The organism is Phenylobacterium sp., assembly GCF_041691455.1.
Taxonomy (GTDB): domain Bacteria; phylum Pseudomonadota; class Alphaproteobacteria; order Caulobacterales; family Caulobacteraceae; genus Phenylobacterium.
The window spans coordinates 110966-225382 of record NZ_JBEPUO010000005.1 but is presented as its reverse complement, the minus strand read 5'-3'; the positions used below and the strand labels follow the sequence as shown (position 1 = coordinate 225382).

Sequence of the window (114417 nt, the reverse complement as noted above, 5' to 3'; positions counted from 1 at the left end):
AAGAGCCCGTCCACGGTGGAGGCCGCTCGCGCATAGACCGTGCGGACAGTGGCCATCACCTCGGGCAGTTGCTTGGCGTCGCCGGCCACATGTGCCGCGTAGGCGATCATGTCAGCGGGGTCCCACCCGATGGCGTCCGCATTGGCCTTGGCCGCCGTCATCACCGCTTCATCGCTGAGGGCCTCGCCCCGCTCGGGCAGTTGGTCGGCCAGAGCGCGAAGGAAGGGGCCAACGTCGTAGGGCGCGCCCAACGTGGAGAGCTTCCAACTGCCGGCCGGATGGGACGCCGTAGTGTCAGTGAGGTTCTCCGCGTCGAAGCGGTTGGCGTCCACATCGTCCTTGAAGCCCTGTAGGGACTCCTTGTCGATGACGCCCACGACACGGGAGCCGCCCTGAGGGTCCTCCTCCTTGAAGATCATCGGGGCAGCCGGCGGGGTGTCCTCCCGCCTCGCGAAGGCGCGGCCCAGACCGGCGTCATCCGCCGCCGCCTTGGTGGCGGCCTCCACCGGGATCTTCCCCGCGGGCGTGAGGGGATGGGTGCTGGGATCTACGCGTTCGGCCGCACCGGACGCCTCCAGGGCCGCGTTGGCATCCTTGTAGGTGTCTCCCCCCACCTCCAGCCCATCGCCATGTCGGGTCCCTTGTGGAAGGGCTGATTGCAGCGGCGCGGGTCTCTCCTCGCCGGTGGCCATTGTCGGCGCGTCTTGAGCGGTCGCCGCGGCGTCCGTCGGGGCCGCCCCCTTGGTTGCCTGAGTGGGGTTTTCTTGGGCTTGGAAGCGAGCCTCTGTGGTGCGGGCTGAGGCGAAGGCCCGATCAAGGTTGTCGGACGCGGCTTCCGCTGGGGTGGCCTCGGATACCCGCGTGGGGGGCTTGGCCTTGATGTAGCTGGAGAGCAAGCCGATGAGCGGCTCAGCGACGACGTTGACGGCCGCCCCTTCGAGCCCCTGCTTGACGCGCTCGCCCGGATCCTGGGTGTCTGCCGTGATGGCCGTGGCGAGGCCCATCTTGGCGGAGGACGCGAGGAGCTGGGCCACGCGGGGAACGATCGAGGTGGCTGCCTTGGCTTCGCCTCCGCCCGTCAGGAAACTCCCGGCGATGGCGACCGCTTGGGTGGTCCCCTGGTTGATGCCTGGATCGCCCACCTGGCCGAGGCTGGAGCGTGCCGAAAGGGTATCCGCTAGGGACGCCCCACCGTTCATCCGCTTGGCTGCGGTGGCGGCCTGGAGGGCTGGCCCTACTGGGGTGCTGCGGAGGAAGGAGGGGGAGATGTTGTCGGTGGCCCACTTATCCACATCCGCCAGCGTGTCGAGGGTTCCGCCTACGATCTGGCCGGGGGCGCGGAGGATGGCCGCGGGGACTGTCTGGGCAACCTTGGCCCCTAGAGCGGCTGCCCCAGAGGCTTGGCCGGCTACGTAGTTCGAGGCGCTCTCAACGGCCGAGCCCATGCGGTCCAGGAGGGATGGGGCCTTGGGCGGCGGGACGACTGGAGCCGAGGGGGTTAGGTCAATGCGAGGCCTGCCGGCGGAACCTTGTGGGGGAACCGAAGGGGGCCGATTGGCCTGCTCCTCCTGCATTGCGGCAAGTTCGGCTAGAGAGTCGGAGAGGCTCATCGGGTGGTCCTAGAAATACGCATCTAGGCTGTCGGCAGCCAGGGACGCGCGGCCACGGCTGCTGTGTAGGCGGAGCGATCCGACGAGCCGGTAGCGTCGTCAAGGTGGGTGTTGCCGGAAGCCGTACAGCCGATGTTGTCGCCGGTTGTGATGATGTCGATGACGTTGGCCACGTTGTTGTTGACGACGCCGCTGATGCAACCGTCCCGCAGATTGATAACAGCGGAGAAGTCGAAGCCCTGGACCCAATTGTCCTGGATGACCGGAACGTCGCCGTCCGCGATGCTGATCGCGTTGGTGTAGGTGCCGAAGCAGGCGTTGCCGATCACGGAGACGTTGTCCGTATGCTCGATAAAGATGAACTGTGTTCCGCTGCCGGTGTCGCGATCCAGATTGTTGTAGCTGATGACCCAGTCGGACGAACGACGCCCGCCGCCACCGACCGAAGCCCCCCACTGGTAACTGTCGGGGTGGCCGTCTGGGTCATCGGTGGCCGGACGGGTGTTGTAGTTAAACATGAACCTGTTCAGCACGCCGCCGCTTCCCTGGACGCCGAGGAAAATCGCCCCGTTGTCTGAGATGTCTGAGAGGTGAGTGTTGGTGACCACCACGTTCTCAGAGTTGGCCGAGCTGATGCCCGCGCCCTTACCTGGGATCGTGTTGTTCGTGACCTTCACGTTCGTTGAGGCGTTGACGAGGATGCCCAGGCCGGACGTACCGGTCAGTTGACCTCCGTCAATCCAGATGCGGTCACAACTGTCCATTCCAAAGGAGCCTTGGCTCCCGCCGACTTTCCCAGACGTGGTCGTCCAGTCTTTCCAGATGAGGCCTTGGCTTCCGTCCATGAACACGTAGTCGGCCGTTGCTTCACTCACGGCGCGAACCGTGACGAAGTCGCTGACGAAGATGCCGTTCAGGAACATATCGAGGCCGCCGCCACCGGCTGACCAGTCGCTGCCATCACAGACGATATAGGCCGGAGCGGTCGCCGCATGGATTGCGTCCCAGAGGCCAGCGCCGCCGGTGAGGACGGTGGGGGTCAGCACGCGAATGGGGAAGGCGGGGAAGTCCGTCGCCCCGTTGGAGTCCGTCCAGGTCATCACGATGCCCGTCTTGTTCTCGGCCGTGGTGCAGGTTCCTTGGATGCCATTGGTGGCGTGACAGGTCAGCCCCGCAGGCAGCGTGCCGGCCGTGATCGACCAGGAGCCAGAGCCGCCGCCCGGACTGACCACATTGGGCTTAAACAGGTAGTCATAGCCCACTGCGGCCTGCGGCAGCGGATCCCCGAACAGAAGGGCAGTCCCGCCACCTCCGCCGGCCGCGGCCGTGATCGTGATGGAGAAGGTGCCAAGGCTCGCCGCCCTTCCATCGGCATCCGTGACACTGATGTTCAAGCCCGAGACGGTAGCCTCCGTGGCGGCCGTCCCTGCGATACCCCCCGTTGAGGTGCTGAAAGTCCAGCCGGCCGGCAGCGAGCCGGTCAAAGCGAAAACCTTAGTGCTGCGCCCACCGCTGGCCGTGGGGGTGAAGGTGTAGGCGTCACCAACCGCGAGCGTCGAGGTGGGCGTCCCCAAGATCGTCAAGGGATCGGCCACGTGGAAGGTCACGGGGATGTCGATGTGGACTGGGATTCCGGCGCTGTCCGTCACTCGCAGCGTCACCGCCACATCCCCAACAGCCTGGGTGGGGTTGGACGCCGAGATCAGCCCCGTGGACGTATCCTGGCTCAGCCCCGTGGGGAGCGTCCCTGTCTGCACGGACCAGGTGAACGGGGCCTTGCCGCCGCTCCTGAAGGGCTGCCAGCTATAGGCCTGCCCGCGGGTGACCGGATCGGGGACCCCGGAGGCTGCCAAGATGGAGATGGTCGCTCCAAACCATCCTCCTGCCATACGGCCGAGTGCGTCAGGCTGATTTATCCAGGGCATTTCAGGATTTCCTTGCGTCGCGGGCAGCCACGCGGCGCTTTTCGAATATGTGGTTGGGGCTCCGGCCTTGGGCGATGAGCGCCCTGCGCTCCCTCAGATCCCAGATGGCAAAGAAACCTCCGTTTTCATCCGCCCCGACGCTTACGGCTCGAAGGTTGATGCCGCGGAGGTTGAGATGGTCGCCGTCGTTGTATTCGACTCGCCAACGCGCACGTGTCGCACGCACCCCCGTCCGGGCTTCCTCGTCCAGGAGGCCCAGCGCGATCACCAAACGGGCCGCCTGGTGGGTTGGCGATCGCCCTCCGATAGGCCTGGGCAGAAGGGCGCGGACCTTCACGTAAGCCTGCGGCTGAACGTGGCCCTTGCCGTTGGTCCGGGCGCAGAAGCGCGGACTAATTCCGAGCCTCATCAACTCCAGCCAGACGCCTAGATCGAAGGTCGCAGTGCGGCCGTCTGGAAGCGGAACGAGCATGACAGGGCAGCCATCGAGGTCAGCCCTGACGGGCCAACGAGGTTGCGCTGTGTGATCGTCGCCGCCACCGCTCAGCCGGGTGGGGGTTTTCATTTGAAGGATCAGCGGACAGACGCGGCGGCGCTCTATGGAACCCCTGCGGGGGTGGGGAGCGGGGCTGTCAGTCCTCTCGGGCCGGCCGGTGGTGGGAGCCTTCGGGGCTCGCCTAACGTCTCAGCACGAGACCTCCTTAAGATGGTCCCATGGGGCGGATAGTCAAGGCTTGCACGAAGCTGAGCCCCGCCGCCGGAGCCCCGCTAGGCGAGCGCGGCCCCTATCTCAGGCGGATCGCTGCCTAGAACGGCCACGCCCTGACCAAATTCTGAAGCGTGGCCGCCGAAATCGACCAGGCTACTTGATGTGGCAGACCTTATCCTGAGCGATGCAGGAGTGGCCGCAGGGCTTGCCCTTCTTACAGTTTGGCGCGCCGCCTGTGGTTGTCGTAGCAGCGGCTGCCGGGGCGGCGCACATCGAGGCGGCTACGAACTTCCCACCGTCGCGGCATTTGCCCTTAGCGTCGAGAGCCGGGGCCGATAGAGCCGAGCTGGCCGTGAAGGCGAGCAAAGCGGCAAAGGCGAGTGTGCGAAGCATGATGGTCTCTCCCATTTGAGAGAACCACGCTCGCACCGGCATGTGACGTCTGCAAGCTGAGCCGCTACCCCCGCCGCCCGCTCCAAGTGCGGAGCCCGAGGGAGAGATAGCGGGCCTTCGCCTCGCGGTTGCATCTGCGGTCGTAGGCTGTCGCGTTGGCCTCCTCCTCCAACTGCCGCCGCCACCTGGCGAGGGCTTCTGGGGAGACCATGGAGGGAGCGCGAAACTGCGTCCCATCGGGGCTCTCAGCGTACATGTAACCGGGCTCCTGAGGGCCTTCCCACGGCTGGTATCCGGCAGCGATCAGGCGAGCGCGCATGGCTTCAACGGGCGACTTGGAATGTTTGGACATCGGTCTTCTCATTGGTTATAAGCGATATCGGATACTAGTCCCGTACGTTGTCCCCCGTCAATAAGCGATATCGGATATCCCAAATGGGTCGCCCTCCTCTCGGGATCAAACCAATGGTGGTGCGGCTGCCGCAAATCGTGATGGACCGGATCGACGCGCTGGTCGGGCCAGGCCGCCGCGCTGGGTTCATCCGAGATGCAATCGAGGCCGAACTTGAGCGCCGAGAGCGTAAGCGGTCCTAGGATTGGACTAGGCAGACCCCGCCCCTGATTGCCGGCAGGGAGCGACAGAAATCCCCATGCTCACGCCCGTCGCGGGAGTGGCTTGAGGATGACCGCCAAGATTCTTGGCAGACCCGCACCGAGGGCCGCAGGCAGCGCTAGAACCATGAACCCGCCCCAAAGCCAGGGGCCGTACTCTTTGAGCGATGGCACAGCCTCACCAAGCAATGCGGTCAGAAGGAAGGCGGGAATTGAGGTGGCTGTCCCTATCCCGAGGCCTGCGGCTGCGACCGTCATGATAAGCAGCGCTCCGCGCCACCAATGATCAGCGAAGCCCTCTCTGTGGGCAGGATTTGGGCTGTCGCTCACGCGGAGGCTGCGTCGCCATCGGCGGCCCTCAAGGGGACCACCTTGCCCGCTGGCGCGGCGGCTCTAAGCTCAGCCATTCGCTCGCCAACCCGCTTCACTGCGGCGGCTTGGGCGTGTTGGAAGACGCTGACGTAACTATCTGTGGTGGCCGCCTGGGTGTGGCCTAGGACACGCCCAATCGTCTGCCGGTCGTCCCCCGCGCTGGCCATGAGGGAAGCGGTCGTCCGCCTCAGGTCATGCCGCCTCGCGTTCTTGATCCCCGCCGCCTTGCATATCTGCGCCCAAGGCCGCTTGAGGTCCGCGCGGGGCCGCTCAACGGGTTCCTTGCCGGGCTCCGCTGAGGACGCTCCGGGGAAGACGAATCGCCCGACCGAGTTCGCCTCGCGCATGTCCGACAGGAGCTGGTGAACGGGGCCGCTCAGGGGGACCCGATGGACAATTTTCGTCTTGGTATGCGCCGAGGGCTTCTCCCAAACGGAGCCCTCTAGGTCGAACTGCGACCACTCCGCCTTAAGGGCCTCATTCAGGCGCGCCCCTGTGTAGAGAAGGAGGCGGATCGCGTTCGCAGCGTTCTGGTTGGGGTACGCGTCACACGCCGCTAGCAGCTGCCCAATCTCGTCCTCTGCGAAGTACCGCTCCCGGCGGCTGATCTTGTATTTGCTCACGCCACGGCAGGGGTTGTCCGTCCGCCACCCTTGTTCGATGGCCAGTGAGAACATCTTGGAGAGGACCACCAGGAGCCGATTGGCTTGATGGATTGTGGGCGCAGGGGGCGGCGAGAGCGGGATTACTTCGCCCTTTGCCTTGGCCCTCGCGGCAGCCCTCGCGGCCTTAGCTGACACCGGGCGCACCTTGCGGGTCTTGGCCTCTGAGTGCGCCCGCCTGATATCCGCTGGGGTGATCTCGCTGACGCGCTTCCCGCCCATGGTGGCCAGCATTGGCTTTAGGACGATCTCAGCGGCCTTCACGGTGATGGGCTTGAGGCCTCGGGCCGGGGCGTAGTCCTTGAGATAAAAGTCTGCGAGGTCCGTCAGGGTCTCCGCCTCGCGGGCTCCCATGGGGTCCTTGCCGTTCGCCACCATACCCGCCCACACCTTGGCTTGGTCGCGGGCGTCTTTGACGGACTTCTCTCCGGGGTTCTCCCCGTAGCGCCCGATCTTGGCGAACTTCTGCACCCCGTTTACGCGATAGCGGAACATGAAGGTCTTCACCCCGCCGGGCGTCACCCTCAGGCCGAACCCGGAGACGTTCCCATCCCAAAGCCAGGCTCCCGGCTTGGCCGCTTGCGCCTCCCTGTCCGTCATTGCCGTGCGCTTGCCCATGGCCTGTCCCGTTTGTCAGGACGTCAGGTTACCACTCAGGGAGTCCCTCAGGAAGCCCCGTGCGAGCGCGGTGTGAGCAATTGAAAAGGCCCGTAGCGCCTGGGTGTGCGTGTGTGCAAGCCGTAGCGTTCCGGGCCATGTTCAGTCTATCTTATTGAAGCAACGGGAAGATTTTTCTTATGGCGAGGCTGTATCCCGCAGCGATCCGAACCTATCCGTATCCCGGCCAATGCTTTCCTAAAGCTAAGGTCGGGGGTTCGAGTCCCTCCCGGGCCGCCACTGTCCGATGCGCCTGTCCGAACCAGCACCCCTCAGGTCTCATTGTCCGCGGCGCCGAGGGACGTGAGGGGGTTTCGCCCCATCCCTTCGCCGCGATATCCGGCGGCTTCCGAGCATGTCGTCGTCCAGGTAGAGCGCGCTGTGCATCGGGGCATTGGCCGGCGAAGCCGCGAACGCGGTTTCCGGCGACGGCAAGGCCTCGCGCCGATCGCCGTCCGGCGCGACGGAAGCCCTGTTCGATGGGATGGGAGTCCTCATGGGAAGCTCGCCCGCCAACGGTCCCCCCATCCCAGGAGGCGCGAGGGACCGATCATCCGCCATCGGACGGCGACGGTCCGCGCCGCGGGGTCAGGGGGAGAGGATGAAACCGCCGCCGATCGCGCGCACCAGCGCCGCGTCGGTGATGAAGCCTTTCGCCCGCAGGCGCCCCAGCGTGCGCCGCCGGGCGGCGATGGCCTCTTCCGCCGCCTGCAGGTCGCGCGCCGAGGCCGCGCCTTGCTGGGCGCGCTGGCGCGTGGCCTGGTAGGCGGCCTCCTCCCGCGCGAGGCCGGCCCGGGCCTCGGTGAGTTCGCGCTCAAGACCCTGCTCTTCGGCGACCGCGACGGCGGCGTCGCCGAGGGCGTCGGACAAGGCGCGCCCATAGGCGACCTCGGCCGCGTCCCGTTCCCGGCGCGCCAGGTCCAGTTGGCCGCCGCTCCCCTCGAAGATCGGCCCCCAGAAGCCGAGCCCCGCCTGTCCGGTGTCCGACCCCGATCGGATGAGGTTGTTCAGCCCGAAGGCGCGGAACCGCAGCGAGCTCGACAGACCGAATGACCGGCCCGTCTGGGCGATCCCGATCCGACGTTCCGCGGCCGCGATCCGCCAGCGCGCGGTCAGCAGGTCCGGCCGCCGGCCGATGAGCTGTCCGATGACGTTCTCCGGCAGTCCGAAACGCGCCCGCTCGCCGGCCGGGGCCTGCAGCGTGAGGACCCGGTCGGGCGAGGCCGCGGCCAATACCGCCAGCCGGTTGGCCGCCGCCTGGTGATCGGCGCCGGCCAGCCAGAGCTCGCCATAGGCGCTGACCAGGCTGGTGGTCAGCAGGATGCAGGCCTCGGCGCCTTCCAGGCGAGCCGCCTCGGCCCGCGACGTCGCCGAGGCCAGCCGCGGCCGATTGCGGTCCCAGAGGTCGAGTTCGGCGGCGAAGGCCGAGGCGCTGTCGTCGGCGCCCTCGGCGCCGCGGCCCGCCCGCAGCCGCGCGGCGACGGCAGCCAGGGTCGGCGGGCTCGCCAGGGCCTCTTCGATCAGTCCGTCGAGTTGAGGATCGCCATAGGCCCGCCACCACTGTTCCTGCGGCGGCTCGCCGCGTGCGGCGGCGAAGCCCGCGCAGGCCGCCGAGCGCGATACGGGCCCGGCCGCGGCGGCGGGACCCGCGCCCGGAGGCGTCGCGCAGGCCGCGATCGAGAGCGCGGCGGCTAGGGCGAGGAGTGGTCTGCGGGTCATTCCACGCCTTGGAACAGGATCAAGCGGGGGTGTGGTGTCTCCGGACCTTGATGTTCCACGCGGCGAAAGCCGCCATCGGCCATGCCGGCGAAGGTCGGACCCCAGGCGGGCGACGAGCCCTATCTGCGGATTGATGCGCCGGCCGATGGCGGAAACCGCGCGCCGGGACCTCTCACCTCCCGAGCCGGCCGGATCGTTCCACTGAGGGACGCCCGGCGGACCATTGAAATGGAGACCCTGTCGCCACACCTGAGGCCGAAACCTTCAAGCCCTCGCTTCCGCGCTGATCCCCCGGAAACGCAAGCTTGACCTGTCGGACCCCCACCGGTCCTGCAGCGCCGCGGGACTCACACCCGATCCCCCCCGTGAGTCCCGCGGCGAGGCCTTCCATCGCTCCAAGCCCAGTAAGTCAGACATCTATATCCCTAGACGGGGGCGATATTGACAATATACATGGGCTATAGTGTATACTCACATCCTATCTATAACATGATATCTGAATAATGTTCCCCATTTTGATAACACTGTATTGCATCGTTAAATAAGAGATGCCAAATCGAGCCAATGTTCCCTTCGCGCGACAGAGCATCCTGGCTCGCCTGTCACATCCTGCCCCACGAACCCGCCCTGCGGGCGTGGCTTCATCGACGTCGGGTCGATGGGTTGGAGACCGACGACATCGTCCAGGAGACCTATGCGGTGCTGGCCGGCCTGGCGGCGGTCGAGCATATCGACTCGCCGCGCGCCTATGCGTTCCAGACCGCCCAGTCGATCATCCTGCGCCATCTGCGGCGCGCGCGGATCGTCAGGATCGACGCGATCGGGGACATCGACCTGCTGGGCGCGGCGATCGACGAGCCGTCGCCGGAACGCCAGGCGTCATCGCGCCAGGAACTGCGCCGCGTGACCGAGCTGATCGCCGGCCTTCCCGCCAAGTGCCGCGAGGCCTTCACCCTGCGGAAAATCGAGGGCTTGTCGCAGCGCGACGTGGCCCGGCGGATGGGAATTTCGGAAAATACGGTCGAAAAACACATCGGCCGCGCCCTGCGGACCTTGATGTCCACGATGAAGAATGGCGGAACCTCCAGTCCCGAGGCATCTCAGGGGACAGAGGTTCGAGACCTGCGACAGCATGACAACGCGCGAAACCAGCGAAGACATTGACGACGCCGCGGCCGTATGGGCGGCGCGGCTGGATGGCGAGCCCCTCTCCTTCGAGGAGCGGCGCGCCCTGGAAGCCTGGACGACGGCCGATCCGCGGCGGCAGGGCGCGCTGGCCCGGGCCATGGCGATCCTGGCCCATTTCGACCGCGCCAAGGCGCTTGGCCCTCAGTTCGATCCGCGCGCCCACGCCCGCCCGAGCGGCGGGTTGAGGATCGGCCGGCGGGAGTTCGTGGCCGGCGGATCGCTCGCCGCCGGACTGGGCGCCGTGGCCGTGCTTGCGCCCAGCCTGCTGCAGCCGGCGCAGCAGTTCGCCACGGCGAAAGGCGAAGTCCGGTCGGTTCCGCTCGAGGACGGTTCGGTGGTCTGGCTGAACACCGGCAGCACGATCAAGGTGAACTACAATTCCTCGCGCCGCGGCATCGTGCTGGTCTCGGGCGAGGCGTTGTTCGATGTCGCCAAGAACCCGTCGCGGCCCTTCGTCGTGCGCGCCGAATCGATGGACGTCCGCGCCGTCGGCACCAGCTTCACGGTAAGCCGCCTGGCCAACCGGCCGGTCGAGGTGGTGGTCCGCGAAGGGCTCGTCGACCTGTCGCGCGACGACAGCACGGCGGTGCGCCTGACGCCGGGAGCCCGCGCGCTCGCGCCATCCTCGGGACCGGTGCAGGTGAGCCAGCTGGGATCGGATAGCGTGTCGCGCGCCCTCTCCTGGCGCAAAGGCCTGCTGGATTTCGACGGGACGACGCTCGGCGACGCGGCCGCCACCTTCGCCCGCTACAGTGACCAGCAGATCGTCATCGACGATCCCGAGCTGTCGGGACGCACGGTCACGGGGTTGTTTTCATCGACCAACCCAGTCGGATTCGCGCAAGCCGTGGCTTTGAGCATGAACATAAAGGCCCGCACCGTGGGCGATACTGTCCATCTCAGCCACTAATCTGTCGCTGCAAGCTTATTTTCTGCCTGCCGGTGGTGGCGAACTGAGTTTGGCGACTCTATCTCCACTGCACTGCGCTTCTCGTCCGCTGCGACGGCAAAGGCGGCGCTACCGTGGATGCCGGGGGAACGGATGAATTCGGCGCTGGCCGGAGGGGCGGCAGTGTTGACCTTGGCGCTGGCCCTGCCGGGCAGCGCCTGGGCCCTGTCGGCCGCCTTCGACGTGCCGGAACAGTCCGCCCTGACCGGCATCCCTGAGTTCGCGCGCCAGGCCGGCCTGCAGATCATCGCCCCGGCCGACCCCTTGAAGCGGGTGCGGACGCCCCGGATCAAGGGCGCCATGGACGTGCATGTCGCCCTGGCGCGGCTGATCGCCAACACCGGCCTGGAGGTCGCAGGCGCGCAAGGCGGGGTGATCACCCTGCGCGCCGTGGCGCCCCGCGCCCCGCCGCCACGGCCGCCGATGGACTCGGCGCTGCCGGTCAGTTCGGCCGTGCGTCAGGTTTCGGCGACCGAGGTCGATCCGCTGGTGGTGTTGGGCGGCGGCCAGGCGCGGCAGGTGCAATATGTCCGCGGCGCCGACATGTCGATCATGACCCCCGGCTCCAGCCCGCTGCGCCTGATCGCCAAGCTGCCGAGCGTCAATTTCGAGACCTCCGACGCCTTCGGCGCCAACGAATGGTCGGTGCGGGTCTCCGTGCGGAATTTCGTGCAGGGCCGCCTGGGCTTCACGCTCGACGACGTGCCGTTGGGCGACATGACCTATGGCAACCACAACGGCCTGCACATCTCGCGCGCCATCTCCGGCGAGAACCTCGCCTCGGTGGAGCTGTCGCAGGGCGTGGGCTCCCTGGAGGCCGCGTCGAGCAGCAACCTGGGCGGCACGCTGAAGTTCCTGTCGCGCGACCCGAGCCTGGAGCCCGGCGTCTCGCTGGTGGCCGCAGCCGGCAGCGACAGCACCTACCGCGGCGTGCTGCGCCTGGAGAGCGGCGAACTCGCGACCGGAACGCGGGGCTATGCGACCTATGCCTACAACACCACCAACAAGTGGCAGGGGGTCGGCCGGCAATATTCCCAGCAGGTCAATCTCAAGGCGGTGCAGCCTGTGGCCTCGGGCTCGCTGACGGGCTTCATCAACCTCTCGCGGCGGCGCGAGAGCGATCCGCAGGACCTCAGTCTCAACATGGTCCACCGGCTCGGCCTCGGCTGGGACAACCTCTCCGGCAATTGGGCGCTCGCCGTGCGCATCGCCGAGATCGCCGCCAACCGCGGGGAAGCCAACGGCGGGACCGACGTCACCCCGCACAATCCGGAGGTGGGCACGGTCTACCCCGGCGCCATCACCAGCGCTGACGACGCCTATTACGACTCCACCACCGCGCGCGACGACGTCCTGACCGGGCTCACCCTCAGGATGCCGCTCGGCAACCGGGTGGACCTCAAGTCCACGGTCTACGAACACTGGGACAAGGGGCAGGGCCTGTGGTGGACGCCCTATGTGGCCTCCCCGAACTACGGCGTGGCCGGCGCCACGACGGACAACGCCCCGATTTCGATCCGCTCGACCGAATACGATATCCGCCGCCGCGGCGTGCTGGCCTCGGCCACCGGCCATTTCGGCGACCACGTGACCTCGGCGGGCCTGTGGCTGGAGGACAATGACTTCGTTCAGACGCGCCGCTTCTACGGGCTGAATCTCGCCGGGCCCCAGCGCAGCTACACCGACTTCCAGACCGGCGCCTTCCGGACCGACTGGGCCTACCATTTCATCACCCGGACCCAGCAGTTCTACATCCAGGACCTGTGGACGGTGAACGACGACCTGACGCTGACGGCGGGGTTCAAGTCGCTGTCGGTGAGCAACCAGGCCATCACCCGGACAGGTCCCAACCTGGACGGGCGGATCGTGGCGGCGGACCACTTCCTGCCCCGGGTCGGCGTGCGCTACCAGCCGGGCTCCAGCGATGAATTCTTCGCCAACTACGGCCGCGGCATGCGGGCCTTCTCGGCCTCCAACACCTCCGGGCCGTTCGCGACGACCCAGGCGGCCTTCGACGCGATCAAGCCCAACCTCAGGCCGGAGATCTCCGACAGCTTCGAACTGGGCTGGCGCCACAGCAGCGCGGACGTGACCCTGCTGACCGCGGTCTATGACACGCGGTTCCGCAACCGGCTGTTCTCCACCCCGGTCGGCCAGGGCATCCTCGGCAACCCCTCGATCCTGGCCAATGTCGGCAGCGTCACCGCCTATGGCCTGGAGACCGCGGTCTCCTGGCGGTTCGCGCCCGACTGGACGGCCTTCGCCTCCTACGCCTTCAACCACGCGGTCTACGATGACGACGTCTTCGATGGCGACGGCGTGCGGATCGGCAAGACCAAGGGCAAGCTCGCGGTCGACGCCCCGGTGCATCTGGCCAAGGTCCACCTCGACTATGCGCACGAAGGTTTCTTCGCCCACCTGGGGGTCTCCTACCTGAGCAAGCGCTACTTCAGCTACGAGAACGACCAGAGCGTGCCCTCCCAGCTGCTGACCGAACTGGCGGCGGGATATCGCTTCTCGGGGTCGGGGCTCCGCGACGGCCTGGAAGCCCAGGTCAATGTCTCGAACCTGTTCGACGTCCGCTACATCTCGACCATCGGCAGCAACGACTACCCGATCCGCGGCGACGCCCAGACCCTGCTCGCCGGCCCTCCGCGGCAGATGTTCGTCACCCTGCGCAAGGCGTTCTAGAGGCGCGTGGACGGGCGCGCCCGACACCGCTGCGCCATGCCCGCGTAACATCGTTCCCCATGGATGGCGGCAAACCGCCGGCCGCGCATCTCTTGGCCTGGACGGATCGCCGGCCCATCGCGCGGCGGCTCCTCCGCGAGCCGGACGCACTTCCGGAATAAACGGGGAAATTCACCATCATGACCTCTCGCATCGCGCTGCTCGCCGCAGCGTCCGTTCTCTCGTTGTGCGCCGGCGCCGCCTCGGCGCAGGCATCCAAGCCCGCCGCTCAGGTCGACGAAGTCGTCGTCACCGGCAGCCGCGCCGAGGGCCGCACCCGGCTGGAAAGCCTGGCGCCCGTCGACGTGATCTCCAGCGGGGCGCTTGCCCAGCGCGGCAGCACCGAGCTGGCGGTGGCGCTGGCGGCGCTCGCGCCTTCGCTCGACTTCCCGCGCCCGGCCATCTCCGACGGCTCGGACTCGATCCGCCCGGCGACCCTGCGCGGCCTCGCCCCCGACCAGACCCTGGTGCTGGTCGACGGCATGCGCCGCCACGCCTCGGCCCTGGTCAATGTGAACACCTCGATCGGCCGCGGCTCGGCCGCCGCGGACCTCAACGCCATCCCCTCGGCGGCCCTCGACCGCATCGAGATCCTGCGCGACGGCGCCTCGGCGCAATATGGCTCCGACGCCATCGCCGGCGTCATCAACCTGCGCCTGCGCCAGGCGCGCGAAGGCGGCGCGGCCAACGTTACCTACGGCGACTACGACACCGACGTCAAAACCGCCCGCAACCCCTCCGGTCAGCACAAGACCGACGGCGTCACCTGGACCGCTTCCGGATGGCAGGGCCTGCCGCTCGGCGACACCGGCTTCCTGACGCTCTCGGCCGAATACCGGATGAGTAACCCGACCAACCGCGGCGATCTCGACCCGCGCGTCACGCCGCTGAAGATCACCTCGCGCTACGGCGATCCCCAGTCGCAGAACACCACCGTCTACGCCAACGCCGGCCTGCCGCTGAGCGACGCCTGGGACGCCTATGGCTTCGCCGGCTACCAGAAGCGACGAACCGACAGCGCGGCCAACCCGCGCCTGGCCAACAACCCCAACAACGTCTTGGCCATCTTCCCCAACGGCTTCCTGCCGCGCATCACCACCGACATCGACGACTACACCGTGGCCGGCGGGGCCAAGGGCGACCTGGCCGGATTCAAGGTCAACGCCGGCGTCGTCTACGGCTACGACAAGGTCCACTACGGGGTGATCGACTCGGTCAACGCCTCGCTGGGCGCGGCCTCTCCCACCCACTTCGACGCCGGGACCATGCAGTACGACCAGCTGGTCGCCACCCTCGACGTCACCCGCCCGCTCGAGCTGGGCCTGGCCAAGCCCGCCAACCTCGCCCTCGGGACGGAATACCGCCGCGAGCACTATCAGATCGGCCGCGGCGACGTGGCCTCGTTCGTGTTCGGCGGGGTCGCCGGCAAGGCGGCCGGCGCCCAGGGCTTCCCCGGCTTCCAGCCCGGCAACGAGGTCGACAAGAGCCGCCATTCCGAGGCGCTCTACGTCGACCTGGACGCGCCGGTCACCGACCGGTTCGACGTCGACCTCGCCGCCCGCTACGAAAACTATTCGGACTTCGGTTCGACCACCAACGGCAAGATTGCCGCCCGCTATGACCTGACCGACTCCTTCGCGCTTCGCGGGGCGGTCTCCTCCGGCTTCCGGGCGCCGGCCCTGCAACAGCAGTACTTCACCGCAACCTCGACCGTCTTCATCCTGATCAACGGGGTGAACACGCCGGTGGAAGTCGGCACCTTCCCCTCGACCAGCGCGGTGGCCGCGGCGCTGGGCGGCAAGCCGCTCGAGCCGGAGAAATCCACCAACCTGTCCGGCGGCGCGGTCTTCCACCGCGGGGGCTTCGAACTGACCGTCGACGCCTACCAGATCGAGATCAAGAACCGCATCGTGCTCTCCGAGAACATCCAGGGCTCGCCGACCGGGACGCCGACCGCCGTGGCGATCTTCAACCTGATCAATCCGCCTGGCTCCGGCGCCGGGCTGGGCGCGGCGCGGTTCTTCATCAATGGCGTCGACACCCGCACCAAGGGCCTGGACGTGGTGGGCCGCTACGTCTGGAACACCGACAACCTCGGCCGCTTCGATCTCACCGCGGCGGCGAACCTCAACGACACCAAGGTGCTGAAGATCCCGACCACCGCGGTGCTTTCGGGCCTGCCGGTGCCGCCGATCCTCTTCGACCGCGCCAACCGCCTGACCTTCGAACGCGGCACGCCGCGGCAGAAGTACGTGGCCTCGGCGGACTGGTCGCTGGGCGCCTTCGGCGCGACGGCGACGGCGACCTACTATGGCAATGTCCTGGTGCCGAACAACGCCGCGGCGCTCGACTTCAGCACCGGATCCCACGTGCTCGTCGACCTGGAGGCCCGTTGGAAGAGCCCGCTCGGGCCCGTGCTGGCGGTGGGGGCGGACAACCTGTTCGACGAATATCCGGACCCGACGCCGGTCAACGTCAACAGCAACGGGCCGTTGGGCTTCCCCAGCTTCTCGCCCTTCGGGTTCAACGGACGCTTCGTCTACGCCCGCCTGAGCTACGCCTGGTAGGGCCGGCCGCCGCGCCGGACCTGGAGCCGGCGCGGTGGCGGAAACCGCAGGGCGAAGGCTCCTGATTCATGCCCCGCTGAGCGGGGCTAAGCGCCTCCCCCATTAGGATTTTGACATGCGAATTTCCGAGACCTCCTCCATTGCCGCCCCCAAGTCCCGGCGCACCCGCGCCGCGTCATTTGCCCCGGCTTTCTGCGGCGCACTGGCGACCCTTTCGGCCACCGCCCCGGCCCTGCTGGCGCCCACGGCCGCCCAGGCTCAATTCGTCTGCCAGGGCGCGGCCGGCGCCGACGGCGCTGTCGCCACCAACCCCGGCGCCGTGGCCTGCGGGACCAATTCGACGGCCAGCGGCGTCAACAGCAGCGCCGTCGGACCAACCGCCCAGGCGACGGGCGATTCCAGCACCGCGCATGGCCTGAACAGCGTCGCCAGCGGCCTGGAGAGCACGGCCGAGGGCTTCACCAGCCTGGCCAACGGGCGCGGCGCCAACGCCTTCGGCGGCCGCAACAAGGCAGGCGGAACCTTCTCCACCGCCGTCGGCTGGGCCAATACCGCGGGCGGCCTCGACTCCTTCGCGGGCGGCAACAAGTCGGTGGCGAGCGGCGTCTCGACGGTGGCCATCGGCGATGTGGCCCAGGCGACCGGCGACCTCAGCGTCGCCCTCGGAGCCCGCGCCACCGCCTCCGGCGCCAATTCCGTCGCCCTGGGCGCGGACTCGGTGGCGGGCGAAGCCAACACCGTCTCCGTGGGGTCGGCCACCGCCCAGCGCCGCATCACCAACGTCGCCGCCGGAACCTCGGCCAACGACGCGGCGACCTTCGGCCAGCTGCAGCAGACCTTCGGCCAGGTCCAGGCCGCCATCGGCGGGCTCCAGGGCCGGATCGACACCGTCAGCCGCCGCGCCGACGCCGGCACGGCCGGGGCCATGGCCATCGCCGGGCTTCCGCAGGCCTTCGCCCCCGGCAAGGGGATGATCGGCATGGCGGTCGGAACCTGGCGCAACGAGCAGGCCTACGCCATCGGCGCCTCGAAGGTGATCGGCGACAACACGGTCTTCAAGGCCGGCGCCAGCTTCGACAACCGCGGCACGGGCGGCGTGAACGCCGGCATCGGCTGGCAGTTCTGAGGCAGCCGATCGGCGCGGACGGAGAGAGGCGGCTCCTCCGCCCGCGCCGCCGCCGCCCCAAACTTGTCGCGGTGGGGAACCCGACGCGGTCAACGCCGCTTCGCCCCACGGAGTCAGTGAAGTGTTCCAGACCGGATTTGGCGTGACTCCACGAAGACGGCTGGAAATCGTGGGCTTAAACAGTGGTGAAAGATCCAGATCTCTACCAGACGATCGGCCGGCGTATCCGGTCCCGGCGTCGCCTGCTCGGCCTCACCCAGACCCAGGTCGCCGAGGCCTGCGGCGTGACCTTCCAACAGGTCCAGAAGTACGAGTCCGGCGCCAGCGCCTTCAGTGTCAGCCGGCTGGTGAAGCTCGCTCAGGCCCTGCAGCTTCCGCCCTCCGACCTGGTGGGACCGGTGACCGACTTCGGCTGAGCAGGACTTGGCGCCGGCGCCTGGGTGCGAACATTGCGCCGGACGGCGTCCAACAGGGCTAGACTGACGTTAGGGCCATCGCGGAAGGTCCGCGCCAGCAAACGTCAGGCCCTGTCAGGAAACGCCATGCCCGAAGCCCTCATCATCGACGCCGTCCGTACGCCCCGCGGGATCGGCAAGGTCGGCAAGGGCGCGCTCGCCGACCACCATCCCCAGCATCTGGGGGCGACGGTCCTGAGGGCGCTCGCCGAGCGGAACCACCTGAACACCGCCGAGGTGGACGACATCATCTGGGGCACCTCCTCCCAGCGCGGCAAGCAGGGCGGCGACCTCGGCCGGATGGCGGCGCTGGACGCCGGCTACGACGTTCGCGCCTCGGGCGTGACGCTGGACCGCTACTGCGGCTCCGGTATCACCGCGGTGAACCTGGCCGCGGCGCAGATCATGTCCGGCATGGAAGACCTGGTGATCGGCGGCGGCACCGAGATGATGTCCTACACCGCCTCCAGCGCGCCGCCGCGCGACCCCAACGCCGGCCCGATGCTGATGGACTCGGGCAACCTCTCGCTGCGCGCCAAGCACCCGCAGTCGCACCAGGGCGTCTGCGCCGACGCCATCGCGACGCTGGAAGGCATCTCCCGCGAGGCGCTGGACGAGCTCGCGCTGGTCAGCCAGCAGCGCGCCGACTACGCCATCAAGAACGGCCACTTCGACAAGTCGCTGACCCCGGTGTTCCGCGAGGACGGCTCGATCGCGCTCGACCGCGAGGAATTCCCCCGCCCGCAGACCACGATGGAGGGCCTCTCGGCGCTCAAGCCCTCATTCGAGGCCATGGCCAATGTGCCGCTGGACGAGAAGGGCACCACCTTCGCGGGCCTGATCAACCAGGTCTATCCGGACCTGAAGATCCAGCACTTCCACCATGCCGGCAATTCCTCGGGCGTGGTCGACGGCGCCGGCGCCGTGCTGCTCGCCTCCCCGGAATACGCCGCAAAGCACGGGCTGAAGGCCCGCGCCCGGGTGGTCGCCATGGCCAATGTCGGTGACAGCCCGACCCTGATGCTGAACGCCCCGGTGCCGGCCGCCCGCAAGGTGCTGGCCAAGGCCGGGCTCAGCGTCGAGGACATCGACCTCTGGGAGATCAACGAGGCCTTCTCGGTGGTCGCCGAGAAGTTCATCCGCGACCTCAAGCTCGACCGCGAGAAGGTCAACGTGAACGGCGGCGCCATGGCGCTCGGCCACCCGATCGGCGCCACCGGCGCGATCCTGATCGGCACCATGGTCGACGAGCTGGAGCGCCGCGGCCTGAAGCGTGGCCTGGTGACCATGTGCGCCGCCGGCGGCATGGCCCCGGCGATCATCATCGAGCGGGTCTAGGCCGGACCGAGCACCAGGTGGACGGCGCCTGAGGCGGTGCGGGCCAGCGCCCGCACGCCCAGCCGCCGCAGCGCCGCCTCGTCGATCCGGCCGGCGTCCTTGAGCGTGAGCAACAGCCGGCTCGGCGTGGTCTCCAGGGTGAGCAGGTTCGCCTCGCCCCCGACCGCGGCGGTCACCGCCGCGCGGTCAGGCTGCACCGCGAGCGGCAGCGGCGTCGAGGAAGCCTGCGGCGCAACGGCCGGCCCGCCCAGCTCGGCGCGGATCTCGCGGGCGACATCGTCGGCCTGTGGGCCCAGCACCACCTGCAGGTCCTGTTTCGACGGCCGCACCAACCCCCGCGCGCCGAGCGCCTTCAGGGCCGGCTCGTCCACCGCGTCCTGGTCGGCGACCACCAACCGCAGCCGGGTCGTGCAGGCCTCGACGGCCACGAGGTTCGCCGCCCCGCCGAGCGCCGTGATGAAGCCGCCCGCGCGGCTCCCTGTCACGGCGCCGGAGGCCGGAGCCGCCGTGACCGCCTCGTCCTCGCGGCCCGGGGTCTTCAGGTTGAAGCGGGCGATCACCCAGCGGAACACCCCATAATAGAGGGCGAAATAGGCCGCGCCGACCGGCAGCAGCAGCCAGGGCCGCGTCGCCTTGTTGAAGTTCAGCACATAGTCGAAGAGCCCGGCGGAGAAGCCGAAGCCGAGGCGCACGTGCAAGGCGTCCATCAAGGCCATGGAGGCGCCGGTGAGCAGCGCGTGCAGCCCATAGAGCGCCGGGGCCAGGAACATGAAGCTGAACTCGATCGGCTCGGTCACTCCGGTCAGGAGCGCGGTCAGGGCCAGCGACAGCAGCATGCCGCCCACCGCCTTGCGCCGGTCGGGCCTGGCGGCGTGGTACATGGCCAGGCACGCCGCCGGCAGGCCGAACATCATCACCGGGAAGAAGCCCGACATGAAGGCCCCGGCGCTGGGGTCGCCGGCCATGAAGCGGTTGAGGTCGCCGGTCGCCCCGTGGAAGTCGCCCAGGATGAACCAGGCGATGTTGTTGAGGATGTGGTGCATGCCGGTGACCAGCAACAGGCGGTTGAGCACGCCGTAGACAAACAGCCCGACGGGCCCGGCGGCCACCACCGCGCGGCTGAGGCTGTCCATGCCATGGTCGAGCGTCGCCCATCCGAGACCCACCACCAGCGCCAGGCCCAGCCCCGCGAAACCGCTGACGATCGGCACGAACCGGCGGCCGCCGAAGAACGCCAGGTAGTCCGGCAGCTTGATCGCCCCGAACCGGTTGAAGAAACCGCCGCCGATCAGGCCCGAGATGATGCCGATCGGCACCCCGAGCTTGGAGACCGCAGCATCCTTGAAGGCCGCCGTGGCGAGCGCCGCGCTCTTGCCGGTCAGGCCCGCCACCGCGTCGGCCGGGGCGCTCAGCAGCGCCTGGGCCCCATGGGTCGCCACCAGGTAGCAGACCACGCCGGCCAGGCCTGCGGCCCCGTCGGCGCCGCGCGCCAGGCCCACGGCGACCCCGATGGCGAACAGCAGGCCGAGGTTGTGGAAGATCGCGTCGCCCGCCGCGGCCATCAGCGGTCCGGCGATCGCCAGGCCCGGCACGAAGGCGAGGTCGGGCTGGCCCAGACGCAGCATCAGGCTGGCGGCCGGCAGCACGGCGATCGGCAACATCAGCGCCCGGCCGAGCGGCTGCAGGGCGCCGAGATCTAGGCGGAAGGGGCTGGGCATGAGGCGGCTCCGAGGACGGGCGGCGTCGGGTCTTGGAGGTTGGCGGTCAGGGCGCGCACCGCCGCCGCGGAGGTCTCGGCGCAGGCCCGCGCCGCCAGGTCCCGGCAGGCGGCGGCGTCGAGCGTGCGGATCAGCGCCTTGACCTCCGGGATCATGGCCGGCGCGGCGGAGAGTTCCGTGACCCCCAGGCCGATCAGGATCGGCACGGCGGCAAGGTCGGAAGCGAGGCCGCCGCAGACCGCCACCGGTCGTCCCTTGGCCCGCGCGCCCTCGGCCGCCTGGCCGATCAGGCGCAGCACCGCCGGATGCAAGGCGTCCACCTGGCCGGCCAGGGTCGGATTCCCCCGGTCCATGGCCAGCGCATATTGCGCGAGGTCGTTGGTGCCGATCGACAGGAAATCGGCGTGGGCGGCGATCAGGTCGGCGGTAACCGCCGCGGCCGGGGTCTCGATCATCACGCCCAGCGCCACGGGTGCGTCCAGGCCCAGCTCGGCCCGGACCTCATCGACCAGGACACGGACGGCCAGGAGCTCGGACAGGCTCGCCACCATCGGGACCATGATCCGGCACTGGCCGGCCGGCCGGACGCCCAGGATGGCGCGCACCTGGGTCTTCAAGAGCTCGGGGCGGCTGAGGCTGACCCGCACGCCGCGCAGGCCGAGCGCCGGGTTCTCCTCCGCCGGCAGGGCGAGATAGGGCGCGGGCTTGTCGCCGCCCACGTCGAGGGTCCGGACCACCACCGGCAGGCCCGCCAGGGCGTCGGCCACCGCCTGATACTGCCGGGTCTGTTCGGCCTCGTCCGGCGCGGTCTGGCGGTCCAGGAACAGGAACTCGGTGCGCAGCAGGCCGCAGCCTTCCGCGCCGTTCTCCGCGGCGGCCCGCGCCTCGGCGGGCGAGCCGACATTGCCCCGCACCTCGATGCGGACGCCGTCGAGGGTTACGCAAGGCTCCATGGCCGCCGCGCCCACCAGCGCCTTGCGCGCGCCCTGCGCGGCGATCCGCGCCTTGGCCGCCTTGACCTGTGCGGCATCGGGCGCGGCGATCAGCAGGCCCGCGTCGCCGTCGAGGATGACCCGTCGCCCGGCCTGCGTCACCAGGACGCCCGGCCCCGCGGCGACCACCGCCGGAATGCCCATGGCCGCGGCGATGACCGCCACGTGCGAGGTCGGCCCGCCGCGCGCGGTGCAGAGGCCCGCGATCTGCGCCGCCTCCAGGCCGATCAGGTCCGAGGGCATCAGGTCGTCGGCCAGCAGGATGGCGCCGGGCGGCAGCTCGACGGCGGCGGCGCGGTCGCCGCTGAGCTCCAGCAGCACCTGGCGCTGCAGGTCGGTGAGGTCCGCGGCCCGCTCGGCCAGCCGCGCGTCGCCCAGACCCTGAAGCGTCTCGACGCTGCGCCCAACGATATCGCGCCAGGCCACGCCGGCGCTCGCCCCGCTGGCGATCGTCCCGCGGGTGGCGGTGAGCAGTTCCTCATCCTCGAGCATGGAGACATGCGCCTCCAGCACCGCGCGGCGGTCTCCGCCCAGGGCCGCAGCGCGCGTCTTGAGGCGGACGGCCACCGCGGCCACGGCGGCGTCGAACTTCGCGGTCTCCTCGGCGACGCCCGCACTGGTCTCGTCCACGCGGACCGGCGCGGCCGTGAGATGCGCCGCGACGCCCATCGCAAACCCGGGGGCGGCCCGAACGCCGGCGATGACGCCCGGCCCCGCGTTGGCCGGCGCCGCGGACGGCGGCGCATGAACCTCGACGGGGGCCGGCGCGCCGTTGATCTGGCGCTCGACGATATCGGCCAGGGCGGCGAGCGCAGCCTCGGCATCGCGGCCGCGGGCCGTCAGCATGACCTCGTCGCCGGCCCGCACCCCGAGGCTCATCAGGGCGACCATGTTGCGGGCGTTGGCCGTGCGGCCGCCCAGCGACATCTCGACCGTCGCGGCGCGCCGCTTGACCTCGGTGGCGATCAGCGCGGCCGGCCGGGCGTGCAGCCCGTGGGCATGGGTGATCCTGAGGCGCCGCGACAGCGCCTCGGCCTGCGCCTGCCCCGGCGCCGCCGCGGCGTCGGCGAGAGGCGTCAGCTCCAGGATCGGCTCCCCCGCCACGACCTCGCCGGCGGGCCGCCGCCAGGCGATGGCGAAGGCGTCTGTGTTGGTAAGCACGATCGGGGTCATCACGCTGGGCGCCGCGCGGGCCAGGCGATCGAGGTCGAAACTGATCAGGCGATCGCCGGTCCGCACGGCCTGGCCGTCCTGCACGTGGACCTCGAAGCCCTCGCCGCCCAGCGCCACGGTGTCGAGGCCGATATGGATCAGGATCTCCGCCCCGCCTGTCGCCCGCAGCGTCACCGCGTGGCGGGCATGGTGGACCTTGATGACCTCGCCGTCGCAGGGCGCGACGATCGCCTCCCCGGTCGGGTCGATGGCGATCCCGTCGCCGATCATGCCGCCGGCGAACACCGGGTCGGGGACCTCCGCCAGGGGCGCGGCCCAGCCGGCGACGGGGGCCAGGAGCTTCAGCGTCGTCACGGCTTTCCGCCGGCGAGCTGCACCCAGTCCACCGCCAGCGTCGGGTCGAAGCCGGCGGAGGTGTAGGTGAAGCAAAGGTCGTGGCGACCGGTCCGCGCCGGCAGGGGCAAGGTCAGGGTCGCACGGCCGCCGACTTCGCCCGCGGGCAGGGCCATCACCGCGATCGGGTCGGCGGCGCAGCTGTCCTGGCGCACCTCCAGCTCGCCGCCCGGCTGGCGGGGTGGGCGCACGATGGCGGTGTTGTGGCCGGCGTCGAGGGCGAAGTTAAAGGACAGCCGGGCGAGCGCCACGGTCACTTGGTCGACGCCGGTCAGGTCCGCGGCGGGATAGATCCAGCAGCGGTCCTGCGGATTGACCAGATAGGTCGGCCCGTCGCCCGGCCCGCTCCGCGCGCCCTCGAGGTTCAGCGCCAGGCCCGGGTTGCAGAGCCGCAGTTGCTGGCTCGTGCGATGGCGGATCGCCGCGGCGTCCAGCCTGGCGTCGGCCACGGGACCGGCTGCGGCCCCGTCCAGCACCGCGACCGCCCGCACCCGCGCAGGCAGGCTGAGCGGGAAGGGCTGGTCGTAGCGGCTCGCCGCCGGTCCGGGCTCGGAGCCGTCGGTCGTGTAGCGGATCTCGCCGGTCTCGAGCTGCGAGGTCAGGGCCACGGTCGCCTCCCCGGCCTTTGCGCCGGGCGAGCCGTCGATGGTCACCGAGGTCACGACGGGGTTGGCGGCGATCCCGAGCGCGGCGTAGCGGCCGAACTGGGCGGGCAGGCGGCGGGCGAAACTGGCCCAATCTCGCCGCTCGGGCGCCGACCAGGCGACCTCAGCCACCGCGGCGGCGCGTGGGAAGGCCATGGCCTCCAACTGCCGGTCGGTGCGGATATGCTCCGTCCACAGATTACCCTGCAGGCCCAGCAGATGGCGCGTGGCTTCCGGCGTCAGCGGCGCCGGCAAGGGGTTGAAGCCATAGACGTCGCGCAGCCGCACGGTGAACCCGCGGCCCGGCGGGCTCGACAGGCCCGCGGCCTGCTGGTTGTCGAAGTAGAGCCAAGGCGCCGGCGCCAGGATCGCGTCGTGGCCCTTGCCTGCGGCGGTCACCGCCCCGTCGATCCCGTGCCAGGACATGACGACGGCGTCGCCCGGCAGGGCGCCGGCGGCCAGGATCTCGTCCCAGCCGACCAGGCGGCGGCCATGCGCCTCGAGGAAGGTCGCGATCTTGCCAGTGAAGTCGGCTTGCAGCGCGGCGGCCTCGGTCTGACCCAGCGCCTGCAACCGCGCCTGGGCGGCCGGCGCGGCGTTCCAGCGCTCCTTGGACACCTCGTCGCCGCCGACGTGGATGTAGCGGCCCGGGAACAGCGCCATCACCTCGGTCAGGACGTCCTGCAGGAAGCCGAAGGTGGCGTCGTCGACGTTGTAGAGGTTCGGGAGGATGCCCCACTTGCTCTGGCTGGCCGGGTCCGGCGGCGCGCCGGCGCCGAACTGCGGATAGGCCAGCAGCGCCGAGACCGCGTGCCCCGGCATCTCGATCTCCGGCACGATGGCGACATGCCGGGCCTCGGCGTAGCGCACGACCTCGCGCACCTGGGCCTGGGTGTAGAAGCCGCCGTAGCGGGCGCCTGAAGGCTCGGCGTCCGGCGATCCCGGCGCGGGCGTGCGCCAGGCGCCGACCTCGGTCAGCTTGGGGTATTTGCGGATCTCCAGGCGCCAGCCCTGGTCGTCGGTCAGGTGCCAGTGCAGGACGTTCAGCTTACTGAGCGCCATGGCGTCGATGATCCGCTCGATCTCGGCGGGCGGTTGGAAGTGGCGCGCCGAGTCGATCATCAGCCCGCGCCAGGCGAACTGCGGCCGGTCCTCGATATGCACCGCCGGAATGATCGCCGCGCCGCGCTGGTCGGTCGCGGTCAGGAGCTGCCAGAGCGTCACCGCGCCGTAGAACAGCCCAGCGTCACTGGTCGCAGAGATGCGCGCCTGGCTCGTCCCAACGTCGAGGGCGTAGGCCTCGGCGTCGAGGCCGCGGCGGCGGGCGAGGACGATGGCGGGACCGGTGGTCGGCGGCCGCTGGCCCACGGCGACCTTCAAGTTGAGACCTCGTGTCCGAAGGGCAAGCTCGCTCAGATAGCGCGCCACGCCCAGCGCGGCCGCGTCGCCCGAGGGCGCGAAGATCGTCTCGCCATCGGCGATGGTCACCGGCGCCGGGTCCGCCGAGGCCGCGACCGACAGCGGCGCGGGGATGACGTTGACCTGCGGCGCGGGGGCCTGGCCGAGCGCCACGCCGGGCGCGCCCAGCCACAGCGCCAGGATCGCCGCGAGGCCTGGGCGCGAGGCCCTAGCCATGCACCGCGCGGCCTGGCAGGGCGTCGCCCGGAGCCGAGGCGGCCTCCCCGCCGATCCAGGTGTCGAGCACCTGCAAGCCCTCGTCGAGCAGCACCAGGTCGCCGCGATAGCCCGGCGCGATGCGGCCCATGACGTCGCCGAGGCCGAGGAACTCCGCCGGGTTGCGGCTCGCCATCCGCGAGGCCTCGGCCAGGCTGAGGCCCAACAAAGAGACCGCGTTGCGCACGGCGCCCGCCATGTCGAGGTCCGAGCCGGCCAGCGTCCCGTGCTCGTCGACGCAGACCCCGTCCTTCACCGCGATGGTCTTGCCCTGGAGGACGAAGGAGACGCTGTCGGAGCCGACCGAGGGCATGGCGTCGGTGATCAGGATGAAGCGGTCGAGCGGCTTGCAGCGCAGGGCCACCCGCAGGACCACCGGATCGACGTGGTGGCCGTCGACGATGATGCTGCACCAGCTCGCGGCGTCCTCGAGCGCGGCGCCGACCACGCCCGGTTCGCGGCTGGTGAGCGGGGCCATGGCGTTGAAGAGGTGGGTGAAGCCCGAAAGCCCGCGGTCGAGCGCCGAGCGGACCGTGGCGTAGCTGGCGTTGGTGTGGCCGGCCGAGACCACCACGCCGGCCGCGACCAGCCGGCCGATCATTTCCGGATTGGTGGTCTCCGGCGCGAGGGTCACCAGGGTGCGGCCGGCCTTCAGCGAGGTGAGCAGCTCGAACGCCGCCTCGTCGATGCGCCGCAGCTTGCTGAGCTCGTGGATGCCCTTGCGCTTGGGGTTGAGGAACGGGCCCTCGATGTGGACACCGAGCACGCCCGGCACGCCGCCAGCGATCGCGGCCTGGACGCCGGCGATGGCCGCCTCGACCGCCGGCAGCTCGTCGCTGATCAGGGTCGGCAGGAAGCCGGTCGTGCCGAACCGGCGGTGCGCCCGGCCGATGGCCGCGATGGTCTTTGCGGTCGGCGCGTCGTTGAACAGAGCTCCGCCGCCGCCATTGACCTGGATGTCGATGAACCCCGGCAGCAGCAGGCCGCCCGCCAGGTCGTGCGGCCGCGCGTTGGCGGCCACCTCGTCGGCGGGTCCGACCGCGGCGATGCGGCCGCCGCTCAGCCGCACCGCGAGGCCATGGGCGAGCCCCTGGTCGGTCATCACCCGGCCGTTGACGAGCGCGACATCCATCAGGTCGTCTCGGTGACTTTTGAGAGATGGGGCGGGCGGTCCGGATCGAAGCCGCGCTCGACGGCCAGCTCGCAGACCATGCGGTAGAAGCCCTGCACGAAGACGATCGGCTCCAGCACCGGATGGGCCTTGGGTGCCGGCATCCGCACCACGCCCTTCTGATCCGCCCCGCCGACCTTCATCACGTCGGCGCCCTGGTCGACGCAGGCCGCGATGGCGGCCTCGACGCCCGGGCGGGTTTCGTCGTCCTGGGCGAAGGCCAGGATCGGGAAGCCGGGCCCGACGAGGGCCATGGGGCCGTGCCGCACCTCGGCGGTGCTGAACGCCTCGGCGTGCAGGCCGCAGGTCTCTTTGAACTTGAGCGCCGCTTCCTGGGCGATCCCGAAACCGACGCCGCGGCCCAGCACATAGAGCCCCCGCGCCCCGATCAGCCGCGCCGGGGCCGCCGTCCACGGCCGCTTCCAGGCCGAGGCGAGCAGGTCGGGCAGGCGCTCCAGGGCCGCCAGCAGGGTCGCATCCTCGAGCCAGTAGGCGGCGAGCTGCGCCGTCGCCGAGAGGGCGGCGATATAGGACTTGGTCGCCGCGACGCTGAGCTCGGGCCCGGCGCGAAGCGGGATGGTCAGGTCGGCCTGGGCCGCCAGCGGCGAGGCCTCGTCATTGACCAGCGCCACCACCAGCCCACCGGCCGCCGAGGCGGCCTGGGCGGCGGCGAGCAGGTCGGGGCTGCGGCCGGACTGGGAGATCACCAGGCAGAGCATACCCTGCATGCCGGGCGACGCATCATAGACCGAGCTCACCGAGGGCGCGGCGGACGAGGTCATCACCCCGAGCCGGGTTTCGATCAGGTAGCGGGCGAAGGTCGCGGCATGGTCGGAACTGCCGCGCCCGAAGGTCACCACCGCCCGCGGCGGCGAGGCCCGCAGGCGCTCGGCCAGGGCCTGGACGATGGGCGCGTTGGCGGCCAGTTGCGCGCGGACCATGTCCGGCGCCTCGGCGGCCTCGCGGAACATGCGCGTGGCGCCGGCCGTCAGGGCAGGCGCCGCCGTGGGCTCGGACGGACGCTTCGGACTCAACGCGATCTCTCCCGGAGCCATTCAGGACGCCGAGGTGTTGAGCTCGGCCACGAAGTCATAGGCGTCGCCGCGATAGTAGGACTTGGTGACCTCCACGGGACGGCCGTCCTTGAGGAAGCCGCGCCGCTCGATCAGCAGTCCCGGCGCCCCGTCCTCGATCCCCATCAGCTTGGCCCGCTCGCCGGTGAAGAGGATCGCCCGCAGTCGCTGCAGCGCCCGGGCCGGCCGGGAGGACTGCTGGTCGAGGGCCTCGTAGAGCGACTCGCCCACCGCCATTTCGCTGGCCAGGCAGAAGCCCGGCACCGTCGAATATTCCAGGGCCATCGGCTCGCCGTCGGCATAGCGGATGCGGTTGAAGCGATAGACGACGCTGCCCGGGCTCAAGCCGAGGGTCAGGGCTTCCTCGGGCGTGACCGTGCCGGACGAGCGGCTGAGCCAGACGCTCTCGGGCCGCCGTCCGCGCGAGATCATGTCCTCCGAAAAGGAGGACAGCTTGGAGAAGCTCTTCTCGACCCGGGTCTCGCCGCGGGCGGTGACGAAGGTGCCTGCGCCTTGCCGGCGGGTCAGCATCCCCTCGCCCACAAGCGCGTCGAGCGCCTTGCGCACCGTAATCCGCGAGATGCCGAACTCCTCGGCCAACTCGCGCTCCGGCGGCAGCGCCTCGTCAGCGGCCAGCCGGTTGTCTTCGATGGCGTCGCGAAGCGCGCGCTGCAGCTGTTGATACAGCGGCGCACGGTTCTGTTCGCTTAGACCGCCGACGAGTTGGGAGAACGACGTCAAGACCTGTCCTCTAGCTGGCTGCGCTTTCCGTAAAGGCGCCGCTCACGTTGTGCCACACGACAATACCATTTGCATATCAATAATTGATTGGTCTTCAAGCGGATCGCATTTGGGCTTGCGTTACGGCGTAAGATGGTGACAACTTCGCGACGAGAGTGGTTGTGGTCTGCCAGTTGGCTGGCTGCGGCCGGTCATATTGGTCTCTAAATGGACTTGTGACTGCAACGGATGCCAACGAGCGCATAGGGGGGAGAAGAGCCATGAATGTACGCAGGCGTATTCTAATCGGTTCAGTCAGTGCAGTCGCCTTGGTCTGCGGAACAGCCGCGCCGGCCTTCGCCGCCGATTCGAACACGGTGGGCGAAGTTGTCGTCACCGGTATCCGCGAGTCGCTGGAAAAAGCGCTCCAGATCAAGCGGTCCAGCGACAACCACGTCGAGGTGATCTCCTCCGACGACATCGGCAAGCTCCCCGACAAGAACGTCGCCGACGCCCTGCAGCGGATGCCCGGCGTCAACACCACCTCGGCGGCCAGCGGCGAAGGCGGCTTCGACGAGAACGACCGCGTGTCGATCCGCGGCACCTCCCCCAGCCTGACCCAGGTGACGATCAACGGCCATTCCGTGTCCACCGGCGACTGGTTCATCCTCGACCAGTTCTCCACCGTCGGCCGCAGCGTGAGCTTCACCCTGCTGCCCGCCGAAATGGTCCAGACGACCCAGGTCTATAAGACCCAGGACGCCTCGCTGCTCGAAGGCGGCGTCGCGGGCGCGGTGGACATCGTCACCCGCCGGCCGCTGGACCTGCACCAGCCGCTGACCTTCCAGGGCTCGCTGCAGGGCGTCTACAACTCGCTCACCAAGTCGACCAAGCCGCAGGTCAGCGGTCTGGTCTCCTGGCAGAACCCGACCGGCACCTTCGGCGTCCTGGCGCAGGGCTTCTACGAAGACCGCAGCGTCCAACGCTACGGCCAGGAGACCCTCGGCTACACCCAGATCTCCAGCGCCATGCAGACCGGGATCAGCCATCCCGAGCTGATCGGCGTCTGGGCGCCGACGCTCATCGGCTCAACGCTCTTCCAGCAGGAACGCAAGCGCAAGGGCGGCGATATCAGCGTGCAGTGGCGGCCCAACGACCGCGTGGAGCTGCGCTTCGACGGCTTCTATTCGAAGCTCGACGCCACGAACCACAACGACAACTACATGTACTGGGGCTCCAACGAGCTCAACAACAACTCGCCGACCGCCTTCACGGTCGCCAACCAGACCCTGACCTCGGCGAGCTTCCCGCTGAACGGGCCGGCCGGCACGCCGGTGAACGGCCTGGTGGTCGACAACATCATCCGGCCCAACGCCAGCGGCGAGAGCTACTACTACAACCTCGACGGCGACTTCAAAGCCACCGACAACCTGACCTTCAAGGCGCAAATCGGCTACACCCACGGGGTCGGCAACACGCCCACCGAGCCGGCCTTCGAAGTCGATGGCGCGACGGCGATCTCCTACGCCCCCTCCGGCAACGGCTGGGCGGTGAAGACCGCCAACATCAACCCCCTGAGCCCGGCGGGCCTGTCCAACGACTGGGCCTGGAACGAGACCTTCAACTCCGTCGACAAGGAGATCTACGGCAAGGTCGACGGCGACTGGGTTGTCGATCACGGGCCCTTCAAGGATGTGCTGTTCGGCGTGCGCTACGCCGACCACACCCGCAAGGTGGACGGCTGGGACCGCGGCTGCACCCTGGGCGCCGACGGCCAGTGCTGGACGTCGCCCACGATGCCCTTCTCGGCCACCAACCCGACGCAGTATCCGAGCGGCTTCAACTCGGGCGCGCTCGGCGTCCCGGGCCTGCTGATCCCGATCGCCGGGGATCCCGACAGGATCGTCTCGATCCTGAACGGCATCCACGACGGGGTGCACGGACCCATCTCGTCGATCAACACGCCGCAGAACTACTACTGGCCGGGCGCCTTCAAGGTCAGCGAGAAGGACTGGGCCGCCTATGCGATGGCCAAGGTCGGCGGCGAAGGCTGGCGCGGCAACATTGGCGTCCGCGTCGTCCAGACCAAGGAGAACGCCTTCGTCAACGTCTCCGACCCGGCGGGCACCCATGCGGGCGATATCACCAGCTCGGCCTACGGCCCCTACTACGTGGCCAACGTCAGCCATACGTACACGGACTTCCTGCCCAGCCTGAACCTGACCTTCGACGTGGCCGAGAACGTCTTCCTGCGGATGTCGGCGGCCGAGACCATGTCGCGGCCCGACTTCAGCGCGCTCGGCGGCACCGTCTCGCTGACCGACACCACGCTGACCGGCAACGGCGGCAACCCGAACCTGCGGCCCATCAAGGCCGCGGTCTATGACGCGGCTCTGGAATGGTATTACGCCCCGACCTCGATCGCCGCGGTCAGCGTCTTCTACCAGGACCTCTCGTCCTACGTGAGCTTCGGGGTCGCGCCGGCCACCTACTTCAGCCAGTTCTACAACGCCTTCAAAACCTACCAGGTCTCCTCGCCGGTCAACACCAGCGGCGAGGTCAAGGGCGTCGAACTGCAGATCCAGCAGCCGCTGCCCTACAACTTCGGCTTCCAGGCCAACGCCACCTACGTCGACTCCCACGACGCCGACGGCAATCCCCTGGTCGGCACCTCGCGGTACACCGCCAACGTGGTCGGCTACTACGAAGCCCACGGTCTCAGCGCGCGCCTCGCCTACACCTACCGCTCGCACTTCTTCGTCGGCCTCGACCGCAGCGCCGCTGAGAACCAGGACAACTTCGGCCAGCTGGACGGCTCGATCAGCTACCGGATCAACAAGAACATCGAGCTGACGCTGGACGCTCTGAACATCTCCAACAACAAGCTGAAATACTACGCGCTGAACAAGAGCCAGCCCCGCGCGGTCTATGACAACGGCTCGCAGGTCTTCTTCGGCCTTCGGGTCCGCTACTAAGCCAAACCCTCACCTTCCCCGAGGAGGGCGACTAAGGCGGAGCGACGAAAGTCGCTCCGCTTTTCTTTGCGCTAGGCGTAGCCGAAGCGGCGGACCCAGGGCTCCAGGGCCGGCAGGACGGGCGCGAGCTGATCCACATAGGCGCGCCAGCGCCCGACCCCCTTGGCGTTGAGGCCGGCGCGGACCTGCGGCGCGCTCGGCGTGCGGACCGCCCGGCGGTTCGCCGTAGCGGCGACGTCGGTCATCCCCGGTTCGGGCGCGAGGTCCAGGAACCGGCAAATCTCCGCCAAGCCGCTCGCGAAGTCGGCGATCAGGGCCTCGTGGCGGACCTCCAGGACCTTGAGCGGCAGCATGGCCCGATACCGCTCGGCGAGCGCCATGCCGGCGGCGTAGCAGGCGGCGGCCTCGGCCAGGTCGGTGAAGGCGTAGGTCATGGCGTTGAGCTGGAAATTGTTGCGCAGGCAGCTCAGCGTCACGTCGCGCGGGTCGCGCACGGCGAACAGGATCCGGGCTTCGGGGAACAGCTTGGCGACCAGCGGCAGGTCGACCGTGCCGGCGGGGGCCTTGTCGAGGAACAGCTTCCCCGCCGGGTCGACGCCGTGCGCGGCGACCTCGGCCCAGTAACGGACGCGCCAGGGTGCGGCCTGCGCCGGCGACAGGGTCGCCAGCCGCGCCAAGCCCTGCGGAGAGCTCATGAATTCGGCGTGCGCGGCGGCCAGCGTCGGCGCTTCTTCGAGGGCCACGACGCCGGAATGGCCGGCCAGCGCCTGCTCCAGGAGCGTGGTGCCGGAGCGCGGGAAGCCGACCAGGAAGGCGTGCGCGCTCGCCTCACCGCGCACCGGCGTGGCGGCCGGAGCTGTGCGCCAGGGTGCGGCGTCGGCTGACCGGAACCAGGTCTCGATCCGTTCGAACCGCGCGACCGCGCGCTCGCGGGACCGGGCCCGTTCCGCGAACAGCTCGCGCTGGATCGCCTTGCCCGCGACGGCGGCCTCGAAGGCCTCGGGAAAGCGGCCCAGCGCATCCAAGGCGTCGGACAGCATCAGCTGCGCATCCGCCCGTTGCTCGCCGCCGAGGCGCGGATCGGCGCAGAGGGCGGCAAGCTGCTCCCGCGCCGCCGCCGCATCGCCTCGCCCGTAGGCCACGCGCGCGCCGATCCAGGCCAGCCCCGGCGCATCGGGATGCCGCGCCCGCAGCGGCGCCGCCCGGCGCTCGGCCTCGTCCCAATCGCCCGCCTGCATGGCGATGAGCGCCAAGTTGAAGGCGGCCTCGTACCGGTCCGGTTCGCGATCCAGGGCTTGGCGATAGAGCGCCGTGGCCTCGTCCAGCCGTCCGAACCCCTGCAGGACCCGCGCCTTGCCGCACAGCAGATCCGGCGCATCGGGCGCGATCGCCAGCGCGGCGTCCCAGCCGGCCAGGGCCTCCTCGAACCGTCCCGCCCGGCGCAGGGCTTCCAAGGCGTCGAAATCGGGAATCGGGGTGTCTCCGGCGCCGGTCCTGGCGGCCCCGCGATCCTAGCCTCGCCGCCCCGGGGTGTCTCGAAATTGGGGCGGCGATTGACGCAGGCAGGGACATACCGCAGCGTCGCCGCGGATGCTGGAACTCAGGAACGTCGCGCGCACGGCCGGGAGCGAGGTCTGCGTGGCGGAGACCACGCTCGCGCTGGAGCGCGGCTCGGTCAACGTGCTCCTGGGTCCCACCGGATCGGGCAAGACCAGCCTGCTGCGGTTGATGGCCGGGCTCGATCGGCCGACCGCCGGCTCGATCTGGTTCGACGGCGCCGACGTCACCGGCCGGCCGGTCCGCCAGCGCAACGTCGCCATGGTCTACCAGCAGTTCGTCAACTACCCGACCCTGAGCGTCTATGAGAACATCGCCTCGCCCTTGCGGGTGGCCGCTGTCGCGGCGGCGGAGATCGACCGGCGGGTGCTGGAGACCGCCGAACGCCTCAAGCTTGGCCCCTACCTGCAACGCAAGCCCGCCGAGCTCTCCGGCGGCCAGCAGCAGCGCACCGCCCTGGCCCGCGCCATCGTCAAGGCCGCGCCCCTGGTGCTGCTCGATGAGCCGCTCGCCAACCTCGACTACAAACTCCGTGAAGAGCTCCGCGAGGAGCTGCCCCGGCTGTTCGCCGACACCGGATCGATCCTGGTCTATGCGACCACCGAGCCCGCCGAGGCCCTGCTGCTCGGCGGCGCGACCGCGACGCTGAGCCAGGGCCGCATCACCCAGTTCGGGCCGACGCTGGCGGTGTTCCGGGAGCCCGGCGACCTGATCACCGCCCAGACCTTCTCCGACCCGCCGCTCAACACCATCGCGGTCGCCAAGCGCGGCGCGCGCTTCGTGGCCGAGGGGTTCGCAAGCCCCGCGCCGGCCATGGCCGACGGCGACTACATCCTGGGCCTGCGGCCGCACCACCTGCGGCTGGACGCGGACGGCCCGGCGCTGCACGGCGTGGTCCGGGTCTGCGAGATCACCGGCTCGGAGACCTATGTCCATCTGCAGATCGCCGGGCGCGACTGGGTGCTGCTGGCGGGCGGCGTCCGAAGCCTGCAGCCCGGCGCCGCGGTCCAGGTCTCGTTCGATCCGGCGCAACTGATGGTCTTCCACGCGGACGGCCAGGCCGCTTCTGCCCGCAAGGCGGCCGCCTGATGGCCCGCATCCGCCTGGAGGCCGTGCGGCACAGCTACGGCGAGGGCGACGCCCTGCGGCCCGCCGACATCGAGTTCGAGGACGGCGGCGCCTATGCCCTCCTGGGCCCGTCCGGCTGCGGCAAGACCACGCTGCTCAACATCGTCTCCGGCCTGATCCGCCCGAGCGCAGGCCGCGTGCTCTTCGACGACCGCGACGTCACCGACCTCGACACCGCCGCGCGCAACATCGCCCAGGTGTTCCAGTTCCCGGTGGTCTACGACACCATGACCGTGGCCCAGAACCTGGCCTTCCCGCTGCGCAACCGCGGACTGCCGGCCGGCCAGGTCCGCCAAAGGGTCGGCGAGGTCCTGGAGATGCTGGACCTCACCGCCGTCGCGAACCGGCGGGCGACGCGGCTCTCGGCCGACGACAAGCAGAAGGTCTCGCTGGGCCGCGGCCTGGTCCGCTCCGACGTCGCCGCCATCCTCTTCGACGAGCCGCTGACGGTGATCGACCCGCAGGCCAAGTGGCGGCTTCGCGCCCAGCTCAAGCTGCTGCACCGCCAGTTCGGCCACACCATGGTCTATGTCACCCACGACCAGACCGAGGCGCTGACCTTCGCCGACCGGGTGGCGGTGATGCGCGACGGCGCGATCCTGCAGATCGGTTCGGCCCAGGAGCTGTTCGATGCGCCGCGCCACACCTTCGTCGGCTATTTCATCGGCTCGCCGGGGATGAACGTCCTGCCGGTCGAGGCCGAGGGCGGGGCCCTGCGCATCGGCCAGCACGCTATCGCGATGACGTCGGGGCCGACCGCGCCCGGCGCGCGGGTGGAGCTGGGCGTGCGGCCGGAGCACATCCGGCTGGGCCGGGAGGGCCTGCCCGTCCAGGTGCGGCGCGTGGACGATGTCGGGCGCCGCCGCATCGTCCACGCCGCCCTTGCCGGCCACGAGCTGCAGGTCTCGCTGGACGAGGCCGCCGAGATCCCTGCCGAGCCCCGCGTGGCGTTCGAACCCGGCCGCGCCGGCGTCTTCGTCGACTCCTGGCGCGTGGGCGCCTGATGGGCAAGCCGCAGAACAACCGCGCCTGGTGGCTGGTCACCCCGATGCTGCTGCTGGTCGCCCTCTCGGCGATCGTGCCGCTGATGACGGTGGTCAACTATTCGGTGCAGGACACCTTCGGGAACAACAGGTTCTTCTGGGCCGGAGTGCAGTGGTACCAGCAGGTGCTGCACTCCGAACGATTCCGCGGCGCGCTGGTCCGCAATCTCGGCTTCTCCGCGGTGATCCTGGCGATCGAGATTCCGCTCGGGGTGTTCATTGCCCTGCGGATGCCCAGGCGCGGGCCGGGCGTGGCGGTGTGCCTGGTCACCATGGCGCTGCCGCTGCTGGTGCCGTGGAATGTGGTGGGCACGATCTGGCAGGTGTTCGGGCGCGCCGACATCGGCCTCCTGGGCCATGCGCTCACGGCCATGGGCGTCGACTACAACTATGCCAGCCATCCGCTCGACGCCTGGCTGACCGTTGTCGCCATGGACGTCTGGCACTGGACCAGCCTGGTGGTGCTGCTCTGCTACGCAGGGCTCGTCGCCATTCCGCAGGCCTATTACCAGGCCGCGCGGATCGACGGGGCGTCCGGCTGGGCTGTCTTCCGCTACATCCAGCTGCCGAAGCTCTCGGGCGTGCTGACCATCGCCATCCTGCTCCGGTTCATGGACAGCTTCATGATCTACACCGAGCCGTTCGTCCTGACCGGCGGGGGGCCGGGCGTCGCCACCACCTTCCTCTCCATCGACCTCGTCAACATGGCGACCGGCCAGTTCGACCTCGGGCCCGCCGCGGCGATGTCGCTGATCTATTTCCTGATCATCCTGCTCGTCTGCTGGATCTTCTACACGGCCATGGTCAGCCAGGATGAGGCGATCTGAGATGGCCGCAGCCCGTCGCCTATCGCTGCGCTGGATCACCCCGGCGGTCTACATCGTCCTGCTGCTGATCCCGATCTATTGGCTCGCCAGCATGAGCCTGAAGACCAACACCGAGACCCTGTCGGGCTTCTCGCTGTGGCCGCTCAAGCCGACGCTCGCCAACTACGCGGTGATCTTCTCCGACCCGGCCTGGTACATGGGCTACGTCAATTCGCTGATCTACGTGGGCATGAACACGGTGATCTCGGTGGCCGTGGCCCTGCCCGCCGCCTACGCCTTCTCCCGCTACCGGTTCCTCGGCGACCGCCACCTGTTCTTCTGGCTGCTGACCAACCGCATGGCGCCGCCGGCGGTCTTCGCCCTGCCCTTCTTCCAGCTCTATTCAGCCTTCCACCTGATCGACACCCACATCGCCGTGGCGCTCGCCCACTGCCTGTTCAATGTGCCGCTGGCGGTGTGGATCCTGGAGGGCTTCATGTCCGGGGTGCCGCGAGAGATCGACGAGACCGCCGCCCTCGACGGCTACGGCTTCTGGCGGTTCTTCTTGCGCATCTTCATGCCGATGATCGCCAGCGGCATCGGGGTGACCGCCTTCTTCTGCTTCATGTTCTCCTGGGTCGAGCTGCTGCTGGCCCGCACCCTGACCACGGTCAACGCCAAGCCGATCACCGCGGTGATGACCCGCACGGTCTCGGCCTCCGGCCTCGACTGGGGCGTGCTGGCCGCGGCCGGCGTCCTGACCATCATCCCGGGCGCCCTGGTGATCTGGTTCGTGCGCAACCACATCGCCCGTGGCTTCGCGCTCGGCCGGGTCTGAGGAGCCGCGATGGACTTCTCCTGGATGGCCTGGACCCGCCCCACCGCGATCTTCTTCATCGCCATCGCCGCCCTCATCGCGGCCATGGGGGTCTGGGAAAAGCTGTCGCCGGGGGGCAATCCGCGCAAGGGCGTGCTCGGCATCGTGACCTACCGCGGCAACCGGCTTTTTATCTCGCTCCTGGGCGCGGCCTTCATCCACCTGGGCTGGATGGCGGCTACGACGGCCAGCCTTTGGGGCGCGCTGGTGCTGTCAGGGCTATTCGCGGTCGCCGTCTTCGTGTTCGTCTAGATCTCGAAGCGGGCCGCCGAGTCCGCAGCAAGACCCTGGGGAGGGGACCTATGAGACTGCATCACCGGAGACTGGGGCTTGCGCTGGCGCTCACGGCCGGCGTCTCGCTGCTCGCCGCGTGCGGTCAGCCGAAGTCCGCCGCGCCCAAGCCGGAGGCCGCCGCGGCCTCCTCCATCGCGGTCTACGACGCCAAGGGCGCCAAGGGCATGGACGCCGCCAAGGGCTTCCTGGACAGCCAGATCGGCGAACTCTCGACCCTCTCGCGGCCGCAGCAGGAAGCCGAGATGCAGTGGTTCATCGATGCTGCCAAGCCCTACGCCGGCATGGAGATCAAGGTGGTCTCCGAGGCGCTGACCACCCACGACTACGAGTCCAAGGTCCTGGCCCCAGCCTTCACCGCGATGACCGGCATCAAGGTGACGCAGGACGTCATGCAGGAAGGCGACCTGGTCGAGAAACTGCAGACCCAGATGCAGTCGAACCAGAACATCTACGACGGCTGGGTCAACGACTCGGACTTCATCGGCACCCACTGGCGCTACCAGGAGGCCCGCAACCTCACCGACTGGATGGCCGGCGAAGGCAAGGCGGTCACCAGCCCGACGCTGGACGTGGGCGACTTCATCGGCCGGTCCTTCACCACCGCGCCTGACAAGAAGCTCTACCAGCTCCCCGACCAGCAGTTCGCGAACCTCTACTGGTTCCGCTACGACTGGTTCACCGACCCCAGGAACAAGGCCGATTTCAAGGCCAAGTACGGCTACGACCTCGGCGTCCCGGTCAACTGGTCGGCCTACGAGGACATCGCCCAATTCTTCACCGGCCGGGAGATCGGCGGGAAGAAGGTCTTCGGCCACATGGACTACGGCAAGAAGGACCCCTCGCTGGGCTGGCGGTTCACCGACGCCTGGCTGTCGATGGCCGGCGGCGGCGACAAGGGCATCCCCAATGGCCTGCCGGTTGACGAATGGGGCATCCGGGTCGACGCCCAGTCGCGCCCCGTCGGCTCCTGCGTCGCGCGCGGCGGCGACACCAACGGCCCGGCCGCCGTCTACGCGGTCGCCAAATATGTCGAGTGGCTGAAGAAGTACGCCCCGCCACAGGCCCAGGGGATGAACTTCTCCGAGTCCGGCCCGGTCCCGGCCCAGGGCGAGGTGGCCCAGCAGATCTTCTGGTACACCACCTTCTCCGCCGACATGGTCAAGTCGGCCGCGGTGACCAACGCCGACGGCACGCCCAAGTGGCGGGTCGCCCCCTCGCCGCACGGCGCCTATTGGGAAGAGGGCCAGAAGCTCGGCTACCAGGACGCCGGCTCCTGGACGCTCCTGAAATCGACGCCGGTCGACCGGGCCAGGGCCGCCTGGCTCTACGCCCAGTTCGTGACCTCGAAGACCGTCGACGTGAAGAAGAGCCACGTGGGCCTGACCTTCATCCGCGAGAGCACCATCCAGCATAAGAGCTTCACCGACCGCGCCCCGAAGCTCGGTGGGCTGATCGAGTTCTACCGCTCGCCGGCCCGCGTGCAGTGGTCGCCGACCGGGACCAACGTGCCGGACTATCCGAAGCTCGCGCAGCTCTGGTGGCAGAACATCGGCAACGCCTCCTCAGGCGCCAAGACCCCGCAACAGGCGATGGACTCGCTCTGCGCGGCCCAGGAAGCCGTGCTCGACCGGCTGCAGCGCTCGGGCGTCCAGGGCGCTATCGGCCCGAAGCTCAATCCGCCGCAGAACCCGCAGATCTGGCTCGACGCCCCCGGCGCGCCGAAGCCGAAGCTGGCCAACGAGCGGCCGAAGCCGATCACCGTCGACTATGACGAGCTGATCAAGAGCTGGAAGAAATAGCGCGGCGGTGACGTAAGGCGCCGCCGAGGCCGAAGAAGCCGATGCTCAGCAGGGCCCACGTGCCGGGTTCCGGCACGCCTGGCGGCAGGATGGGGGGCAGGATCGGCGGCAGGACCGGGGGCGGCGTCACCGGCGGGCCGACAGGCGGCAGGACCGGTGGGGGCAGGACCGGTGGGGGTAGAATCGGCGGTGGCAAGACCGGCGGCGGGGTGACCGGCGGCTGATCCGGAGGCAGGACCGGCGGTGGCGTGACCGGCGGCTGACCCGGACCGCCGGGCCCTCCAGGACCGCCCGGACCTCCCGGCCCGCCGCCAGGACCGCCGCCGCCAACGAAGCCGCCGCCCGGCGTGACGCCGCCCGGACTGAACGGAGAGGTGTCCACGGGTCCCGCGGGCAGGACGACGAGGCCGTTGTCGGGCGCCTCGGGCGCGGCAAGCGACGGCCCGTTCAGCGGTCCGATGGCCGGCGGCCCGACGATCTCGGCCAGGAGCAGTTCCGGCGCCTCCGGGTTCACCATGCCCGGCAGGGGCGTCATCATGGCTTCGTGGGTTCCGCACGCCTTGGGTCGCAGGACGTAATGGGTGCGGTGCGCATAGGCGGCGGTCTGGCGCGCCGCCAGGAGCTTGTGTGGCCGCGGGCGCTTGGGGCCGACATGATGGACCCGGTGGATCGGACGATGCGGCGGCTTGGCGTGATGATGCGGGACGTGATGGACGGCGACCGCGATCCGATCGAAGCAGTCCGTCAGCGGGTTCGCCGCGGCCGCGCCGGCGACGAACACCGAGGCGCTGGCCAACAGCCCGCCACCCCACCGGCAGATGCCCGAACTACATCCCCACATGCACCCTGAACTCTGTTGACACTCTACCGAAACACCCGCCTGCGATCCTCGCGGCGAATAACCATAATGGCCATGTTGAGCGGTGGTTCCGCACCCAGGCGCGACCCTAGAAGGTCCCAGTTCGCCTGGCCCGCGACGTTTGCACGCAGGGCGGGAAATCCGGCCGGAGCCGCCTGACGGTGCGGGGGCCCTACCCTCGCCGCACAGGCCAGACGACGACGCCTAGACATCTCCAAACCGGAAACAAGCCTAAGTATAGTTAATCTGAATTAAGCATAAAAAACCCGTGCGGCTTAATTCGTCCGACACTAACGGCGCCCTTCTATGATCTCATGTCTCAGATCACGAGATCATTGCCGATGTCGCGGCGGAGCACGCGTCTTTGCTCCGCGATGATTGCTGTCACGCTTGCTAGTCTTGCCGGCGCCGGAGCCGCGCGGGCGCAGACGCTCGACGAGGGCGTGCTGCAGGAGCTGAACTTCGCGCGGCTTCATCCACAAGAATATGCGCGCCTGTTGCAAAACCAGCCCGCCTCGAGCTGGGACCGGGCCCGATCCGCCCACGGCGATTCGGATCCCGAGGCCACCGCCCAGGCCATCGCCTTCCTGATGCGCCAGCCGCCGCTGCCGGCGCTGCGCGCCGACGGCCAGCTCGCCGCCGCCGCCCAAGAACATGTCCGCGCCCAGGGCCCCACGGGCGCCATCGGCCACGAGGGCCAGGCCGGAGAACGCTTCGACGACCGGCTGCGGCGCCACGGCGTGCAGGCTGGGACCCTGGCCGAGAACATCGCCTATGGCCCCGCGACGCCAAGCGACGTCATTCGCGAACTGATCATCGACAGCGGCGTGCCGGACCGCGGGCATCGCCGGAACATCTTCTACCAATCCTTCGATGCCGCCGGGGTGAGCTGCGGACCGCACCGCGGCTACGCCGTCATGTGCGTGATCGACTTCGCGAGCGAGGCCGGCGAGCCGCGGCGGACCGACCTGGCGTCCAACACCCGGGCGACCGGCCGCTGATCTGAAATCCGGCTAGGGCTCTGACGGCGCCGGCGACGGCGGGCGGATCGCCGCGCCGCGCGCGCGCCGATCGGCGACGCCGTCGCGGCCCTGCTGGGCGACCTGGCGAAGGCGCGCCACATAGACCGGCACGGCGGCCACGATCGCCCCGGCGGAGTCCGCCAGCCAGTCGAACAGCGACATGTCGCGGCCGGTGAAGCCCTGGGCGATCTCGCTCGCCCCGCCGATGAGGATCACCGCGAGCACGATGTCCTCCTTGCGGTTCCACGGCAGGCAGACCAGCGCCAGGAGGGTGAAGCCGTAAAACATCGTGCCGTGGGCCAGCTTGTCCCAGCCGTTGGGCGCGTGGAACGGACCGAGCAGCAGGACGGTGGCGATCGCGGCGGCGAACACCGTCAGGATACGCACGGCCAAGACGATTCTGCCGGGGGTCACGAGCATCTCCGCCGCGCGATTGGGCGAGCCGCAAACTGGCACGGCCGCGCTAAGGCAAGGTGAAGACGCGAGGCGGCTCGCAGCCGGATGTTGAAAGCCCCTCTTCGGCGGCTATAGCTAGGACCATGACCGAAGCCCCGGCGATCGCCGCGACAAAGCCGCTTGGCCCGGCGCCGAGTCTCGAAGGCGAGTTCGTGCGGCTGCGGCCCCTGACCGTCGATGACGCCGCGATCACCCACCGGTGGCGCCACGACGCCCGCGCGCTGCACCTCAACCGATCGGCCGCGACGGTCGCCGACCAGGCGCGCTGGATCGCCGGGCGGCCGGCCAACGAGTTCAACTACATCATCGAGATGATCGGCGGACCGGCCATAGGCATGCTCTCGCTGGTCACCATAGACTTGCCCAATCGGCGGGCTGAGTCGGCGCGGTTCCTGATCGGGGACGAGGCGGCGGCCAAGGGCGCGCCGGCGGCCGTCGAGGCGATGAAGCTGCTCTACGAACTGGCCTTCGACCGGCTGGGGCTGGAGCGGATCTACGGGGTGATCGAGGAACGCAATCAGCGGATGATCAAGTGGCAGAAGTATCTGGGCATGGCCGAGGAAGGGCGTCTGCGGCGGCACCTGCGGATGGATGGTGAGTTCGTGGACGTCGTGAGCCTGAGCCTGCTGGCCGACGAGTACCGCGCGGTGACCGTGCCCCGGATGGGCGGCCTGATGGCCATGGGCCGCCCCCGCGCGGGCGGGGCCTGAGGGTGGCGGGCGCAGCGGGCCGCCGCGACGAGGTGCTAGCGATCATCTTCGAGGCCCTGGAGAGCCTGAACCAGGAGCTGGAGCCGGATGAGCGGGTCGAGATCGGCCCGGCCACGCCGCTCTTCGGCGCCGACGCCAAGCTGGATTCCCTGTCGCTGGTCTCGGTGATCGTCGACGTGGAGACGGCGCTGACGGTCAAGTGGGACGCCCCGATCAGCCTCACCGACGACCGCGCCATGAGCCGGGAAATCTCGCCCTTCGACGACGTGGGCGCGCTCACCGACTACATCCTGGAACTGCTGCAGGAAATCTCGCCCGCCTGAAGCGGCGATATCGACGCCTTGTTAACCTTGTTGGCGCCCTTGCTGGCTACACCCTGGAGGACCTCCACGGAATCACGCCGGCCTGAGCGCGCATGGACCTCTATTCGGGAAAGACCGCCCTCGTCACCGGCGCCACGCGCGGGGTCGGCCGCACCATAGCCGAGCACTTCCTGGACAATGGCGCCGATGTGATCGGCTTCGCGCGCGGCGAGGCCAGCCTGACCAGCCCGGCCTACCGCCACATCGAGGTCGACCTCGCCGATCCCATGGCGATCCAGAAGGCGTTCCTGGGCCTGCACGGCAAGGTCGCGGGCATCCACATCGTCGTGAACAACGCCGCGGTCCTGACCTCGCAGTACGCCATGATCATGCCGCCGGCCGCCGCCCAGGCGATGGTCAACGTCAACCTGCTGGCGCCCTTCATCGTCTCCCGCGAGGCGGCGAAGTTCATGCGCAAGACCAAGTGGGGCCGGATCATCAACATCGGCTCCATGGCCGCGAGCCTCGAGCCGATCGGCGACAGCGTCTACGCGGCGACCAAGGCCGGCCTCTCCACGCTCGCCAACGTCATGGCCAAGGAGTTCGGGGCCATGAACGTCACCTGCAACACGCTGGGCATCACCGCCATCGACAGCGACATGCTGGCCCAGCTGCCGCGCGACAAGATCGAGGCGATCATCGCGGCCCTGCCGGTGCCGCGCTTCGCGACCGCCGAGGACATCCTCAACGTCATCGACTTCTTCGCCTCGGAGGCCAGCGGCTACATCACCGCCCAGACCGTCTTCCTGGGCGGCGTGAACTGACATGCGCTCGCCGCTACGCCCAGCCTTCGCCCCGCCCCCGGAAGGCGCCGAGCTGGTCGGCGAAGGGGTCTGGCGGGTCACCGGCGGGGCGTTCCCGTCCAACGCCTACGTCTGCGCGACGAACACGCCCGGCGAGGCCTTCGTCGTCGACCCCGGCCTCGATCCCGGGAAGATCGACAAGGCGGCGCAGGACCTCGGCCTGACGGTCCGCCAGGTGTTCTGCACCCACGGCCACTTCGACCACATCGGCGGGGCGAGCCACTTCCAGAAGGCCTATGGCGCCGAGGTCTTCCTGCACCACGCCGACCTCAAGACCATGAAGACCGGCAACTTCCTCCTGATGGTGCTGAAGATCGACCAGCGCATCGTCCTGCCGGAGGTGACCTTCGTCGACCCGGACCTGCCGGGTCCGATGGCCGGCGACCGGACCTTGAAATTCCATCCGGTCCCCGGCCATACGCCGGGCAGCTGCTTCATCCAGTACGGCGAGCAGATGTTCACCGGCGACAGCCTCTACGCCCAGGGGGTCGGCCTCTCCGACCTGCCCGGCGAGAACCACGGCCTGCTGCGCAAGAGCCTCAAGGCGCTGTGGGACCAGATCCCGGCCGAGCGGCTGATCCATCCCGGCCACGGCCCCTCGGCCGCCTTCGGTGACATCCGCGCCAACAACCGCCGGCTGCTCGAATTTCTGGCCGACGGAGACGCGGCGTGAGCCTGGGGCCGGGCTCCGGCGTCTGCATCACCGGCGTCGGCCACCACCTGGCCGGCGTCGTGGAGGAGAACGACGCGCTCTGCCGCGGGCTCGACATCACGCCCGAGTGGATCCTCGAGAAGACCGGCATCAAGCGCCGCTACATCGCCGCGCCCGAGGACAGCGCCTCCGACTTCGCCGTCAGCGCCGCGCGCCGGGCGATGGAAGGCGCGGGCGTCACCGCCGAGGACATCGACCTGATCGTCGCGGCCACCTTCTCGGGCGACTACACCTTCCCGCCGCTCTCGGCGAAGATCCACAAGGAGCTGGGCGTCAAAGGCGGCCAGATCTTCGACCTGCAGGCCAATTGCGCGGGCTTCGTCTCCGCCCTCACCGCCGCCAGCGACCGCATGGCCGCCGACCCCTCCGTGCGCAACGCCCTGGTGATCGGGGTCGAGCTCAACAGCCGCTACATCGACCGCACCAACGCCGACAGCGTGATCTACCATTCCGACGGCGCCGGCGCGGCGGTGCTCAGCCGCGGCGCGCCCGGCGCGGGCATCGTGGCCTCGGCCTTCCACACCGACAGCTCCAACTACGAGGCCGTGCGCGTGCGCGGCGGCGGCTCGAGCTTTCCGGCCATGGGCCGCGGCGGACCGGCGGCCTCCGACGCCATGGAGCTGAATGGCCTGGCCACCTGGAAGCAGGCCATCACCCACCTGCCGGCCACCGTCAAAGCCGCCTGCCGCAAGGCCGACGTCGAACTGGCGGACGTCGATTTCTTCGTCTTCCACCAGGCCAACTGGAACCTGATCGACTATATCGTGCGCAAGATGGGCGCGGACCTGTCGCGCACCTACACCAACGTCCAGGAGATCGGGAACACCGGCGCGGCCTCGGTCGCCATCGCGCTCAGCGAGGCGGTGGACCGCGACCTGATCAAGCCCGGTTCGACCGTCGTCCTGGCCGCGGTCGGCGCTGGGTTCAACTTCGGCGCCAGCGTCTGGCGCTGGGCGCCGGTCAACGCCGGACGAGGAGCCTGAAGCCCATGTTCCCCGATTTCGAGGCCATCAAGGTCGGCGACACCCGCACCCTCACCCGGGCCATCGGCGAGGCCGACGTGCGCCGCTTCGTCGAGATGACCGGCGACGACAATCCGCTGCACGTCGACCGCGCCTACGCCGAGGCCACCAGCTTCCGCGACATCGTCGTGCACGGCATGCTGGGCGCCTCGTTCATCTCCACGGTGATCGGCACCCAGCTGCCCGGCCCCGGCGCCCTTTGGGTGGCGCAGAACCTGGAGTTCCTGCTGCCGGTCCGGCTCGGTGACACGCTGAAGATCACCTGCACGGTCACCGCCAAGCACGAGCGCGACCGCCTGCTGGAGCTCGACACCACCATCGTCAACCAGTCCGGCCAGACGGTGCTCAGCGGCTCCGGCAAGGTGAAGGTCCTGGAAGGCCGCGCCGCCCAGCCGGCCGCGCCGCGCCTGGAACGCCGGCGCGTCGCCCTGGTCACCGGCGGCGGCGGCGGGATCGGCCGCGCCATCTGCCAGCGCCTGGCGCGCGACGGCCTGGACGTGGTGGTCGCCTTCAACGGCCGCGCCGACCGCGCCGAGGCCGTGGTGGCCGAGATCGCGGCCCTGGACGGCCCGTCACGCGCCGTGGCCCTGCAGGCCGACCTCGGCGCCAACGGCGGCGCGGCCAGCCTCGCCAAGCGCGCCCTCCAGGCGTTCGGCGGGATCGACGTCCTGATCAACAACGCCTCGCCGGTGATCGGCGCCAAGGCCTTCGCCGACCTCGATTGGACCGACGTCCAGGCCCATCTCGACGTGCAGGTGAAGGCGGCCTTCGAACTGGCCCAGGCCTGCCTGCCGGCGATGATCGCCCAGCGCTCCGGCCGCATCGTCAACATCACGTCCCAGGTGACCGAGGGCGCGCCGACGCCGACCTGGACCGCCTACGCCATGGCCAAGTCGGCGCTCGCCACCATGTCGCGCTACCTCGCCGCCGAAGTCGGCCCGAGCGGGGTGACGGTGAACTGCGTCGCGCCGGGCATGACCGAGACGGCGCTGATCGGCGACATCCCGGAAAAGGCCCAGCTCATCGCCGCCCGGCAGACGCCCATGCGCCGCCTGGCCGCCCCGGCCGACATCGCCTCGGCCGTCGCCTACCTGGCCTCCGACGAGGCCGGCTTCATCACCGGCCACACGCTGAGCGTCAACGGCGGTATGGTGATGCGGTGAACAAGCCCGTCCTGCCGGAGCCCGATCCGCTGGCGACGCTCGCCGATCCCGTGGCGTCGCTCGCCCAGGTGATGGCCGCGGTCGAGGCCGCCGAAGCCCTCGGCGGCCAGCCGGCCAGCGCCCACATCGGGATCAGCGCCGGGGCCACCGTCGACCTGCTCGGCCTCTATCTGCGCCGCCACGCCCTGCTGGCCGGGGTCCGCCTGCAGGTCAGCCAGGGCAATTTCGACGATCCCATGGGCGACCTCACCCGCTTCGCCGAGCGGGGCGTCGACCACCTGCTGCTCGCGCCCTTCCTCGACACCCTGGAGCCGGCTTTCGAGGCGCGCGCGGCCATGCTGTCCGACCTCGAGCTCGACGCCCGCGAGGTTGAACTCCGCGGCCGCTGGCGGCTGGTGCTGCAGGGCGCGGCAGGCTTCCGGACCGTCTTCCTCTGCGGCCTGCACCGGATGACCGCGCCCGTGGCCGGCGGCGATCGGCTGGACGCGGTGCTGGCCCGCCTGAACCAGGCCCTGCGCGACGAGGCCGCCGCCTTCGCCAACGTCCGCTGGATCGACATGGCCGCCATGGTCGGCGGGCTGGGCCGCAAGGCCGCGCTCGACCTGCGGTTCTATCTGCGGAACGCTGCGCCCTACGCCCCGGCCCTGCTCGACGAATGGGCCCGCCAGCTCAGCGCCGTTTCGCGCGCCTACGGCACGCGGTTCTTCAAGGCGCTGGTGCTCGACTGCGACAACACCCTTTGGGGCGGAGTCCTCGGCGAGGACCTGGCGAGCGGGATCAAGCTCAGCCCCAACGACTATCCGGGCAGCGTCTTCCACCGCGCCCAGACCGAGTTCCTCGCCCTGCAGCGCCAGGGCGTGCTGCTGTGCCTGTGCAGCAAGAACGACGCGGCCGAGGTCGACGCCCTGCTCGACAGCCATCCCGACATGGTGCTGCGCCAGGTCGACATCATCGCCAAGCAGGTCAACTGGGACGACAAGGTCGCCAACCTGCGGCAGCTCGCGCAGGACCTGAACATCAGCCTCGACAGCCTTGTGTTCCTGGATGACTCCGCCTTCGAATGCGAGGCGGTCCGCAGCCAGTTGCCGGAGGTGACGGTCTTCCAGGCGCCGGCCAGCCCGCCTGACTACCTGGCGGTGATCGCCGCCATCAAGGACCTGTTCCTGGCCGGCGGCGCGGCGACCGAGGGCGCCGAAAAGACCGAGCAGTATCGCAAACGCGCAGAGACGCTCGCCGCGAGACAGACCTTCGACAGCCAGGAGGACTACCTCGCCTCCCTGGGCCTTACCGTCACGCTCGCCAAGGACGACGCCGCGCGCATTCCGCGGATCGCTGAGCTCAGCCAGAAGTCCAACCAGTTCAACCTGACCACGACGCGCTACACGCCCGGGGACATCGAAGGCCTGATGGCCGACCCGGCCGCCGCCGTCTGGTCGCTGGAGGTCGCCGACAAGTTCGGCGCCGCCGGCCTGACCGGGGTGGCGGTCGTCCGCTATGCGGGCGAAGTCGCCACCCTGGAGAGCCTGTTCATGAGCTGCCGCGTGCTCGGCCGCGGCATCGAGTTCGTCATCTGGCCGACGATCTTCGCCGACGCCGAAGCCCACGGCTGCACCCGCGTCGACGCCGCCTATCGGCCCACCTCCAAGAACGGCCAGGCCGCCGACTTCTATGACCGGCTGGGCCTCCCGCTGACCGGCGAGGCCGACGGCGCGCGGACTTACGCGGCCGAGCTCGCGGGGTTCACGCCTCCGCCTTCCTCCTGGATCAAGGTGCTGCATGATTGACGAAGCCATGCTGAAGCAGGTCATGGCCACGGTGCTGGGCGTGCCCGCCGCCGCCATCGGCCCGGACGCCAGCCAGGACAACATCCCCGGCTGGGATTCGCTGAAGCACATGAACCTGGTGCTGGCGCTGGAGCAGGCGTTCGGCATCGAGGTTCCCGACGAGGACGCCGCGGAGATCACCTCCTACGCCCTGATCAAGGTCGTGCTGCAGGAACGGCTCGCGGCCTGACCATGCAGTGGCTGCTCGACCGTTTCGCGACAGCCGCCGGCCAACCCGCCTTCATCCATGAAGGCGAGACGACCACCTATGCCCAGGTCATCGCGCAGATCGACGGCTTCGGCTCGGTGCTGGCCCGCGAGGGCGTCAAGGCCGGCGAGAAGGTCGCCGTGCTCGCCGACTATGCGCCGGCCGTCGTCTGCCTGATCCTGGCGCTCGCCCGCCATGGCGCGATCGTCATCCCGCTCAGCCGCGCCGCCGTGGTCGAGGAGGACGCCGCCCTCGCCATCTCCGGCTGCGACTGGTTCGTGGAATTCGATCCGGAGGGCCGCGAGGCGACCTTCGCGCGCCGTCCGATCGCCGCCGAACATGCGCTGGTGTCGGCGCTGATCGCCGCCGGCCGGCCCGGCCTGATCCTGTTCTCGTCCGGCTCCAGCGGCACGCCCAAGGCGATCCTCCACGACTTCGAGCGCATCGCCGACAAGTTCAGGAAGCAGCGCGCCGCCACCCGCGCCATCCCCTTCCTGATGATTGACCACTTCGGCGGCGTGAACACCGTGCTGGCCATCACCTCGAGCCTGGGCACGGTGGTGACCGTCGCCGACCGCTCGGTGAACGCCGTCTGCGAGGCCATCGCCCGCGACCGGGTGCAACTGCTGCCGGCCACGCCCTCGTTCCTGACGCTGATGCTGACCTCGGGCCTGCACCGCCGGCTGGACCTGACGTCGCTCACCCGGATCACCTACGGCACCGAGGTCATGCCGCAGTCGACGCTGAGCCGCCTCAAGCAGGCCTTCCCGGGCGTCGAGCTGCAGCAGACCTACGGCCTCTCGGAAGTCGGCGTGCTGCGTTCGCAATCGCGGCCCGACGGCTCGCTCTGGGTGCGGGTCGGCGGCGACGGATTCGAGACCGAGGTCCGCGACGGGATCCTCTGGATCCGCTCGCAGTACGCCATGCTGGGCTACCTGAACGCGCCTTCGATGTTCGACCCCGACGGCTGGTTCAACACCCAGGACCAGGTCGAGGTCGACGGCGACTACATCAAGATCCTCGGCCGGGTCAGCGACATCATCAATGTCGGCGGCCAGAAGGTCTATCCGGCCGAGGTCGAGGACGTGATCCTGGAGCTCGACAACATCCTCGACGTCGCCGTGCTGGGCGAGGCCCATCCGCTCCTGGGTCAGATCGTGGTCGCCAAGGTGTCGCTGCTCTCGCCCGAGCCGGTCGAGGACCTGAAGCGCCGCATCCGCGCCGCCTGCCGCGCCCACCTCGCCGCCTACAAGGCGCCGGCCAAGGTGATCGTCAGCGACGAGTCCTTCCACACCGCCCGCCAGAAGAAGGTCCGCCGTGCCTGATCAAGCCCTCGGCCGCCCCGCCACGCCGCCGGAGTTCGCGGTCTCGCTGCTCGGTCATGAGACCCAGGAGCTGCTGTCGACCGGCGCGGCCTGCCTCGCGAACGGCGACGCCGAGACCGCCGAGGCGCTGTTCCGCGGCGCCGCGATCAAGCGTCCCTGGGACCCGGAGACCCGCTACCAGCTCGCCAGCGCCCAGATCGCGCTTGGAAAGCCGGAGGACGCCCTGCGCACCCTCGCCGAGGCGCGCGACCAGCACGCCCGGCTGATCCTGCAGGCCCATGCGCCGGACGCGCTCAAGGTCGACGCCGATCCGCAACAGCTGCTGGAGCTGGCCAATCTGTTCTACAGCCGCAACCACATGGCCACCGCCGCCAGCCTCTTCCAGCGCCTGGTGGACAGCAATCCCGACATCCCGAACCTGCGCCTGCAGCTGGGCCTGGCTCTGCAGCACCAGGGCCGGGTCGAGGAATCGATCGCCGCCTTCGAGTCCATCGAGCGGCGCTGGCCGCATCCGCAGCACCACTCCTTCCTGCACTATGCCCTGGCCTTCCAGCGCGCGACGCCGGACGCCATGTATCAGGAAGGCCTGCGCTACGCCGCGGCCCACACCGCCCACCTGCCCAAGCGCAAGCGCCCGCTGATCCGCCCCGAGGGCAAGCTGCGGATCGGCTACTTCGCGCCGCTCTTCAACCAGCACCAGCTGACCAAGTTCTTCCTGCCGGTGATGGAGAACCACGACAAGGACCGCTTCAGCCTGGTCTGCTACTCGGGCTCGCCCACCACCGACGCCACCGGCAAGGCGATCCAGGCCAGGGCCGACATCTGGCGCGACGTCTCGCAGATGGACGACGAGGGCTTCGCCCTGCAGGTGGCCGCCGACGAGGTGGACATCCTGGTGGACCTCTGGGGCCACACCGCCGGCAACCGTCTGCCGGTGTTCGCGCGCAAGCCCGCGGCCATCAACCTCTCCTGGCTGAACTACGTCGAGACCACGGGCCTCACGGAATTCGACTACGTGCTGCACGCCGATGGCTACGACCTGCCCGGCGCCCAGGCGCTCTACACCGAGACCATCCGCCCGATCGGGCCGGTGCTGGCGCCCTTCCGCCAGTTCTTCGACATGCCGCCGGCCGGCGACACGCCGATGCTGAAGAACCGCTTCATGACCTTCGGCTGCTTCGGCCACCCGGCGAAACTGACGCTCGGCGTGATCGAGACCTGGGCCCAGATCCTGAAGGCGGTCCCGACCGCCAGGCTGGTGCTGCGTTCGGGCTACTTCGACGACCCAGCCCTGCAGCGCACGATCCGCGCCCAGTTCGCGGCCTTCGGCGTGGCCGCCGAGCGGATCGAGTTCCCGGCCTTCGCCACCGGCGCGGCCTATCTCGACACCTACCGCACCGTCGACCTGATCCTCGACCCCTTCACCTACGGGGGGCTGACCACCACCCTGGACGCGGTGTCGGCCGGGATCCCGGTGCTGACCCAGGAGGGCCGGTACATGCAGGACCGGATCGCCAGCGTCACCCTGCGGGCCTGCGGGCTCAGCGAGCTGATCGCGCCCACCCGGGAGGCCTACGTCGAGACCGCCGTGGCCCTGGCCACGGATCCGGCGCGCCTCAACACCCTGCGCGCCGCGGTGCGCCAGGGCTTCGAGACCTCCCCCTACCGCGACGAAGCCGGCTTCACGCGCCGCCTGGAAGCCGAATTCGAGGCCATGGCTGAGGCCAAGGCGCCCGTGGCTGTGGAGCGCACGGCCTCGCCCCTCACCCTGCCGTTCCTCACGGAAGCGGAGTACGCCCAGCGGGTGGGCGCGCCGCAGGAGGTCCTCTACGAGGCGGAGCGGGTGGAGGGCGGCCCTCCCCTGCTGTTCCCGGAGCCTGAGCCGGACTTCTTCGATCTGCTGCCGCTGGGGTACGATTTCCCGGCCGTCACCCTGACAACCCTTCGCGACGTCGTGGTGCGGGGCAAGTCAAACCTGCTCACGCCGCCTGACGCCATCCTGCGCCATCAGTTCTTCAATCCGGCCTCGGAGATCGCGACCGAGGAGTTCTACGGCCGGCTGGCGTTTTCCGCCGATCATGGCGCCGGCGCGTGGGCGCCGAGCGACCCATCCGATGTGGACGACCTGTCCGAAGCGGCGGTCTTCACCGACGGGGTCGCCTTCAACTACGCCCACTGGATGACCGAAGTGCTGCCGCGCATCGCGGCCTTCGTGCGGGGCGGGGCGCACGCCGGCGTCCCGCTCATCATCGACAGCGACCTGCATGCGAACATCGAGCGCTCGGTCGCCCTGGTGGCTGGGCCGGACGCGGTGATCTATCGCCTGGCGCCCAACAAGCTGGTCAGGGTCGGCGTTCTGCACAGTGTCTCCCCGACCGGCTATATCGCCTTCAAGAACCGTCCTCAGCCGCTGGAGACCATCGGCCAGGGGATTTTCAGTCCGCAGGCGCTCCGGCAGACGATCGACCAGCTCCGCCGGGGGATGGGGGGCAGGCCTGCCGACAAGACCCGGCCGAAGCTGTTCCTGCGCCGCAGGTCGGGCGCGCGCCACATCGTCAACGAGGCGGAGATCCAGGAGGCCCTGGTCGCCCGGGGCTTTGTCGTCCTCGAACCCGAGCGGCTTACCCTGGAGGAGCAGGTGGCGGTCTACTCCAACGCCGGGATGATCGTCGGCGCGACCGGCGCGGCCATCACTAACCTGGTCTTCTGCCAGCCGGACTGTCCGACGGTGGTGATGATCCCGAAGTTCCGGCAGACCGCCTATTGGTACTGGCGCGCGATGGCGGCCGCGGCCGGGACCGGCCCGATCCTCCACGTCACCGGCGAACAGATCAACCCCCCCGCGGACCCCTTCGACCCGCTGGCCCTCCACGCCAACTTCGCGGTCGAGCTGAAGGACGTGCTCGCCGCCGTCGACGCCGCGGATACGATTAGAAGTTGATTAAGTTTCCAAATACACGCTATGAGAGTCCAACGGGACTTGGTGGGCTAAATCGAAGGAAGATGCGTTGGCCGCAACTTTCCTTAGCCGCTTCAGGAGAGCGCCGTGACACTCATTCAAGAGGTTGTGACAGCTAACACGCAGCAGTCCGTCATCTTTCTGGCTGTTCCACAGCTTTACCGCGACCTTATGGTGGTCGCGAGGGGGCGTGGAACGCTCGCAGCCAATACGAGTGATCTCTTGATACAATTCAATCAAGACGCGACAGGAACATATCTTCGTCAAGTATTGGATGCATCAGGCATACAAGTCCTAGCTGCAGCAACCTCGACAAACAATGGCCTGTAATATGGGCGCGTTGGCAGGCGCAAACGCGACCGCAAACTATAGCGGGGCCGCTAGGGCGATCATCTTCAATTATCGAGATACCATCTTCTTTAAAACATATACGAGCCAATCAGATACAAATTTCACGGCTCCCGCAGGGCAGGACGCGCAGATCGACAGCGGAATGTGGGCTAGTACGGCCGCTATCGATCATATTGTCGTAAAACCTATCTCAGGTAATTTCGTCGATGGCTCTGTCGTAAGCCTGTACGGACTGGACTGATATCCTACTCGCAAGCCACTCGGCCTGCCGACGGCTGTCCCTCGGCGCAAGTCGCGGACGACATCATCCTCCGAGATCCGGCCTCCGACGCAAAGCTTAGCGGGCTTCGGCGCGGCGGCGCGCAGACTGCGGCGCCTGGACCGGCAACAGGTCGAAAAGCTCGACTAGGCCCTTCTCGGCGATCCACTCGTAGACCGACTTGCCGGTGTGGTCCGTAGCACCGAACCGCTGGGCGCTCGCGGCAATCAGCTCGAAGGGCGCGCGGTCGCGGTGCAGCTCGTAGCGGCTGAGGGCGTACATCAGCACCGTCGTGCCCTTGTAGTTCGTTCCGTCCACATCGGCGCCGCGGTCGAGCAGGAGCCGGGCGACGTCCATCCGCCCGTTGAAGACCGCGATGATCAGCGCGGTCCAGCCCTTGGGATTGCGCAGGTCGACCGTGTCGATGTGCCGGAGCGCGAGCCAGGCCGCGCCCATGTCGCCGCTCTCACAGGCCGTCCACAGCACCGGGTAGTAGTCCTTGAAGAGCACCACGTCGTTGTCGATCGAGGAGATCCGGAAATAGCCCTCGGTCTCCTCCAGTAGCTGGCCGGGCTTGCGAATGCTGCGGTCGGCGGTGGGCACGGTGCGGGCGATCGACCAGCCGCCATAGCGCGCCATCTGGAACTCGCGGAAGCTGAAGGCGCGGAACTGGTTGTGGATTTCCGCGGCGCTCTTCTTCAGGTCGATGGTCAGGTTGGCGTAGTCGATGGACTTCTTCGAATAGTAGGAGGCCCCCTCCAGAGGCTGGCGGCGCGCGACATAGCTCCCGTCGATCAGCGTGCCGATGTTGCGCAGGAACAGCTTCTTCGTCGCCTCGACGTTCTTCAGATAGAGGTCGCGGACCGTGTCCTCGAAGCCGATCTCCACGTCCCAGCTGTCGATGATGTCGCCGGTGTCGATGCCGTCGTCGATAAGGTGCAGCGTCACGGCCGTCGCCGTCTCGCCGTTGAGGATCGGATGGGCCGAGGTGAAGACACCGCGGTATTTCGGCAGCTTCGAGAAATGGAAGTTGAACAGGCGCCGCGACCGGAACCGGCCGGTCTTGATCAGGGTGTCGAACTCCAGCGACAGCAGCACCAGGTCCTCGACCTCGTAGAGGTCCGCCAGCTCGGCCCGCCGCACGCCCCACTCGGCCGCCCGCCGCGCCAGGGAGGGTTGCCAGCTGTCCTCGCCCGCATCGGCGGCGTTGGGGATGCAGCAGACCGGGTGGTCCGGATAGTGGTCCAGCACGTAGCGCAGGGCGCTGACGGCGTTGTCGTTCTTTCCGGCGACACAGATCAGCGGCTTCATGTCAGGCGAATTCCCGGTCGGTGAGGACCCGCACGTCCTTGCGGGCGACGGGCGCGCCGGACGGCGGCTGATAGGCGGCGCCGGCCAGTCGGAGGTAGTCCAGGCAGCGGCTGCGGAAGCTGAAATCGGGCGTCACCAGGGCGTTGCAGGCGGCCACGACCGCGCGCCGTTCGTCCTCGTGGGCGAGGTAGTGGGCGCAGATCGCCTCCAGCTCGGCCAAGCTGTCATACATCGGGACGGGGCAGTCCGCGCCGAACACCCGGTACAGGTCCGGCTCCGGCGTCCGCTTGGTGACCAGGAGCGCGTTGGAGGACATCACGTCCAGAAGCCGGTACTGGAAGGACTCCGAGATGAGCGACTGCGGCAGGTTCACCGAGATCAGGGACGCGTTGTAGATTTGCAGAAGGTCCTCGTGGCTGCTTGCCCCGGGCCCGGGCCTGAAGGCCGCGAAAACGTCCTGGTTCAGCACCATGGCCCGCGCCCATTCGCGGTTGCCGAACAGGGCCAGGCCATGTGGTGAGAGCCGGCTGACGAGTTCCACGCGCTGACGCGCCGTGACCACGTTCTGCAGCATCGTCTCGAAGGTGCGGAAGGTCATCGGCACCTGGGCGGCCAAGCCCTCGATCACCGCGGCGTGGTCAGCCATCAAGGCTTTGAGATCGCCTGTCGCCTCGATGGCGCGCAGGCAGGCATCAACGATTCCGTACGCTGACGGATTATCCAGCAGCCGCGAGATGAAACCCGCCGTCGTGTTGTCGGTCGGCAGGCTCGCCACCCACGAGATCGGATAGGCCGGGGCGATCGTCTGGCGCGGGAACAGCATTCCGTTGGTGGCAGGCGACAGCAGGCTCACCCGTCCGGCGATCTCGGGGACTTCCGCCAGCAGTTCTCGCTCGAACTGGCTGCCGATGCAGGCGAAGCGGACGTCGAGCCGGAACGCCGCGTAGCGGTCCTGGGCATCATAACGGAACAGGTGGTTGAAGCCGTCGACGATCACGGAGACCACCCGGCCCTCCAGGGCCTCGACGATCTGCGGCAGCAGCAGCGAATTGTTGAACGAGACGGCCGCGGCGTAACCCTGCTCGCGGAGATAGGCCGCCAGCCGGGTCACATCGGTGTCGGCCTTGAACCCGGTCACTATCCCGTCGGCGCTGAAGTCGTTGCCAAGAAAGACATCGACCTCGAAGCCCAGCTGCCCATAGGCCTCGACCACCTCGCGCATATAGGCGTCGATCTTGCGCGCCGACCCCCAGGCATATCCAAAAAACGCGATCTTCATCAGGTTGGTCGGCTCGGCGATGGGCGTGAGGAAGTCCCCACGGGGCGGTTACGGGGCAGCTGGACGTTCAACAGGCGAAGAACTCCCGCAGGCGGGCGATCACGAAGTCGATCTCGCGGTCGGTGTGGGTGGGGTCGAGCGGCAGGCTGAGCAGGGATTTCCCCAGCGCCTCTGCGACCGGATAGTCGCCCGCCGCCCAGCGCCCGGCGTAGCAGGGCTGCAGGTGGACCGGGATCGGATAGTGGATGTTGGTGCCCACCCCGCGCGCGGCGAGGAAGGCCTGGAGTTCGTCGCGCACGCCCGCCGCGCGGACCGGGAAGACGTGCCAGACCGGCTCGGCCCAGGCGCGCACGCCGGGCAGCTCCAGCCCGCGGACATCGGCCAGGCCCAGGAAGTAGCGCAGCGCCAGCTGGCTGCGCCGGGCGTTCCAGGCGTCCAGGTGGTCGAGCTTGGCGGCCAGCACCGCGGCCTGCAGCGGGTCGAGCCGGGAGTTCCGGCCGGGCACCTCGTGGCGGTATTTCTCGCGCGAGCCGTAGTTGGCCAGCGTCCGCACGGCCTCGGCGGTGGCCGGGTCGCCGGTCAGCAGTGCGCCCCCGTCGCCGAGCGCGCCGAGGTTCTTGGTCGGATAGAAGCTGAAGGCCGCCGCGTCGCCGAGCCCGCCGCAGCGCCGGCCCTTGTAGCGCGCGCCGTGCGCCTGGCAGGCGTCTTCCAGGATCTTGATGTCGCGCTTGCCGATCACGGCGCGCAAGGCGTCCATGTCGACGGGATGGCCGTAGAGGTGCACCGGGACGATCGCCCGCGTGCGCTCGGTGACCAGGCCGGCGACCAGGTCCATGTCCATCAGGCCGGTGTCGGGCTCGACGTCGACCAGCACCTGGGTCGCCCCGACCTCGTCGACGGCCAGCGAGGTCGCCACGAAGGTGTGGGCCGGCACGATCACCTCGTCGCCGGGACCGATCCCCCAGGCCTTGAGCGCCAGGACCAGGGCGTCGAGGCCGTTGCCGAGGCCCACCATGTGCTCGGCGCCGCTGTAGAGCGCGAACCGGCCCTCGAAATCGGCGACTTCCGGCCCGCCGATCAGGCAGCCGGAGCGCAGGACGCGCCGCATGGCGAGCTCGATCTCGGGCCCCAGGGCGCGCGACCCGCGGCTGAGGTCGAGGTAGGAGACCGCCGTCACCGGCTCGTCGCCGGCGTCCCAGCGCAGGAAGTCGTCGTGATCGCGGATGTAGTCGGCCTCGTCGTACTCGTCGGACGCCAGCACGATGATCACCGAGTCCTCGGAGAAGTCGCTGAGGTCGCGCCAGCAGCCGGCCGGCACCACCGCGGCTTGGGAAGGCCGGTCGAGCTGCACCGTCTCGGTGCGCCCGTGCTTGGAGATGCTGAGGCTGACGCTGCCGCGCAGGCACAGGAAGCACTGGCGCAACGCCTTGTGCCCGTGCGCGCCGCGGCTCTCGCCGGTCGGCACGTCGCGGATGTAATAGGCCCGGTGGACCGGGAAGCCGATGTGCTTGGAGACCTCGGCGACGCCCAGGATGCCGTTCGGCATCGGAATCGTCTGGAGCTCGATGAGCTGGACGAGCGGGTCCGCGCCGGTGGCGGCCGTCGCCTCGCCTACGCTGTTCGCCCGGGCCTTTCGGGTCTTCGCCACTGATGCCATCCGCCGATCCCCGCGCCGCGGGCGAAGGCCGGCGACACAGGGTCGAGGCTAGGGCGCGCGCGGTTCGGAAATGGTTAACATCGGTGCGGCGAAACGCGCGGTCAGCTCCAGGCGCCGCCGAGGGCGCGGGTCAGGTTAACGCTGGCCTGCAGGCGCCGGGTGTTGAGCTGGATCGCCGACTGCTCGGCGGTGAGCGCCGCGGTCTGGGCGGTGACCACGTCGAGATAGGTGGCGACGCCCTGCTTGTAGCGGATATTGGCCAGTTCCTCGGTGCGCCGCGCGGCTGTCACCGCCTCGGTCTGGTCCTTGGCCTCGATCGCCAGCCGGTTGGCGAGCGCAATCTGGTCTTCCACGTCGCGGAAGGCGTTCAGCACCACGCCGCGGTAGTTGGCGCTGGCCTGGTCGAAGGCGGCGCGCGAGGCGCGCACGCCGGCCTTGCGGCGGCCGCCATCGAAGAGCGCGCCGACCAGCTGCGGCCCGACCATCCAGAAGGTGTTGGGCGCGCTGAGCAGATTGACCCCGCCCGCGGTCTGCCAGCCGGCCGAGCCGTCGAGGGTCAGCGCCGGGAAGAAGGCCGCGCGCGCCACCCCGACGTCGGCGTTGGCCGCCGCGGCGCGGCGCTCGGCGGCGGCGATGTCCGGGCGCCGCTGCAGCAGGACCGAGGGCGCGCTGACCGCCACCCGCGGCTGCGGCAGGGCGGTCCCGACCGGCGCCAGGCTGAAGCTCGAGGCGCTCTCGCCGACCAGGGCGGCGATGGCGTGCTCCATCAGCGCGCGCTGGGCGGCGACGTCGGTGATCTGGGCCTTGGCGGTGGAGAGCTGGGTCTGGGCGCGGGCGACGTCGAGCCCGGTCGCATTGCCGCCGTCGTGCAGGATCTGGGTCAGCTGCAGGGCGCGGGCGTAGGCCGCCACCGTCGCGTCCAGGAGGCGGATCTGGGCGTCCAGACTGCGCAGCGTCAGATAGTCGTCGGCGAGGTCCGCCTGCAGGCTGAGCCGCATGGACCGGAGGTCGGCGCCGCTGGCCTGGGCCCGGTCGCCGGCTCCCGCGGCGAGGTTGCGCAACCGGCCCCAGAGATCGATCTCGTAGGCGACCGAGGCGCCGGCCTGGTTGGTGGAATAGGCGTCCGGCCCGCCGACCCGCAGCGGCGCCTTGTCGGAGCGCCGCGCGCGCTGGGTGGTCGCTGCGCCGTCGATCTCCGGGACCAGGCCGGCGCGGGCCTGGGCCGCCAGGGCGCGGGCCTGATCATAGGCCGCCAACGCGGCGGCGAGGCTGGGATTGGCCTGCTCGGCGCGCGCCTCCAGGCCGTCGAGCACGGGGTCGGCGAACATCGCCCACCACTGGCCGCGCGGCTGGGCGTCGGCCGGCGCGGCCGGGGTCCAGGGCCCCTGCTCCTTGTAGGCGGCGGCGACCGGCGTCGCCGGCGGCGCATAGGCCGGGGCCAGCGAGCAGCCGGCCAGGGCGGCGGCGGTCGCGGCCGTCAGCAGCAGCCTGGCCGTGGCCATGGCTAGCCCCTCGCCTTCTGCGCCGAGGCGCCGGCGATCCGCACCAGGTCGCCGTCGGCCAGAGATTCCGGCGGGTTGTCCACGACCCGGTCGCTGGCCGAAAGGCCGGAGCCGATCTCGACGCTGGAGCCCAGGTCGCGGGCGATGATCACCGGCCGGATCTTCACATGGTTGTCGGCGCCGACGATGGCCACTACCGGGCCGTTGTGGCGGTACTGGATCGCGGTCACCGGGATCTGGGTGGTGCCGGCCGCCGAGGTCAGGCGGAAGGTGACCGTGGCGTAGTCGCCGGACTTGATGCGGCCGTCGGCGTTGTCCAGCTGCAGCTCGACGAGCTCGGCCCCGCTCTGGGCGCCGACCGCCTGGGCGCTGTTGGCGACCACGGCCGTGAATGTCTGGCCGGCAAATTCCGGAACTGTGAGGTCGGCGGCCAGGCCCTTGTGGACCAGGGCGGAGTAGTTCTGCGGCACGCGGACATAGACCCGCAGGCGGCGCTGGTCGGCCACGGTGAACAGGGCCGCGTCCGTCGCGCCGCCCACGGTGATCAGGGCGCCGATGTCGGTGGACCGCGTGGTCACCACCCCGTCGAACGGCGCGGTGATCCGCTTGAAGGATTCCAGCGCCAGCAGGCGGTTGAGGTTGGCCCGCGCGGCGTTGACCAGCGAGCTCTTGGCGGTGAGGTCGCCGAGCTTTTCCTCGGCCTCCTGCTTGGAGACCGCGTCCTGGGCGACCAGGCCTGCCCAGCGCTTGGAGGTGGTGGCCGCCAGGCCCTGGTTGGCCTGGGCGGTGGCCAGGTCGGCGCGGGCCTGCAGCACCTGCTGGTCGAGGTCGGGCGTATCGATGTCGGCCAGCACCTGGCCGGCCTTCACCGGGGTCCCGATGTCCACGTACCAGCGCTTCAGGTAGCCGCTGACGCGGGCGTGGATCGGGGCGGTGTTGAACGCCTGCACGTCGCCCGGCAGCACCAGCTGGCGCTCGCCGCCGCCCTCCACCTTGGCCAGGCCGATGGTCGGGATCGACTGCTCGCGGGTCCAGGTCTTCATGCTCTGGTCGGCGCTGACGCGGGTGACCAGGCCCACGATCACCACGAGCGCGGCGACGCCGGCGACCACCAGGCCGGTCAGCCGCAGGCGGCGCGTCGAGACGGGGGTCGCGGCGGGATCAGGCATAGGACTCTCCGGCGATCGGCTCGGGCGCGACGGCATGGGCCCGGCGGCCGTGCACGAGGCTGAAGACGACGGGCACGAACATCAGGGTGGCGATGGTGGCGAAGATCAGCCCGCCGATCACGGCGCGGCCGAGCGGCGCGTTCTGCTCGCCGCCTTCGCCGAGCCCCAGCGCCATGGGCGCCATGCCGATGATCATGGCGAGCGCGGTCATGACCACCGGGCGGAAGCGGGTGAAGCCGGCCTCGGTCGCCGCCACGACGGCGTCGCCGGTGGCGGCCAGGCGTTCGCGGGCGAAGCTGATCACCAGGATGGAGTTGGCGGTCGCCACGCCCATGCACATGATCGCCCCGGTCAGCGCCGGCACCGAAAGCGTCGTGCCGGTGGCGAACAGGATCCAGACGATCCCAGCCAGCGCGGCCGGCAGCGCGGTGATGATCACGAACGGATCGAGCCACGACTGGAAGTTCACGACGATCAGCAGGTAGATCAGCACGATCGCCGCGGCGAGGCCGAGGAACAGGCCCGTGAAGGCGGTGTTCATGGTCACCATCTGGCCGCGCAGTTCGACCGAGGCGCCCTTTGGCCGATCCTTGGCGGCGTCCTTCAGGATCCTGTCGATGTCCTTGGTCACCGAACCGAGGTCGCGGTCCTGGGTGGTGGCGTAGATGTCGATCACCGGGGCGGCGTTGTAGTGGCTGACCACCGCCGGCGTGCTGTCGCGGGTGATCGCGCCCAGCCCGCCCAGCATCTGTGCCTGGTTGTTCTGGGCGGTGGCGCCGTTGATCGGCACGCCTTCCAGGCCGGAGATCGAGGACAGCCGGTACTCCGGCGTCTGCGCCACGATCGGATAGGAGACCCCGGTCTTCGGGTTCACCCAGAAGGTGGGTGCGCCCTGCGAACTGCCGGCCAGCGTCGTGACCAGGCTGTTGGTCACGTCGCGTTCCGAAAGCCCCAGCTGGGCGATGCGCGCGCGGTCCACATCGACCCGCAGCTCCGGGGCGCCTTCCGGCTGCTGCATGCGCACGTCGGCCAGGCCGCGGACCGCCTTGATCCTGCGCAAGAGGGCGTTGGCGTAGACCCGGTTGGCGGCGGCGTTGGGGCCGGAGACCTGCAGGTCGATCGGGGCCGGCGCGCCGAAGTTCAGGATCTGGCTGACGATATCGGCCGGCAGGAAGGCGAAGACGGTCCCCGGATACTCCCGAGGCAGCACCTCGCGCAGGCGTTTCACATAGGCCGCCGTCGCGTGGTGGTGCGCCTTCAGGCTGACGTAGATGTCGCCGTCCTGCGGGCCGATCACGCCGGAGTTCGAATAGACCATGTTGATGGAGCTGTTCGGGATGCCGATGTTGTCGACGATCGAGCCCAGTTCGTCGGCCGGGATCGCCTGGCGGATCGTCGCCTCGATGCGGCGGAACTCCAGCGAGGTGTCCTCGAGCCGCGTGCCGACCGGCGCGCGGACGTGCAGGGTCATCTGGCCGGCGTCCACCGCCGGGAAGAAGTTCGAGCCCAGGAACGGCGCGAGGCCGAAGGACAGCACCACCACCGCCATGAAGCCGATCAGGAACGGCCGCCTCGCGCCCATCGCCATCGCCAGGAGCTCGCTGTAGACGCTGCGGACCCGGGCGAACCCGGCCTCGAACCGCCGCTGGAACCGCGCGAAGGGGTTGCGCGGCGGGGCGTCGTGCCCGTCCTGCGAATGCGGCCTCAGCAGGTACATCGCCATGGTCGGCACGAGCGTCCGCGACAAGACGAAGGAAGCGATCATCGCGAACACCACCGACATCGCCATGGGCACGAACAGGAAGCCCGCCACGCCCTTCAGCATGAACATCGGCACGAAGACGATGCAGATGCAGAGCAGCGAGACGAAGGCCGGCGTCACGATCTGATTGGCGCCGTCGAGGATCGCGGTCCGGACGTCCTTGCCGTGCTCCAGGTGCCAGTTGATGTTCTCGATGGTCACCGTCGCATCGTCCACCAGGATGCCGACGGCCAGCGCCAGACCGCCCAGGGTCATGATGTTCAGCGTCTGGCCGCTCACCGACAGCGCCGCGATGGCGGCCAGCACGGCCAGCGGGATCGAGACCGCGATGATCGCCGTCGAGCGCCAGCTGCCGAGGAACAGCAGGATCATCAGGCTGGTGAGCGCCGCGGCGATGGCGCCTTCCTTGACCACGCTGGAGATCGCGCCCTTCACGAACAGCGACTGGTCGTTGAGCGCGGTGATCTTGAAGGTCGAGGGCAGCTGCTCCTTCAGGCCGGGCAGCTTGTCCTTGACGCCCTGGACCACCGCCAGCGTCGAGGCCGAGCCGTTCTTCAGGATCGTCGACAGCACCGCGCGGCCGCCGTCCACGTGGACGATGTTGGTTTGCGGCGGGGCGCCGTCGCGCACCTGGCCCACATCGTGGACGAAGATGGTGGCGCCGTTCACCGTCTTGATCGGCAGGTTGTTGAGGTCCTCGATGGTCTCGGCAGCGTCGTTGAGCCGCACGTTGTACTGATAGGAGCCGATCTTCACGAAACCGACCGGCAGGATCTGGTTCTGGGCGGCCAGAGCGGCGGTCACGTCGCTGGCCGAGATGCCCTTCGACTGCAGCGCCTGCGGGTCGAGGTCGATCTGGATCTGGCGCAGCTGGCCGCCATAGGGATAGGGCGTGGCCGCGCCCGGCACGGTGGTGATCGCCGGCCGGATCACCACCTGGCTCAGGTCGAACAGCTTCTGCTCGGAGAGCGTCTTGTCGGAATCGGCGAGTTGCAGGATCGGCACGGTGGCGGCCGAGTAGTTGAGCACCAGCGGCGGCGTCACCCCGGCCGGCATCTGGCGGATGGAGGTCTGGGCGGTGGAGGTGACCTGGGCGGTGGCGGTGCGGATGTCGATGCCGGGCTGGAAGTAGATCTTCACGATCCCGATGCCGTTCACCGACTGGCTCTCGGTGTGCTCCACGTCGTTGACCGTGGTCGTCAGGAACCGCTCGAACTGGGTGACGATCCGGTTGGACATCTCCCCCGGCGACAGGCCCGCGAAGTTGAACGCCACGCCGATCACCGGGACCCTGATCTCGGGGAAGATGTCGGTGGGGGTCCGGAACGCCGCCATCACCCCGAAGATCATGATGAGCACGGCCATCACGATGAAGGTGTAGGGGCGGGAGAGCGCGATACGGACGATAGCGTTCAAGCGACTGGGCTCCAGCGGGAAGCGCGGGCGTTCTTGAACCCAGTCCGGCCTCGGAGGCCAATGAAGATAGTTTTAAGTTGCGCCCGCCGCCGCGCCCTCCAGGCCCCGCGGCCAGCAATGCAGGGTCACCCGCAGCCCCGGCCGGGCGTCGCCCAGCACCAGGGTGAAATGGTGCAGCCGGGCGATGGCGGTGACGATGCTGAGGCCGAGACCCGAGCCCGGCTCGTTGGCCGTGCGCTTGGCGCGGTAGAAGCGCTGCAGGACCGCCTCGCGGTCGGCCTCGGCGACGCCAGGGCCATTGTCGCTGACCTCGATGCTGGGACCTTCCGCCTTCGCCGTGAGACGCAGCCGCACCGCGCCGCCGCGCGGGGTGAATTTCAGGGCGTTGTCCACCAGGTTGCTGACCGCCTCGAAGAGCAGGGTCGGGTCGGCCGACACCGGCGGCGCCTCGGGCGCGATCTCGGCGTGCAAGGCGACCCCGCGGTCCTCCGCCAGCGGCTCGTGCAGCTCGACCACATGCTCCAGGATGGCCTGCAGGCGCACCGGCTCGAAGAAAGCCTGCCGGTCGCGGCGCTCGATCTCGCCGATCCGCTGCAAGGCCCGGAAGCGGGCCAGGAGCTCGTCGGTCTCGGCCAGCGCCTGGTCGATCATCTGCCGCTCGCCGCCCTCCAGCTTCGTCCCCTGGCTGACCCGGTAGAGCAGCGCCCGCAGGCGGTTGAGCGGCGTGCGCAGGTCATGGGCGACGTTCTCGCCGACGCTCTTCACCTCCCAGAGCAGGCGCTCGCTCTCGTCCATCATGGCGTTGGCGACACCGGCCAGCATGTCGATCTCGTCGCGGCGGGGCGACACCGGCAGGCGCACGCCGAGCTGGCCCTCCAGCGCCGCCCGGCTGGCGTCGCGCAGCGCATCGATCCGGCGCAGGGGCACGAGGCTCAGCGCCGCGGCCGCGGCCAGGCCGAAGATCAGGATCAGCACCCCGCTCACCGCCAACGCGTTGATCATGATGGTGCGCAGGCCGGTCAGCACCAGGGCGTCGTGGCCGACGAACAGCACCTCGCCCCAGGGCAGGCGGGTCACCGAGGCTCGCGCGCCCGGCTGCAGGCCCTTCTCGTGCAGATCGCGGGGCTTGCCGTCGATCGGCAGGTCGAGCGGCAGGGCGCGGACGTTGCCGGCGATCCAGATGCCCTCTTCCGAGAAGAGCCCGTAGTACTCGATGTGCCGGCTGTCGGAGGCGACGGCCTGGTTGACCCGCTCCGGCAGCTTCTCGGCGCCGCCGAGCCTCAACGCCTTGGCCTCGCTGACCACGATGCCGTCGATCTGCCGGGCGAGGTATCCGGCGGTCTGCAGATAGATCAGGCCCAGCAAGGCCATCAGCGCGAGCGCGAACACCCCGCCGTTCAGCAGCGTCAGGCGGAACGGCGTGGTGCGCCAAAGCTCACGCGGGCGCATTGAGCGCGTACCCCGAGCCGCGGATGGTGTGGATCAACGGCGCCAGTCCCGGCCGGTCGATCTTGCGGCGCAGGCGTCCCAGATGGACGTCGATCAGGTTGGTGCCCGGGTCGAAGTGATAGCCCCAGATCGCCTCGAAGATCATCGTGCGGGTGAGGATCTGGCCGGAGTTGCGCATCATGAACTCCAGCAGCTTGTACTCGGTCGGCATCAGCCGGATCTCCTGCCCGCCGCGGTGCGCCGTGCGGGTGATGAGATCGAGATCGAGGTCGGCGACCGCCAGGCTCATCTGGCGCGGCGCGGCCTCGCGGCGGCGCAGCAGCACCTCCAGGCGCGCGGCGAGCTCCTCCGAGGCGAAGGGCTTGGTCATGTAGTCGTCGCCGCCGGCCCGGAGCCCGCGGATCCGCTCGTCGACGTCGCTCAGCGCGCTGATCATCAGCACCGGGATGTCGACCTCGGCGCCGCGCATGACGGTGACGATCGCCAGCCCGTCCATCCGCGGCAGCATGCGGTCGAGGATGACGGCGTCGAAATCGCCGCTCACCGCGCGGGCCAGGCCGTCGCTGCCGTCGGCCACCCACTCGACCTCGAACCCGTGCTGCTCGAGCTCCGCCACGATCTCCCGGCCGGTGGTGGCGTCGTCTTCGATCGCCAGGATCTTCGGCATCGCGTTTCCACCTGCGGGCTGCCTCGCCGCGGATTGGTCGCCACGAGCAGAGCCCGGCGTCAAGTGCGAGGCCGTAAACCCGAGCCGCCTGGCTAGTGTCGGGGCGCGTCTTCCTTCCCGGAAACCGGCGGCGCCGGCTCTACGGATCGCCGCTCGTCGCCGCCCACGATCAGGTCGCCGAATTCGGCGTCATCCTGCAACGGCGCCGGCCGCCGCCCGCGCCCGGCCGCCGGCTCCCAGCTCCGCGAGAGGCCAAGCACGGCCATGGCCTCTTCGCGCGACAGGCTGGCGAGCGAGGCCGCGAGGCTCGCCTTGGCGGCTTCGTTCGGTGCGGGCCGCAGGTCGCCGGCGAACAGGTAGCCGCGGCCATGGATGGTGACGATGTAACGCTCGTCGACGCCCAGCGCCCGGCGGATGGCCGCGATCTGGACGTGGAGATTGTTCTCCTCGACGATAAGGCCGCCCCAGACCCGTTGCATCAGCTCGTCCTTGGTGACCACCGCCGAGGCGGACTGGATCAGGGTGGCCAGCACGTCGAAGGCCCGGCTGGTCAGCGCGATGCGGCCCTCGGCCCGCGACAGGGTGCGTAGGCGCAACGAGAGCCGGAAGGGCCCAAACGACACGTCCTGCACGCCGGCGAAGCTCATCGTCCCTCCTTCGGCGAGCGCCTCAGGTGACACGGCGGCGGGACTACGGAAGATCGTGACGCCCCAACACCGTCTGCTCGCCTGCATAACCCAGATCGCCGATCTTGGCGATTCCGCGGCAGAGTTCGTTGGGATTCTCGACAATTCGATTCAGAAAGATTCAGAATTCAGCCTGTGGACAAGGTGAAAATACCTACACACAATCATCGTGAACTTACCTTGCTGCGCCTAACACAACAACGTGATCTCTCTAATAAAGTTCATCGAAACACTGTCATCATCCGATGAGTCATCAATATAACTCTCGGTAGAGTCGAATACAGTACCGTTAATGGGCCCGCTATTTTAAGGCGAGCCATTCGGAGTTGGCGTCCGTACGTTGGCGGACGCGTGGTGGGCTCGCGTTCAAGTAAAGCGACACTCCCTTGGCCGGCGCGGCTTCAAGCGCGCCGCGGGGCCCGCCTGCTTCTCCCATGGCCTGCCGGCGCGAGGCCGAGCCCTCAGTCATCGCTCCCGGACGCCCGGGGAGAAGGAGATCCGCATGGCCACGACAACCAAGAGCCGCCCGGCGACCCGCACCGCGGCCAAGGCCGAGACCAACGCCGCGGCGAGCGCTGTCGTGAAGAACACGGCGATCACCATCAACCGGCAGCGCATCCCAGAGACGATCGACTTCCTGAGCGACGCCGGCCTCAAGCTCGGCGCCCAGCTGCAGCCGTTCCGCGCCGCGGCGGTGAGCAAGGTTTTCCTGGGGCTTTCGCAGATCAAGACCAGCCTCGGCGATATCACCAAGGCGCTCGCCGGACCCGGCCTGCCGGCGCAGATCGTCGGCGTCCTGCATGAGCCGGACGGGCTTCCGGCCCGCCAGGTCCAGATCACCTTCGATCCCACGCCGCTGGGCGGCAAGCCGCCGGCGACCATGGTGCTGACCAGCGATTCCGGCGGCTTCACCCTGCCGATGCCGTCCGGCGCCCTGATCCCCAAGACGGGGATCTCCCTCACCGTGCACGGCGCGAGCGGCAACGCCGCGGTGACCGTCCCGGCCGCCCAGATCGCCGCCAACGGCCTGATCGGGGTGGTCAAGCTTCCGACCCATCTCGATCCCCTGCCCGTCAGCATCCTGGCGGCCCTGAAGGACCTCCTGCCGCCGCTTAGCGATCCCGCCGATCCGGCGGCTCCAAGTTCGTCGCAACTGCCGTCGGTGAAGATCGGCGAGGCCGGCCCCTGTCAGCAGGAATACAGCGCCGCCAACTCGATCGACTCCTTCCCCTTCGGGGTCTTCGTGCGCCTGGTCGAGCCGCAGCTCTCCATCGTCAACGAGATCCAGTGGGTGCGCGTGGTGAACGGTGGCGACCGCTTCCTGCCGTTGCCGGTCTACACGACCGGGAAGCCCTTCGCGGGCGCCGGCACCGTGACCGCCTACGCCGACCGCGTGCCGGTCGAGCAGCCGCTCAGCGTCGACGGCTTCCGCGACCAGATCATGGGCCTGGAATCGAACGGCGTGTTCGGCTCCGACGAGACCATCCCGACGGCCGCCACCCTGGGCCTCGGCTATATCCTGGAGATGCAGCAGGAGTGGACCTTCGCCGGCGTCGGCCTGGGCGATCTGGTCTATTCCCTGCCGCTGGCGCCCGGCGAGCAGCAGCAGATCGCGGTCTTCGAACGCACCGACACCTCGGCGGTGACCGAGAGCGAGTTCTTCAGCGAGAGCGAGGCCCAGCAGCAGTCCGCCGTGGCCGACACCTCGACGCTGGCCACCTTCAACTCCGCCTTCCAGGAAGCCTCGCGCGGCGGCAGCTCCTTCCAGACGGAGTCGTCCAACGCCGGTTTCAGCTTCCCGCTGTTCGGCGGCGGCGGCGCCTCGCAGTCCAGCGGCAGCAGCGAGAGCTGGCTGCAGGGCCAGCGCAACATGACCCAGGCCGCGGCGGAGGCCACCCACTCGGCGTCCGCGAACCAGGCCTCGGCCCGGCGCACCGCCTCGCGCACCGGCATGCGGCTGGCGACGTCAAGCGAGCACGAGTCGGTGACCACCAAGACAATCACCAACCACAACCACGCCCACGCGCTGACGATGCAGTACTGGCAGGTGCTCCGGAATTACAATGTCACCACCAAGATCGACGGCCTGACGCTCTGCTGCCTGGTGCCGATGCAGATCGTGCGCTTCATGCCCCCGGGCCAGCCGCTCGTGCTGACCAATGTCACCACCCTGACCCGTCCGAACGTGCTGGCGCGCTACCAGGCGCTGATCAAGCACCTGGACGTCCTGAGAAAGGCCGTGCCGAGAGAATTTCAGTACGGTCTGACGCTGCTGGCTCAATTCGCCGCGGATCCCACCGCCTCGGTGGACCCGGCCGGCGGCGTCGCCGAAGACGTGATCAGCTTCAAGATGCAGGGCAGGTTCCTGCCGGGCGAGACCATCTCGGTGCGTGCGGTCACCCGCCGCAACACCCGGGTCGGGCCGGTGCAGCTGACACCCCCCGCGCCGCTCCTCATCCCGCAGGACAAGTTCGCCGACCGCGACGAACTGATCGCCTGGCTGCTGCAGCAACGGCAGTCCCCCGCGGGCGTCTTGCTGGCCGGCAACCTCGCCCTGCCGCAGTCGATGAACCGCGCCGACATCGTGGGCTTCGAGATCCTGCGCAGCTTCTCGAACATCTCCTACACGCTGATCTCCCAGGAGATGGCCTCGCTGAACGCGCTCGACAGCGAGTTCGGCAGCACCATCGGCAGCTGGATCGAGAGCGCCATCGACGCGACCGCGGGGCCCGCCTACCGGACGCGGCACACGATCACGCTCTCGCCGCGCGACCTGGAAAACGCCGTCGGCGGGCCGCAGCTGCAGCACTTCACCGCCTTCATCATCGAGTTCGACGGCGGCGGGAATATCGTCAGCACCCCGGCCAACGAGACCTATGCCAACGATAGCCTCGGCAACGTCGAGCTGCCGCCCCAGCCCTATCCGGTGCCGGCGATGCAGATCGGTCCGGTGCTTCGCTACAGCGACGTGCTCGAGGTCGAAAAGGCGATGCACCACATCGTGCGCAACACGACGCACTACTCCAAGGCGATGTGGTCCTCCCTGTCGGTGGAGGAGCGGGCGATCATGCTCGACGCCTTCACCATCGGGGTGCCCTCGAACGGCATCGCCGACCCCAGCCAGATGGTCCCGCTGCTCAACTGCGTGGAAAACCGCCTGCTCGGCTTCTTCGGCAATTCGATGATCCTGCCGTTCCGCATCCCGCAGGTCGCCCAGGCCAACGCCGACGGCCAGGACGAGGTGCTCGGCCTCGACCAGGGCGAGATCGAGCGCGCGCTCCTGGCCTACCAGCAATCCGGCTTCCAGCCGCCCACCTCGGTCATCTCGCTGCCGACCCACGGCGTGCTCGGCGAGGCCGTGCTCGGCTGCTGCCCGTCGGCCGAGAAGATCGACCTGACGCGGTTCTGGAACTGGCAGGACGCGCCGGCCGACGCCGCTCCGACCATTGCGCCGGTGTCGCTGCCGACCGGCTCGGCCTCGCTCACGGCGGGGCTGACGGCGCCCAACTCCCTGACCAACCTTCCCGGCCTGATCAACAATGTGCTGACCGCGCCGGCCCCCAATACCGGCCTCCTGCAGTCGCTCGGCCAGAACTTCGCCAGCCAGAAGGACTTCGACACCGCCCTCACCGGCGCGACCCAGCTGGCCTCGCTCCTGACCAACACCCAGAACGTCGCTTCCCAGGCGCGGTCCGACGCCGTGAAGGCCAACATGGCCTTCCAGCAGCAGGCCATGAACACGCTCGGCGGCCTGGTCACCGGCAAGGCGGGCGGCGGCGGCGCGGCGGGCGGCAAAGGCAAGGGCAAGGCGGGCGGCGGCGGCGCGGCGGGCGGCAAAGGCAAGGGCAAGAAAGGCGGCGGCGACTCGTCCGGCGACTCCTCGGCCGGATCCGACGCCTCCTCCGCCCTCAGCACCATCGCTCCCCTGATCCTCACGGCGCTGCTCTAGGCCGCGGGCCGAGGCGCAGACCAGCTAAGGAGATTTCCCATGGCAGCCCCCGTTGTCAGCAGCATCGCCCCGACCTCGGGCCCCACCGGCGGCGGCACGATCGTCACCATCACCGGGACCGGCTTCACCGGCGCCATCGCCGTGGGCTTCGGCTCGGCGGACGCCACCAACATCGCCGTCGCCAGCGACACTCAGGTGATCGCGGTCACCCCGGCGGGGTCGAGCGTCGCCAATGTCACCGTGGTCACCGCCGGCGGCCGCTCGGCGATCAATCCGGCGGCGCTGTTCAGCTTTTCGGCGCCCGCGGCCACGGGCGGGGCGACGCCCTACTACATCGACCCCGCGCTCACCTCGACCATCGTCGGCAGCCTGGTGAACGTGCTGAGCGCCCAGACCTCGCCGGACGCGCTGGAGGCCCAGAACATCCTCATGCGCCGGCTGGCGCTCGAGGGCGACGTCGTCGGCTCCCGCGTGCCTCCGCCGCGCAACATCACCGAGATCGGCGGCTATCTGAACATCCTGGGCGAGCTGAAGGAGGGGGCGATGCGCGAGCAGACGCTGGCCGGCATCCTCGGCGTCGCCGGGCCCCTGCAGGCGCAGGGTTTCATCAGCAACGCCACGCCGCTGTCGATGGTCGCCCTGCCGAACGACCGGCCGGCCGGCGCCGCCCAGCCCAGTATCCCGACCAGCGCCTATGTGCGCAGCGACTTCGTCTCCGCGGTGCAGGCCGCGTTGAAGACCCTGCACGCCGCCGGCGCTACCCTGCCGCTCATCGGACCCTCGGTGATCACCCTGCCCAAGGGCGGGCCGGGCGCGGCCGTGCCGGCCAATGTGCTGGCCTATCTGGGCCGCACCCTGAACATCGCCCCGCAGACGGCGCTGGCCGCACCGGGAACCGATCCGATCGCATTGATCCGGGCGAGCGGCACGACGGATCTCTTCGCGGCCGCCGCCAATGCGATCAACCCAGCGACCACGCCGGTGACGCCCGCCAACTACGACGCCCTGCAGTGCACGGCGACCACCAAGGCCACCGTGCCCCTGGCGGCCGCCTCCTTCGTCCCGCTGGCCCCTGTCCTGGGCGCGGCCGGCTTCTACCAGGCCTCCCCGCCGCCGCAGCCGGCCAACGCGACGGACCTCGCCTGGGCGACCTTCGGCAACGTCACCGGCCTGGTCGCCGGCGAGACCCTGCTGGGCGACGAGCTCACCCTGCTGCACCGGCCGGATGCGATCGCCGCCAGCGTCTTCGCCTCGCTGCTCAACGCGGTCTGGAACGGCGCGACGTTCGTCTGAGGCGGCGCGGGCGTTCCCCAGCGCGCCAAACATCTAGCGGCACGGTCAGTGTCATTATACGGTCTCCGCTCGCTCGCCTGGAGCCGTGCGCGCCATGACCGATCCCATCGCCCTCTCCGGCGCGCCCGGGTCGCCCTACACCCGCAAGATGCTGGCGGTGCTGCGCTACCGGCGCATCCCCTACCGCTTCCTGCTGCCCTCGAGCCCGCTGCTGCGCGACCTGCCGCGGCCGAAGGTGCAGCTTCTGCCGACCTTCTACCTGCCCGACGAGGCCGGCGAACTGCAGGCGGTCACCGACTCCACCCCGCTGATCCGCCGCTTCGAGCGGGACTACGAGGGCCGCAGCCTGATCCCGTCGGACCCGGCATTGGCCTTCCTCAACGAGCTGATCGAGGACTACGCCGACGAGTGGCTGACCAAGGCCATGTTCCACTACCGCTGGGCCTATGCGCCCGACATCGCCAAGGCCGCCGCCATCCTGCCCTGCTGGCGCGGATTCAGCGTGCCCGACACCGACCTCGCGCAGGCCGGCGCCGCCTTCTCCGAACGCCAGATCGGCCGGCTCCGCTACGTCGGCTCCAACCCGGTGACCGGGCCGGTGATCGAGGCCAGCTACCGCCGCTTCCTGGCGGCGTTCGAGGACCATCTGCGGCGCTATCCCTATCTGATGGGCCAGCGGCCGGGGTCCTGCGACTTCGCGGTGTTCGGCCAGCTGACCCAGCTCGCCGAGTTCGATCCGACCCCCGCCGCGCTCGCGCTGGAGATCGCGCCTCGGGTCACCGCCTGGGTCGGGATGATGGAGGATCCGTCCGGCCTGGAACCGGCCGAGGGCGACTGGCTCGCGATGGACGCCCTTCCGCAGACCCTCACCGCCCTCCTGGCCGAGATCGGCCGGGTCTATCCGCCGGTGATGCTGGCCAACGCCGCCGCCGTGGCGGCCGGCGCGGGCGAGGTGACGGCGCAGGTCGACGGCCAAGTCTGGACCCAGCAACCCTTCCCCTACCAGGCCAAGTGCCTGGGGTGGCTGCGCCAGTCCCGCGACGCCCTGACCCCGGGCGCACGGGCGCAGGTGGACGGGGTCCTGGCTCCCGCCGGCCTTTCCGGCCTGTTCGCGTGAGCGGCGCTCCGGCCGCGACCCCCGCCGCCGATGGCCGCCGCCGGCGCGGAGAGGACAACCGCGCCCGCATCGTGGCCGCCATGCTGGAGATCATCCGCTCGGGCGAGATCGCGCCCGGCGCCGAACAGGTGGCGCAGCGCGCCGACGTCGGCCTGCGCACCGTGTTCCGGCACTTCCGGGACATGGACAGCCTCTATCGCGAGATGTCGGTGGTGATCGCCGGCGAACTCAAGGCCGTCGCCGAAACGCCGTTCCGCTCCGAAGACTCGCGTGAGCGGGTGGTCGAGCTGATCGCGCGCCGCGCCGGGGCCTTCGAGAAGATCGGGCCGTTCCTGCGGGCCTCGACGGTCTTCCGCCACCGTTCGAGATACCTGGATACCGACAACACCCGGCTGGTGGCGGCGCTGCGCGACATCCTCAAGCGCCAGCTGCCCCCGGACGTGGCGCGCGACCCGCTGAAGCTGGAGATCCTCGACCTGCTGCTGAGCTTCGAGGCCTGGTCGCGCCTGCGCCGCGACCAGGGGCTGTCCCCCAAGCGGGCGAAGGAGACCCTCGAAGCCGCCGTACGCCTGATCCTGGACTGAGCGCCTAGGCGGTGACGTCGAGGCGGCGCTGCGGCGCGGCGGCCGGGATCGCGCTGGGACCCAGCGTGCTGGCCAGCGCCGCGAGCTGTCCGCTGAAGATCACGGCGGGGGTGTCCTTGGGATGCGCCGGATCGGACTTGGCGTCGATGCCGTAGGGCCCGTCCTTGGGATGGGCCGGATCGATATGCTTCTTGGCGTAGTCAACGTCCGTGCAGTTCTTGCAGGAATAGCCGTTGACGGTGACCGGGCTCGGATAGTCGCTGCCTATGGTCATCTGTATCGCCCCGCTGCCGGACCGGTTCTGATCCTGGGAGCTTATTCGTTAAACTGAACGAAAGGGTTACAGCCGCGCTTTTTCCCGCCGCACGTCCGCGCCCGAGGCCCAGGTCGCGTGGGTGCCCGACGAGATGCGGTGCGGCAACCGGATGCGGCAGACGGGCCCGGCCTCGACATCCTTGGCGTCGATCAGCACGCATTCGGAGGCGTCGGCCGCCATGTCGGTGATGAAGCTGACGAGATAGCCGTCGTCCTCGCCGCGCGCGCCGACCCGCGGCGCGAACGGCGCCTCGGAGCCGTAGCGGTTCTCGCCGAAGTCGAGGCTCCAGGACCGGCCGCTCTCCAGGTCGTGCTTGACGATCCCGGTGAATAGGAACCAGCCCGGCTTGGCGGTGGTGGAATAGAGGTAGCGGCCCTTCTGGCCGGCGATCTGCTGGTTGAACGAGCCGAACTCCAGGATGCGGTCGTCGAGGGGGCCCTCGTTGACCGCGCCGGTCTTCAGATTGAACCGCCAGCGATAGAGCTGGGGCTTCATCGAGTGCTCGTCGAGATAGGCCATCATCTGCCCGAGCTTGGGGCCATAACCCTCCAGCGGCGGCGGTTGCGGATCGGCCTGGAAGTAGCCGTCGAGCACCACCTCGTCGCCTTCCTCATAGGCGTTCATCCAGTGCAGGACGTAGCAGGGCTTGGCCTCGAACCAGCGGATATCCTCCGGCTGGCCATAGCGCGGCACGATGGCGAACCGGGTCGGCAGGTCCTTGTAGAACCGCGCGGCGTGGTAGCCCTTCGGCAGCAGGTTCGGGTCCCAGAACAGCGGCAGGTCGGCGAAGATCGAGAACCGCTTGGTGAACGCCATGTCGTGCGGCAGCCGCGGCCCCGGCAGCGGGATCGGGATGTAGTGCTTCAGCCGGTTGTCGGGCCCCACGACGCCGTAGTGCATGTAGGGCGCCTGCTTGGAATAGTTGAAGAACAGCAGCTCGCCCGTGGCTTCGTCGACCTTCGGGTGCGCCGAGATGCCCCCGGCGGGCACCCAGCCTTCGGTCCCCTCCTGCTCCAGCGTCAGCGGATCCAGGCGATAGCCCTCGCCGCACTGGTAGAAGGTCGAGAGGATCTTGCCGGCGTGCACCACCACGTCGGTCGACGAGGAGTCCTTCAGGCTGCCCTGGGCGCCCCAGCCCGGCCGCTTGGACTGAGCCGGATGCTCGGCCAGGCCTGCCCAAAGCGCCTCGCCCGCGGCCTGCTCGGCTTCGAAGCCCTTGGTGCGGACGAAGCGGTTGCGATAGCTCGCCCGGCCGTCCTTGAACGCCATGGCGTGGATCATCCCGTCGCCGTCGAACGGGTGGTACATGCCGATCGGCGCGTGCACCGGGTTTTCGGTGTTGCGGACATAGACCCCGTCGATGTCGGTGGGGATCTCACCGATCACCTCGAGGTCGGTCGCGTCATATTCGTCGAAGTTCGGCGTCCACGCGCCGGTCATGTAGGGATGGTCGGCAGCCCCGAGGCTCGAGGCGATCCGGTTGACGAGGGTGGCCTGCATCAGGTTTTCCCGCTTTCCGCCCGATCCTATCAGACGCCGTCGCCGTGCGCCGCTTTCGGCGGCCACGGGATCAGCGCGCTGGTCCGGCGCTGGTAATCGTCATAGCCCGGCCGGGTCCTGGCCAGACGCCGCTCATAGGTCACCCCGCCGCTGAAGCGGGTCAGGATGAAGATCAGCAGCAGGGGGCCGGGCAGGGACCACAGGCCCGCCGGGGTCTCCGCGGCGATCAGGTAGAGGCCTATCCAGCTCACGATGTCGCCGAAGTAGTTGGGGTGCTGCGAATAGCGCCAGAGCCCGCTCTGCAGCACCCTGCCCTGGCTGGCCGGATCGGCCCGGAAGCGGGTCACCTGGGCGTCGGCCAGGGCCTCGAAGGCGATGCCGAAGACGCAGAACGCCGCGCCGATCCAGCCGAGCGGCCCGATCCGCGCCGGCCCGTCCCCCAGCTGTCCGAGCTGCACCGGCAGGGACACCGTCCACATCAAGGGCGCCTGCAGCAGGAACACCAGCCGCAGGGTCGCCTGGCCGTAGCCCCAGCCCCGCTCGGCCTTGGCCTTCTCCATCATCCGCACATAGCGCCGGTCGGGCCCGTGGCTGCGCCAGCGCACGAAAAGGTGCAGGCCCAGCCGCAGCGCCCAGGCGCCGCAAAGGCCGACCAGCAGATACTGCCGCGGCCGATAGCCCGAGACCTGCAGACCCGAGACCTGCAGATATGTGGCGAACCCCAGGCCGCCCATGCCCAGCGCCCACACCGAGTCGACGAAGGTCGGGTCGCGGATCGCCACCGCGATCGCCCAGCAGACCACGAACCCCGCGACGCAGAGCGCGAAATTCACCGCCAGGACCTGCAGGATATCGGGATAGAGCGGCATGGGTTCGGCCGTCTCGCTTGCGCGTCGGGAGCCTCAGCGTTCCACGCGCCGGCGCCGGGCACAAGCGGGTGGCGTGCGCGTGCGAACCGGACCAGTTTAGCCGCGCCGCCAGGGGGACGCGCCGACCATGATCATCCGGGACATCGACACGGACGCCGCCGCGGCGCACGAGATGTTCCAGTCCTTCGAGGGCATGGAGGGCCTGCCGGTCACCGCGCCCGCCGCGCGCCGGCGGCTCAGCGTCGAGGCCTTCGCCCGGTCGGTCTATCCGGGCGTCCTGGTGGCCGTGACCATCGCGCTCGCCGCCGACTGGCTCGCCAGCCACTACAAGGCGCCGGTGATGCTGTTCGCGCTCTTGTTCGGCATGACCTTCCACTTCCTGCACGAGGAAGGCCGCTGCATCGCCGGCATCGAGTTCTCCTCCAAGGCGATCCTCAGGACCGGCGTCGCCCTGCTGGGCGCCCGGATCACCGTCGAGCAGATCGTGGCGCTCGGTCCCGTGCCGATCGCCATGGTGGTGGCCGGCGTAACGACGACCGTCCTGATGGGCCTGCTGCTCGCGCGCCTGCTGGGCCAGAGCCGCAGCTTCGGCGTGCTCTCCGGCGGCTCGGTGGGCATCTGCGGCGCCTCCGCGGCCCTGGCCATCGCTTCGGTCCTGCCGAAGACCAAGGAGAGCGAGCGCGACGTGATCCTGGCGGTCGTGGTGGTGACCACGCTCTCCACCATCGCCATGATCCTCTATCCCATGCTGGTGACGGCGATCGGGCTCGACAATATGCGGGCGGGCCTCTTCCTCGGCGGCACCATCCACGACGTCGCCCAGGTGGTGGGGGCCGGCTACATCATCTCCCAGAAGACCGGCGACATCGCGACCTATGTGAAGCTGCTCAGGGTCGCCATGCTGCTGCCGGTGGTGGCGACCATCGCGCTGGTGCTGTCGCGCGGCCGCGGCGGGCGGTCCGGCGCCAAGGTGCCGCTGCCGCTGTTCCTGTTCGGCTTCGCCGCCCTGGTGGCCCTGAACAGCCTGGGCGTCCTGCCCAAGCCCGTGGTCGCCGGCGCGGGAGAGGTCTCCCGCTGGTGCCTGGTGGTGGCGATCGCCGCGCTCGGCATGAAGACCTCGTTCAAGTCGCTGATCGCCGCGGGCTGGCGGCCGGTCGCCGTCATGGGCCTAGAAACCCTCTGGATCGCCGGCCTGGTGCTGGCCGTCGTCGAATTCGCGACCTAGGCGGAGCCACTTCGCCGCCGGGAAGCCTTCGGAAAGCATTTGCCGATACCGTGTTCTGCGAAAGGTGGACGGGCGCGTGCGCGGTATGGGTTTCCAATCGATCGGGGCGAAGCTGCTGGCGGGTCTTATCGCCAGCATGACCGTGCTGCTGTTCGTCGACGCGCTGGTCACCTATTCGGCCTACCGGCGGCAGGACGAGCAGCACCGGATCGCCGACCTCGCGCTCTATGTCCAGGAGCGCACGCGCACCGAAGAGGAGCTGTTCGACACCCTGCGCGCCAAGCAGGCCGCGGCCAGCGACGCGCTGCGCCGGCGCCTCTCGGTCATGAAGCCGGGGCCGCAGATCGACCGCCAGTTCGACGCCTGGTTCCCTGAAAAGGGCGACGGAACCCGCCGCAGCCGCGACAGCCTCTATGACGGCGAGCAGACGGCGAACGGGGATTCGATCTATGGCATTGGCGCCTTCCTCGGTCAGGCCGACACCCTGACCAGCGAAGACAAGCGCGTGCTCACCGCCGCGACCCTAGTGGTCAACCGGGTGGGCGAGTCCGACATCACCAAGTTCGAGAACTTCTTCTTCCTGACCCCGAAAAACCGGCTGGTCCTGTTTGCCCCGCTGCGTCCGGAGCGCCTCGCCTTCTTCCGCAAGATAGCGCCCGCGAGCACCGACTTCGACCACAGCGACCAGGCCAAATACACCCTGCCGCAGAACGATCCGACCGAGCAGATGCGCTGCACGCCGCTCGCGCCGCTGCTTCAGGACAAGACCCAGCGGACCCTGATCTCCGGCTGTGTGAGCCCGGTCTACATCGACGGCCGCTACGCCGGGGCCTGGGGCACGACCCTGATGGCCGGCTCCTACCTGACCCAGATCCTGCGCAACACGCCGGCCGGCGCCACCAGCCTGATCGCCTCCGACAAGGGCGAGCTGGTCGCCTTCCCCGGCTTCACCAAGCCCGACGCGCTCAACCCCAAGGCCGTGGCCGCGCTGGAGAAGGCCTACGGCCTGGCCCCGCTGGTCGCCCGCATCCATGCCCAGGGCAAGTCCTCCGGCGTGGTCGAGAGCCCGGACGGCAAGATGCTGGTCGCCTACGGCCACCTCGACGGCCCGTCCTGGATCCTGCTGGTCACCTTCCCCAAGGCCAAGGTGGTGGCGGGCGTGTTCTCAGGCATCCTCTCCAACATCGCCGGCAAGGTCCTGATCGTGGCGATCGGGGCGGCGATCCTTTTCGGCATGGTGCGCCGGCTGGTGATCTCGCCGCTGCGCGCGCTGGGCGACCCCAAGGTCGTCCAGGCCGGGGCGCTCGCCCGCCGCAACGACGAGATCGGCCAGCTCGCCAGAACCCTGCGCGACGAACGCCTGCGCGGCGACGAGATCCTCGACGACCTGGAGGGCCGGGTGTTGGCGCGCACGGCCGAACTCGAGCGCGCCAACGCCGCCAAGACCGACTTCCTGGCCAATATGAGCCACGAGCTGCGCACCCCGCTCAACGGTGTGATCGCCCTCTCCGACGTCCTGGCCAAGGAGCAGACCACCGATCGCGGCCGCCAGATGGCCGAGCTGGTCGGCGCATCCGGCCGCCTTCTGGAACAGGTGCTGACCGACATCCTCGACATCTCGCGGATCGAAGCCGGGCAGCTGCCGCTCAACCGCGCGCCCTTCGACCTGTCCGGCTGCGTCGCCACCATCGCCGCGCTGCACAGGGCGAGCGCCGAAGCCAAGGGACTGGAGTTCGCCGTCGCGATCGACGAGGCCGCGGGCGGCTGGTGCGTCGGCGACGACATCCGCGTCACCCAGATCCTCTCCAACCTGCTCTCCAACGCGGTGAAGTTCACCGGCACAGGCACGGTGTCGCTGTCGGTCGTCCGCAGCGGCGAGACCGTGAGCTTCGTGGTGACCGACACCGGCGTCGGCTTCTCCGCGGAGTTCCAGGAACGGCTCTTCAGCCGCTTCGAGCAGGCCGACGGCTCCATCACCCGCCGGTTCGGCGGCTCGGGCCTCGGCCTGTCGATCTCCGGGTCGCTGGCCGAGATGATGGGCGGCCAGATCGTGGCGACCTCGGAGCCGGGCCAAGGCTCGGTCTTCACCGTCACCCTGCCGCTGGAAACCGCCGAGGCGCCGGCTCAGGCCGCCGCCGACGACGAGACCGCCCATGCCGATATCTCGACGATGAAGGTGCTGGTGGCCGAGGACCATCCCACCAACCGGGCCGTGGTCTCGCTGATCCTGGAGCCGTTCGGGGTGGAGCTCACCCTGGTCGAGGACGGCCGCCAGGCGGTGGAGGCGGTGGAGCGCGAGTCCTTCGACCTGATCCTGATGGACCTGCAGATGCCGGTGCTGGACGGCCTCAGCGCCGCGCGCGAGATCCGCGGCCTCGAGGCGGCCCTGGGGCTCGCCCGCACGCCGATCGTGGCGCTGTCGGCCAATGCGCTTCCCGAACACATCGCCGAGGCCCGCGCCGCCGGCATGGACGGCCACCTCGCCAAGCCGATGCGTCCCGACGACCTGATCGCACTCCTGACCCAGGCCTTCGAAGACAAGGCTTCCCACGCCGCCTAGCGGCGCTCGCGGTGAAGAACCAGGCGGCCTAGCGCGTGCCGTACATCCGGTCGCCGGCGTCGCCGAGGCCCGGCAGGATGTAGCCGTGATCGTTCAGCTTCTCGTCCACCGCCGCGGCCCAGATCCGCACGCCCGGATGGTGGCCCTGGAACTTGGAGATCCCCTCCGGCGAGGCGAGCAGGCAGGCCATGCGGATCTGCCGGGCCCCGGCCTCCTTCAGCCGGTCGACGGCGGCGATGGCGGTGTTGCCGGTCGCCAGCATCGGGTCGATGACGATGACCGGGCGGTCCTCCAGGTCGGCGGGCGCCTTGAAGTAATATTCCACGCACTCCAGCGTCGCCGGATCGCGGTAGAGGCCGACGTGGGCCACGCGGGCGGCGGGCACCAGCTCCAGCATCCCGTCCAGCATGCCCATGCCGGAGCGCAGGATCGGGGCGAAGACCAGCTTCTTTCCAGCCAGCTGCGGCGCCGACATCGCCTGCATCGGCGTCTCGATCTCCACCGGCTCCAGCGGCAGGTCGCGGGTGACCTCGTAGCAGATCAGCCCGCCGATCTCCTTCAGGAGCTGGCGGAAGCTCTTGATCGAGGTGTCCTTCTTCCGCATCAGCGTCAGTTTGTGCTGCACCAGCGGGTGGTCGACGATGATGACGCCCTTCATGGAACCCCTCTAGAAGACTGTGCCGTCGCTGACGACCGTGATCGGCGGGCCGCCGTCGGCGCGCAAGCCCGCCGCGATGCGCCGTCCGGCCGCCCAGGTGCCGCCCTCCAGCACGCGGGCCAGCGGGAAGGCCTCGGCGGTGACGCCCAGCCGTTCGCGCACCATAGGCGCGATCTCGTCGAGCAGCGCCACCGTCAGCGCCCGCCAGCCGACCACCAGCGGGCCGTCGACCGGATGGGCGCGGGCCGCGTCGTCCGGATCGCGCAGCGCCAGCACGCCGGCGTCCACGAACAGCCCGCCGTTGCGGTATTCGGCCAGGCCCGTCAGGCCGTCGATGTCGGTGACCGCGATCCCGGCGGCCTCTAGCGGCTCGATCAGCGAATAGGACAGCCATTGCGAGAGCTTGTGGATCGGCATGAAGCCGTCCGTGGGGTCGTCGCGCTTGATCGCCGGATGGCGCCAGCAGTCGCCCAGCGGCACGCCGCCGAGGCTGAGGCGGCCCGGCCAGATCGGCCCCAAGGCCTGCAGCAGCACCTCAAGGATCACCGGCGCCGGCAAAGCGCCATCGTCGGCGCGCGCCGCCATCAGGTCGAACAGCGCCCCCGGCCGGCCCACCGCCTCGCCCAGCTTGCGCAGCAGGGCGGCGCGGCCTTCGAGGCCCACCAGCGGGTTGTCGGCCCCGACCTGGAAGGCCTTCGCCAGGACCTCGCCGGTGACCTTCGCGAGGCCGTCGGCCCGGAGAGGATCGCCGGGATCGGCGGAGAGGTCGCCCGCCTCGAACATCCGGAACGAGGCGATCCCCAGGCCCTCCGAGCGTCCCAGCACCGCGCCGGTGGCCGCGTCGCGGTAGCGCCAGTCGGCCCCCGCGCCCGCGTCCAGCAGCACCGAGGTGATGGCGAGGTCGAAGGCCGCCCGCGCCTGGTCGTTCGGATCGGCCCAGGGCTTGTCGCGCTCGGCCCAGAGGTCGCGGCCCTCGACCGCGAAATGCCGCCAGCGGGCGTGGAAGGGCACATTGAGGTCCGGATAGGCCTCGCGCACCACCTGCGCCGTCAGGTCGGCGGCGGCTTCGAGCTTCGCCAGGTCCACGCGCCACTCGGCGACCGCGCCCGCCAGGGCCGCGGCCAGCATCTCATGGGCGCGCTCGCGCACCGCGGCGGCGGAAAGCAGGCTGCGCGCCGCGGATGCGGCGTCGGTCTTGGCGTCAGCCGTCACGTGAGGACTCTCAGAATTCCTTGAGGTCGCGGCCGACGACCTTCTTGAGGTCCGCCTTCGAGGGCTTCTTCTCGGGCGTGAAATAGCCGGCCGCCTTCTTGGCCTCCATTTCCACGGAGGCGTCCATCGGCACCAGGTCGTCGGGGATCGGCACCCGTTCGCCGATCTCGACCCCGCCCTTCACCAGGGCGTCGTACTTCATGTTGGACATCGAGACGAAGCGGTCGATCCGCCGGATGCCCAGCCAGTGGATGATGTCGGGCATCAGCTGCTGGAAGCGCGCGTCCTGCACGCCCGCCACGCATTCGGTGCGCTCGAAATAGGTCGCCGCCTGGTCGCCGCCCGGCTGGCGCTTGCGGGCGTTGTAGACCAGGAACTTGGTCACCTCCCCGAGCGCGCGGCCTTCCTTGCGGTTGTAGACGATCAGCCCCGTGCCCCCTTGCTGGGCCTGGCGCGTCGCTTCCTCGATCCCGTGCGTCAGATACGGCCGGCAGGTGCAGATGTCGGAGCCGAAGACGTCGGAGCCGTTGCACTCGTCGTGCACGCGGCAGGTGAGCGTGTAGCGCTTGTCGCCGATGTGGGCCGGGTCGCCGAACATGTAGAGGGTGATCCCGCCGATCGGGGGCAGGAACACCGAGATGTCCGGCCGGGTGACCAGCTCGGGATACATCCCGCCGGTCTGTTCGAAGAGCGTGCGGCGAAGCTGCTGCTCCTCCACCTCGAAGCGCTCGGCGATGCCGGGCAGGTACCAGACCGGGTCGATGGCGGCCTTGGTCACCGCCACGTCGCCGCTCTCGTGGATCACCTTGCCGTCGACCTTCAGCCGGCCCTTGGCGATGGCCTCGTGGATCTCCGGCAAGTCGATGCGCGCCTTGGTGACCGCGATGGTCGGGCGGATGTCGACGCCCTCGGCCAGTTCGGCGGCGAAGTCCTCGGCCACCCGGTGGCCCCAGGGGTCGAGGCTGACGATCTTGCCCGGCTCATGCCACTGGGCATGCGGGCCGATCGGCACGACCGGATAGGTGTTGTGCAGTTCGGGGCGCGTCTCGGCCGCCATGGCGCCCGACGAGATCGCCAGCGCGCGATAGATCGAATAGGCGCCGCCGTGGGCGCCCACGGCGTTACGGTCGGCGCCGGAATTGGGCGTGGCGATGACCGGGCCGCGCTCACGGGCGGTGGGCGCATTCCAATGGATGGGGAAGCGGCTGGCCGACCCGGTTCCCGGGTGCGAGGTCAGACGGATGTGGGATGTCCTGTTGGCGGACATGAGTCGCTATGAAACCTCCAGAATCGAAAAGGCCCTCCCGCCAGCTCGCCGGCGTAGGGCCTTTGAGAGAGGATGAAACACCCGCCTATGTGACTTGGCAAGCGTTACGACTTTGCTGTCGGGCGGCCGCCCCTTTGAAATGGTTGCGGTTTGCCCGCCGTGCAAGGGCGATCGGGCGCCTATGAAAAGGGCGCCGGGGCTTGACGGGCCGCCTGCGCGCGCCCTCCCCTGGACTGTGGGCGCAAGGCCCCGGCAGGCTCGACCGCAGTGATCCAGGACCTCGCCTCCGCCGCCGATGCCAACCCGCCGCTGCAGCGCGCGGCCGGGGCGGGCCGCATCGCCGTGAAGGCTGAGGCTGGGGCGACGCGCCTGGCCCGCCTCTATCAGGACGGCTGCGCCAAGATCCGTCTGCCGAGGGACCACGCGGCGCGCGGCCTGGAGGCGGTGCTGATCAACACCTCGGGCGGCCTGACCGGCGGCGACCGGATGAGCTGGCGGGTGGAGGCCGAGGCCGGCGCGGCGCTCACCGTGACCACCCAGGCCTGCGAGAAAATCTACCGCGCCCGGGACGGCCGCGCCGAGGTCGCCGTCGCCCTGAACGCCGAGGCCGGCGCGCGGATCGACTGGCTGCCGCAGGAGACCATCCTGTTCGACGGCGCGGCCCTGTCGCGCACCCTGGAGGCCGACCTGGCCGCCGGCGCCCGCCTGCTGGTCGTCGAGGCCGTGGTGCTGGGCCGCACCGCCATGGGCGAGACCGTCCGGCGCGGCGCCCTGCGCGACCGCTGGCGCATCCGCCGCGAGGGCCGCCTGGTCTTCGCGGACGACCTGCGGTTCGAGGGGCCGATTTCCGAGATCGCCGCGCGCGCCGCGACGCTCGCCGGCGGCAAGGCCTTCGCATCCCTGCTGCTGGTCGCCGACGACGCCCAGCGGTTCCTCGCGCCGCTCCGCCAGGCCATTGGCGACGCCGGCGGGGCCAGCGCCTTCGACGGCAAGCTCTTCGCCCGCATCGTCGCCGCCGACGGCCTCAGCCTGCGCCGCGCCCTCTTGCCGGCCATCGCCGCCCTGCGCGGCGGCGAACACCCACCCCGCGTCTGGCGGCTCTAGGCCATGAACCTCACTCCCCGCGAAAAGGACAAGCTGCTGGTCGCCATGGCCGCCGAGGTCGCCCGCAAACGCCTGGCGCGCGGCGTGAAGCTGAACCACCCCGAGGCCATCGCGCTGATCACCGACTTCGTGGTCGAGGGCGCCCGCGACGGCCGAACGGTCGCCGAGCTGATGGAGGCCGGCGCCCACGTCATCACCCGCGCCCAGGTCATGGAAGGCATCCCCGAGATGATCCACGACGTCCAGGTCGAGGCCACCTTCCCCGACGGGACCAAGCTGGTCACCGTCCACCACCCGATCCGCTGAGGAGCCGCCTATGAAAACCAACCTGTCCCGAGCCTTGTTCGCCGCCGCCGTGCTGGCCCCCGGGGCGGCCCTCGCCCACCCCGGAGATCATGCCGGCATGAGCGTGGCGCAGATCGCACATCACATCGTGACGTCGCCCGACCACCTGCTGGAGGTGGGCTTCCTGGTGCTGATGGTGTTCGGCGAGGGGCTCCGCATCCGCCGCAGGCTCACGCGGTGATCCCGGGCGAGGTCATCGCCGCTCCCGGCGACCTGGAGCTTAACGCCGGCGCGACGCCCCTCACCCTGCAGGTCGCCAACACCGGCGACCGGCCGATCCAGGTGGGCAGCCACTACCATTTTTTCGAGACCAATCCGGCGCTCGACTTCGACCGCGCCGCGGCCCGCGGCATGCGGCTCGACATCGCCGCCGGGACCGCCGTGCGCTTCGAGCCCGGTCAGGCGCGCGAGGTGACCCTGATCCCGTTCGGCGGCGCGCGGCGGATCTTCGGCTTCCGCCAGGCCGTCATGGGCGAGCTCTGACATGCCCGCCCGGATCGCCTGCGCCACCTACGCCGACATGTTCGGCCCCACGGCGGGCGACCGCGTGCGACTGGCCGACACCGAGCTCTTCATTGAGGTCGAGCGCGACCTCACCACCTACGGCGAGGAGGTCACCTTCGGCGGCGGCAAGGTGATCCGCGACGGCATGGGCCAGAGCCAGATGACCCGCGCCGAGGGCGCCGTCGACACGGTCATCACCAACGCCCTGATCGTCGACCACTGGGGGATCGTGAAGGCCGACGTGGGCCTGCGCGACGGGCGCATCTTCCGGATCGGCAAGGCCGGCAATCCGGACACCCAGGGCGGCGTCGATATCGTCATCGGCCCAGGGACCGAGATCATCGCCGGCGAGGGCAAGATCCTCACCGCCGGGGCCATGGACTGCCACATCCACTTCATCTGCCCCCAGCAGACCGAGGAGGCGCTGATGAGCGGCGTCACCTGCATGCTGGGCGGCGGCACCGGCCCCGCCACCGGAACCAAGGCCACCACCGCGACGCCCGGCCCCTGGCACCTGGCGCGGATGATCGAGGCCGCCGAGGCCTTCCCGATGAACATCGGCTTCTCCGGCAAGGGCAACGCCAGCCTGCCCGGCGCCCTGGTCGAGCAGGTCGCGGCCGGGGCCTGCGCGTTGAAACTCCACGAGGACTGGGGCACGACACCCGGCGCCATCGACTGTTGCCTGTCGGTCGGCGACGACCTCGACGTCCAGGTGATGATCCACACCGACACCCTGAACGAGAGCGGCTTCGTCGAGGACACCGTCGCGGCCCTGAAAGGCCGCACCATCCACGCCTTCCACACCGAAGGGGCCGGCGGCGGGCACGCGCCGGACATCATCAAGGTGGCGGGCTTGGCCAACGTCATTCCGTCGTCGACCAATCCGACCCGGCCCTACACGCGCAATACGCTCGCCGAGCACCTCGACATGCTGATGGTCTGCCACCACCTCGACCCGTCGATCCCCGAAGACGTGGCCTTCGCCGAGAGCCGCATCCGCAAGGAGACCATCGCCGCCGAGGACATCCTGCACGACCTCGGCGCCTTCTCGATCATCTCCTCCGACAGTCAGGCCATGGGCCGGGTCGGCGAGGTGCTGATCCGCACCTGGCAGACCGCCGACAAGATGAAGAAGCAGCGGGGGAGCCTCGCGGGCGACGGCGCCGCCGACAACGCCCGGGTGAAGCGCTACATCGCCAAATATACGATCAACCCGGCCATCGCCCACGGCATGAGCGCCCACATCGGCAGTGTCGAGCCGGGCAAGCGCGCCGACCTCGTCCTCTGGGATCCGGCCTTCTTCGGCGTGAAGCCCGACCTGGTGCTCCTGGGCGGCTCCATCGCCGCGGCGCCCATGGGCGATCCCAACGCCTCGATCCCGACGCCCCAGCCGGTGCACTACCGCCCGATGTTCGCGGCCTACGGCAAGTCGCTGACCCGTTCCTCGGTGACCTTCGTCTCGAAGCTGGCGGCGGAGAACGGGCTGCGCGGTCGCCTCGGCCTGGACAAGGAACTGGTCGCCGTCGAGAACGTGCGCGGCGGCATCTCCAAGGCCTCGATGATCCACAATTCCGCCACCCCCGAGATCGAGGTCGATCCGGAGACCTACGAGGTCCGCGCGGACGGCGAGCTCCTGACCTGCGAACCGGCCGAGGTGCTGCCCATGGCGCAACGGTATTTCCTGTTCTGATGATGAGCCCTCACCCGATCACCGACGTCCTGCCCGCCAAGGCCTGGAGCGGCGTGGCCATCGACCGCGTGGTGCTCGACTACGACGGCCGCCACCGCCGCCGCATCGTGCTGAAGGCGCAGTCCGGGACCGAATACCTGCTGGACCTCGCCGGCGCCACGCACCTGCGCGACGGCGACGGCCTGGTGCTGGCGGGCGGCGGCATCCTGCTCGTGGTGGCCAAGCCCGAGCCGCTGCTCGAGGTTCGCGCCGCGAACCCGCGGGCCCTGATCAAGCTCGCCTGGCACATCGGCAACCGCCACCTCGCCGCCCAGATGCACGCCGACCGCATCCTGATCCGCCGCGACCACGTCATCGCCCACATGCTGGAGCACCAGGGCGCCCAGGTTCGCGAGGTCGAGGAAGCGTTCGATCCCGAAGGCGGCGCCTATCAGGATCATGCGCAGGACCATGACCCGGCCGATCACCATCATGACCACTGAGGCCCACCTCCTGCGCCTGATGACCTGGCTCTCCCCGGCCTTTCCGGTGGGCGCGTTCAGCTATTCGCATGGGCTGGAGACCGTCATCCGCGACGGGACGATCGCCGACGCCGACGCCCTGTCGGCCTGGATCTCCGGCCTGATCGAGCACGGCGGCGGCTGGACCGACGCGGTGCTGTTCAAGGCCGCCTGGGACGCCGCCGCCGCCCGCGACCCGGCAGGGCTGGCCGAGGTGGTGGCGCTGGCCGAGGCGCTGGCGCCTTCGTTGGAACGCCGCCGCGAGACGCTCAGCCAGGGCGAAGCCTTCCTGATCGCCGCCCGCGCCTGGGGCCAGCCGGTGCTGAACGGCGCCGTCGCCTATCCGGTCGCGGTGGGCGCCGCCACGGCCACCGTCCAGATCCCGCTGGAGACCGCGCTGACCGCCTGGCTGCATGCCTTCGCCGCCAATTTGGTCAGCGTCGCCGTCCGCGCCGTGCCGCTGGGCCAGACCGCCGGGGTCGCCGTGATCGCCGAGCTGGAGCCGCTGATCCTGGCCGCCGCCGCCCGCGCCGCGGCCTCGACCCTGGCCGACCTCGGCGCCGCGGCGCTCTCATCCGACATCGCCGCCATGCGGCACGAAACCCTCGAGGTAAGGCTCTTCATCTCATGAGCAGCCGCAACGGCCCCTTGCGCGTCGGCATCGGCGGCCCGGTGGGCTCCGGCAAGACCACGCTGGTCGAAAAGCTCTGCAAGCAGATGCGCGAGCGCTGGAGCGTCGCGGTGGTCACCAACGACATCTATACCCAGGAAGACGCCCTGATCCTCAACCGCCTGCAGGCGCTCCCCGAGGACCGTATCCTCGGCGTCGAGACCGGCGGCTGCCCGCACACCGCCATCCGCGAGGACGCCTCGATCAACCTGGCCGCCATCGCCGAGATGAACCGGCGCCACCCGGACCTCGACGTGATCTTCATCGAGAGCGGCGGCGACAACCTGGCGGCCACCTTCTCGCCGGACCTCGCCGACCTGACGATCTATGTGATCAGCGTCTGCCAGGGCGAGAAGATCCCCCGCAAGGGCGGGCCGGCGATCAGCCGCTCCGACCTCCTGGTGATCAACAAGACCGACCTCGCGCCGCACGTGGGCGCGGACCTTTCCGTGATGCGCAGCGACACGGCCAAGGCCCGCGGCGAGCGGCCCTACGTCTTCACCGACCTGACGCGGCTGGTCGGCGTGGGCGAGGTGGCGCGGTTCATAGCCGCCGCCGGCGGCCTGCCGGCGCCGCTCAGCGAGGTGGCCTAGGCCGCGGCCCCGACGTCGACCAAGGCGGCGGTGGCGGCCTCGATCATCGCCTCGCGGTCCTCGGGCGCGACCTCGAGGAACAGCAGGCCCCGGCCGAAGATGAAGGTGTAGAGCAGCGCGCCGCGGGCCTCGGCCTCGATCTTGGAAAATCCCAGCCGTTCGTAGAGCGCCGCCACGCTGGCCAGCCGCACGGCGTCGACCCGGGCGACCGCCGCGGCGGCCCCGGCGTCGGAGCGCGCCCACTGCCGGATCGCCAGCTCGATCGACAGCCCTTCGGGGTTCAGCCGCGCGGAGAACAGGCGGATCAGCGCGCGCAGCCGCCCGCGCGCCGTCTCTTCGCCCAGCTGCGTCTGCCGCTGGATCGCCTGCAGCCGTCCCGCCACCCAGGACTCCAGCATGGTGTCGAGCAGGGCGCGCCGGTCGCGGTAGCGGCGGTAGAAGCCGCCCTTGGTGACGCCGAGCCGCTGGGCCACCACCTCCACCCGCACGCCGTCGACGCCGCCTTCGGCCAGCACGTCGAGCGCGGCGGCCACCCAGTCCTGCGATCCGTCATCGCTCATCGGCACTCTCCAACGCAACTATTGATACGGTACCGTATTGCGTCAGGAATGGAAGTGCGATACGGTGCCGTATCAACATTCAGCGGACTGCGCTTCGGACGCGGCTCGCCCATGGGAAAAGACAAGGACGATGACGGAACTCCTGACCTATCGCGGCACGGTCTACACGTGGCACTGCGACCACCTCGGGCACATGAACAACATGTGGTACGCGGGCAAGTTCGACGAGGCGAGCTGGAACCTGCTCGTGCAGATCGGCATGACGCCGACCTATCTGCGCGAGTCCAAGCGCGGCCTGGCCACCGTCGAACAGCTCACCACCTTCAAGCACGAGCTCCTGGCCGGCGACAGCATCGAGGTGCGCTCCCAAGTGGTCGAGGTGCGCGAGCGGGTGATGCGGCTCGTCCACGCCATGTACAACATCGAGACCGGCGAGGTCTGCGCCACCTGCGCGATCACCGCGGTCCACATGGATATGACGCTGCGCAAGGCCACGCCGATCCCCGACCTCCAGCGGCGGATGGCCCAGGACATGCTCGAGCCGATCAGCGTCGCGGCCTAGGTCGCGAGCTTGCCCACGACCCGCAGGCGGCTCACCCCGCCGTCCGGGTAGATGTTCAGGCGCACGAACTTCAGCGGCCCGAGCTCGGCGAGTTCGTCGCGGAACACATGGACGTGGTCGGCGGAGAGCTTCACCTCCGGCAACAGCACCGGCCAGGCCTGCGCCTGTTGCGCGATCTCCTCCGGCGAGCCGTGCGCCCGGCGCGAGGCCTGGATCGAGCAGCGGTCGGGGTAGTTGCCCTTGAAGTGGGCGGTGTCGACGGTGACCTCCTCGATGCGGCCGAAGGCGCCCAGCTCCAGCACCGCCCAGTCGTGGCCGGGCTCGCGGCGGCGGCGGGTCTCCCAGCCATCGCCCATGTTCACGCCCCGGCCCGGGGCGGTCAGGTTGGCCACCGCGCCATAGTGCTCGTCGTTGGCGATAATCCCACGGCCGCCGTTCTCCACCGCCAGCAGGTCGACAGCCTTGCCGGACTTCACCTTGGTCCAGTCCGGCAGCACCCGGCCCCAGACCCGCAGCCGCGCCACCCCGCCATCGGGATAGATGTGCAGCCGCACATGGGTCACCGGCTCGCGGTGATCGATCGGAAACCAGGCTCGGTCATCGCCCTTCAGGTCCAGGCGGTGCGTCACGACGGTCCAGGCGGCGTCCTCGTCCGGGACGATCTCGTCGGAGCGGCAGACCTCGAGCTGGGCGCCCGGCGGGTAGTTGCCCGTGAAGTGACGGGTGTCGACCTCGAAGCCGGCCACCTCCCCCGGCGCCCCGAGCTTCACCACGCACCAGTCGTGGCCGGCGACGCGCTTGCGGCGGCTCTCCCAGCCGTCCATCCACTTGCCGTTGTCGTCGTACTTGCCCGGGATGAAGACCGGCGGCTCGGGCGAGATCAGCCGGGCCTTGTCGGCGAAGAAGTCGTCGGTGGCGTAGACCACCTCCGACCCCAGCCGCGGCTGGGCCAGGTCCACATAGCGGCGGCGAAGGTCGTCGAACACGGCAGGCGCTCTCTTCAGGTCAGGTCGGCGAGCCGGAAGCTCGCGATGCGGTGGATCTGGGCGATGGCGGTCGCGAACTCGGCTTCGGGGTCGTTGGCCAACCGCGCCTCGAACGCCGCCAGGATATCGGTCCGCGTCAGCCCCTTCACCGCCACGATGAAGGGAAAGCCGAAGCGGGCGTTGTAGGCGCCGTTCAGGCGCTGGAACGCCTCGAACTCGGCGGGCGAGCACTGATCGAGGCCGGCGCCGGACTGTTCCTGCACCGAGGCCTCGGCCATCCGCGCGCGGCTCGCGAGCTCCGGGTGGGCGCGGATCAGCGCCAGCTGCATCTCGCGCGGCGCGGCGTCGACCTCCACGCGCAGGGCTCGCGCCAGAGCGGGCGGCTCGTCGAGCCGGCCCGCCTCCACCGCCGGCCAGACCCCCTCCGCCACCCAGGGCGAGGCCTCATAGACCGGGCCGAACCGCGCCAGGAATTCGGCGTGCGACAGCGAGCTAGGGCGCATAGGGATGCCGTTCGCGCCAATGCCTGGCGATCTCGATCCGGCGGCAGAACCAGACATCCTTGTGGCCCTGGGCGTAGCGGATGAACCGCTCGAGGCCCGCGAGCTTGCCGGGCCGTCCGGCCAGCCGGCAGTGCAGGCCCACCGACAGCATCTTCGGCCGCTCTTCCCCCTCGGCGTAGAGCACGTCGAAGGCGTCCTTCAGGTAGCTGAAGAACTGCTCGCCGGTCGCCAGCCCGCCGCCGGAGAAGCGCATGTCGTTGGCCTCCAGGGTGTAGGGCACGATGAGCTGCGGCCGTCCCGCGGCGGTCGTCCAGAACGGAAGGTCGTCGGAATAGTCGTCGGCGTCGTAGAGGAAGCCGCCCTGCTCGGCCACGAGGCGCCGCGTGTTGGGGCTGGTCCGCCCGGTGTACCACCCGTAGGGCCGCTCGCCGGTCAACCGCTTGTGGACCTCGATGGCGCGGAACATGTGCTCGCGCTCAACCTGCTCGGGCACGTCCTGGTAGTTGATCCAGCGCCAGCCGTGCGAGGCGATCTCGTGCCCGGCCTCCAGGAAGGCGTCGACCACGGCCGGGTTGCGCTCCATCGCCATGGCCACGCCGAACACTGTCGCCGGCACGCCGCAGCGCGCGAACAGCCTCAGGAGTCGCCAGACCCCGGCGCGGGCGCCGTATTCGTAGACCTGCTCCATGCTCATGTGCCGCGCGCCGACCACCGGCGCGGGATTGGTCAGGTCGGAGAGGAACGTCTCGGACTGGGCGTCGCCGTGCAGCACGCTCATCTCCCCGCCCTCCTCGTAGTTGAGGACAAGCTGCACCGCGATCCGCGCGCCACCCGGCCAGTCGGCGTGCGGCGGCTCGCGGCCATAGCCGGTCAGGTCGCGGGGATAGGGGTCTCTGGGCATCTCTGACCGCATAGCAGGCTTGGGACTGCGTGCAGCCTCGCAGGACCGCCAAAGAGTTGCAATTCAGGGGGCTTGGACCGACTCTGGGCGGCTGGCGATCACGGAAGTTGCTGCAAGAGCGAGAATGAGCGGCCTCACCACCCACGTCCTGGACACCGCCCATGGCAAGCCCGCCGCGGGGGTGGCGTTGCGCCTGATCCGGGGAACGGCGCTGCTGACGAGCGCGGTCACCAACGCCGACGGCCGCTGCGATTCGCCTCTGCTGACCGCCAAGACCCTGCAGGCCGGCGCCTACCGCCTGGAGTTCGACGTCGGCGCCTACTATCGCGGGCTGGGCCTCGATCTCGCCAACCCGGCCTTCCTGGAGACCGTCGCCATCGAGTTCGGCGTCGAGGATCCCCGGGCGCACTACCATGTGCCTCTGCTGGTCAGCCCGTTCGGCTACTCCACCTATCGCGGCAGCTGAGATGACGCGGCCGATCCGATTCCTGCTGGATGGCGAGGTCCGCGACCTCACCGGCGTCGATCCGACGCTGACGGTGCTCAACCTGTTGCGCTACGACCTGCGCCGCATCGGAACCAAGGAGGGCTGCGCGGAGGGCGACTGCGGCGCCTGCACCGTGGTGCTGGGCGAGCTGGAGGACGGCCGTGTGCGCTTCCGGGCGGTCAACGCCTGCATCCTCTTCGCGCCGATGCTGGACGGGCGCGCGCTCTTCACCGTCGAGAGCCTGAAGAAGGCTCCAGGAGACCAAGCGGGCGCCCTGCACCCGATCCAGCAGGCCATGGTCGCCAACCATGCGAGCCAATGCGGTTTCTGTACTCCGGGTTTCGTCATGAGCCTCTACGCCCACCGGCGGGAGGGCGCGGCGACCGACAGCGGGACCCTGAAGGACGCGCTGGCCGGCAACCTCTGCCGCTGCACCGGCTACGGCCCGATCCTGGCGGCCGGCCAGGCCATGGGTCCCGACCCTGAGGCGCGCCTGGCCGACGCCCTGGCCGTCGAACTGGCCGCCATCCGGCCGGCCGAGAGCCTGGAGATCGAGCACCGGGGCCGCCGCTTCCTCGCCCCCCGCACGACCGCCGAATTCGCCGCCGCCGTCGAGGCCAACCCGGACGCCACCATCCTGGCCGGCGGCACCGACGTGGGCCTCTGGGTCACCAAACAGCATCGCGAGCTGCCGACGATCATCTCGCTGAACGAGGTCGCGGAGCTGCGCCGCATCGAGGACCTCGGCGACGCCATCCGGATTGGCGCCGGCGTTCGCTACGCCGACGCCACGGCCCTGCTCGGCGATCTGCACCCGGAGTTCGCCGGACTGCTGAGGCGGTTGGGCGGACTGCAGGTCCGGAACCTCGGCACCGTCTGCGGCAATATCGCCAACGGCTCGCCGATCGGCGACATGCCGCCGGCCCTGATCGCCGCCGGCGCGAGCCTCGTGCTGCGCAAGGGCGAGGCCACCCGCGCCCTGCCGCTGGAGGCCTATTTCCTGGCCTACGGAAAGCAGGACCGGGCGCCCGGCGAGTTCGTCGAGGCGGTGGTCGTCCCGAAGATCCCGGCGGGCCGGATCTTCAAGGTCTTCAAGCTCTCCAAGCGCTTCGACCAGGACATTTCCGCCCTCTGCGCCGGCATCTCCATCGGCCTCGACGCCGGCAAGGTCGCCGACGCGCGCATCGCCTTCGGCGGCATGGCCGCGACGCCCAGGCGGGCCGCGGCTTGCGAAGCCGCGCTGACCGGCCAGCCCTGGACGGAGGCCACGGTCCGCGCCGCCGCCGAGGCGCTTGCGCAGGACTTCCAGCCGATCGACGACATGCGCGCCTCAGCCGGCTATCGCCTGCAGGCCGCTCAGAACCTGCTGCTCAAGGCCTGGCTGGAGAGCCAGGCGGCCGCGCCGACCCGCGTGCTGGACGCCGAGGCGGTGGCCCATGGCTGACGCCGGCGACGCCCTTCGCACGCTCACCGCCGTCCACAGCGCCATCGCCCACGACAGCGCCGAGAAGCACGTCGCCGGCGAGGCGCTCTACATCGACGACCTGCCCGAACCCGCGGGCCTGCTGCACCTCCACGTCGGCCAAAGCACGCGCGCCCACGCCCGCGTCGCCCGTCTCGACCTCTCCGCCGTCCGCGCCGCGCCGGGCGTGGTCTGCGTCCTCACCTCGGCCGACGTGCCGGGCAAGAACGAGATCGGCCCGGTGATGAACGACGAGCCGCTGCTGCCGGAAGGCGTCGTGCGCTACGTCGGCCAGCCGCTGTTCGCCGTCGCCGCCGAGAGCCTGCCGAAGGCCCGCGCCGCCGCCTCCCTCGCCGTCGTCGACTACGAGGACCTGCCGCCGCTACTGACCATCGAGGCGGCGCGCGCCGCCAACTCGCTGATCGAGGACAGCCAGGTCATGCGCCTGGGCGACGCCCACGCCGCCATCGCCTCCGCGCCGCACGCGCTCTGCGGCGCCCTGGCTGTCGGCGGCCAGGACCATTTCTACCTCGAGGGCCAGGTGGCGCTGGTGCTGCCCGGCGAGGACGGCGACCTGCACGTCTGGTCCTCCACCCAGAACCCCACCGAGACCCAGCACCTGATCGCCCGCTGCCTGGGCCTGCGCGACAACGCCGTGGTCGTCGAGGTGCGCCGGATGGGCGGCGGCTTCGGCGGCAAGGAGACCCAGTCGGTGCACTACGCGGCCCTGGCGGCGTTGGCGGTGACCAGGACCGGCCGCCCGGCCAAGGTGCGCCTCGACCGCGACGACGACATGGTGATGACCGGCAAGCGTCACGCCTTCGCCGTCGACTGGCAGGTGGGCTTCGACGGCGACGGCCTTCTGCGCGGCGCGGCCTTCGAGCTCGCCGCGCGCTGCGGCCACTCCGCCGACCTCTCCATCGCGATCAACGACCGGGCGATGTTCCATTCGGACAACGCCTACTGCCTGCAGGCCGCCGAGATCGTCTCGCACCGCCTGCGGACCAACACCGTCTCCGACACCGCCTTCCGCGGCTTCGGCGGGCCGCAGGGCATGATGGGGATCGAGCGCGCCATGGACGCCATCGCCTGGCGCCTGGGCAAGGACCCGCTGGATGTGCGCCTGGCCAACCTCTACGGCGTCTCGGGTAACCTGACGCCCTACGGCCAGACGGTCACCGACAGCGTCGCCTTCGAGCTGATGACCGAGCTGGAGGCGAGCTGCGGCTACCGCGCCCGCCGCAAGGCGGTCGCCGCCTGGAACGCCGAAAACACCCTCCTGAAGCGCGGGCTGTCGCTTACCCCGGTGAAGTTCGGCATCTCCTTCACCGCCAACCACCTGAACCAGGCCGGCGCCCTGGTCCACGTCTACACCGACGGCTCGATCCACCTGAACCACGGCGGGACCGAGATGGGCCAGGGGCTCAACATCAAGGTCGCCCAGGTCGTCGCCCACGAGTTCCAGGTCCCGCTCGACAGCGTGAAGATCAGCGCCACGCGGACCGACAAGGTGCCCAACAGCTCGGCCACCGCCGCCTCCTCGGGCAGCGATCTCAACGGCATGGCCGCCCAGGCCGCGGCGCGGACGATCAAGGACCGCCTGACCGTCTTCGCCGCCAAGACCTTCGCCTGCAAGCCCGCCGAGGTGGTGTTCGGTCCCGACGGCGTCCAGGCCGGCGAGACGACGCTGAGTTTCACCGAGCTTGTGCGCCGCGCCTATTTCGAGCGCATCTCGCTCTCCGCCACCGGCTACTACCGCACGCCCGAGATCCACTACGACCGCGCCAACCACCACGGCCGGCCGTTCTACTACTACGCCTATGGCGCGGCCTGTTCGGAGGTGGTGATCGACACCCTGACCGGCGAGAACAAGGTGACCCGCGTCGACATCCTTCACGACTGCGGCCGCTCGCTGAACCCGGCGGTGGACGCGGGCCAGATCGAGGGCGGCTTCATCCAGGGCATGGGCTGGCTGACCACCGAGGAACTGGTGTTCGACGACAAGGGCGCGCTGCGCACCCACGCGCCCTCCACCTACAAGATTCCCGCCGCCGGCGACCGGCCCGACGCCTTCAACCTGGCGATCTGGGCGCCGGGCAAGAACCGCGAGGCCACCATCCACCGCTCCAAGGCCGTGGGCGAGCCGCCACTGATGCTGGCGATCTCGGTCTTCTCGGCGCTTACTGACGCGGTGGCCAGCGCCGCCGACCACAAGGTCGTGCCGAACCTCGATGCGCCGGCGACGCCGGAGCGTATCCTGGCCGCCGTCGAGGACGTGCGCGGGAGGGCGGCCGATGTCTGAGTGGATCGCCGAGGCCCTGGCGGCGGTCGAGCGCGGCGAGGCGCTGGCCATGGCCACCGTCGTGGGCGCGCAAGGCTCGACGCCACGCGAGATCGGCGCGCGGATGCTGGTCTGGCCCGACCGCTTCACCGGGACCATCGGCGGCGGCTCGCTGGAACGCCAGGCGCTCGACCAGGCCCGCAGGCTGCTCACCCAGGCCCAGCGCCGCCACGCCCTGCAGGACTATCCCCTGGGTCCGCTGCTGGGCCAGTGCTGCGGCGGCCGCGTACGCCTCCTGGTCGAGCGGATCGACGCCGACAGCCGGAGCTGGCTGGCCGAGGCCGCGCAGGCCTGCGGCGCCGGCGCGCCCTTCCGCCTGCAGGCCGATATCGACGGCGCCGACCTGCAGCGTTCCGTGCAGTCCGCCACCGGCCCGGACCCCGCCGACAACTCGCCCCGCGTCCCGATCCCCGACGTCCGCACACTCTCCGAGGCCATCGCGCCCAAACATCCGCGCCTGGTGATCTTCGGGGCGGGCCACATCGGCCAGGCGGTCGCCCGCGCCTTCGCGCCGCTGCCGTTCCATCTCGACTGGCTGGCCAGCCGCGAGGACCTGCGGCCGGAAGCCGGCGGAACCCGCGCCGAGGTGCTGAGTGAGGATGAGCTTGAGGCCTGTATCGAGGCCTCGCCCGGCGGAACCCTCTTCGCCATCTTCACCCATAGCCATGACCTCGACTACCGCCTGACCCGCGCCGCCCTAGCGAAGGGCGACTTCGGCTACCTCGGCCTGATCGGCTCGCGGACCAAGCGGGCCCGCTTCGAGAGCCGCCTGCGCGCCGAGGGCGTCACCGACCCCGATCTCGCCCGCCTGGTCTGCCCGATCGGCATCCCGAGCCTGAAGAGCAAGGCGCCGGCGGTGATCGCCGTGGCGCTGGCCGCGGAGCTTCTGCAACTGACCGAGGACGGCAACGCGTGACCTTCGAGTGGGCGGCCTGGGCCAATCTGGCGATCCGCTGGCTGCACCTGACCGCGGGCGTCGCCTGGATCGGCTCGTCGTTCTATTTCATGTGGCTGGACAGCCATTTGAAGGCGCCGGCCGAACAGCGGGAGGGCGTCGCCGGCGAGCTGTGGAGCGTCCACTCCGGCGGCTTCTATCACCAGACGAAGTTCATGGTGGCCCCGGCCGGAATGCCCGACGAGCTGCACTGGTTCAAGTGGGAGGCCTACACCACCTGGATCTCCGGCTTCCTGCTCCTGGCGCTGATCTTCTACGTCGGCGCCGACGTGAACCTGATCGACGCCCACCGCCTGGCGCTCGGCCGCTGGCAGGCGATCGGCCTCGGCCTGGGGACCCTGGTCGCCGGCTGGCTGGTCTACGACGGCCTCTGCCGCTCGCCGCTCGGCCAGAACCTGCGGGCCTTCGGCGTCGTCTGGTTCCTGGCGCTGACCGCGGCGGCCTGGGGCCTCACCCGCGTCTTCTCCGACCTCGGCGCGGTGATGCACCTGGGCGCGATCATCGGCACGGTGATGGCCGCCAACGTCTTCCTGATCATCATCCCCAACCAGCGCAAGGTGGTGGCCCAGGTGCTCGCCGGCGAGGCCCCCGACCCGGCGTTGGGCAAGCAGGCCAAGCAGCGGAGCGTCCACAACAACTACATGACGCTGCCCGTGCTCTTCATCATGGTCAGCAACCACTATCCGATGATCGTCTCGGCGCCCCTGAACTGGCTGTGGCTGGCGGGGCTGGGGATCGTCGGCTGGACCATCCGCCACTTCTTCAACCTCAAGAACGCCGGCCAGCTGCGCTTCGATGTCCTGGCGCTGGGGGCGCTCGCCTTCGTCACGGTCGCGGTGCTGAACGAGACCGCCAAGCCGCCGCCGCCCGCCGAGGTCCCGGTTCCGCCCTTCGCCGACGTCCGTATGCTGATCGATCGTCACTGCGTCATGTGCCACGCCGCCACCCCGGCCCACAAAGGCGTCACGGCCCCGCCCAACGGCGTGATCCTCGACACCGACGCGGGCCTCACCAAGAACGCCGCCAAGGTCTATGAACGCGCGGTCGCCACCCACTCCATGCCGCTCAACAACGAGACCGGCATGACCGACGCCGAGCGCGCCAGCCTGGGCGCCTGGATCAAGGCCGGCGCGAAGGTCGGCGCCTGATGCGTGAACTCACCCCTGAGCCGCTCACCGCCGAGGCCTTCGCGCCGTTCGGGGAGGTGATCGAGGCCTCTGATCGGGCCGAGCGGATCGCCATCAACTACGGCCATACGACCCGTTTCAACGACCTTGCCCGTATCGACGTCGCCGACGGCGGCGGTCACGCCATCGTCAGCCTGTTCCGCGCCCGCCCGCTCGACCCGCCGCTGCTGAAGGTCTTCGAGCGCCACCCGCTGGGCAGCCAGAGCTTCACGCCGCTGCAGGCCCGCGCCTTCCTGGTCGCCGTGGCCCCGGCCGGCGCCTTCGATCCGGCCGCGATCCGCGTCTTCCACGCCCAGCCGCATCAGGGCGTGAACTACGCCAAGGGCGTCTGGCACCACTTCCTGTTGCCGCTGGACGCCGAGAGCGACTTCCTGGTGATCGACCGCGCCGGCCCCGGCGACAATCTCGACGAGATCGAGCTAGCGCCCGCCGACCAGATCCGGGTGCGCCCGTGACCCGCCACGCCTACCGGGCCGCCCTGCTGCATGCCCTGGAAGACCCCTGCCGGGCGCCCGCCGAGGCCGCCTGGGCCTATCACGAGGACGGCCTGCTGGTCGTCGAGGACGGGCATGTGGCCGCCTTTGGAGCGTATACGGACGTTTTTCCGGCCCTGCCGCCCGACACGCCCGTCACGCCCTTCCCCGGCAAGCTGATCACCCCCGGCTTCGTCGACGCCCACATCCACTATCCGCAGACCGACGTGGTGGCCGCCTGGGGCTCGCAGCTGCTGGACTGGCTGAACACCCACACCTTCCCGGCCGAACAGGCCTTCGCCGACCGCGCCCACGCCGACGAGGCCGCCGCCTTCTTCCTCGACGAGCTGCTGCGCAACGGCACCACCAGCGCGCTGGTCTTCGGCACGGTCCACAAGACCTCCGTGGACGCCCTGTTCGAGGCGGCGCTCGCCCGCGACATGCGGCTCATCGCCGGCAAGGTGCTGATGGACCGCCATGCGCCGGCGGGCCTCTGCGACACCGTCGAGACCGGCCGGGCCGACACCGAGGCGCTGATCCGCGCCTGGCGGGGCCGGGGCCGGCTGGGCTATGCGGTGACGCCGCGCTTCGCCGTCACCTCGTCCGACGCCCAGCTGGCCATGGCCGGCCAGGTCGCCGCCGCCCACCCCGACGTCCTCATCCACACCCACATGTCGGAGAACCTCGAGGAGATCGCCCGGGTCGGCGAGCTCTTCCCGGACGCCCGCGACTACCTGGACGTCTACGCCCGCCACGGCCTGGTCGGGCCGCGCTCGGTCTTCGCCCACTGCGTCCACTCGACGGACGACGCGCTTCGCCGCATGCAGCGGGCCGGCGCCGCCTCGGCCTTCTGCCCCTCCTCGAACCTGCTCCTGGGCTCAGGGCTCTTCAGCCTGAAACAGGCGTGCGACTGCGGCGTCACCGTGGGCCTCGGAACTGACATCGGGGCCGGCGCGAGCTTCTCCCTGCTGCACATGATGGGCGAGGCCTACAAGGTGGGCCAGCTGGGCGGCGAGGTCCTCGACCCCCTGCACGCCTTCTACCTGGCGACGCTGGCCGGCGCCCGGGCCCTGAAGATCGACGATCAGGTCGGCAACCTGGCGCCCGGCAAGGAGGCCGACTTCCTGGTCCTCGACCTCGCCGCCACCCCGCTGCTCGCGCGGCGCACCGGCGCGGCCAGGACCATCGCCGAGCAGCTCTTCGTGCTCTCGATCCTCGGCGACGACCGGGCGATCGAGCGGACCTACCTAGCCGGCCGCCTCGCCCACAGCCGCGACCGGACCCCGCCTTCGAGAGCCCTTTACCCCTAGGCGCGAGTCGCGCTCAGGTGGCGCCGACGCGGCGGTCGCGTCGCCCAGCGCGGGGCTCGACCTGACCAATGAAATTGCTGCTGATCAAGGCCTTCGCGGAGATTCACGCCTACAGCCAGTTCGTCGAATCTCTCGGCCGCGGCCTGGCCGAACTGGGGCACGAGGTGGTGATCTCCGACCAGTCCGTCCATGTGGTCGACGGCGTGGCGCCGGCGCAGGAACTGGCCCGCGAACTTCAACTCGGACGCTTCGAGGCCTGCGTATCGTTCAGCTCGTTTTTCGGAGGCGTCACCCTGGACAACGGCGTCTCGCTCTTCGACGCCTTGGGGATCAAGTTTCTCGGCTGGCAGCTCGACCATCCGATCTACGCGCCGCATAGCCTCGCCCGCGCACTCCAGGGACGCTACGCCGTCTACTCGAACCACAATCACCTGCGGTTCGCCCAGGCTCTGAAGCTCCCCGGCCGAGGGACGACGATGCTGCTCGGCGCCGAGCCGCCGCAAGCGCCCCTGAAAGGCTATCATGAGCGCAAATGGCCGGTGTTCATCGCCGCGAGCTTCGTCGGACGGCCCCAGGCTCTTTGGGAACAGGCTGAGGAGAGCGTGGGCAAGCGCCTGCTGATCGGCGTCGTGGAGCGGCTGATGGCCGATCGGGAAGCCTCGCTCCTCGAGGCCTTTAACGCCACCTCCGATGGACTGTCCCTCGGAGTCCGGTTCGGGGTCGATCCCGGCCTTGACGATCAACTTGTCGCCCTGCTGCGCGAACCGCTGACCTACGTCCGGCAACTGGATCGCATCCGGATCGTGGAGGCCCTGGCCCAGTCCGGGCTTCCGGTCGCCGTCAGCGGCCCCGGCTGGCGCGAGATTCTGGGCGAACGCGACAACGTCACGCACCTGGATAGCTGGGTCGCCTTCAAGGACATTGCGGACCACTACAACGACGCCAAGATCGTCATCAACCTGAACGCCGGCAACGGGGCCTGCGAGCGGGCGACCTATGCCGCCCTGGCGGGCGCGGCCGTGGTTTCGGACTTCAGCGCTGACCTGGTGGCGCAATTCGAGGGACCGGGCGAGATCGCGCTCTACGACCGTGCGGCGCCGCAAGGAATCTCCGACCTTGTCCGCAACCTGATCGAAAGCGACGCTGGCGAGGCCATGGCGCACAACGGCCGCCAGCGGATTCTGACGTCCGGCCTCGTACGCCATAGGGCCCAGCAGATCGTCGACTTCCTGGCGACGGCCTAGGCGAGCCGGCTTTTCGCCGACGGCCTTCTCAGCGGGCCTCGGGGTGGATCAGCACGGTCTTGATGTTCACGAACTCGCGGATGCCGAACGCCGAGCATTCGCGGCCGTAGCCGGAGTGCTTCACGCCTCCGAACGGCAGGTGGCTGTCGGAGCGCACGTTCTGGTTCACGAAGCTCATGCCGGCTTCGAGCTCCTCGGTGGCGATCCGCTCGCCGCGCTCGACGTCGCCGGTCAGGACGCCGGAGCCCAGGCCGAACGGGCTGTCGTTGGCGATGCGGATGGCGTCCGCCTCATCCTTCGCCTCGATCACCGCGGCGACCGGGCCGAACACCTCCTCGTCGTGGGCCGGCATGCCGGGGCGCACGTTGGTAAGCACAGTGGCCGGATACCAGGCGCCGGGCTTGTCCGGGACCTCGCCGCCGATCAGCGCGCGGGCGCCCTTGGCCAGGCTGTCTTCGACCTGCTTATGGATGTGGTCGCGGGCCTCGACGCTCTGCATTGGGCCGAGCTTGGTCTCAGCCTGCCGCGGGTCGCCCATGGCGAAGCCGGCCATGGCGCCCACCAGCGCCTGCTCGAAGGCCTCGCGGACCTCGGCCACCACGATGAACCGCTTGCCGGCGATGCAGCTCTGCCCGCCGTTGACCATCCGCGCGGTGGCGGCGACCTCGGCGGCGGCCGGGATATGGGCATCCTCCAGCACCAGGTAGGCGTCGCTGCCGCCGAGCTCGAGCACGCACTTCTTGAGCGCCCCGCCGGCCTGGGCGGCGACCTGCCGCCCGGCGTCGACCGAACCCGTCAGGCTGACCGCGGCGATGGCGTCGTCCTCGATCACCGCGCGGACGTCGCGGCTGGGGATCAGGAGCGTGCGGAACACGTCCTCGGGGAACCCCGCCTGGCGGAACACGTCCTCGATGGCCAGAGCGCAGCCCGGCACGTTGCTCGCGTGCTTGAGGACCGCGGTGTTGCCGGCCATCAGCGTCGGGGCGGCGAAGCGGAACACCTGCCAGAACGGAAAATTCCACGGCATCACCGCCAGGATGGTCCCCAGCGGCCGGAACGAAACCTTGGCGCGGGGGCCGCCCATATCGACCGGCTGGTCGGCCAGGAAGCCGGCGGCGCGCTCGGCGTAGAAGTCGCAGTTGCCGGCGCATTTCTCGACCTCGGCGTGGCCTTCGGTCAGGGTCTTGCCCATCTCGTCGGTCATCAGGGCGGCGAATTCGTCGCTGCGGGCGCGCAAGGCCGCGCCGGCCTTGCGCATCAGGGCCGCGCGCTCGGCGATGTCCGTGCGCCGCCAACCCTCGAAAGCAGCGCGCGCCGCCCGCGCGATCTCCAGCGCCTCCTCGCCGGTATGGCCGGGATAGCTGCGCCCCGGCTTGGCGGTCGCGGGGTCGGTGACCTGGAAGGTCGGCTTTTGCGGCATATCCATCGGAAAGCTCCTTAGCCCTCCGGCGAGAACCAACGGCGCCCTCGCCGGTTGCATGCCGCCGGTCGGTCAGGCGGCCCGATTTCCCTGCGCCGTCAGCGTCAGGATCGCAACCATCAGATGGTAGAACGAGGTCGCCGGGGCTGGCTCCTCGACGAACGTCCCGTCGGGCTTGAGCTTGTCGCGCCAGGCCCCGCGCATGGGCGTGTCGAGGTACTGCGCCAGGCCGCGTGCGGCCCGGAGCCCCTGGCTCTCGTCGCCCATCGCCACCGCGGCCTTCAGGTGCTCGGTCTGCGGCCAGAGCCGGGCCGAGCCGTCGCGGACCGAGAAATCGTCCCACAGCGCGTTGACGGCGGCCTCGCGGACCGGATCGACGCCGCGGAGCCCGTTTTCGAACAGCCGCCGCGCCGCGGCCAGCGCCGCGGGCTTCGCGCGCGCCTTGCCCCAGCGGTCCAGCAGCCAGGCCCATTCGAACTGGTGGCCGGGCTCGACCAGGCCGCCCTCGCCGGCGAGGGCCCGCCAGTCGGCGTCGAAGAATTCCCGCAGCGCCCCGGTCGCGGGGTCGATGAACCGGCTCATGGCCAGCTCGGCGATCTCGTCGCTGAGCGCCACCCAGCGCGGGCCGCCGGCCGCCTCCCAGGCGAGCGCGCTCTCGAAGAGGTGCATGTGGCAGTTGGCCTGGTAGGGGTGCGGACCCGCCTCGCGGAAGCCGCCCGCCGGGACCCGCCGGGTCTCCAGCGCGTCGAGCGTGCGCCCGGCCTCGCCCGGCCGGTCGCCGGCGCCCGGATCCGCGCCCTCAAGGGCCGCCATGGCCAGCAGCGCGAAGGCCTGCTCGTAGACGTCGGCGCCCTTGTCCAGCGGGGTCCCGTCGGCCGCCGCGCGGTTGATGAACAGGCCGTCGGGTCGGCGGTAGGCCGCGGCGAACCGCGCCCAGCCGGTCTGCGCCACCGCAAGCCAGCGCTCGCCATAGCCGGCCGCCGCGGCGGAGGCGAAGACGAAGACCTGCCGCGCCTGCGCCCGCGCCCGCCGCGGCCCCTCGACCGGCCGGCCGTCGGCGGTCAGCGCCTCCTGGAAGAGCCCACCCACCGGGTCGACGCCGGCGCTCGCCCACAGCGGCAAGGCGGCCTCGCCCAGCCAGGCGTCATACCAGGCGGCGGCGTCGGACAGGGTGGCGAACCTGGAAGGCATTCGCTCTTATGGCGGATTCTTGCGGCCGTCGTCAGGCGTCGCAGGCCCGGGCGGCGTGGGCGACGTGGAACGATCCGGAGTGCGAGAGCACGATCCAGTCGCCGCAGCGGGCGATCACCGGCCCCTCCGGGGTGCGCACCTGGATCGCGGCGCTTTCGATCACCGCACAGGCCTCCTGGCCCAGCCAGCGCCAGAGCGTTCGCCAGCCGGCCTTGTCGCTGGGCGGCGGTACGCGGAGCGCCGCGCCGTGGTCGAAGGGTGGATGGAGGCGAATGGCGCGCATGGAACCCGGAACTGGCGTTGACACTTCAGAAGCTGAGATCGGGGTGCTTCGGTCACCAAGTGCTTAACCGGGCAGTCGTTGGTCGGCTTGTCGACTCGCCTGTTAAGCGTTCGGGCGTGACTTCTACGGCAGAGGTTGCAAATTGTCGCACCAACGGTTTTTGAAACGCTTTTCAATGTGGAAACAGTAGCCTTAACCTATGGTAGAGCTGGTACGCGGGGTCCGGGGGGATCGATCCGTGGAGCACAATCCGGCCAGGAGGATCGCAATTGGCAGACCCATCGACAAAGGCGCCGGATCCTATGGATGTCGCCTTGGGCGCCGCCGTCAGGATTCGCCGGCGGACCATCGGCATCTCGCAGGAAGCCCTGGCCGACCAGTGCGGAGTGAGCTTCCAGCAGATCCAGAAATATGAGAACGGCGCGAACCGCATCTCCTTCTCGCGCCTGGTCCAGATCGCCCGCGCGCTCAAGTGCCGCGTCGTTGACCTCATGGACGTGCTGGACGGTCCCGACCGCGAGACGACCGGCGACCTCGATCTCCTGACGCGCATGCGCACGCCCGGCGCGCTGGAGCTGCTCGCCGCCTATGAACAGATGACGCCGGACGCCCGCACCTCGTTGGTCGGTTTGCTCCGGGCCCTGACGAACCAGGGTTCGGCCCCGGCCAACAAGAGCCGCCAGGTCGCCTGAGCCGCCTGACCTTCCGGGCGCTCAGCTGTCGGCGAGAAGCTTGTCGATCACCGCCTTGGCGCCCGGACCCGCCCAGTCGGCCTCGCCGGAGATGCGTCCGCGCTCCAGGCCGTCCTTGCCCAGGATGATCGTTGTCGGCATGCCGTTCGCCACGGGCTTCAGCGCCCAGGGCAGCTTGGCTTCCGGGTCGTTATAGAAGGCCAGCGGCGCCTGCTGGGCGATGAAGGCCTTGGCCTGGTCCAGCGCCTCGGCCTTGTCGATGCTGACGGCGACGACGACCACCGGCTTGCCCTCATAGGACTTGGCCAGCTTGGCCAGCGTCGGCATCTCGATCTTGCAGGGCCCGCACCAGGTCGCCCAGAGGTTCATCACCACGACCTTGCCCTTGAAATCGGCCGGCGTGAGCTTTTTCCCGGAGCCGTCGACGAAGGCGTAGGCGGGCGGCGCGACGCCATCGGCGGCGTGCTCGAGCTTCTTGGCGACGTCGTGCGTCTCGGTCGCGACAGGCACGGCGCCGGACACGGCGACCGGCGCCTGCGTCGCCGGCTTGGTCGAGGACTGCGCGATGATGTAGACAACCGCCGCGACGCCTATAGCAGCGGCGCCCCAGAGGGCCCATGTCAGGACCCCGCCCCTGGGTTTGGCCGCGGACTGATCGTTCATATGACGAACTCTTCCTCTGACGCCCCGAAGACCGCCGACCCGGGCGGGCAGGCCATGTGGGGCGGCCGTTTCTCGGACAAGCCGGCCGAGCTGATGCAGGCGATCAACGTCTCCATCGGCTTCGACCGGCGGCTGGCCGCCCAGGACCTGGAGGGGTCCCGCGCGCACGCGGCGATGTTGCAAAAGACCGGCGTCATTACAAGCGAGGACGCCCAGGCGATCCTCAAGGGCCTGGAAGCGATCGGCCAGGAGATGGCCGCCGGGACCTTCCCGTTCCGCGAGGAATTCGAAGACATCCACATGAACGTCGAGGCCCGGCTGCGCGAGCTGATCGGGCCGGCGGCCGGGCGGCTGCACACCGCGCGCTCGCGCAACGATCAGGTGGCCCTCGATTTCCGCATGTGGGTGCGGGAGGCCTGCGACCGCACGGGCCTGCAGATCGGCGCGCTCCAGAAGGCGCTCCTCGCCAAGGCCGAGCCGCACGCCGCCACCCTGATGCCGGGCTTCACCCACCTGCAGCCGGCCCAGCCGGTGACCTTCGGCCACCACCTGATGGCCTATGTCGAGATGTTCGGCCGCGACGCCTCGCGCTTCGCCGACGCCCGGACGCGGATGAACGAGAGCCCGCTGGGCGCCGCGGCGCTCGCCGGCTCGCCGTTCCCCATCGACCGCGACGCGACCGCCAAGGCCCTGGGCTTCGACCGCCCGGCCGCCAATTCCCTCGACGCCGTCGCCGACCGCGATTTCGCGCTGGAGGCCCTGGCGGCCGCGACCATCACCGCCATCCACCTGTCGCGGCTGGCCGAGGAGATCGTGATCTGGATGACGCCGCAGTTCGGCTTCATCCGCCTGACCGACGCCTTCACCACCGGCTCGTCGATCATGCCGCAGAAGAAAAACCCGGACGCCGCTGAGCTGGTGCGCGCCAAGGCCGGCCGCCTGCTAGGGTCTTTCACCCAGCTTGCCGTGGTCATGAAAGGCCTGCCGCTGACCTATTCGAAGGACATGCAGGAGGACAAGGTCCCGACCTTCGAGGCCTTCGACGCGCTCGAGCTGTCGCTTCGCGCCATGGCCGGCATGGTCGCCGACCTGGAGCCCGACACCGAGCGCATGGCCGCCGCGGCCGGCGCCGGCTTCTCCACCGCCACCGACCTCGCCGACTGGCTGGTGCGCGAGCTCGCCCTGCCCTTCCGCGACGCCCACCACATCACCGGCGCGGCGGTGAAGCGGGCCGAGGCGCTGGGTTGCGGCCTGGTCGACCTGCCGCTCGCCGACCTGCAGGCCCTGGAGCCGCGGATCACCGACGGCGTTTACAAGGTGCTGAGCCCGGAGGCTTCCGTGGCCAGCCGAATGAGCTATGGCGGGACCGCGCCCGATCAGGTGCGCGGCCAGATCCAGCGTTGGAAGGAAATCCTCGCATGAGCCTTCGCACCCTCAGCCGCGCCTGCGCGGTCCTCGCGATCCTCGGCGGCCCGCTCGCCGCCTGCGGCAAGCTGGGCGAACTTGAGAAACCCGGCCCCCTGAACGGCGTCGGCGGCGCCACCACCCGCCAGGCCGACGAGCGGCAGCGCCAGGCCCAGGATCCGCAGCGCCCGGTCGACACCGTCGACCCGCGCGACCGCGCCACCGATCCCGCCCCGCCGCGCACCCTTCCGATCGAGGGCTCCGGCCAGGATCCGACCCGCTCGGCGCCGCAGGGCGCCTTGCCCAACCCCTACGCCAACCCGCGATGAACCATTTCGAGCTTCAGGGGGGCGAGCTCTATTGCGAAGACGTGGCTCTGGCGAAGATCGCCGAGGCCGTCGGCACGCCGGTCTATGTCTATTCGTCCGCCACGCTTGAGCGGCACTTCAATGTGCTGCGCGACGCCCTGACCGCCGCCGGCCTCAAGGATCCGCTGATCGCCTTTGCGGTGAAGGCCAATTCGAACGTCGCGGTGCTGCGCACCCTCGCCCAGGCCGGCGCCGGCGCCGACGTGGTCTCCGAGGGCGAGATCCGCCGGGCGATCGCCGCCGGCGTGCCGGCCGAGCGCATCGTCTTCTCCGGCGTCGGCAAGACCGAGGCCGAGGTCGCCTACGCCCTGGAAACCGGCGTCGCCGAGATCAACCTGGAGTCCGAGCCGGAGCTCCACCTCGTCAACACAGTCGCCCAGCGCATGGGCAAGCGCGCCACGATCGCCATCCGGGTCAATCCGGACGTCGAGGCCGGCGGCCACGCCAAGATCTCCACCGGCAAGGCCGAGAACAAGTTCGGCGTCTCCATGGCCGAGGCCGAGCGGCTCTACGCCAACGCCTCCAACATGGCCGGGGTCCGGCCGGTGGGCGTCGCCTGCCACATCGGCAGCCAGATCACCGATCTCGCCCCCCTTGAGGCGGCGTTCCGCAAGATGCGGGCGCTCGTCGAGCGTTTGCGCGCCGAAGGGCTTTCCGTCGAGCGGTTGGACCTCGGCGGAGGCCTCGCCGCCCCCTATTTCAACCAGCCGACCCCGCCGGCCCCCAGCGACTACGCCGCGATGATCGCGCGCGTCATGGACGGCCTGCCGGACATCCAGTTCGCTTTCGAGCCCGGCCGGATGATCGCCGCCAACGCCGGGGTGCTGGTGGCCCGCGTGCTGCACGTCAACGCGCGTCCCGAAGGCCGCAGGTTCCTGGTCCTGGACGCGGCCATGAACGACCTGCTCAGGCCGGCCATGTACGACGCCTATCACGAGATCCAGCCGGTGAAGCCCCGGGCGGGCGAGCCGGTGGTCTACGACGTCGTGGGACCGATCTGCGAGACCGGCGACACCTTCACCCGCGACCGCGCCCTGCCGCCGATCGAGGCCGGCGACCTGGTGGCCTTCATGACCGCCGGCGCCTATGGGGCGGCCATGTCCAGCGAGTACAATTCCCGCCTGCTGGCCCCCGAGGTGCTGGTGAAGGGATCGCAGTTCGCGGTGGTCCGCCCGCGCCCGACCTACGACGACATGCTGGCCCGCGAACAGGCCGCGCCCTGGCTTTAGGCCGCGGCGGCGTATTGCTGGATCACGCGGCCGCAACACCAGAGCTCTTTGGCGCGCGCGTCGTGCTGGTCTTCGACATAGACCTTGGCTTCGACGTCCGAACCGCACTCGAGTTCGATCGACTCCTTCAGACGGCCGCCCGCGTCGAACAGGTAGAGCTGGTAGATGGCCATGACGATTCCAGAAGTTCGCGTCCCGCCCTGCAAACGAAGCGGACGAGGCGCGGTTCCGCGATGGCGGCCTTCCGCCTAAAGGTCGGCGCAGGAGCCCATGTTGACCGGCTTGTGCTCGGCCCGCGTCCAGCCCGATGCGTTCTTCACGAACTCGGCGGTCCGCGAGCCGTTCTGGGCGTGCAGGAACTTGGTGTCGAAGCCGTTCCAGGTCATGGCCGCGACGACCCGGGCGGTGATCCCCCTGGCCTGGTCCTCAGGCGTGACGGTGCGCTCGGCCTTGCACGCCACATCGAAGCTGTCGCACTTCTGGCCCTCCGCCTGGCTCTTGCAGAGCGGATCGGCGGCGATGATCTCCTTGCGCCAGGTCAGGATCTCGCCGTCGAGGCCCGCGAACTTGCCCGTCGCGGCGGCGCCGGTCTTCGCCGCCTGGCTGCAGCCGCCCTGGGCGCAGGCAAGGATCAGGAGGGCCGCAAGGGCCGCCGCGCGTGTCGTCAAGATATGAGCTCCCATGGAGATAGAACGCGCTGGAAGCCGCAGCGATGCGGCGGCAATAGGGCGAAGCCCCTTCTAGTCCAACGCGCCGATATAGGGCAGCCCGCGATAGGCGCCCGCGGCGTCCATGCCGTAACCGACCAAAAACCGGGCAGGCGCCTCCCAGGCGACGAAGTCCGGCTCGATCGCCCGCGGGGTCGGCCAGGGCTTGCGCGCGAAGACACAGGTCATGACCTTGCCGGCCCCGGCGTCGCGCACCAGCCGCGCGGCCTCGGAGAGCGAGAGGCCGGTGTCGAAGACGTCGTCCACCACCAGGGCCGTGCGCCCGGCCAGCGGCCGCTGCAGGTCGGCCCGCACCTCGCAGCGCCCCAGGCTCGCACGCGCGTCGCCATAGGAGGCCAGCCACAGGGCGTCGAAGCCGATGTTGCGGCCGAGCCGCGACAGCGCCCGCGTCAGGTCCGCGCAGAACCACAGGCCGCCGGTCAGCAGACAGACGGCCACCGTCTCGTCATCCACGTGCGGCGCGATGGCCTGCGCCACGGCCTCGACGCGGGTCATGACCTCGGCCTCGGCGAGCAGGACGGCGGGCGGGGCGTCAGTCATGTTGCGGCAGGGCGTCCGGGCTGCCGGGCGGCAGCGGCTGGGCGTCGACCGGCTGCGGTCCTGAGAGGATCGCCTCGGCGGCGCGGGCCGGCGGCGGCGCCTTGGCCCCGGCCGCTTCGAAGGTCACCTCCAGGTCGCGGACGCTGGCGGGCGGATCGACGATGGCGATGGAGAAGTGCCGCACCGCATGCGCCGGCGCCTGCGGATCGAGCGGGCGGGCGATCTTGATGGCCAGCGGCTTGCCGCGGCGGTCCAGCAGGCTGACGCGCAGCGAGGGGACGGTGGCGGCGGTGTCGCGCAGGTTGCGGATCTGGCCGGTCACCGCCAGCACCGGTCGGCCGCCCTGGAAGGCGGGTTCGGCGTGGACCTTCTCGATCACCAGGCTCGACACCGGTAGGCCGATGCCGGCGTAGGCCGCCTGGCTGACCGGCAGCACCCGCACGACCTGGGCGCGGAAGATCAGCGCGCCGGCGATCAGCGCCACGACGGCCGCGGCTGCGCCGGCCCAGACCATCACCCGTCCGGTCGCCTCCCGCTCGGGCGCGGCCGGCCGAGGCGCGAAGACAGCGATGACCGGTTCCGGCTCGGCCGCCTCGATCATCAGTTCGTCGGGTTCCGGCGCGGCCGGCGGCGGGCTCGGCGGCGCGGTCGCTATGGCGGGCTGAGCCGGGTCCTCGGCCTCGTCGCCCCCCGGGCGCGCCGTCCAGCGCGCCCCGCAATTCGAGCATTTCACGCTCCGCCCAGCCGGCGCGATCCGTGAGTCGTCCACGAAATAGCTGGTAGCGCACTCTGGACAGGTCAGTATCATGACGGTCGAATCGGACGCTCCAGCAAACCTCCCATCCGAGGTCGCCGATTTCGGCCTTCATGTCCAGAAACCCCAGCGCCGCCCCGGCGATCAGAACCGCCGAACAGGTCGTCCGTTTCGACGACGTCTCCATGCGCTATGGGCGGGGGCCGGAGGTCCTGCGCGACCTCAACTTCACCCTGCCGCCGGGCTCGTTCCATTTCGTCACCGGACCCTCCGGCGCGGGAAAGACGTCGCTTCTGAAGCTGATCTACCTCGCCGCCCGTCCGTCCAAGGGCTCCGTCCATCTCTTCGGCCAGGACCTCGGCCAGGCGCCGGCCGAGGCCCGTCCGCAACTTCGCCGGCGCATCGGCGTCGTGTTCCAGGACCTTTTGCTGCTCGATCACCTTTCCGCGTTCGACAACGCCGCGCTGCCCCTGCGCATTTCCGGCCGTAAGCCGGCGGACTACCGCACCGACGTCGCCGAGCTTCTCACCTGGGTCGGGCTGGGCGCCCATATGAACGCGCTGCCGCCGACCCTGGCCGGCGGCGAGCGCCAGCGGCTGGCTATCGCCCGCGCCGTCGTCAACCGCCCGGAGATCCTGCTGGCCGACGAGCCCACCGGCAATGTCGACCCGGAGATGGCGCTCCGCATCTTCCGCCTTTTCGTGGAGCTGAACCGCCTGGGCGCCACCATCCTCATCGCCACCCACGATCAGGACCTGATCGCCCGCTCCGGCCGGCCGGTGCTGCATCTGGAGAAGGGCCGCATCACCGCCAAGCCGCCGCAGGGCCCGATCGGGCCCCAGGGCTCATTGGCCCTATGAGCGAGCCCTTCGATCCGCACCGCTGGCGTCCGGCGCCCTTCCTGCCCGAGCAGGAGGCCCGGGACGGCGCGCTGATCTTCGTCGTGGCCGTGCTCTGTTTCCTGGCCTGCCTGACCGCCATGGGGGTGCTCGCCGCCGACCGCGCGGCCAGCGGCTGGACCAACCAGCTGGTCGGCGAGGCGACCGTGATTGTGCGCCCGCGGGGCGGCGAGACGCCGGACGCCGCCGCCGCCCGCGCCGCCGAGACCCTCGCGGGAACCCCCGGCGTGGCGGAGGCCCGCGCGCTGGAGCCCGCCAAGGCCTACGACCTGATCCGCCCCTTCCTCGGCGACGTCAGCGACCTGGAGGACCTGCCGGTGCCCAGGCTGGTCGCCGTGACGCTCGATGCGAAACATCCCACCGACGCCAGGCGGCTCGACGCCGCGCTCAAGGCCCAGGGCGTCGATGCGACGGTCGACGACCACTCCATCTGGATCAAGGACATCCGCCGCGCCGGCCGCCTGGTGCGCTGGCTGGGCGCGGGGATCTTCGTGCTGATCGCCGCGGCCGCCGGCGCCGTGGTGGCCTTCGCGACCCGCGCGGGCCTCGCCGGGCGCCGCGATGTGGTGGAGGTGCTGCACATGTCCGGGGCCGAGGACGATTTCATCGCCCAGCTGTTCCAGGTCCGGTTCGCCCGCGTGGCCGGCCTCGCAGGGACGATCGGCGCCGTCGCGGCCGGCGTGCTGGCCATCGGCCTGCGCCTGGCCGGCGGCAGCGAGGGCCTGACGCCCGCCGCGCCGCTCGCCTGGAGCGACATCCTGGCCGTCGTCCCCTGCCCGCTGCTGGCCGCCGCGGTCGCGGCGATCGCGGCGCGGGTCACCGCCACCCGGCTGATCCGCGGCATGCAATGAAGTCGCTCGCCGCCTTCCTGGTCGTGGCGCTGATCTGGACCTGCGGCCTCATGGCCTTCGCCGCGCGGGTGCAGCAGTCGACGCCGCAGCCCGACCCGCCGGTCGCCGACGGCATCGTCGTCCTGACCGGGGCCAATTCCAATGAGCGCATCGCCGCGGCCGTCGACCTCCTGGCCGCCCACCGAGGCCGGCGCGTCCTGGTTTCCGGCGTCGACCGCCGGGTGAGCCGCGAGCAGCTTCGCACCGCCTCCAACACCGTGCGCCGGCTCTACGACTGCTGCGTCGACCTCGGCTTCAACGCGGTCGACACGGTCACCAACGCCCGCGAGACCGCCGAGTGGGCCAAGACCATGCGCTACAAGAGCCTGACCATCGTCACCACCGACTACCACATGCCGCGCGCCATGCTGGAGCTGCGGGCCGTGTTGCGGCCGCCCGACGTCACCCTGCAGACCTACGCCGTGCCGACCGCCATCCTGAAGAGCCGGCAGTGGTGGCGCTCGCCGCGCGCTGCGCGCTTGATGGTGGTGGAGTATTGCAAGTATCTGGCGATCCTCGGCCGCGAGGCGGTGCTGGGGCTTGGCCCCCGCGCCCAGCCCGCGGCGCCTCAGAAGGGCTGACCTTGCGCCTCGTCCGATCCCTGCTCTTCACGCTGATGTTCTATCTCTGGTCGGTGTTCTGGGTACTGCTGATCTCGCCGCTCATGGTGGGGCCGCGGATCTGGATGGTGCGCTCCTGGCGGATCTGGTCGCAGGGCGTGATGCTGCTCCTGCACGTGATCTGCGGCATCAAGGTCGAGTTCCGCGGCCAGCAGTACATGCCCAAGGCCCGCGCCCTGATCGCGCCCAAGCACCAGTGCATGTTCGACGTCTTCGCCCAGTTCGCGGTGCTGCCCGACAGCTGCTTCGTGACCAAGCAGGAGCTGATGTGGATCCCGTTCTTCGGCTGGTACGCCCAGAAGGGCCGGATGATCTCGGTCGACCGGGCCGGCGCCGCCACGGCGCTTCGCAAGATGGTCGCCGACGCCAAGGACCGCTTCGCCGACGAGCGGCAGCTGGTGATCTTCCCGGAAGGCCACCGCGGCGAGCCCGGCGTCACCGGCGACTACAAGCCCGGCATCGCGGCCCTCTACCGCGAGCTAGACGTGCCGGTGCACCCCATGGCCACCAACGCCGGCGTCCACTGGCCCGCCCACGGCGTGCTGCGCTATCCCGGGACCATCGTCTACGAGTACCTCGAACCGATCCCCCCCGGCCTGAAGCGCGCCGAGTTCATGCGGATCCTGCAGGACCGCATCGAAACCGCGTCCCTGGCGCTCCTGCCGCTTTAGAAAACCACGGTTCCAAATTCCTTTTTTCGGCTTCGCCGGGACCAGCCGTTCACGCACTCGCCTCCCAGGCCTCCACCAGCGCCAGCAGCGCCTGCATCGAGCGGTCGTGGACACCCTCCTGCTCCAGGTGCTCCACCAGGTCGCGCAGGTAGTCGACGTTGCGCCCTGAGAGCCCGGTCGCCCCGGCGATCAGCTCGGCCTGCCGCTCCAGGCTGAGCGCGCCGGCCCATTGCGGGTGATGCACGTCGGAGAGGAAGACCAGCGCCTCCACGCGTCGCCCGTCGGCCAGGCGTACCGCCCGGCGCGCCTCCACATAAGTCTCGGTCGGCTGCTCGCGCTCCAGCAGATAGGCGTAGACCCCCGCCCAGTCCTTCGGCGCGATACGGTAGGCCGCGCCCCGCACCGCGCCCCCGGGGGCCAGGCCCAGCACCAGGCCCGGCCGCTCATAGGTCCCGCGGTGGTGCACCGAATAGATGCAGAAGGCGCGGCGCCGTCCCGGCAGGGTCGCCGCGACCCGCTCGGCGAAGGCGAAGCCGGGCCGCCACATCAGCGATCCGTAGCCGAAGACCCAAAGCTCGTCCGACATCCCGCGCTCTACGGCTATAAGACCAGCCATGTCTCTGCCCGATCCCTCCCCGCCCCGCAAACCCCGCCGGCTCGGCCTCATCCTGCCGTTCGTGGCCCTTGGCCTGGCCGTGGCCGCCTGGAGCGGCGTCTGGTTCTGGGCGAAGGGCGAGGTCCAGACCCGGCTGGACGCCGCCCAGGCCGAGTTCGCGCGCGCCGGCTACCAGCTCACCTGGAAGGACCGCGACGTCGGCGGCTATCCGTTCCGCATGGACGTCACCCTGACCGAGGTCCGTCTGCGCGAGCCCTCCGGCTGGGCGCTGGAGGCGCCCAGGATCGAGGGCGAGGCCTTCATGCACGCCATCACCCACTGGCTGATCGCCGCCCCGGACGGCCTCACCTTCGTGCGGCCCATTCGCGGGCCGGTGACGGTGAAGGGCGAGCTGATCCGCGCCAGCCTCAGTCACTTCAACGCCCATCCCCCGAGCTTCTCCTTCGAGGGCGTCAAGCTGACCTTCACGCCCCAGCCAGGCGCCCAGCCCTTCGCGCTCACCGCCGCCGACCGGGTGGAATTCCACCTGCGCGCCGGCCCG

Annotated in this window: 99 protein-coding genes (2 of these 99 only partly in view); 57 read left to right on the top strand and 42 right to left on the bottom strand. The window is 69.8% G+C overall.

The features are described from left to right. The 5 genes from ACESMY_RS10590 to ACESMY_RS10570 all read right to left on the bottom strand — a co-directional run. Nucleotides 1–1445 carry the 5' portion of a hypothetical protein gene (locus ACESMY_RS10590; protein WP_372784552.1) on the bottom strand. The gene continues 52 nt to the left of window position 1, outside the view, so 1445 of the gene's 1497 nt are visible here — the first part of the coding sequence; its start codon is at nt 1443–1445; the stop codon falls past the left edge of the window. Between the two features lie 188 nt (nt 1446–1633). Continuing rightward, the gene (locus ACESMY_RS10585; RefSeq protein ID WP_372784551.1) at nt 1634–3535 is read right to left on the bottom strand and encodes a putative Ig domain-containing protein; all 1902 of its coding nucleotides are present in this window, start codon (nt 3533–3535) and stop codon (nt 1634–1636) included. A 1-nt stretch (nt 3536) separates the two neighbouring features. Continuing rightward, nucleotides 3537–4100, bottom strand: a complete 564-nt coding sequence (locus ACESMY_RS10580) for a hypothetical protein (RefSeq protein WP_372784550.1) — start codon at nt 4098–4100, stop codon at nt 3537–3539. A gap of 1475 nt (nt 4101–5575) precedes the next feature. Beyond that, the gene (locus tag ACESMY_RS10575) at nt 5576–6901 is read right to left on the bottom strand and encodes a tyrosine-type recombinase/integrase (RefSeq protein WP_372784549.1); all 1326 of its coding nucleotides are present in this window, start codon (nt 6899–6901) and stop codon (nt 5576–5578) included. A 627-nt stretch (nt 6902–7528) separates the two neighbouring features. Beyond that, the gene (locus ACESMY_RS10570) at nt 7529–8659 is read right to left on the bottom strand and encodes a TolC family protein (RefSeq protein ID WP_372784548.1); all 1131 of its coding nucleotides are present in this window, start codon (nt 8657–8659) and stop codon (nt 7529–7531) included. 564 nt (nt 8660–9223) lie between these two features. Here ACESMY_RS10570 and ACESMY_RS10565 point away from each other — a divergent pair. The 7 genes from ACESMY_RS10565 (at nt 9224) to ACESMY_RS10535 (ending at nt 19012) form a co-directional block, all read left to right on the top strand. Beyond that, on the top strand, nt 9224–9823 hold the full coding sequence (locus tag ACESMY_RS10565; protein WP_372784547.1) for an RNA polymerase sigma factor: 600 nt from the start codon (nt 9224–9226) through the stop codon (nt 9821–9823). After that, complete coding sequence (locus ACESMY_RS10560) at nt 9792–10757, top strand: FecR domain-containing protein (RefSeq protein WP_372784546.1); 966 nt, start codon at nt 9792–9794, stop codon at nt 10755–10757. Before ACESMY_RS10565 ends, ACESMY_RS10560 begins: the two co-directional genes overlap by 32 nt. A gap of 162 nt (nt 10758–10919) precedes the next feature. After that, nucleotides 10920–13487 (top strand): TonB-dependent receptor, encoded by a 2568-nt coding sequence (locus ACESMY_RS10555; RefSeq protein WP_372784545.1) that lies wholly within the window; start codon nt 10920–10922, stop codon nt 13485–13487. 179 nt (nt 13488–13666) lie between these two features. Further along, the gene (locus tag ACESMY_RS10550) at nt 13667–16093 is read left to right on the top strand and encodes a TonB-dependent receptor plug domain-containing protein (protein WP_372784544.1); all 2427 of its coding nucleotides are present in this window, start codon (nt 13667–13669) and stop codon (nt 16091–16093) included. Nucleotides 16094–16208: 115 nt separating this feature from the next. After that, on the top strand, nt 16209–17219 hold the full coding sequence (locus ACESMY_RS10545; RefSeq protein ID WP_372784543.1) for a YadA family autotransporter adhesin: 1011 nt from the start codon (nt 16209–16211) through the stop codon (nt 17217–17219). A gap of 185 nt (nt 17220–17404) precedes the next feature. Beyond that, the gene (locus ACESMY_RS10540; RefSeq protein WP_372784542.1) at nt 17405–17635 is read left to right on the top strand and encodes a helix-turn-helix domain-containing protein; all 231 of its coding nucleotides are present in this window, start codon (nt 17405–17407) and stop codon (nt 17633–17635) included. A 126-nt stretch (nt 17636–17761) separates the two neighbouring features. Beyond that, nucleotides 17762–19012: an acetyl-CoA C-acetyltransferase gene (locus ACESMY_RS10535; RefSeq protein WP_372784541.1), complete on the top strand. Its 1251-nt coding sequence runs from the start codon at nt 17762–17764 to the stop codon at nt 19010–19012. Here the strand turns inward: ACESMY_RS10535 and nagE are convergent. The 6 genes from nagE to ACESMY_RS10505 all read right to left on the bottom strand — a co-directional run bounded on the left by nagE (nt 19009) and on the right by ACESMY_RS10505 (nt 28591). Beyond that, nucleotides 19009–20730 carry an N-acetylglucosamine-specific PTS transporter subunit IIBC gene (gene nagE, locus ACESMY_RS10530; protein ID WP_372784540.1) on the bottom strand — a complete coding sequence of 574 codons (1722 nt, stop codon included), beginning with the start codon at nt 20728–20730 and terminating at the stop codon, nt 19009–19011. The genes ACESMY_RS10535 and nagE overlap by 4 nt on opposite strands. Continuing rightward, nucleotides 20709–23249: a phosphoenolpyruvate--protein phosphotransferase gene (ptsP, locus tag ACESMY_RS10525; RefSeq protein WP_372784539.1), complete on the bottom strand. Its 2541-nt coding sequence runs from the start codon at nt 23247–23249 to the stop codon at nt 20709–20711. Before ptsP ends, nagE begins: the two co-directional genes overlap by 22 nt. Further along, nucleotides 23246–25567, bottom strand: a complete 2322-nt coding sequence (locus ACESMY_RS10520) for a family 20 glycosylhydrolase (RefSeq protein WP_372784538.1) — start codon at nt 25565–25567, stop codon at nt 23246–23248. The genes ptsP and ACESMY_RS10520 overlap by 4 nt, the downstream gene beginning before the upstream one ends. Then, complete coding sequence (gene nagA, locus ACESMY_RS10515; protein WP_372784537.1) at nt 25560–26738, bottom strand: N-acetylglucosamine-6-phosphate deacetylase; 1179 nt, start codon at nt 26736–26738, stop codon at nt 25560–25562. Before nagA ends, ACESMY_RS10520 begins: the two co-directional genes overlap by 8 nt. Continuing rightward, nucleotides 26738–27748, bottom strand: a complete 1011-nt coding sequence (locus ACESMY_RS10510) for an SIS domain-containing protein (RefSeq protein WP_372784575.1) — start codon at nt 27746–27748, stop codon at nt 26738–26740. The genes nagA and ACESMY_RS10510 overlap by 1 nt, the downstream gene beginning before the upstream one ends. 84 nt (nt 27749–27832) lie before the next feature. After that, a complete protein-coding gene (locus tag ACESMY_RS10505; protein WP_372784536.1) occupies nt 27833–28591 on the bottom strand; it encodes a GntR family transcriptional regulator in 759 nt (252 codons plus the stop codon). Between the two features lie 356 nt (nt 28592–28947). Here ACESMY_RS10505 and ACESMY_RS10500 point away from each other — a divergent pair, with 356 nt between their 5' ends. Continuing rightward, nucleotides 28948–31545, top strand: a complete 2598-nt coding sequence (locus ACESMY_RS10500) for a TonB-dependent receptor (RefSeq protein WP_372784535.1) — start codon at nt 28948–28950, stop codon at nt 31543–31545. A gap of 71 nt (nt 31546–31616) precedes the next feature. On the opposite strand, the gene ACESMY_RS10495 is transcribed toward ACESMY_RS10500, so the two are convergent. Beyond that, complete coding sequence (locus tag ACESMY_RS10495; protein WP_372784534.1) at nt 31617–32999, bottom strand: sulfotransferase; 1383 nt, start codon at nt 32997–32999, stop codon at nt 31617–31619. A gap of 136 nt (nt 33000–33135) precedes the next feature. On the opposite strand from ACESMY_RS10495, the gene ACESMY_RS10490 reads away from it, so the two are divergent. The 6 genes from ACESMY_RS10490 to ACESMY_RS10465 are packed head-to-tail and all read left to right on the top strand — an operon-like array spanning nt 33136 to nt 39049. Beyond that, nucleotides 33136–34191 (top strand): ABC transporter ATP-binding protein, encoded by a 1056-nt coding sequence (locus ACESMY_RS10490; protein WP_372784533.1) that lies wholly within the window; start codon nt 33136–33138, stop codon nt 34189–34191. After that, nucleotides 34191–35234, top strand: coding sequence for an ABC transporter ATP-binding protein (locus ACESMY_RS10485; protein WP_372784532.1), 1044 nt, complete (start codon nt 34191–34193; stop codon nt 35232–35234). Before ACESMY_RS10490 ends, ACESMY_RS10485 begins: the two co-directional genes overlap by 1 nt. Then, entirely contained in the window at nt 35234–36100 is an 867-nt protein-coding gene (locus ACESMY_RS10480) for a carbohydrate ABC transporter permease (RefSeq protein ID WP_372784531.1), read from the top strand. Before ACESMY_RS10485 ends, ACESMY_RS10480 begins: the two co-directional genes overlap by 1 nt. Before the next feature lies 1 nt (nt 36101). Continuing rightward, the gene (locus tag ACESMY_RS10475) at nt 36102–36917 is read left to right on the top strand and encodes a carbohydrate ABC transporter permease (protein ID WP_372784530.1); all 816 of its coding nucleotides are present in this window, start codon (nt 36102–36104) and stop codon (nt 36915–36917) included. A gap of 9 nt (nt 36918–36926) precedes the next feature. Continuing rightward, nucleotides 36927–37208 carry a DUF2160 domain-containing protein gene (locus tag ACESMY_RS10470; protein WP_372784529.1) on the top strand — a complete coding sequence of 94 codons (282 nt, stop codon included), beginning with the start codon at nt 36927–36929 and terminating at the stop codon, nt 37206–37208. Between the two features lie 50 nt (nt 37209–37258). Then, complete coding sequence (locus tag ACESMY_RS10465) at nt 37259–39049, top strand: ABC transporter substrate-binding protein (RefSeq protein WP_372784528.1); 1791 nt, start codon at nt 37259–37261, stop codon at nt 39047–39049. Here ACESMY_RS10465 and ACESMY_RS10460 read toward each other — a convergent pair. Continuing rightward, a complete protein-coding gene (locus ACESMY_RS10460) occupies nt 39030–39845 on the bottom strand; it encodes a hypothetical protein (RefSeq protein WP_372784527.1) in 816 nt (271 codons plus the stop codon). The genes ACESMY_RS10465 and ACESMY_RS10460 overlap by 20 nt on opposite strands. A gap of 437 nt (nt 39846–40282) precedes the next feature. Here ACESMY_RS10460 and ACESMY_RS10455 point away from each other — a divergent pair, with 437 nt between their 5' ends. After that, nucleotides 40283–40909 carry a CAP domain-containing protein gene (locus ACESMY_RS10455; protein WP_372784526.1) on the top strand — a complete coding sequence of 209 codons (627 nt, stop codon included), beginning with the start codon at nt 40283–40285 and terminating at the stop codon, nt 40907–40909. Nucleotides 40910–40921: 12 nt separating this feature from the next. On the opposite strand, the gene ACESMY_RS10450 is transcribed toward ACESMY_RS10455, so the two are convergent. Beyond that, nucleotides 40922–41344 carry a VanZ family protein gene (locus ACESMY_RS10450; protein WP_372784525.1) on the bottom strand — a complete coding sequence of 141 codons (423 nt, stop codon included), beginning with the start codon at nt 41342–41344 and terminating at the stop codon, nt 40922–40924. Nucleotides 41345–41469: 125 nt separating this feature from the next. On the opposite strand from ACESMY_RS10450, the gene ACESMY_RS10445 reads away from it, so the two are divergent. The 10 genes from ACESMY_RS10445 (at nt 41470) to ACESMY_RS10400 (ending at nt 52455) form a co-directional block, all read left to right on the top strand. Beyond that, nucleotides 41470–42096, top strand: a complete 627-nt coding sequence (locus tag ACESMY_RS10445; RefSeq protein ID WP_372784524.1) for a GNAT family N-acetyltransferase — start codon at nt 41470–41472, stop codon at nt 42094–42096. Nucleotides 42097–42098: 2 nt separating this feature from the next. Beyond that, nucleotides 42099–42419: a hypothetical protein gene (locus ACESMY_RS10440; RefSeq protein WP_372784523.1), complete on the top strand. Its 321-nt coding sequence runs from the start codon at nt 42099–42101 to the stop codon at nt 42417–42419. A gap of 92 nt (nt 42420–42511) precedes the next feature. Further along, nucleotides 42512–43222 (top strand): SDR family NAD(P)-dependent oxidoreductase, encoded by a 711-nt coding sequence (locus ACESMY_RS10435; RefSeq protein WP_372784522.1) that lies wholly within the window; start codon nt 42512–42514, stop codon nt 43220–43222. A gap of 1 nt (nt 43223) precedes the next feature. Next, complete coding sequence (locus tag ACESMY_RS10430; protein ID WP_372784521.1) at nt 43224–43934, top strand: MBL fold metallo-hydrolase; 711 nt, start codon at nt 43224–43226, stop codon at nt 43932–43934. Then, the gene (locus ACESMY_RS10425; protein WP_372784520.1) at nt 43931–44956 is read left to right on the top strand and encodes a 3-oxoacyl-ACP synthase III family protein; all 1026 of its coding nucleotides are present in this window, start codon (nt 43931–43933) and stop codon (nt 44954–44956) included. The genes ACESMY_RS10430 and ACESMY_RS10425 overlap by 4 nt, the downstream gene beginning before the upstream one ends. A gap of 5 nt (nt 44957–44961) precedes the next feature. After that, nucleotides 44962–46158: an SDR family oxidoreductase gene (locus tag ACESMY_RS10420; protein WP_372784519.1), complete on the top strand. Its 1197-nt coding sequence runs from the start codon at nt 44962–44964 to the stop codon at nt 46156–46158. Beyond that, complete coding sequence (locus tag ACESMY_RS10415; RefSeq protein ID WP_372784518.1) at nt 46155–47942, top strand: HAD-IIIC family phosphatase; 1788 nt, start codon at nt 46155–46157, stop codon at nt 47940–47942. Before ACESMY_RS10420 ends, ACESMY_RS10415 begins: the two co-directional genes overlap by 4 nt. Further along, complete coding sequence (locus tag ACESMY_RS10410; protein ID WP_372784517.1) at nt 47935–48171, top strand: acyl carrier protein; 237 nt, start codon at nt 47935–47937, stop codon at nt 48169–48171. Before ACESMY_RS10415 ends, ACESMY_RS10410 begins: the two co-directional genes overlap by 8 nt. Nucleotides 48172–48173: 2 nt before the next feature. Further along, nucleotides 48174–49514, top strand: coding sequence for a class I adenylate-forming enzyme family protein (locus tag ACESMY_RS10405; protein WP_372784516.1), 1341 nt, complete (start codon nt 48174–48176; stop codon nt 49512–49514). After that, nucleotides 49507–52455: a glycosyltransferase 61 family protein gene (locus ACESMY_RS10400; RefSeq protein ID WP_372784515.1), complete on the top strand. Its 2949-nt coding sequence runs from the start codon at nt 49507–49509 to the stop codon at nt 52453–52455. Before ACESMY_RS10405 ends, ACESMY_RS10400 begins: the two co-directional genes overlap by 8 nt. Before the next feature lie 706 nt (nt 52456–53161). Here the strand turns inward: ACESMY_RS10400 and ACESMY_RS10395 are convergent. From ACESMY_RS10395 to ACESMY_RS10355, 9 genes are all read right to left on the bottom strand, one after another. Continuing rightward, entirely contained in the window at nt 53162–54394 is a 1233-nt protein-coding gene (locus tag ACESMY_RS10395; protein ID WP_372784514.1) for a formyltransferase family protein, read from the bottom strand. A gap of 1 nt (nt 54395) precedes the next feature. Beyond that, nucleotides 54396–55673 (bottom strand): glycosyltransferase, encoded by a 1278-nt coding sequence (locus ACESMY_RS10390; RefSeq protein ID WP_372784513.1) that lies wholly within the window; start codon nt 55671–55673, stop codon nt 54396–54398. A 67-nt stretch (nt 55674–55740) separates the two neighbouring features. Next, nucleotides 55741–57321: a DegT/DnrJ/EryC1/StrS family aminotransferase gene (locus ACESMY_RS10385; protein ID WP_372784512.1), complete on the bottom strand. Its 1581-nt coding sequence runs from the start codon at nt 57319–57321 to the stop codon at nt 55741–55743. 110 nt (nt 57322–57431) lie between these two features. Continuing rightward, the gene (locus ACESMY_RS10380) at nt 57432–58832 is read right to left on the bottom strand and encodes an efflux transporter outer membrane subunit (protein WP_372784511.1); all 1401 of its coding nucleotides are present in this window, start codon (nt 58830–58832) and stop codon (nt 57432–57434) included. A 2-nt stretch (nt 58833–58834) separates the two neighbouring features. Beyond that, nucleotides 58835–60001, bottom strand: coding sequence for an efflux RND transporter periplasmic adaptor subunit (locus tag ACESMY_RS10375; RefSeq protein WP_372784510.1), 1167 nt, complete (start codon nt 59999–60001; stop codon nt 58835–58837). After that, nucleotides 59994–63179 (bottom strand): efflux RND transporter permease subunit, encoded by a 3186-nt coding sequence (locus ACESMY_RS10370; protein ID WP_372784509.1) that lies wholly within the window; start codon nt 63177–63179, stop codon nt 59994–59996. The genes ACESMY_RS10375 and ACESMY_RS10370 overlap by 8 nt, the downstream gene beginning before the upstream one ends. A gap of 72 nt (nt 63180–63251) precedes the next feature. After that, nucleotides 63252–64628 (bottom strand): sensor histidine kinase, encoded by a 1377-nt coding sequence (locus ACESMY_RS10365; RefSeq protein WP_372784508.1) that lies wholly within the window; start codon nt 64626–64628, stop codon nt 63252–63254. Next, nucleotides 64615–65295 (bottom strand): response regulator transcription factor, encoded by a 681-nt coding sequence (locus tag ACESMY_RS10360; protein ID WP_372784507.1) that lies wholly within the window; start codon nt 65293–65295, stop codon nt 64615–64617. Before ACESMY_RS10360 ends, ACESMY_RS10365 begins: the two co-directional genes overlap by 14 nt. 92 nt (nt 65296–65387) lie before the next feature. Beyond that, nucleotides 65388–65942: a transcriptional regulator gene (locus ACESMY_RS10355; protein ID WP_372784506.1), complete on the bottom strand. Its 555-nt coding sequence runs from the start codon at nt 65940–65942 to the stop codon at nt 65388–65390. A 541-nt stretch (nt 65943–66483) separates the two neighbouring features. On the opposite strand from ACESMY_RS10355, the gene ACESMY_RS10350 reads away from it, so the two are divergent. From ACESMY_RS10350 to ACESMY_RS10335, 4 genes are all read left to right on the top strand, one after another. Further along, nucleotides 66484–69930 (top strand): hypothetical protein, encoded by a 3447-nt coding sequence (locus ACESMY_RS10350; RefSeq protein ID WP_372784505.1) that lies wholly within the window; start codon nt 66484–66486, stop codon nt 69928–69930. 39 nt (nt 69931–69969) lie between these two features. Then, nucleotides 69970–71223, top strand: coding sequence for an IPT/TIG domain-containing protein (locus tag ACESMY_RS10345; protein ID WP_372784504.1), 1254 nt, complete (start codon nt 69970–69972; stop codon nt 71221–71223). Between the two features lie 94 nt (nt 71224–71317). Continuing rightward, on the top strand, nt 71318–72340 hold the full coding sequence (locus ACESMY_RS10340; protein WP_372784503.1) for a glutathione S-transferase N-terminal domain-containing protein: 1023 nt from the start codon (nt 71318–71320) through the stop codon (nt 72338–72340). After that, nucleotides 72337–72924, top strand: coding sequence for a TetR/AcrR family transcriptional regulator (locus ACESMY_RS10335; RefSeq protein ID WP_372784502.1), 588 nt, complete (start codon nt 72337–72339; stop codon nt 72922–72924). The genes ACESMY_RS10340 and ACESMY_RS10335 overlap by 4 nt, the downstream gene beginning before the upstream one ends. Before the next feature lie 4 nt (nt 72925–72928). Here the strand turns inward: ACESMY_RS10335 and ACESMY_RS10330 are convergent, their stop codons facing one another. From ACESMY_RS10330 to ACESMY_RS10320, 3 genes are all read right to left on the bottom strand, one after another. Further along, nucleotides 72929–73198 carry a hypothetical protein gene (locus ACESMY_RS10330; protein ID WP_372784501.1) on the bottom strand — a complete coding sequence of 90 codons (270 nt, stop codon included), beginning with the start codon at nt 73196–73198 and terminating at the stop codon, nt 72929–72931. 66 nt (nt 73199–73264) lie between these two features. Then, nucleotides 73265–74740: a carotenoid oxygenase family protein gene (locus ACESMY_RS10325; RefSeq protein ID WP_372784500.1), complete on the bottom strand. Its 1476-nt coding sequence runs from the start codon at nt 74738–74740 to the stop codon at nt 73265–73267. A 29-nt stretch (nt 74741–74769) separates the two neighbouring features. Continuing rightward, entirely contained in the window at nt 74770–75609 is an 840-nt protein-coding gene (locus tag ACESMY_RS10320) for a DUF1295 domain-containing protein (RefSeq protein WP_372784499.1), read from the bottom strand. Nucleotides 75610–75736: 127 nt separating this feature from the next. Here ACESMY_RS10320 and ACESMY_RS10315 point away from each other — a divergent pair, with 127 nt between their 5' ends. Next, nucleotides 75737–76834, top strand: coding sequence for a YeiH family protein (locus ACESMY_RS10315; protein WP_372784498.1), 1098 nt, complete (start codon nt 75737–75739; stop codon nt 76832–76834). Between the two features lie 85 nt (nt 76835–76919). Beyond that, nucleotides 76920–79394 (top strand): ATP-binding protein, encoded by a 2475-nt coding sequence (locus tag ACESMY_RS10310; protein ID WP_372784497.1) that lies wholly within the window; start codon nt 76920–76922, stop codon nt 79392–79394. 28 nt (nt 79395–79422) lie between these two features. On the opposite strand, the gene upp is transcribed toward ACESMY_RS10310, so the two are convergent. From upp to ACESMY_RS10295, 3 genes are read right to left on the bottom strand one after another with little or no spacing between them, the layout of a single operon-like run. Further along, the gene (gene upp / locus ACESMY_RS10305; RefSeq protein ID WP_372784496.1) at nt 79423–80052 is read right to left on the bottom strand and encodes a uracil phosphoribosyltransferase; all 630 of its coding nucleotides are present in this window, start codon (nt 80050–80052) and stop codon (nt 79423–79425) included. Between the two features lie 9 nt (nt 80053–80061). After that, nucleotides 80062–81264 carry a DUF1688 family protein gene (locus ACESMY_RS10300; protein ID WP_372784495.1) on the bottom strand — a complete coding sequence of 401 codons (1203 nt, stop codon included), beginning with the start codon at nt 81262–81264 and terminating at the stop codon, nt 80062–80064. Between the two features lie 10 nt (nt 81265–81274). Continuing rightward, entirely contained in the window at nt 81275–82531 is a 1257-nt protein-coding gene (locus ACESMY_RS10295; RefSeq protein WP_372784494.1) for a GTP cyclohydrolase II, read from the bottom strand. A 267-nt stretch (nt 82532–82798) separates the two neighbouring features. On the opposite strand from ACESMY_RS10295, the gene ACESMY_RS10290 reads away from it, so the two are divergent. Genes ACESMY_RS10290 through ureG form a run of 8 tightly spaced genes read left to right on the top strand, consistent with a single transcriptional unit; the run spans nt 82799 to nt 87937 of the window. Further along, nucleotides 82799–83635, top strand: coding sequence for an urease accessory protein UreD (locus ACESMY_RS10290; protein ID WP_372784493.1), 837 nt, complete (start codon nt 82799–82801; stop codon nt 83633–83635). Nucleotides 83636–83638: 3 nt separating this feature from the next. Next, nucleotides 83639–83941 carry an urease subunit gamma gene (locus tag ACESMY_RS10285; protein ID WP_372784492.1) on the top strand — a complete coding sequence of 101 codons (303 nt, stop codon included), beginning with the start codon at nt 83639–83641 and terminating at the stop codon, nt 83939–83941. Between the two features lie 10 nt (nt 83942–83951). After that, complete coding sequence (locus ACESMY_RS10280) at nt 83952–84161, top strand: hypothetical protein (RefSeq protein WP_372784491.1); 210 nt, start codon at nt 83952–83954, stop codon at nt 84159–84161. Beyond that, nucleotides 84158–84463, top strand: a complete 306-nt coding sequence (locus ACESMY_RS10275; protein ID WP_372784490.1) for an urease subunit beta — start codon at nt 84158–84160, stop codon at nt 84461–84463. Before ACESMY_RS10280 ends, ACESMY_RS10275 begins: the two co-directional genes overlap by 4 nt. 1 nt (nt 84464) lies before the next feature. Further along, complete coding sequence (ureC, locus tag ACESMY_RS10270; RefSeq protein ID WP_372784489.1) at nt 84465–86174, top strand: urease subunit alpha; 1710 nt, start codon at nt 84465–84467, stop codon at nt 86172–86174. Then, entirely contained in the window at nt 86174–86656 is a 483-nt protein-coding gene (locus ACESMY_RS10265; protein WP_372784488.1) for an urease accessory protein UreE, read from the top strand. Before ureC ends, ACESMY_RS10265 begins: the two co-directional genes overlap by 1 nt. After that, on the top strand, nt 86625–87305 hold the full coding sequence (locus tag ACESMY_RS10260; protein ID WP_372784487.1) for an urease accessory protein UreF: 681 nt from the start codon (nt 86625–86627) through the stop codon (nt 87303–87305). The genes ACESMY_RS10265 and ACESMY_RS10260 overlap by 32 nt, the downstream gene beginning before the upstream one ends. Next, the gene (gene ureG / locus ACESMY_RS10255) at nt 87302–87937 is read left to right on the top strand and encodes an urease accessory protein UreG (protein WP_372784486.1); all 636 of its coding nucleotides are present in this window, start codon (nt 87302–87304) and stop codon (nt 87935–87937) included. The genes ACESMY_RS10260 and ureG overlap by 4 nt, the downstream gene beginning before the upstream one ends. Here the strand turns inward: ureG and ACESMY_RS10250 are convergent. Next, nucleotides 87934–88497, bottom strand: a complete 564-nt coding sequence (locus ACESMY_RS10250; RefSeq protein WP_372784485.1) for a TetR/AcrR family transcriptional regulator — start codon at nt 88495–88497, stop codon at nt 87934–87936. The two genes, ureG and ACESMY_RS10250, sit on opposite strands and share 4 nt — an antisense overlap. A gap of 130 nt (nt 88498–88627) precedes the next feature. Between ACESMY_RS10250 and ACESMY_RS10245 the strand changes: the two genes are divergently transcribed. Next, nucleotides 88628–89059, top strand: a complete 432-nt coding sequence (locus ACESMY_RS10245; protein ID WP_372784484.1) for an acyl-CoA thioesterase — start codon at nt 88628–88630, stop codon at nt 89057–89059. Here ACESMY_RS10245 and alc read toward each other — a convergent pair. From alc to puuE, 3 genes are read right to left on the bottom strand one after another with little or no spacing between them, the layout of a single operon-like run. Further along, nucleotides 89056–90045 carry an allantoicase gene (alc, locus tag ACESMY_RS10240; protein WP_372784483.1) on the bottom strand — a complete coding sequence of 330 codons (990 nt, stop codon included), beginning with the start codon at nt 90043–90045 and terminating at the stop codon, nt 89056–89058. The two genes, ACESMY_RS10245 and alc, sit on opposite strands and share 4 nt — an antisense overlap. A 14-nt stretch (nt 90046–90059) precedes the next feature. Further along, on the bottom strand, nt 90060–90548 hold the full coding sequence (uraD, locus tag ACESMY_RS10235; protein ID WP_372784482.1) for a 2-oxo-4-hydroxy-4-carboxy-5-ureidoimidazoline decarboxylase: 489 nt from the start codon (nt 90546–90548) through the stop codon (nt 90060–90062). Beyond that, nucleotides 90538–91449, bottom strand: a complete 912-nt coding sequence (gene puuE, locus ACESMY_RS10230) for an allantoinase PuuE (RefSeq protein WP_372784481.1) — start codon at nt 91447–91449, stop codon at nt 90538–90540. Before puuE ends, uraD begins: the two co-directional genes overlap by 11 nt. Nucleotides 91450–91573: 124 nt before the next feature. On the opposite strand from puuE, the gene uraH reads away from it, so the two are divergent. From uraH to ACESMY_RS10190, 8 genes are all read left to right on the top strand, one after another. Continuing rightward, on the top strand, nt 91574–91915 hold the full coding sequence (gene uraH, locus ACESMY_RS10225) for a hydroxyisourate hydrolase (protein ID WP_372784480.1): 342 nt from the start codon (nt 91574–91576) through the stop codon (nt 91913–91915). A 1-nt stretch (nt 91916) separates the two neighbouring features. Then, nucleotides 91917–93380: a xanthine dehydrogenase small subunit gene (gene xdhA, locus ACESMY_RS10220; RefSeq protein WP_372784479.1), complete on the top strand. Its 1464-nt coding sequence runs from the start codon at nt 91917–91919 to the stop codon at nt 93378–93380. Further along, entirely contained in the window at nt 93373–95700 is a 2328-nt protein-coding gene (gene xdhB, locus ACESMY_RS10215) for a xanthine dehydrogenase molybdopterin binding subunit (RefSeq protein WP_372784478.1), read from the top strand. Before xdhA ends, xdhB begins: the two co-directional genes overlap by 8 nt. Beyond that, nucleotides 95693–96655 (top strand): xanthine dehydrogenase accessory protein XdhC, encoded by a 963-nt coding sequence (xdhC, locus tag ACESMY_RS10210; RefSeq protein ID WP_372784477.1) that lies wholly within the window; start codon nt 95693–95695, stop codon nt 96653–96655. The genes xdhB and xdhC overlap by 8 nt, the downstream gene beginning before the upstream one ends. Continuing rightward, nucleotides 96652–97842, top strand: a complete 1191-nt coding sequence (locus tag ACESMY_RS10205; protein WP_372784476.1) for a urate hydroxylase PuuD — start codon at nt 96652–96654, stop codon at nt 97840–97842. The genes xdhC and ACESMY_RS10205 overlap by 4 nt, the downstream gene beginning before the upstream one ends. Further along, the gene (locus ACESMY_RS10200; protein ID WP_372784475.1) at nt 97842–98336 is read left to right on the top strand and encodes an ureidoglycolate lyase; all 495 of its coding nucleotides are present in this window, start codon (nt 97842–97844) and stop codon (nt 98334–98336) included. The genes ACESMY_RS10205 and ACESMY_RS10200 overlap by 1 nt, the downstream gene beginning before the upstream one ends. Further along, complete coding sequence (gene guaD, locus ACESMY_RS10195) at nt 98333–99664, top strand: guanine deaminase (protein WP_372784474.1); 1332 nt, start codon at nt 98333–98335, stop codon at nt 99662–99664. Before ACESMY_RS10200 ends, guaD begins: the two co-directional genes overlap by 4 nt. 68 nt (nt 99665–99732) lie before the next feature. Continuing rightward, complete coding sequence (locus ACESMY_RS10190) at nt 99733–100908, top strand: glycosyltransferase (RefSeq protein ID WP_372784473.1); 1176 nt, start codon at nt 99733–99735, stop codon at nt 100906–100908. 28 nt (nt 100909–100936) lie between these two features. On the opposite strand, the gene ACESMY_RS10185 is transcribed toward ACESMY_RS10190, so the two are convergent. From ACESMY_RS10185 to ACESMY_RS10175, 3 genes are all read right to left on the bottom strand, one after another. Next, nucleotides 100937–102334, bottom strand: a complete 1398-nt coding sequence (locus tag ACESMY_RS10185) for an NAD-dependent succinate-semialdehyde dehydrogenase (protein ID WP_372784472.1) — start codon at nt 102332–102334, stop codon at nt 100937–100939. A gap of 66 nt (nt 102335–102400) precedes the next feature. Next, the gene (locus ACESMY_RS10180) at nt 102401–103519 is read right to left on the bottom strand and encodes an AGE family epimerase/isomerase (protein WP_372784471.1); all 1119 of its coding nucleotides are present in this window, start codon (nt 103517–103519) and stop codon (nt 102401–102403) included. Nucleotides 103520–103550: 31 nt separating this feature from the next. Further along, nucleotides 103551–103802, bottom strand: coding sequence for a hypothetical protein (locus ACESMY_RS10175; RefSeq protein WP_372784470.1), 252 nt, complete (start codon nt 103800–103802; stop codon nt 103551–103553). A 302-nt stretch (nt 103803–104104) separates the two neighbouring features. Here ACESMY_RS10175 and ACESMY_RS10170 point away from each other — a divergent pair, with 302 nt between their 5' ends. After that, complete coding sequence (locus ACESMY_RS10170; RefSeq protein ID WP_372784469.1) at nt 104105–104494, top strand: helix-turn-helix domain-containing protein; 390 nt, start codon at nt 104105–104107, stop codon at nt 104492–104494. Nucleotides 104495–104515: 21 nt separating this feature from the next. Here ACESMY_RS10170 and ACESMY_RS10165 read toward each other — a convergent pair whose 3' ends face one another. Further along, nucleotides 104516–105157 carry a TlpA family protein disulfide reductase gene (locus ACESMY_RS10165; protein WP_372784468.1) on the bottom strand — a complete coding sequence of 214 codons (642 nt, stop codon included), beginning with the start codon at nt 105155–105157 and terminating at the stop codon, nt 104516–104518. Between ACESMY_RS10165 and argH the strand changes: the two genes are divergently transcribed. The 3 genes from argH to lysA are packed head-to-tail and all read left to right on the top strand — an operon-like array spanning nt 105158 to nt 108158. After that, nucleotides 105158–106579, top strand: a complete 1422-nt coding sequence (argH, locus tag ACESMY_RS10160; RefSeq protein WP_372784467.1) for an argininosuccinate lyase — start codon at nt 105158–105160, stop codon at nt 106577–106579. Continuing rightward, the gene (locus tag ACESMY_RS10155; RefSeq protein ID WP_372784466.1) at nt 106576–106890 is read left to right on the top strand and encodes a hypothetical protein; all 315 of its coding nucleotides are present in this window, start codon (nt 106576–106578) and stop codon (nt 106888–106890) included. Before argH ends, ACESMY_RS10155 begins: the two co-directional genes overlap by 4 nt. Next, a complete protein-coding gene (lysA, locus tag ACESMY_RS10150) occupies nt 106887–108158 on the top strand; it encodes a diaminopimelate decarboxylase (RefSeq protein ID WP_372784465.1) in 1272 nt (423 codons plus the stop codon). Before ACESMY_RS10155 ends, lysA begins: the two co-directional genes overlap by 4 nt. Here lysA and ACESMY_RS10145 read toward each other — a convergent pair. From ACESMY_RS10145 to ACESMY_RS10130, 4 genes are all read right to left on the bottom strand, one after another. Next, nucleotides 108155–108331, bottom strand: coding sequence for a hypothetical protein (locus ACESMY_RS10145; protein ID WP_372784464.1), 177 nt, complete (start codon nt 108329–108331; stop codon nt 108155–108157). The two genes, lysA and ACESMY_RS10145, sit on opposite strands and share 4 nt — an antisense overlap. 75 nt (nt 108332–108406) lie before the next feature. Next, nucleotides 108407–108826, bottom strand: coding sequence for a hypothetical protein (locus ACESMY_RS10140; RefSeq protein ID WP_372784463.1), 420 nt, complete (start codon nt 108824–108826; stop codon nt 108407–108409). 72 nt (nt 108827–108898) lie between these two features. Beyond that, the gene (locus ACESMY_RS10135; RefSeq protein ID WP_372784462.1) at nt 108899–109426 is read right to left on the bottom strand and encodes a phosphoribosyltransferase; all 528 of its coding nucleotides are present in this window, start codon (nt 109424–109426) and stop codon (nt 108899–108901) included. Beyond that, complete coding sequence (locus ACESMY_RS10130; RefSeq protein ID WP_372784461.1) at nt 109419–110234, bottom strand: MJ0042-type zinc finger domain-containing protein; 816 nt, start codon at nt 110232–110234, stop codon at nt 109419–109421. Before ACESMY_RS10130 ends, ACESMY_RS10135 begins: the two co-directional genes overlap by 8 nt. Nucleotides 110235–110293: 59 nt before the next feature. On the opposite strand from ACESMY_RS10130, the gene ACESMY_RS10125 reads away from it, so the two are divergent. Genes ACESMY_RS10125 through ACESMY_RS10110 form a run of 4 tightly spaced genes read left to right on the top strand, consistent with a single transcriptional unit; the run spans nt 110294 to nt 113260 of the window. Continuing rightward, nucleotides 110294–111040, top strand: coding sequence for a cell division ATP-binding protein FtsE (locus ACESMY_RS10125; RefSeq protein ID WP_372784460.1), 747 nt, complete (start codon nt 110294–110296; stop codon nt 111038–111040). Further along, the gene (locus tag ACESMY_RS10120; protein WP_372784459.1) at nt 111037–111930 is read left to right on the top strand and encodes a cell division protein FtsX; all 894 of its coding nucleotides are present in this window, start codon (nt 111037–111039) and stop codon (nt 111928–111930) included. The genes ACESMY_RS10125 and ACESMY_RS10120 overlap by 4 nt, the downstream gene beginning before the upstream one ends. Further along, nucleotides 111927–112550, top strand: a complete 624-nt coding sequence (locus ACESMY_RS10115; RefSeq protein WP_372784458.1) for a YdcF family protein — start codon at nt 111927–111929, stop codon at nt 112548–112550. Before ACESMY_RS10120 ends, ACESMY_RS10115 begins: the two co-directional genes overlap by 4 nt. A gap of 2 nt (nt 112551–112552) precedes the next feature. Next, nucleotides 112553–113260 carry a lysophospholipid acyltransferase family protein gene (locus ACESMY_RS10110; protein ID WP_372784457.1) on the top strand — a complete coding sequence of 236 codons (708 nt, stop codon included), beginning with the start codon at nt 112553–112555 and terminating at the stop codon, nt 113258–113260. A 49-nt stretch (nt 113261–113309) separates the two neighbouring features. On the opposite strand, the gene ACESMY_RS10105 is transcribed toward ACESMY_RS10110, so the two are convergent. Continuing rightward, a complete protein-coding gene (locus tag ACESMY_RS10105) occupies nt 113310–113846 on the bottom strand; it encodes a gamma-glutamylcyclotransferase (protein WP_372784456.1) in 537 nt (178 codons plus the stop codon). 28 nt (nt 113847–113874) lie between these two features. Between ACESMY_RS10105 and ACESMY_RS10100 the strand changes: the two genes are divergently transcribed. Further along, nucleotides 113875–114417 carry the 5' portion of a DUF2125 domain-containing protein gene (locus ACESMY_RS10100; protein WP_372784455.1) on the top strand. The gene runs 501 nt beyond the window's last position, so 543 of the gene's 1044 nt are visible here — the first part of the coding sequence; its start codon is at nt 113875–113877; its stop codon lies beyond the right edge, outside the window.

What these genes read in the sequence shown, in the direction of transcription:
- ACESMY_RS10585 (WP_372784551.1), bottom strand. Translation starts at nt 3,535, where the DNA reads ATGCCCTGGATAAATCAGCCTGACGCACTCGGCCGTATGGCAGGAGGA.
- ACESMY_RS10580 (WP_372784550.1), bottom strand. Translation starts at nt 4,100, where the DNA reads ATGAAAACCCCCACCCGGCTGAGCGGTGGCGGCGACGATCACACAGCG.
- ACESMY_RS10575 (WP_372784549.1), bottom strand. Translation starts at nt 6,901, where the DNA reads ATGGGCAAGCGCACGGCAATGACGGACAGGGAGGCGCAAGCGGCCAAG.
- ACESMY_RS10570 (WP_372784548.1), bottom strand. Translation starts at nt 8,659, where the DNA reads ATGACCCGCAGACCACTCCTCGCCCTAGCCGCCGCGCTCTCGATCGCG.
- ACESMY_RS10565 (WP_372784547.1), top strand. Translation starts at nt 9,224, where the DNA reads ATGTTCCCTTCGCGCGACAGAGCATCCTGGCTCGCCTGTCACATCCTG.
- ACESMY_RS10560 (WP_372784546.1), top strand. Translation starts at nt 9,792, where the DNA reads ATGACAACGCGCGAAACCAGCGAAGACATTGACGACGCCGCGGCCGTA.
- ACESMY_RS10550 (WP_372784544.1), top strand. Translation starts at nt 13,667, where the DNA reads ATGACCTCTCGCATCGCGCTGCTCGCCGCAGCGTCCGTTCTCTCGTTG.
- ACESMY_RS10545 (WP_372784543.1), top strand. Translation starts at nt 16,209, where the DNA reads ATGCGAATTTCCGAGACCTCCTCCATTGCCGCCCCCAAGTCCCGGCGC.
- ACESMY_RS10535 (WP_372784541.1), top strand. Translation starts at nt 17,762, where the DNA reads ATGCCCGAAGCCCTCATCATCGACGCCGTCCGTACGCCCCGCGGGATC.
- nagE (WP_372784540.1), bottom strand. Translation starts at nt 20,730, where the DNA reads ATGCCCAGCCCCTTCCGCCTAGATCTCGGCGCCCTGCAGCCGCTCGGC.
- ACESMY_RS10520 (WP_372784538.1), bottom strand. Translation starts at nt 25,567, where the DNA reads ATGGCTAGGGCCTCGCGCCCAGGCCTCGCGGCGATCCTGGCGCTGTGG.
- nagA (WP_372784537.1), bottom strand. Translation starts at nt 26,738, where the DNA reads ATGGATGTCGCGCTCGTCAACGGCCGGGTGATGACCGACCAGGGGCTC.
- ACESMY_RS10510 (WP_372784575.1), bottom strand. Translation starts at nt 27,748, where the DNA reads ATGTTCCGCGAGGCCGCCGAGGCGCCGGACATGGTCCGCGCGCAACTG.
- ACESMY_RS10490 (WP_372784533.1), top strand. Translation starts at nt 33,136, where the DNA reads ATGCTGGAACTCAGGAACGTCGCGCGCACGGCCGGGAGCGAGGTCTGC.
- ACESMY_RS10485 (WP_372784532.1), top strand. Translation starts at nt 34,191, where the DNA reads ATGGCCCGCATCCGCCTGGAGGCCGTGCGGCACAGCTACGGCGAGGGC.
- ACESMY_RS10480 (WP_372784531.1), top strand. Translation starts at nt 35,234, where the DNA reads ATGGGCAAGCCGCAGAACAACCGCGCCTGGTGGCTGGTCACCCCGATG.
- ACESMY_RS10475 (WP_372784530.1), top strand. Translation starts at nt 36,102, where the DNA reads ATGGCCGCAGCCCGTCGCCTATCGCTGCGCTGGATCACCCCGGCGGTC.
- ACESMY_RS10470 (WP_372784529.1), top strand. Translation starts at nt 36,927, where the DNA reads ATGGACTTCTCCTGGATGGCCTGGACCCGCCCCACCGCGATCTTCTTC.
- ACESMY_RS10465 (WP_372784528.1), top strand. Translation starts at nt 37,259, where the DNA reads ATGAGACTGCATCACCGGAGACTGGGGCTTGCGCTGGCGCTCACGGCC.
- ACESMY_RS10455 (WP_372784526.1), top strand. Translation starts at nt 40,283, where the DNA reads ATGATTGCTGTCACGCTTGCTAGTCTTGCCGGCGCCGGAGCCGCGCGG.
- ACESMY_RS10445 (WP_372784524.1), top strand. Translation starts at nt 41,470, where the DNA reads ATGACCGAAGCCCCGGCGATCGCCGCGACAAAGCCGCTTGGCCCGGCG.
- ACESMY_RS10435 (WP_372784522.1), top strand. Translation starts at nt 42,512, where the DNA reads ATGGACCTCTATTCGGGAAAGACCGCCCTCGTCACCGGCGCCACGCGC.
- ACESMY_RS10430 (WP_372784521.1), top strand. Translation starts at nt 43,224, where the DNA reads ATGCGCTCGCCGCTACGCCCAGCCTTCGCCCCGCCCCCGGAAGGCGCC.
- ACESMY_RS10420 (WP_372784519.1), top strand. Translation starts at nt 44,962, where the DNA reads ATGTTCCCCGATTTCGAGGCCATCAAGGTCGGCGACACCCGCACCCTC.
- ACESMY_RS10410 (WP_372784517.1), top strand. Translation starts at nt 47,935, where the DNA reads ATGATTGACGAAGCCATGCTGAAGCAGGTCATGGCCACGGTGCTGGGC.
- ACESMY_RS10405 (WP_372784516.1), top strand. Translation starts at nt 48,174, where the DNA reads ATGCAGTGGCTGCTCGACCGTTTCGCGACAGCCGCCGGCCAACCCGCC.
- ACESMY_RS10395 (WP_372784514.1), bottom strand. Translation starts at nt 54,394, where the DNA reads ATGAAGCCGCTGATCTGTGTCGCCGGAAAGAACGACAACGCCGTCAGC.
- ACESMY_RS10390 (WP_372784513.1), bottom strand. Translation starts at nt 55,673, where the DNA reads ATGAAGATCGCGTTTTTTGGATATGCCTGGGGGTCGGCGCGCAAGATC.
- ACESMY_RS10380 (WP_372784511.1), bottom strand. Translation starts at nt 58,832, where the DNA reads ATGGCCACGGCCAGGCTGCTGCTGACGGCCGCGACCGCCGCCGCCCTG.
- ACESMY_RS10375 (WP_372784510.1), bottom strand. Translation starts at nt 60,001, where the DNA reads ATGCCTGATCCCGCCGCGACCCCCGTCTCGACGCGCCGCCTGCGGCTG.
- ACESMY_RS10365 (WP_372784508.1), bottom strand. Translation starts at nt 64,628, where the DNA reads ATGCGCCCGCGTGAGCTTTGGCGCACCACGCCGTTCCGCCTGACGCTG.
- ACESMY_RS10360 (WP_372784507.1), bottom strand. Translation starts at nt 65,295, where the DNA reads ATGCCGAAGATCCTGGCGATCGAAGACGACGCCACCACCGGCCGGGAG.
- ACESMY_RS10355 (WP_372784506.1), bottom strand. Translation starts at nt 65,942, where the DNA reads ATGAGCTTCGCCGGCGTGCAGGACGTGTCGTTTGGGCCCTTCCGGCTC.
- ACESMY_RS10350 (WP_372784505.1), top strand. Translation starts at nt 66,484, where the DNA reads ATGGCCACGACAACCAAGAGCCGCCCGGCGACCCGCACCGCGGCCAAG.
- ACESMY_RS10345 (WP_372784504.1), top strand. Translation starts at nt 69,970, where the DNA reads ATGGCAGCCCCCGTTGTCAGCAGCATCGCCCCGACCTCGGGCCCCACC.
- ACESMY_RS10340 (WP_372784503.1), top strand. Translation starts at nt 71,318, where the DNA reads ATGACCGATCCCATCGCCCTCTCCGGCGCGCCCGGGTCGCCCTACACC.
- ACESMY_RS10330 (WP_372784501.1), bottom strand. Translation starts at nt 73,198, where the DNA reads ATGACCATAGGCAGCGACTATCCGAGCCCGGTCACCGTCAACGGCTAT.
- ACESMY_RS10325 (WP_372784500.1), bottom strand. Translation starts at nt 74,740, where the DNA reads ATGCAGGCCACCCTCGTCAACCGGATCGCCTCGAGCCTCGGGGCTGCC.
- ACESMY_RS10320 (WP_372784499.1), bottom strand. Translation starts at nt 75,609, where the DNA reads ATGCCGCTCTATCCCGATATCCTGCAGGTCCTGGCGGTGAATTTCGCG.
- ACESMY_RS10315 (WP_372784498.1), top strand. Translation starts at nt 75,737, where the DNA reads ATGATCATCCGGGACATCGACACGGACGCCGCCGCGGCGCACGAGATG.
- ACESMY_RS10310 (WP_372784497.1), top strand. Translation starts at nt 76,920, where the DNA reads ATGGGTTTCCAATCGATCGGGGCGAAGCTGCTGGCGGGTCTTATCGCC.
- upp (WP_372784496.1), bottom strand. Translation starts at nt 80,052, where the DNA reads ATGAAGGGCGTCATCATCGTCGACCACCCGCTGGTGCAGCACAAACTG.
- ACESMY_RS10295 (WP_372784494.1), bottom strand. Translation starts at nt 82,531, where the DNA reads ATGTCCGCCAACAGGACATCCCACATCCGTCTGACCTCGCACCCGGGA.
- ACESMY_RS10285 (WP_372784492.1), top strand. Translation starts at nt 83,639, where the DNA reads ATGAACCTCACTCCCCGCGAAAAGGACAAGCTGCTGGTCGCCATGGCC.
- ACESMY_RS10280 (WP_372784491.1), top strand. Translation starts at nt 83,952, where the DNA reads ATGAAAACCAACCTGTCCCGAGCCTTGTTCGCCGCCGCCGTGCTGGCC.
- ureC (WP_372784489.1), top strand. Translation starts at nt 84,465, where the DNA reads ATGCCCGCCCGGATCGCCTGCGCCACCTACGCCGACATGTTCGGCCCC.
- ACESMY_RS10265 (WP_372784488.1), top strand. Translation starts at nt 86,174, where the DNA reads ATGATGAGCCCTCACCCGATCACCGACGTCCTGCCCGCCAAGGCCTGG.
- ACESMY_RS10260 (WP_372784487.1), top strand. Translation starts at nt 86,625, where the DNA reads ATGACCCGGCCGATCACCATCATGACCACTGAGGCCCACCTCCTGCGC.
- ureG (WP_372784486.1), top strand. Translation starts at nt 87,302, where the DNA reads ATGAGCAGCCGCAACGGCCCCTTGCGCGTCGGCATCGGCGGCCCGGTG.
- ACESMY_RS10250 (WP_372784485.1), bottom strand. Translation starts at nt 88,497, where the DNA reads ATGAGCGATGACGGATCGCAGGACTGGGTGGCCGCCGCGCTCGACGTG.
- ACESMY_RS10245 (WP_372784484.1), top strand. Translation starts at nt 88,628, where the DNA reads ATGACGGAACTCCTGACCTATCGCGGCACGGTCTACACGTGGCACTGC.
- uraD (WP_372784482.1), bottom strand. Translation starts at nt 90,548, where the DNA reads ATGCGCCCTAGCTCGCTGTCGCACGCCGAATTCCTGGCGCGGTTCGGC.
- puuE (WP_372784481.1), bottom strand. Translation starts at nt 91,449, where the DNA reads ATGCCCAGAGACCCCTATCCCCGCGACCTGACCGGCTATGGCCGCGAG.
- uraH (WP_372784480.1), top strand. Translation starts at nt 91,574, where the DNA reads ATGAGCGGCCTCACCACCCACGTCCTGGACACCGCCCATGGCAAGCCC.
- xdhA (WP_372784479.1), top strand. Translation starts at nt 91,917, where the DNA reads ATGACGCGGCCGATCCGATTCCTGCTGGATGGCGAGGTCCGCGACCTC.
- xdhB (WP_372784478.1), top strand. Translation starts at nt 93,373, where the DNA reads ATGGCTGACGCCGGCGACGCCCTTCGCACGCTCACCGCCGTCCACAGC.
- xdhC (WP_372784477.1), top strand. Translation starts at nt 95,693, where the DNA reads ATGTCTGAGTGGATCGCCGAGGCCCTGGCGGCGGTCGAGCGCGGCGAG.
- ACESMY_RS10200 (WP_372784475.1), top strand. Translation starts at nt 97,842, where the DNA reads ATGCGTGAACTCACCCCTGAGCCGCTCACCGCCGAGGCCTTCGCGCCG.
- ACESMY_RS10190 (WP_372784473.1), top strand. Translation starts at nt 99,733, where the DNA reads ATGAAATTGCTGCTGATCAAGGCCTTCGCGGAGATTCACGCCTACAGC.
- ACESMY_RS10185 (WP_372784472.1), bottom strand. Translation starts at nt 102,334, where the DNA reads ATGGATATGCCGCAAAAGCCGACCTTCCAGGTCACCGACCCCGCGACC.
- ACESMY_RS10180 (WP_372784471.1), bottom strand. Translation starts at nt 103,519, where the DNA reads ATGCCTTCCAGGTTCGCCACCCTGTCCGACGCCGCCGCCTGGTATGAC.
- ACESMY_RS10175 (WP_372784470.1), bottom strand. Translation starts at nt 103,802, where the DNA reads ATGCGCGCCATTCGCCTCCATCCACCCTTCGACCACGGCGCGGCGCTC.
- ACESMY_RS10170 (WP_372784469.1), top strand. Translation starts at nt 104,105, where the DNA reads ATGGATGTCGCCTTGGGCGCCGCCGTCAGGATTCGCCGGCGGACCATC.
- ACESMY_RS10165 (WP_372784468.1), bottom strand. Translation starts at nt 105,157, where the DNA reads ATGAACGATCAGTCCGCGGCCAAACCCAGGGGCGGGGTCCTGACATGG.
- argH (WP_372784467.1), top strand. Translation starts at nt 105,158, where the DNA reads ATGACGAACTCTTCCTCTGACGCCCCGAAGACCGCCGACCCGGGCGGG.
- ACESMY_RS10155 (WP_372784466.1), top strand. Translation starts at nt 106,576, where the DNA reads ATGAGCCTTCGCACCCTCAGCCGCGCCTGCGCGGTCCTCGCGATCCTC.
- lysA (WP_372784465.1), top strand. Translation starts at nt 106,887, where the DNA reads ATGAACCATTTCGAGCTTCAGGGGGGCGAGCTCTATTGCGAAGACGTG.
- ACESMY_RS10145 (WP_372784464.1), bottom strand. Translation starts at nt 108,331, where the DNA reads ATGGCCATCTACCAGCTCTACCTGTTCGACGCGGGCGGCCGTCTGAAG.
- ACESMY_RS10135 (WP_372784462.1), bottom strand. Translation starts at nt 109,426, where the DNA reads ATGACTGACGCCCCGCCCGCCGTCCTGCTCGCCGAGGCCGAGGTCATG.
- ACESMY_RS10130 (WP_372784461.1), bottom strand. Translation starts at nt 110,234, where the DNA reads ATGATACTGACCTGTCCAGAGTGCGCTACCAGCTATTTCGTGGACGAC.
- ACESMY_RS10125 (WP_372784460.1), top strand. Translation starts at nt 110,294, where the DNA reads ATGTCCAGAAACCCCAGCGCCGCCCCGGCGATCAGAACCGCCGAACAG.
- ACESMY_RS10120 (WP_372784459.1), top strand. Translation starts at nt 111,037, where the DNA reads ATGAGCGAGCCCTTCGATCCGCACCGCTGGCGTCCGGCGCCCTTCCTG.
- ACESMY_RS10115 (WP_372784458.1), top strand. Translation starts at nt 111,927, where the DNA reads ATGAAGTCGCTCGCCGCCTTCCTGGTCGTGGCGCTGATCTGGACCTGC.
- ACESMY_RS10105 (WP_372784456.1), bottom strand. Translation starts at nt 113,846, where the DNA reads ATGTCGGACGAGCTTTGGGTCTTCGGCTACGGATCGCTGATGTGGCGG.